Source organism: Bifidobacterium asteroides (assembly GCF_048001765.1).
GTDB lineage: Bacteria > Actinomycetota > Actinomycetes > Actinomycetales > Bifidobacteriaceae > Bombiscardovia > Bombiscardovia asteroides_K.
Genome location: NZ_CP181447.1, coordinates 1 through 115343 on the forward strand (window position 1 = coordinate 1; position 115343 = coordinate 115343).

General features: G+C 59.9%; 75 protein-coding genes, 2 tRNA genes and 3 rRNA genes (1 of these 80 running past the window's edge). 39 read left to right on the top strand and 41 right to left on the bottom strand.

Features of this window, described 5'->3' with window-relative positions:
- From dnaA to ACNAOV_RS00040, 8 genes are all read left to right on the top strand, one after another.
- Positions 1–1743: a chromosomal replication initiator protein DnaA gene (gene dnaA / locus ACNAOV_RS00005; protein WP_416517438.1), complete on the top strand. Its 1743-nt coding sequence runs from the start codon at positions 1–3 to the stop codon at positions 1741–1743.
- Positions 1744–2157: 414 nt separating this feature from the next.
- Positions 2158–3282, top strand: coding sequence for a DNA polymerase III subunit beta (gene dnaN, locus ACNAOV_RS00010; RefSeq protein WP_416517439.1), 1125 nt, complete (start codon positions 2158–2160; stop codon positions 3280–3282).
- Positions 3283–3310: 28 nt separating this feature from the next.
- Entirely contained in the window at positions 3311–4573 is a 1263-nt protein-coding gene (recF, locus tag ACNAOV_RS00015) for a DNA replication/repair protein RecF (protein WP_416517440.1), read from the top strand.
- The gene (locus tag ACNAOV_RS00020; protein ID WP_045934806.1) at positions 4570–5067 is read left to right on the top strand and encodes a DUF721 domain-containing protein; all 498 of its coding nucleotides are present in this window, start codon (positions 4570–4572) and stop codon (positions 5065–5067) included. Before recF ends, ACNAOV_RS00020 begins: the two co-directional genes overlap by 4 nt.
- A 292-nt stretch (positions 5068–5359) precedes the next feature.
- Positions 5360–7408: a DNA topoisomerase (ATP-hydrolyzing) subunit B gene (gene gyrB, locus ACNAOV_RS00025; RefSeq protein WP_416518201.1), complete on the top strand. Its 2049-nt coding sequence runs from the start codon at positions 5360–5362 to the stop codon at positions 7406–7408.
- Positions 7409–7452: 44 nt separating this feature from the next.
- A complete protein-coding gene (gyrA, locus tag ACNAOV_RS00030) occupies positions 7453–10170 on the top strand; it encodes a DNA gyrase subunit A (protein ID WP_416517441.1) in 2718 nt (905 codons plus the stop codon).
- Between the two features lie 104 nt (positions 10171–10274).
- Positions 10275–10901, top strand: a complete 627-nt coding sequence (locus tag ACNAOV_RS00035) for a DUF3566 domain-containing protein (RefSeq protein ID WP_154313015.1) — start codon at positions 10275–10277, stop codon at positions 10899–10901.
- 58 nt (positions 10902–10959) lie between these two features.
- Positions 10960–12075, top strand: coding sequence for a VanZ family protein (locus ACNAOV_RS00040; RefSeq protein ID WP_045934809.1), 1116 nt, complete (start codon positions 10960–10962; stop codon positions 12073–12075).
- Here the strand turns inward: ACNAOV_RS00040 and ACNAOV_RS00045 are convergent.
- Positions 12021–12974 carry a DMT family transporter gene (locus ACNAOV_RS00045; protein WP_045934810.1) on the bottom strand — a complete coding sequence of 318 codons (954 nt, stop codon included), beginning with the start codon at positions 12972–12974 and terminating at the stop codon, positions 12021–12023. The genes ACNAOV_RS00040 and ACNAOV_RS00045 overlap by 55 nt on opposite strands.
- A gap of 173 nt (positions 12975–13147) precedes the next feature.
- Here ACNAOV_RS00045 and ACNAOV_RS00050 point away from each other — a divergent pair, with 173 nt between their 5' ends.
- Both ACNAOV_RS00050 and ACNAOV_RS00055 read left to right on the top strand, forming a co-directional pair.
- Positions 13148–13858, top strand: coding sequence for a LytR/AlgR family response regulator transcription factor (locus ACNAOV_RS00050; RefSeq protein WP_045934811.1), 711 nt, complete (start codon positions 13148–13150; stop codon positions 13856–13858).
- The gene (locus ACNAOV_RS00055; RefSeq protein WP_416517442.1) at positions 13855–15222 is read left to right on the top strand and encodes a GHKL domain-containing protein; all 1368 of its coding nucleotides are present in this window, start codon (positions 13855–13857) and stop codon (positions 15220–15222) included. The genes ACNAOV_RS00050 and ACNAOV_RS00055 overlap by 4 nt, the downstream gene beginning before the upstream one ends.
- On the opposite strand, the gene ACNAOV_RS00060 is transcribed toward ACNAOV_RS00055, so the two are convergent.
- The 4 genes from ACNAOV_RS00060 to ACNAOV_RS00075 all read right to left on the bottom strand — a co-directional run bounded on the left by ACNAOV_RS00060 (position 15186) and on the right by ACNAOV_RS00075 (position 22712).
- On the bottom strand, positions 15186–16235 hold the full coding sequence (locus ACNAOV_RS00060) for a glycosyltransferase family 2 protein (protein WP_416517443.1): 1050 nt from the start codon (positions 16233–16235) through the stop codon (positions 15186–15188). The two genes, ACNAOV_RS00055 and ACNAOV_RS00060, sit on opposite strands and share 37 nt — an antisense overlap.
- A gap of 152 nt (positions 16236–16387) precedes the next feature.
- A complete protein-coding gene (locus ACNAOV_RS00065; RefSeq protein ID WP_198178477.1) occupies positions 16388–17059 on the bottom strand; it encodes a hypothetical protein in 672 nt (223 codons plus the stop codon).
- Positions 17052–19481, bottom strand: a complete 2430-nt coding sequence (locus tag ACNAOV_RS00070) for a glycoside hydrolase family 3 C-terminal domain-containing protein (protein WP_416517444.1) — start codon at positions 19479–19481, stop codon at positions 17052–17054. Before ACNAOV_RS00070 ends, ACNAOV_RS00065 begins: the two co-directional genes overlap by 8 nt.
- Positions 19482–19724: 243 nt before the next feature.
- On the bottom strand, positions 19725–22712 hold the full coding sequence (locus ACNAOV_RS00075) for a glycoside hydrolase family 3 C-terminal domain-containing protein (protein ID WP_416517445.1): 2988 nt from the start codon (positions 22710–22712) through the stop codon (positions 19725–19727).
- A gap of 488 nt (positions 22713–23200) precedes the next feature.
- Here ACNAOV_RS00075 and ACNAOV_RS00080 point away from each other — a divergent pair, with 488 nt between their 5' ends.
- From ACNAOV_RS00080 to ACNAOV_RS00105, 6 genes are all read left to right on the top strand, one after another.
- Complete coding sequence (locus tag ACNAOV_RS00080; RefSeq protein WP_416517446.1) at positions 23201–24118, top strand: alpha/beta fold hydrolase; 918 nt, start codon at positions 23201–23203, stop codon at positions 24116–24118.
- Between the two features lie 527 nt (positions 24119–24645).
- A 16S ribosomal RNA gene (locus tag ACNAOV_RS00085) occupies positions 24646–26170 on the top strand.
- A 406-nt stretch (positions 26171–26576) separates the two neighbouring features.
- A 23S ribosomal RNA gene (locus tag ACNAOV_RS00090) occupies positions 26577–29647 on the top strand.
- 170 nt (positions 29648–29817) lie between these two features.
- Positions 29818–29934 (top strand): 5S ribosomal RNA (rrf, locus tag ACNAOV_RS00095).
- Together the 16S, 23S and 5S rRNA genes form the textbook arrangement of a ribosomal RNA operon.
- Before the next feature lie 521 nt (positions 29935–30455).
- Positions 30456–31850, top strand: a complete 1395-nt coding sequence (gene uhpT / locus ACNAOV_RS00100) for a hexose-6-phosphate:phosphate antiporter (protein WP_416517447.1) — start codon at positions 30456–30458, stop codon at positions 31848–31850.
- A complete protein-coding gene (locus ACNAOV_RS00105; RefSeq protein WP_416517448.1) occupies positions 31847–32599 on the top strand; it encodes a tyrosine-protein phosphatase in 753 nt (250 codons plus the stop codon). The genes uhpT and ACNAOV_RS00105 overlap by 4 nt, the downstream gene beginning before the upstream one ends.
- A 412-nt stretch (positions 32600–33011) precedes the next feature.
- On the opposite strand, the gene ACNAOV_RS00110 is transcribed toward ACNAOV_RS00105, so the two are convergent.
- The 8 genes from ACNAOV_RS00110 to ACNAOV_RS00145 all read right to left on the bottom strand — a co-directional run bounded on the left by ACNAOV_RS00110 (position 33012) and on the right by ACNAOV_RS00145 (position 44454).
- On the bottom strand, positions 33012–33395 hold the full coding sequence (locus ACNAOV_RS00110) for a nuclear transport factor 2 family protein (protein ID WP_416517449.1): 384 nt from the start codon (positions 33393–33395) through the stop codon (positions 33012–33014).
- A gap of 125 nt (positions 33396–33520) precedes the next feature.
- Positions 33521–34363, bottom strand: coding sequence for a formate/nitrite transporter family protein (locus ACNAOV_RS00115; RefSeq protein ID WP_416517450.1), 843 nt, complete (start codon positions 34361–34363; stop codon positions 33521–33523).
- 101 nt (positions 34364–34464) lie between these two features.
- Positions 34465–37290 carry an ATP-binding cassette domain-containing protein gene (locus ACNAOV_RS00120; protein ID WP_416517451.1) on the bottom strand — a complete coding sequence of 942 codons (2826 nt, stop codon included), beginning with the start codon at positions 37288–37290 and terminating at the stop codon, positions 34465–34467.
- 104 nt (positions 37291–37394) lie between these two features.
- A complete protein-coding gene (locus tag ACNAOV_RS00125; protein WP_416517452.1) occupies positions 37395–40853 on the bottom strand; it encodes an FtsX-like permease family protein in 3459 nt (1152 codons plus the stop codon).
- 2 nt (positions 40854–40855) lie between these two features.
- Positions 40856–41557 (bottom strand): ABC transporter ATP-binding protein, encoded by a 702-nt coding sequence (locus tag ACNAOV_RS00130; protein ID WP_198216729.1) that lies wholly within the window; start codon positions 41555–41557, stop codon positions 40856–40858.
- A gap of 164 nt (positions 41558–41721) precedes the next feature.
- Complete coding sequence (locus tag ACNAOV_RS00135) at positions 41722–43173, bottom strand: ABC transporter ATP-binding protein (RefSeq protein ID WP_416517453.1); 1452 nt, start codon at positions 43171–43173, stop codon at positions 41722–41724.
- Positions 43151–43849 (bottom strand): energy-coupling factor transporter transmembrane component T, encoded by a 699-nt coding sequence (locus ACNAOV_RS00140; RefSeq protein WP_416517454.1) that lies wholly within the window; start codon positions 43847–43849, stop codon positions 43151–43153. Before ACNAOV_RS00140 ends, ACNAOV_RS00135 begins: the two co-directional genes overlap by 23 nt.
- Entirely contained in the window at positions 43846–44454 is a 609-nt protein-coding gene (locus ACNAOV_RS00145) for an MptD family putative ECF transporter S component (protein WP_101431750.1), read from the bottom strand. Before ACNAOV_RS00145 ends, ACNAOV_RS00140 begins: the two co-directional genes overlap by 4 nt.
- A 219-nt stretch (positions 44455–44673) precedes the next feature.
- On the opposite strand from ACNAOV_RS00145, the gene ACNAOV_RS00150 reads away from it, so the two are divergent.
- The 3 genes from ACNAOV_RS00150 (at position 44674) to ACNAOV_RS00160 (ending at position 51189) form a co-directional block, all read left to right on the top strand.
- On the top strand, positions 44674–46554 hold the full coding sequence (locus ACNAOV_RS00150) for an ATP-binding cassette domain-containing protein (protein ID WP_416517455.1): 1881 nt from the start codon (positions 44674–44676) through the stop codon (positions 46552–46554).
- Positions 46538–48289, top strand: coding sequence for an amino acid ABC transporter ATP-binding/permease protein (locus tag ACNAOV_RS00155; RefSeq protein WP_416517456.1), 1752 nt, complete (start codon positions 46538–46540; stop codon positions 48287–48289). The genes ACNAOV_RS00150 and ACNAOV_RS00155 overlap by 17 nt, the downstream gene beginning before the upstream one ends.
- A gap of 974 nt (positions 48290–49263) precedes the next feature.
- The gene (locus ACNAOV_RS00160) at positions 49264–51189 is read left to right on the top strand and encodes a P-loop NTPase fold protein (RefSeq protein ID WP_416517457.1); all 1926 of its coding nucleotides are present in this window, start codon (positions 49264–49266) and stop codon (positions 51187–51189) included.
- A 1499-nt stretch (positions 51190–52688) separates the two neighbouring features.
- Here the strand turns inward: ACNAOV_RS00160 and ACNAOV_RS00165 are convergent.
- The gene (locus tag ACNAOV_RS00165; protein ID WP_416517458.1) at positions 52689–53687 is read right to left on the bottom strand and encodes a bacteriophage abortive infection AbiH family protein; all 999 of its coding nucleotides are present in this window, start codon (positions 53685–53687) and stop codon (positions 52689–52691) included.
- A 1335-nt stretch (positions 53688–55022) separates the two neighbouring features.
- Here ACNAOV_RS00165 and ACNAOV_RS00170 point away from each other — a divergent pair.
- Positions 55023–55820, top strand: coding sequence for a hypothetical protein (locus ACNAOV_RS00170; RefSeq protein ID WP_416517459.1), 798 nt, complete (start codon positions 55023–55025; stop codon positions 55818–55820).
- Positions 55821–56050: 230 nt separating this feature from the next.
- On the opposite strand, the gene ACNAOV_RS00175 is transcribed toward ACNAOV_RS00170, so the two are convergent.
- The 7 genes from ACNAOV_RS00175 to ACNAOV_RS00205 form a co-directional block, all read right to left on the bottom strand.
- Positions 56051–56995, bottom strand: coding sequence for a hypothetical protein (locus ACNAOV_RS00175; protein ID WP_416517460.1), 945 nt, complete (start codon positions 56993–56995; stop codon positions 56051–56053).
- 493 nt (positions 56996–57488) lie between these two features.
- Positions 57489–58037 carry a hypothetical protein gene (locus ACNAOV_RS00180; RefSeq protein WP_416517461.1) on the bottom strand — a complete coding sequence of 183 codons (549 nt, stop codon included), beginning with the start codon at positions 58035–58037 and terminating at the stop codon, positions 57489–57491.
- Positions 58034–58471: a hypothetical protein gene (locus tag ACNAOV_RS00185; RefSeq protein WP_416517462.1), complete on the bottom strand. Its 438-nt coding sequence runs from the start codon at positions 58469–58471 to the stop codon at positions 58034–58036. The genes ACNAOV_RS00180 and ACNAOV_RS00185 overlap by 4 nt, the downstream gene beginning before the upstream one ends.
- A gap of 535 nt (positions 58472–59006) precedes the next feature.
- A complete protein-coding gene (locus ACNAOV_RS00190) occupies positions 59007–59237 on the bottom strand; it encodes a helix-turn-helix domain-containing protein (protein ID WP_416517463.1) in 231 nt (76 codons plus the stop codon).
- A gap of 313 nt (positions 59238–59550) precedes the next feature.
- Positions 59551–60834 carry a tyrosine-type recombinase/integrase gene (locus ACNAOV_RS00195; protein ID WP_416517464.1) on the bottom strand — a complete coding sequence of 428 codons (1284 nt, stop codon included), beginning with the start codon at positions 60832–60834 and terminating at the stop codon, positions 59551–59553.
- 190 nt (positions 60835–61024) lie between these two features.
- Positions 61025–61097 (bottom strand) — tRNA-Ala (locus ACNAOV_RS00200).
- 37 nt (positions 61098–61134) lie between these two features.
- Positions 61135–61208, bottom strand: a tRNA-Ile gene (locus tag ACNAOV_RS00205).
- A 104-nt stretch (positions 61209–61312) separates the two neighbouring features.
- Here ACNAOV_RS00205 and ACNAOV_RS00210 point away from each other — a divergent pair.
- A complete protein-coding gene (locus ACNAOV_RS00210) occupies positions 61313–61921 on the top strand; it encodes a M48 family metallopeptidase (RefSeq protein ID WP_416517465.1) in 609 nt (202 codons plus the stop codon).
- A 481-nt stretch (positions 61922–62402) separates the two neighbouring features.
- Positions 62403–63170, top strand: coding sequence for an SDR family oxidoreductase (locus ACNAOV_RS00215; protein ID WP_416517466.1), 768 nt, complete (start codon positions 62403–62405; stop codon positions 63168–63170).
- A gap of 109 nt (positions 63171–63279) precedes the next feature.
- Here ACNAOV_RS00215 and ACNAOV_RS00220 read toward each other — a convergent pair whose 3' ends face one another.
- From ACNAOV_RS00220 to ACNAOV_RS00230, 3 genes are all read right to left on the bottom strand, one after another.
- Positions 63280–64539, bottom strand: coding sequence for a Na+/H+ antiporter NhaA (locus ACNAOV_RS00220; protein WP_416517467.1), 1260 nt, complete (start codon positions 64537–64539; stop codon positions 63280–63282).
- 408 nt (positions 64540–64947) lie between these two features.
- Positions 64948–65427, bottom strand: coding sequence for a Dps family protein (locus ACNAOV_RS00225; protein WP_110416651.1), 480 nt, complete (start codon positions 65425–65427; stop codon positions 64948–64950).
- Positions 65428–65662: 235 nt separating this feature from the next.
- On the bottom strand, positions 65663–67039 hold the full coding sequence (locus ACNAOV_RS00230) for a hemolysin family protein (protein WP_416517468.1): 1377 nt from the start codon (positions 67037–67039) through the stop codon (positions 65663–65665).
- Positions 67040–67195: 156 nt separating this feature from the next.
- Between ACNAOV_RS00230 and ACNAOV_RS00235 the strand changes: the two genes are divergently transcribed.
- Together ACNAOV_RS00235 and ACNAOV_RS00240 are read left to right on the top strand one after the other, a co-directional pair.
- A complete protein-coding gene (locus tag ACNAOV_RS00235; RefSeq protein ID WP_015021096.1) occupies positions 67196–67759 on the top strand; it encodes a peroxiredoxin in 564 nt (187 codons plus the stop codon).
- A 120-nt stretch (positions 67760–67879) separates the two neighbouring features.
- On the top strand, positions 67880–69631 hold the full coding sequence (locus ACNAOV_RS00240) for an FAD-dependent oxidoreductase (protein WP_416517469.1): 1752 nt from the start codon (positions 67880–67882) through the stop codon (positions 69629–69631).
- 157 nt (positions 69632–69788) lie between these two features.
- Here the strand turns inward: ACNAOV_RS00240 and ACNAOV_RS00245 are convergent, their stop codons facing one another.
- Positions 69789–70802: a LacI family DNA-binding transcriptional regulator gene (locus tag ACNAOV_RS00245; protein ID WP_416517470.1), complete on the bottom strand. Its 1014-nt coding sequence runs from the start codon at positions 70800–70802 to the stop codon at positions 69789–69791.
- Positions 70803–71112: 310 nt separating this feature from the next.
- Here ACNAOV_RS00245 and ACNAOV_RS00250 point away from each other — a divergent pair, with 310 nt between their 5' ends.
- The 5 genes from ACNAOV_RS00250 to ACNAOV_RS00270 are packed head-to-tail and all read left to right on the top strand — an operon-like array spanning position 71113 to position 78095.
- On the top strand, positions 71113–72366 hold the full coding sequence (locus ACNAOV_RS00250; protein WP_416517471.1) for an ABC transporter substrate-binding protein: 1254 nt from the start codon (positions 71113–71115) through the stop codon (positions 72364–72366).
- 34 nt (positions 72367–72400) lie between these two features.
- The gene (locus tag ACNAOV_RS00255) at positions 72401–73381 is read left to right on the top strand and encodes a carbohydrate ABC transporter permease (protein ID WP_416517472.1); all 981 of its coding nucleotides are present in this window, start codon (positions 72401–72403) and stop codon (positions 73379–73381) included.
- 1 nt (position 73382) lies between these two features.
- Positions 73383–74246, top strand: a complete 864-nt coding sequence (locus ACNAOV_RS00260) for a carbohydrate ABC transporter permease (RefSeq protein ID WP_110412261.1) — start codon at positions 73383–73385, stop codon at positions 74244–74246.
- Between the two features lie 45 nt (positions 74247–74291).
- Positions 74292–76412 (top strand): alpha-galactosidase, encoded by a 2121-nt coding sequence (locus tag ACNAOV_RS00265; protein WP_416517473.1) that lies wholly within the window; start codon positions 74292–74294, stop codon positions 76410–76412.
- A 45-nt stretch (positions 76413–76457) separates the two neighbouring features.
- Positions 76458–78095, top strand: coding sequence for a glycoside hydrolase family 36 protein (locus ACNAOV_RS00270; RefSeq protein WP_416517474.1), 1638 nt, complete (start codon positions 76458–76460; stop codon positions 78093–78095).
- Between the two features lie 483 nt (positions 78096–78578).
- Here ACNAOV_RS00270 and ACNAOV_RS00275 read toward each other — a convergent pair whose 3' ends face one another.
- Positions 78579–81833 carry an InlB B-repeat-containing protein gene (locus ACNAOV_RS00275; protein WP_416517475.1) on the bottom strand — a complete coding sequence of 1085 codons (3255 nt, stop codon included), beginning with the start codon at positions 81831–81833 and terminating at the stop codon, positions 78579–78581.
- A gap of 621 nt (positions 81834–82454) precedes the next feature.
- Complete coding sequence (locus tag ACNAOV_RS00280; RefSeq protein ID WP_416517476.1) at positions 82455–85214, bottom strand: phosphoenolpyruvate carboxylase; 2760 nt, start codon at positions 85212–85214, stop codon at positions 82455–82457.
- A 306-nt stretch (positions 85215–85520) separates the two neighbouring features.
- Between ACNAOV_RS00280 and ACNAOV_RS00285 the strand changes: the two genes are divergently transcribed.
- A complete protein-coding gene (locus tag ACNAOV_RS00285) occupies positions 85521–87275 on the top strand; it encodes a threonine/serine ThrE exporter family protein (protein WP_416518102.1) in 1755 nt (584 codons plus the stop codon).
- On the opposite strand, the gene trpS is transcribed toward ACNAOV_RS00285, so the two are convergent.
- Entirely contained in the window at positions 87272–88357 is a 1086-nt protein-coding gene (gene trpS, locus ACNAOV_RS00290; RefSeq protein ID WP_416517477.1) for a tryptophan--tRNA ligase, read from the bottom strand. The genes ACNAOV_RS00285 and trpS overlap by 4 nt on opposite strands.
- A 153-nt stretch (positions 88358–88510) precedes the next feature.
- Here trpS and ACNAOV_RS00295 point away from each other — a divergent pair, with 153 nt between their 5' ends.
- Positions 88511–88894 carry a DUF3073 domain-containing protein gene (locus tag ACNAOV_RS00295; protein WP_211120213.1) on the top strand — a complete coding sequence of 128 codons (384 nt, stop codon included), beginning with the start codon at positions 88511–88513 and terminating at the stop codon, positions 88892–88894.
- A gap of 6 nt (positions 88895–88900) precedes the next feature.
- Here ACNAOV_RS00295 and ACNAOV_RS00300 read toward each other — a convergent pair whose 3' ends face one another.
- Entirely contained in the window at positions 88901–89320 is a 420-nt protein-coding gene (locus tag ACNAOV_RS00300) for a sterol carrier family protein (RefSeq protein WP_416517478.1), read from the bottom strand.
- 133 nt (positions 89321–89453) lie between these two features.
- Positions 89454–89684, bottom strand: a complete 231-nt coding sequence (locus ACNAOV_RS00305) for a hypothetical protein (protein WP_015021110.1) — start codon at positions 89682–89684, stop codon at positions 89454–89456.
- Positions 89685–89837: 153 nt separating this feature from the next.
- On the opposite strand from ACNAOV_RS00305, the gene ACNAOV_RS00310 reads away from it, so the two are divergent.
- Complete coding sequence (locus tag ACNAOV_RS00310) at positions 89838–90599, top strand: rhomboid family intramembrane serine protease (RefSeq protein ID WP_416517479.1); 762 nt, start codon at positions 89838–89840, stop codon at positions 90597–90599.
- Between the two features lie 392 nt (positions 90600–90991).
- Here the strand turns inward: ACNAOV_RS00310 and crgA are convergent, their stop codons facing one another.
- Positions 90992–91411, bottom strand: a complete 420-nt coding sequence (gene crgA, locus ACNAOV_RS00315) for a cell division protein CrgA (protein ID WP_416517480.1) — start codon at positions 91409–91411, stop codon at positions 90992–90994.
- Positions 91412–91501: 90 nt separating this feature from the next.
- Here crgA and ACNAOV_RS00320 point away from each other — a divergent pair, with 90 nt between their 5' ends.
- Entirely contained in the window at positions 91502–92254 is a 753-nt protein-coding gene (locus ACNAOV_RS00320) for a DUF881 domain-containing protein (RefSeq protein WP_416518103.1), read from the top strand.
- Positions 92255–93370, top strand: a complete 1116-nt coding sequence (locus tag ACNAOV_RS00325) for a class E sortase (RefSeq protein WP_416517481.1) — start codon at positions 92255–92257, stop codon at positions 93368–93370.
- A gap of 445 nt (positions 93371–93815) precedes the next feature.
- Here the strand turns inward: ACNAOV_RS00325 and pknB are convergent, their stop codons facing one another.
- The 8 genes from pknB to ACNAOV_RS00365 form a co-directional block, all read right to left on the bottom strand.
- Entirely contained in the window at positions 93816–95978 is a 2163-nt protein-coding gene (gene pknB, locus ACNAOV_RS00330; protein WP_416517482.1) for a Stk1 family PASTA domain-containing Ser/Thr kinase, read from the bottom strand.
- Complete coding sequence (locus ACNAOV_RS00335; RefSeq protein WP_045934838.1) at positions 95975–96967, bottom strand: serine/threonine-protein kinase; 993 nt, start codon at positions 96965–96967, stop codon at positions 95975–95977. The genes pknB and ACNAOV_RS00335 overlap by 4 nt, the downstream gene beginning before the upstream one ends.
- On the bottom strand, positions 96964–98427 hold the full coding sequence (locus tag ACNAOV_RS00340; RefSeq protein ID WP_416517483.1) for a peptidoglycan D,D-transpeptidase FtsI family protein: 1464 nt from the start codon (positions 98425–98427) through the stop codon (positions 96964–96966). The genes ACNAOV_RS00335 and ACNAOV_RS00340 overlap by 4 nt, the downstream gene beginning before the upstream one ends.
- Positions 98424–99956 carry an FtsW/RodA/SpoVE family cell cycle protein gene (locus tag ACNAOV_RS00345; protein WP_416517484.1) on the bottom strand — a complete coding sequence of 511 codons (1533 nt, stop codon included), beginning with the start codon at positions 99954–99956 and terminating at the stop codon, positions 98424–98426. Before ACNAOV_RS00345 ends, ACNAOV_RS00340 begins: the two co-directional genes overlap by 4 nt.
- 2 nt (positions 99957–99958) lie before the next feature.
- Positions 99959–101527: a BofC C-terminal domain-containing protein gene (locus ACNAOV_RS00350; protein ID WP_416517485.1), complete on the bottom strand. Its 1569-nt coding sequence runs from the start codon at positions 101525–101527 to the stop codon at positions 99959–99961.
- A 6-nt stretch (positions 101528–101533) separates the two neighbouring features.
- Entirely contained in the window at positions 101534–102049 is a 516-nt protein-coding gene (locus ACNAOV_RS00355) for an FHA domain-containing protein FhaB/FipA (RefSeq protein ID WP_373564724.1), read from the bottom strand.
- Between the two features lie 36 nt (positions 102050–102085).
- Positions 102086–102790, bottom strand: coding sequence for an FhaA domain-containing protein (locus ACNAOV_RS00360; protein ID WP_015021121.1), 705 nt, complete (start codon positions 102788–102790; stop codon positions 102086–102088).
- A 198-nt stretch (positions 102791–102988) separates the two neighbouring features.
- Positions 102989–103879 (bottom strand): InlB B-repeat-containing protein, encoded by an 891-nt coding sequence (locus tag ACNAOV_RS00365; RefSeq protein ID WP_416517486.1) that lies wholly within the window; start codon positions 103877–103879, stop codon positions 102989–102991.
- Positions 103880–104217: 338 nt separating this feature from the next.
- Between ACNAOV_RS00365 and ACNAOV_RS00370 the strand changes: the two genes are divergently transcribed.
- The 5 genes from ACNAOV_RS00370 (at position 104218) to ACNAOV_RS00390 (ending at position 114360) form a co-directional block, all read left to right on the top strand.
- The gene (locus ACNAOV_RS00370; protein WP_416517487.1) at positions 104218–106626 is read left to right on the top strand and encodes a prolyl oligopeptidase family serine peptidase; all 2409 of its coding nucleotides are present in this window, start codon (positions 104218–104220) and stop codon (positions 106624–106626) included.
- A gap of 57 nt (positions 106627–106683) precedes the next feature.
- Positions 106684–107991 carry a chloride channel protein gene (locus tag ACNAOV_RS00375; RefSeq protein WP_416517488.1) on the top strand — a complete coding sequence of 436 codons (1308 nt, stop codon included), beginning with the start codon at positions 106684–106686 and terminating at the stop codon, positions 107989–107991.
- Positions 107992–108268: 277 nt separating this feature from the next.
- Positions 108269–110902, top strand: coding sequence for a YhgE/Pip family protein (locus ACNAOV_RS00380; RefSeq protein WP_416517489.1), 2634 nt, complete (start codon positions 108269–108271; stop codon positions 110900–110902).
- Positions 110902–113232, top strand: coding sequence for a YhgE/Pip family protein (locus ACNAOV_RS00385; protein ID WP_416517490.1), 2331 nt, complete (start codon positions 110902–110904; stop codon positions 113230–113232). Before ACNAOV_RS00380 ends, ACNAOV_RS00385 begins: the two co-directional genes overlap by 1 nt.
- 36 nt (positions 113233–113268) lie before the next feature.
- Positions 113269–114360, top strand: coding sequence for an alpha/beta fold hydrolase (locus ACNAOV_RS00390; RefSeq protein ID WP_416517491.1), 1092 nt, complete (start codon positions 113269–113271; stop codon positions 114358–114360).
- Here ACNAOV_RS00390 and ACNAOV_RS00395 read toward each other — a convergent pair whose 3' ends face one another.
- Together ACNAOV_RS00395 and ACNAOV_RS00400 are read right to left on the bottom strand one after the other, a co-directional pair.
- Entirely contained in the window at positions 114361–114981 is a 621-nt protein-coding gene (locus tag ACNAOV_RS00395; protein ID WP_416517492.1) for a hypothetical protein, read from the bottom strand.
- Positions 114974–115343, bottom strand: the end of a protein-coding gene (locus ACNAOV_RS00400) for an AAA family ATPase (protein ID WP_416518104.1). It continues 899 nt past the right edge of the window; only the last 370 of its 1269 coding nucleotides appear in the window; the start codon falls outside the window, past its right edge; its stop codon occupies positions 114974–114976. Before ACNAOV_RS00400 ends, ACNAOV_RS00395 begins: the two co-directional genes overlap by 8 nt.

The window sequence follows — 115343 nt, forward strand, 5'->3', positions numbered from 1 at the left end:
ATGGCGCAGGATCCGCTGGATGCCGCTGCCCAGGCCAAGAGAATCTGGGATTCGGTCCTGCAGGTGCTCCGCTACAGCAGCTCACTGACCTCCAGGGACAAGGGCTGGCTTGAGGACATCACCCCAGAGGCGGTCTTCGGCACCACCATCGTTCTGCGGGTCTCCTCCAAGGCCACCCAGGAGGCTGTGCAGGGACCGCTCAGCCAGCCGCTCCTCAATGCACTGCAGCTGGTCACCAACCAGGAAATGTTCCCGGCCATCAAAATCGTCTATCCGGAGCAGATGGCCAAGCAGAAGGCTGCCAATCAGCAGAACGACCAACGCGCCTCCACCATGGCCAGCTCCGCCCCGGGCAGCGGCGAGTTCCGTCAGGTTCCCAGGCCTGCCGAGGATCCCTACGGCGACTACCGGCGTCAGAGCAGCGCCGACCGAGCCCCCAGCTCGGAGACACGTTCGGACTGGCGGACCGAGGCTGCTGAAACCTCCAAGTCCCCGATTGTTTCCGTCAACGACTTCCACGAAGGCACCTATGTGCCCATGACCTTGGATATGCAGGCCGAACTGTCCGAGCCCTCCCCCACTATGAGGCCAACGGCAGGCACTGATGCCGACCAGCAGAGTGAGACAGAGAGGACCGCATCCCGGCCCGCCTTCACCGTGCCCCGCTTCCCCATGAGCCAGAACCGGGTGGAGCGCGATCCACAGACCCACCTGAACAAAAACGCCACCTTCGACACCTTCGTCCCAGGCGACTCCAACCGCTTTGCGCGGACCGTGGCCCTGGCCGTGGCCGAAGGATCAGGTCAGGACTTCAACCCCTTGTGCATCTACGGCAGCTCGGGCCTGGGCAAGACCCACCTGCTCAACGCCATCGGCAACTATGCTCTGGTCAAGGATCCCTCGCTCAAGGTCCGATACGTCAACTCGGAGGAATTCACCAACGAATTCATCGACGCCCTGCAGAACTCCACCCAAGGATCGGGTCAGATCGCGGAATTCAACCGCCGCTACCGGCAGGTGGATGTGCTCCTTATCGATGATATTCAATTTCTTGGAGGTAAGGAAGCCACCCTGGACCAGTTCTTCCACACCTTTAATGCCCTCCATGACGCCAATAAGCGCATCGTCATCGCCTCGGACGTAGCTCCCAAGAATCTGAAAGGCTTCGAATCCCGACTGATCTCACGCTTCGATTCAGGTCTGACCGTGGATGTCAAGCCACCAGACCGGGAGACCCGGGTAGCCATCCTCAGAATGATGGCTTCCATGAACGGAGTCAGCATTCCCAACGAGGTTCTGGATCTGATTGCGGAACGCTTCACCGAGAACATCCGGGAGCTTGAGGGGGCCCTGACCCGTGTCACCGCCGTGGCCAGCCTCAACAATCAGCCGGTCACCACGGCCCTGGCCGAACAGACACTGCAGGACTTCTTCTCAACGGATGTGGAGATCAAGCCCACTGACATCATCTCCCAGGTGGCCAAGTACTTCCATCTGACCTTCGACGATATCGTCGGCCGCACGCGCACCAAGAACATCGCCCTGGCCCGGCAGATCGCTATGTATCTGGCCCGGGAAATGACCAGCATGTCCTTGGTCGACATCGGTGAGGTCTTCGGCGGCCGCGATCACACCACAGTCATGCACGCCTACACGCGCATCTCCAATGAGATGCAGGAAAAGCGGGAGATTTACAACTACGTCATGGAACTGACGGTCCGGCTTAAACAACCTCAGAATTGATGCGACACGCAGACACCATTGTGTATCGACAGAAAAAGATATCCACCTACTTATCCCCGGATGTGGGCAAACCTTGGGAATAACCCACTGGTTTTCCGGGGATAAGTGGTGAATTTGTAGCGAATAACCACCGTTCTTTTGTGGATAACCCGACAAGAATCCGCCCATGTGGACAACTTGCCTTTTTAGTCACATCGATTTCACCACTTATCCACACCTCTTGAATGAAGCCTATCCACCGCGTTGCAGGGATTTGAAAACTTATCCACACCATCCACCGAGCTTATTACGATGACTCTATGTATATTTATGCAATAATCGTCGTCATATTCAAGCACATCTTCTCGCTCCAACCACATCACCCGACCTATTCGATAGAATGAGTCCAGTTCATTCATCGACAAGAAGGCTCCCATGAAAGTAGAAGTAAATTCATCCGCACTCTCGGATGCAGTGGCCTGGACCACCCGCATCATTCCCTCCCGACCGGCTTCGCCGATTCTGGCGGGCATCAGGATGGAAGCCTCCGACGGAACTTTGAAGCTTTCTGCTTTCGATTACGAGGTTTCGGCAAGAAACCACATCGAGGCAGGGATCGATGAACCCGGAACGGCATTGATGCTGGGCAAACTGCTGGCGGATATCACCAAATCCCTGCCATCGGAGAAGACCTACCTGTCAACCGAGGGATCCAAGATGACCATAACCTCGGGCAAATCGACTTTTTCCCTGCAGCTGATGCCTGACAGTGAATATCCCGACCTCCCTGCCGTTCCCGAACCCATGGGCCAGGTGGATGCTGAGACCTTTATCCAGTCCATCTCCCAGTCCATCGTCGCTGTTTCCAGGGAAGAGAGCCGTCCGGTCCTGACCAGCGTCAAGACCGAGATCACCGGGGACAAGGTGGTCATGACCGCCACCGACCGTTTCAGGTTGTCCCGTTCGAGCTTCACCTGGACTCCTCGCGACGCCGACTTTTCCACCTCCATGCTGATCCGCGGCTCTCTGTTACGGGACATCGCCCGTTCCCTTGACGAGCACCAGAATGTGACCATGGATTACGAGGCCGACAACCCCACCATCATGGGCGTGGAAAACGCTGGCAAGATATCCACCACCCAGCTGATTGACGGGGAATTCCCGGCCGTGGATCGTCTCTTTTCGGACGAATACCCCATCCAGGCGGTCATCGCCCGGCAGGATCTGATTGATGCCATCAAGCGTGTGGCCCTGGTAGCCGAGCGCAACGCCCCCATCCGTATGGTCTTCTCCGGCAACGAGGTGACCCTGAGTGCAGGCACGGCCGACGAGGCACAGGCCCATGAGGTTCTGCAGGCGGATCTGGACGGTGAGGACATCACGGTGGCCTTCAACCCCAGCTATCTGATCGACGGGTTGGGCGCCATCGCTGAGCCCTTTGTCCGCATCAAGATGACCTCGGCAGTCAAGGCTGTGGAGTTCAACGGTCAGCAGGAGCAGGATTCCGAGGAGTCCATGGACTACCGCTACCTGCTGGTGCCCATGCGTTTCAACAACTGACGCCGGGCAGGTTCGAGGAACAATCGCCGTGCACATCTCCCGTCTGGTTCTGGATCACTTCCGTTCCTGGGAGCACTGTGTCCTCGATCTGGAGCCCGGGGTGACCATTCTGAAGGGGCGCAATGGCCTTGGCAAGACCAACCTGGTTGAGGCCATCGAGGTCCTGTCCACCGGCGGTAGCCATAGGACTTCATCTTCCCTGCCACTGGTGGAGCGCAGGCAGTCCAAGGCCACCATCAGGGCCAGGCTGGAGCAGGATGGGACCGCCACTGACTATGAGTTGACCATTGCCGCCAAGGGAGCCAATCGGGGAAGAATCAACGGTGGGCCTTCCCTCTATCAGCGTGACCTGGTGGGCCGGGTGCCCTGCGTGACCTTCAGCCCCGAGGATCAGCTGATGGTCTCCGGGGAGCCGGCAGCCAGGCGGACCGTGCTGGACCAGGCTGGCAGCCAGCTCGATGCTGACTACTTCCAGGTTCGGCAGGATTTTCGCCATGTGGCCAGACAGCGTGCCGCTCTGCTCAAGCAGCTCTCCCAGGCGGGCCATGACCCCTCCGGTGACGGGCGTGACGCCGCCCTGTCCGGCCTTGAGGTCTGGACCGGACAGTTCATTCGGACAGGTCTGGATCTGAGCCGACGACGAGCGGCTCTGGTAGAGGCCCTGGGCCAGCCCTTCAGTGATTTGTATGGTCGGCTGGCAGGTCCTGGTCAGGATGCTCGATTGACCTACCGACCCTCCCTGGAGGAGATCGGACCTGACAGGCAGACCGGTCCCGAGGTCGCCGAGGCCGTCAGCCGCCACTTTCAGCGGATATACCCGGGAGAAGTGGCCCGGGGCACCAATCTGATCGGTCCCCAGCGTGACGATCTGACCTTCACCCTCAATGGCATGCCTGCCAGGGAGTTCGCCTCCAATGGTGAGATGTGGACCCTGGCCCTGGCTCTGAGGCTGGCTCTGCTGCAGGTGGTCAAGGATCATCGCTCTCTGGAGCCCATCGTCATTCTGGATGATGTCTTCGCCCAGTTGGATCGAGGCCGCAGGGATCAGATTCTGGACTTTTCCCGCCAGCAGGACCAGGTGCTGATCACCGTGGCCGCCGACAGCGATATTCCATCTCTAAAGGGCGCCAGGCTGGTGGATGTGTCCGGATTGAGGCCTGTGCAGCCATCCGATCCTGCTGCCCAGGATCCGGCCATTGCCAGTGCCATGCAGGACCTGAGACGAACCAGAGGGACGGCCCATGATGACTCGGATATGCCGGACGGGCCGGAGGGGAACGACCGGTCATGAAGGCGCCCATGGTTGAGACCCTGCACCTGGACCAGCGGCGACTGCCGGCCCTGGTCTTCGAAGGCTGCACCCGACGGGCGGCCACTCGTCGGCAGCGGGAGGACAACTCCCGCAAGGCCTGGTATGCATTCGGCAAGCCCGGCCGCGACCCAGCCAAACTGGGAGGAGTGGTGACCAGCCTGGCTGCCGGAAGCGGGTGGACCAGCCATCTGAAGGTGGCCCGGCTGCGCAACCAGTGGGACAGTGTGGTAGGACCCGGCATCGCCGCCCATTCGAGGGTGGTCTCCTACCGGGATGGTGTACTGATCATCCAGGCGCAGACCACGGTCTGGGCCACCCAGCTGACCTACCTGGTTCCCCAGCTCAAGGCGACCATTGTCAGGCGGCTGGGCATGCCGGTCAAGCAGATCCGGGTGACCGGCCCCCACAACTACAGCTTCCGCCGTTCACGGTTCGATCCGCCAGGCCGAGGCGTGCGTGACACCTATGGGTGAGCCCATAATCCGCGAATACCGTCTTGCCAGCTTTCTGTAAGCCTAAAGTCCCCTAGCGCTGGTAATCTATAGGTTATAGGGTCAAACGCTTCCAAGGCCCCTTTATGGACGATTTGGAACCTGGTGACCATGACTCGATCCCCCGCTCGACCACGAACGGAAGCTGCTTTGTCGTCAGTGGCCGACGATGGGGGTGCAGAAAGGACTATCCGTGGCAGATCTCAACACTGACCCGTCCCGGACCCCGCAAGAGGGCCGGGAGCATGAGGAGGACAAGCCTCAGGATGACGGCATGACGGGCCAGGATCAGCTGGATCAGCTGGACGACGCACAGCTGGATGACTCGCTCTCCCCTGAGCATTATGACGCCAGCGATCTGAAGGTGCTGGAGGGGCTGGAGGCGGTCCGCGTCCGTCCCGGCATGTACATCGGCTCGACGGGCCCCAGGGGCCTGCATCACCTGGTCTACGAGATCGTCGACAACTCGGTCGACGAGGCCCTGGCCGGGTACGCCGACCATATTGAAGTCACCATCCTGCCCGACAACGGCATCCGCGTGGACGACAACGGCCGTGGCATTCCTGTCGACGAGGTGCCGGGCGAGGGCAAGAGCGGCGTCGAGGTGGTGATGACCAAGCTGCATGCCGGCGGCAAGTTCGGAGGCGGCGGTTACGCGGTCTCGGGCGGTCTGCACGGCGTGGGCATCTCCGTGGTCAACGCCCTGTCCACCAGAATCGACGTCCAGGTGCGCCGTCAGGGCTACCACTGGCATCAGAACTTCCGTAACCAGAAGCCCACCGCTCCCCTGTCCAGGGACCAGGCCATGGGGCCGGACGAGGGCACCGGCACCTCGGTGACCTTCTGGGCCGATCCCAAAATCTTCGAGACCACGGTCTACGACTTCGAGACCCTGCGCAGCCGCTTCCAGCAGATGGCCTTCCTCAACAAGGGCCTGCGGATCACCCTGACCGATCTGCGCCCCAATGACCAGGCCGGCGACGAGGTGGCGGGCGAGGAGCAGACCCCGGAGCAGAAGGGCCAATCCGTCAGCTACCAGTACGCCAACGGCATCAAGGACTATGTGGACTACCTGGTCAAGGTCAGGAAGGCCACGCCTGTGGAGGCCGAGGTCATCGATTTCGAGGCCGAGGACCTGAAGCTGGGCATCTCAGCCGAAGTGGCCATGCAGTGGACCACCGCCTATTCGGAGTCGGTGCACACCTTCGCCAACACCATCGCGACCACCGAGGGCGGTACCCATGAAGAGGGGTTCCGAGCGGCCCTGACCAGCATGATCAACCGTTACGCCAGGGACAAGAACATCCTCAAGGACAAGGATGACAACCTCTCGGGTGATGACGTGCGCGAGGGGTTGACCGCCGTGGTCTCCGTCAAGCTGACCAATCCCCAGTTCGAGGGCCAGACCAAGACCAAGCTGGGCAACTCCGAGGCCAAGACCTTCGTCCAGAGGGTCATGACCGAGAGGCTGAGCGACTGGTTCGACGCCCATCCAGGCGAGGCCAAGTCCATCATCCAGAAGGCCATGGAGGCCTCCCGGGCCCGGATCGCAGCCAAGAAGGCCCGCGAGAACACCCGTCGCAAGTCCATCTTCGAGACCGCCGGCATGCCCGACAAGCTCAAGGACTGCCAGTCCAGCGACCCCGAGGAGTGCGAGCTGTTCATCGTGGAGGGCGACTCCGCAGGCGGCTCGGCCATCCAGGGGCGCAACCCCATGACCCAGGCCATCCTGCCCCTGCGCGGCAAGATCCTGAACACGGAGCGGGCCAGCCTGGACCGCATGATGAAGTCCGACACCATCGAATCCCTGATCACGGCCGTGGGCGGCGGATACGGCGAGGACTTCAACATCGACAAGGTGCGCTACCACAAGGTCATCATCATGGCCGACGCCGATGTGGACGGCGCCCACATCGCCACCCTGAACCTGACCCTCTTCTTCCGCTACATGCGGCCCATGATCGAGGCCGGCTACGTCTACGTGGCCATGCCACCGCTCTACCGGCTCAAGTGGACCAAGGGGCCCCACAGCTTCGTCTACACCGATGCCGAGCGCGATAGGGTCCTGGCCGAGGGCAAGGCCTCCGGCCGGCAGCTGCCCAAGGGCGAAGGCATCCAGCGCTACAAGGGTCTGGGCGAGATGAGCTACCAGGAGCTCTGGGAGACCACCATGGACCCGGAACACCGCATCCTCAAGAAGATCCGCATCGATGACGCCGAGCAGGCCGACGAGACCTTCACCATGCTCATGGGCGACGAGGTCGAACCCCGGCGTCTGTTCATCCAGCGCAACGCCCACGACGCCCGCTTCATCGACGCCTGAGACGGACACCTCCCCTTTTCACCATTTTGAGCTAAGGATCGATTTTGGCAGACGATAACAACAACGACAACAGTCCGGACCAGGACGGCCTCAACCTGCCCGACGGGTCTCGAGAACCGCTCAGCCCCCAGGAGATGGACAACACCGATTACGGCCTCCTCAAAGGCGAGCGGATTCAGCCCATTGACCTCCAGCAGGAGATGCGGGAATCCTACCTGTCCTATGCCCTGTCCGTGATCGTGGAACGGGCCTTGCCCGATGTCCGCGACGGCATGAAGCCGGTCCACCGCAGGGTCATCTACGCCATGTACGACGGCGGATACCGGCCCGACCGCGGCTACAACAAGTGCTCGCGCGTGGTGGGCGACGTCATGGGCAAGTACCACCCCCATGGCGATTCGGCCATCTATGACACCATCGTGCGTCTGGCCCAGTCCTGGTCCATGCGTTATCCGCTGGTGGACGGCCAGGGCAACTTCGGCTCACCCGGCGACGATCCGGCGGCCGCCATGAGGTACACCGAGTGCCGCATGGCCCCCCTGGCCATGGAGATGGTGCGCGACATCGACAAGGACACGGTCGACTTCATCCCCAACTACGACGGCAAGACCCAGGAGCCCACGGTTCTGCCCTCCCGCTTCCCCAACCTGCTGGTCAACGGATCAGCCGGCATAGCCGTGGGCATGGCCACCAACATTCCTCCGCACAACCTGCGCGAGGTGGCCAAGGGCGTGCACTGGGCCCTGGAGCATCCCGAGGCATCCAAGGAGGATCTGCTCAACGCCCTGATCGCCATCATCAAGGGGCCTGACTTCCCCACCGGCGCCACCATTCTGGGCCACAAGGGCATCGAGCAGGCCTACCGGACCGGGCGCGGCCTGATCACCATGCGGGCGGTTGTCAACACCGAGGAGATCCGCGGAAGGATGTGCCTGGTGGTCACCGAGCTGCCCTACCAGGTCAACCCCGATCGGCTGGCCTCCTCCATTCGCGAGGCCGTGCGCGACGGCAAGATCCAGGGCATCGCCGATATGCGCGACGAGACCTCGGGCCGCACCGGACAGCGCCTGGTTCTGGTGCTCAAGCGCGATGCCGTGCCCAAGGTGGTCCTCAACAACCTCTACAAGCACACCCAGCTTCAGCAGACCTTCGGGGCCAACATGCTGGCCCTGGTGGACGGGGTCCCCAGGACCCTGAGCCTGGACGCCTTCATCCGCCACTGGGTGGACCACCAGCTGGACGTGGTCGAGCGGCGCACCCGCTACCTGAAGCGGGAGGCCGAGGATCGCGACCACATCCTGCAGGGGTATCTGAAGGCCCTGGATATGATCGACCAGGTCATCGCCCTGATCCGTGCCTCCAAGGATGTGGATACGGCCCGCACCGGCCTGATGGAGCTGCTGGACGTGGACGAGGTCCAGGCCGATGCCATCCTGGCCATGCAGCTGCGCCGTCTGGCCGCCCTGGAGCGGCAGAAGATCCTGGATGAGCACGAGGATCTTATGCGCAAGATCGCCGACTACAACGACATCCTGGCCCACCCCGAACGCCAGCGCACCATCGTGGGCGACGAGCTGGACGAGATCGTCGACAAGTACGGCGACGAGCGGCGCACCCGGATCGTCCCTTACTCGGGCGAGATGAACGTGGAGGATTTGATTGCCGACGAGCAGGTGGTGGTCACCGTCACCCACTCCGGTTTCGTCAAGAGGACCAAGGCCGACGAGTACCGGGCGCAGCACCGCGGCGGCAAGGGCATTCGCGGGGCCAGGCTGCGCGAGGACGACGTGGTGGACCACTTCTTCCTGACCAGCACCCACAACTGGCTGCTCTTCTTCACCAACAAGGGCCGGGTCTACCGGCTCAAGGCCTACGAGCTGCCCGAGGGCTCCCGCGACTCCAAGGGTCAGCATGTGGCCAATCTGCTTCAGCTGGGCCCGGGCGAGCGGATCGAACAGGTCCTTTCCCTGCACGGCTACGACGATGCCGACTATCTGGTTCTGGCCACCCGGACCGGACGGGTCAAGAAGACCCGCCTGGCTGAGTATGATTCACCCCGCCAGGGCGGCCTGATCGCCGTGCGGCTGATGGAGCTGGGCACCGTCACTGATGAGAAGGGACAGGAGGTGCCCCAGAGCGATGAGCTGGTGGGTGCCGCCCTCTGCAATGCCGATGACGAAATCATCCTGGTCTCCCGCAAGGGCATGAGCGTGCGCTTCCCGGCCGACGACTCCACCCTGCGGCCCATGGGACGGCAGACCGCCGGCGTCCAGGGCATGCGGTTCCGCTCCGGCGACGAGTTGCTGAGCATGGATGTGATCGCCAAGGAGTCCGAGGATGACCTGCTGGTGGTCACCGATGAGGGCTTTGCCAAGCGGACCGCCCTGAGCGAGTACCGCCTGCAGGGCCGCAACGGCTACGGCGTCAAGGCCATCGCCATGGTGGAGGGCCGGGGATCCTTGGTCGGCGCCCTGGTCGTGAACGAGGACGACCAGATCATGGCCATCATGAAGTCCGGCAAGGTCATCCGCTCCGATGTGGCCGAAGTCAAGCGGACCGGTCGCAACACCCAGGGGGTCACCCTGGCCAAGCCCGACAAGGGCGACGAGATTCTCTCCATCGCCCGCAATGCCGAACGTGACGACCAGGAAGGGGACACCGGTCAGGCCGACTTGGCTCCTGCCGCTCCACTGGCAGCCAAGGATCAGCCCATCGCCACCACCGGAACCGGCGACGGCCAGAGCCTGACCCAGGAGGACTGAGTTGGTCCGCTACCAGTCTGACAAGACTGGTAGCCTCATAAGAAGTCATGCAGGCCCAGCGGCGGTATGCGCGGGCCATTGAACGCAAGGATCAAGGAGTGCCGATGAGCCAGGATGATCGGGAGCAGGTCAAGGCCGGCAAGCAGGGTGCTGATAAGCCCCAAAAGGGGAAGACCAAGACTGATGAATCCGCACAGGGCGAGTCCCGTCGGTCATCGTCGGTCACTCCCCCGGCTCCTGCAGCCGGCAGGACGGCATCGGGACGTTCCGCAAGAACCACAGCCTCGGCTGCCGGTCCGGTCAAGGTATCCTCATCCCGTCCTGTCAGGCCTGCAGCTTCGGCTTCGGCGGCGCGTCCCCACGTGCCTCGGGCCCGGCGCATGCAGCTGTCCCTGACCCGGCTGGAGCCCTGGTCGGTGGCCAAGGTCACCTTCCTGCTGGCCATCGCCGGGGGCATCATTCAGGTGGTGGCCGCTGCCCTGCTCTGGTTCCTGCTCAACGCCATGGGGCTCTTCGACAACCTGACCCAGGTCATTTCCAAGACGGGCCTGGACGCGGGCGGTTTCGATCTGGGCCAGGTGCTGAGCCTGGGGACGGTTCTGAGTTCGGTGACCATCTTCTCCATTTTCGAGATTGTCATAGTAGTGGTTCTGGTCACCATTTTCGCCTTCCTCTACAACCTGGTCAGTTCCCTGGTGGGGGGCATCCACGTGACCTTGGGCGACGACTGAGCCCCTGGTTGGCGCAGTCAATCGGCCGATAGGGCCGGGAGCGATTTAGACTGGGATTATGCTCTCGACGTACCTGGACTACTTCAGCGGCTCCTTCGGCATATCTCTGGTCTTTTGGCCCCTGGCCTCGCTGATCCTGACCCTGCCCATTCTTGCCCTGATTTACAACCGCTACCACCGGCTCCGTCTGACCGCAGCCATGGCGGCCTACCTGACCGTCTTGTACCTGCTGGCCTTGGTTTTCTTCACCCTCTGGCCAATGCCCGACGACCGTGCCGCCTTCTGCGCCACCCATCATCTGAGCCCCCAGCTCAACCCCCTGCAGTTCCTGACCGACCTGAGCACGGGCGGGCGGATGGCCGTGCTGCAGATTCTGCTCAATGTGGCCTTCTTCCTGCCCCTGGGCTTCATCATGGGGCGGGTCTTCCGTTGGCGCTTCATCCTGGCTTTGCCGGTCGCCATCCTGGTCTCCCTCTTCATCGAGACGGCCCAGCTGACCGGGGTCTTCGGCATCGTGGGCTGCGCCTACCGCCTCTTCGACGTGGACGACCTGATCTGGAATACCTCGGGCGCCATAATCGGCTACCTGGTGGCCATGGCAGCCAACAAACTCGTTCCCACCCGTCAGGCTGACGCCGCCCAGCTGGTCACCAACCCCGGCTTCATACACCGTGCCGTCTCCCTGGCTCTGGATCTGCTCCTGGCCACCATCCTGTCCATGTCTCTGGGAATGGGCATGACCTATGCGGTCCATCGCCTGGGCACCTATCAGCTGGATGGCCACTACCGCTTTGGCGGGCTGCTGATCGCTCCATCAGCTTTGAATGTGTTCGGGACCGTAGTTGACCTGGTCATGCTGCTGATCTTCGAATTGCTTATCCCCCTGCCCCGCCGGGGACGGACGCTGGGTGCCACCTTCACCCACATGACTATCGAGACCAAGCAACGGCATGGCTGGTCCCGCTTCCTCTTCTATCTGTTCCGGACCGCAATCATCCTGGCCGTTTTCGGCCCCTGGACCGGCAACGTTCAGATTGCAACGCGCATCCTGGCCCTGCTCCTGCTGATCTTCTATCTGATCAAGCGGCAGATGCCCTACGACCTCTTGCCCGGGACAGCCTACCGGGAGGAGGACACAGGTGCGGAGGAATCCCCCGACGACCGGCGGGGGTGAAGCCTGACCTCGGACAGGATGATGGCGGCGAAGATGATGGCGAAGCCCAGCAGATGGGTGGCCGTCAGCTCCTCGTGCAGGACCAGGACCGAGACCAGCATGCCGAACAGGCTCTCCGAGCACAGGATCAGCGAACCCTGGGCGGTGGGGACCCTGGAAAAGGCGATGTTCTGGAAGTTCTGGGCCATCAGGGTCGAGATCAGCGTCAGATAAATCATGGAGCCCAGGGTCGAGGGCGTGAAGTCGGCCACAGTGGGAAAGGGATCGAAGATCAGCGCGCAGATCAGGAAGAGGATGCCGCCGAAGAGCAGCTCCAGGTAGGTCAGCGTGGGGGCATCGAACTTCTTGGTCAGGAAACCGGTGATCACCAGGTTGACTCCATAGAGTAGCGCGCCGGCCAGGGTCAGCAGGTCACCGGTGCTCAAGGCGAGCCCCTGTCCCCCGCCCTGGGCCGGCAGCGAGATCAGAGCCACGCCCAGGATGCAGATGGCAGCCGCGACGAAGTGGCGTAGGGCCGGCCGTCGACGGGCCATGATCCAGACCAGGAAGGGCACAAAGATGCAGTAGGTGGCCGTCAGGAAGGAGTTGCGGCCCGGAGCGATGGTGGTCAGTCCCATCATCTGCAGGCTGAAGGCCGCCCAGTAGCTGACTCCCAGAATCAGCCCCGGCACCAGGGTGTGTATGGCCCCGGTCCTGCGCAACCGTGGAAGCAAAAAGGGCGTCATGATGACGATGGCGCACAGGATCCGAATGCCCATCAACCAGCGCACGGTCAGGGTCTCCATGGCAACTTTTTCGAAGGTGTATCCGGCCCCCCAGGCGGCCGCGGCCATCAGCAGCATCAGGCGGGCCAGCCAGGTGGAGGGTTTCCAGGACGAAGAGGGTGCGGAGGTAGACATGTTTCGACTCTAACCGTTCCCGTCCACAAGTGAGAATTGATTCGCACCATGCTTGCCCAAGTTCGGCTTCGGGCAAGCGGGGTCCGTCATGTGGACATCTCCGATATCATGGAAGAACGGTGATAACGGCGGCCATGGGTCCTCGGCCGCCGGGGTAAGGAGTGTGCGCCAGGATGATCAGAATCGCAGTGGTGGATGATGATTCCATCAGCTGCCGGACTATGGTCAATTACCTGAGCCGCTACCGCAAGGAACGTCATGAAGAACTGTCGGTCAGCGTCTTCACCGATGGCAAGGCCTTTGCAGACGGCTATCGACCCGTGTATGACATCCTTCTTCTGGACATTCAGATGACCCCCATGGACGGAATCGAGGTGGCCCGCAGGGTGCGCGCCCGTGACGAGTCGGTGGTCATCGTCTTCATCACTTCCGCCCCCCAGTATGCCATCAACGGCTATGAGGTTGGTGCACTCTCCTACCTGCTCAAGCCCCTGCCCTGGTTCGCCTTCTCCCAGGAGCTGGACCGGTCCATCGCCCAGGTGCGTGGCCGCGTGGACCTGTCCATCCTGATTACCGAGGGTGCACGATCCACCCGGATTCCCCTCAAGGACATCGTCTTCATCGAGTCCGTCCGCCACAGCAGCGTCATCCACACCTTGGACTCCTCGCTGACCACGAACAGCACGCTGAAGAGTCTGGAGGGCCAGTTGGACCAGCGGGGATTCTTCCGCTCCAACTCCTGTTACCTGGTCAATCTTGCCCACGTGACGGGCATGGAGGACCAGGACTGCATTATGTCCACCGGTCAGCGGCTGCGGGTCAGTCGACCCCGTAAGAAGTCTTTTATGACGGCTCTTACCGCCTACGTGGCAGGTCGGCCATGACCACCACCCACATCCTCAACGCCCTGCCCGACATCCCCCGGCTCTATACGGCCATCAGCGAATGGCTGGGTTGTCTGGTCTACCTGTTGGCCATCGGTTCGAGGATCTCCCGCCTGCGGATGGCGGCGGTCCTTCTGCCTGGTCTGGCCGTGCTGGTTGTGGTCCAATACTGGGCCGGCACCCTGCCTATCGCCTTCTGGATCATCAGCATGTGTCTGGCCGTGGCCTGCATGTACGCCATCATCATGCTGGCTTCAGGGTTGGGGGCGTTGGATGGGGCCTATCTGCTGGCCCGTGCCTTCGTCCTGGCTGAACTGGTTGCCTCCCTGCACTGGCAGTTGGACTCCTTCATGCGGCCTGCCGGCCACGGCCTGTACGACCCGGCCTCGTTGATCCTGCTGGTGCTGATCTACGGTGGTGTAGGGCTGCTGGCCTGGGTGGCGGAGCGGCGCAACTTCGCCGACGCCCAGCCTTCCGTGCCTGGACGCAGCGTCTTCATGGCTGCGGTCATTGCGGTGGTCACCTTCGCCATGTCCAACCTGAGCTTCGTCTCCACCAACACCCCATTCTCCGGTCGGGTCGGTCTGGAGATCTTCTACATCCGCACCCTGGTGGACCTGTGCGGGTTCGCCATGCTCTACGCCCAGCAGGAGCAGCTGCGGGAGAGCCATACCAGCGCCGAGCTGGCCTCCATCAACGCCCGGGCTTACAGCCAGCATCGAGAGTACATGCGCTCCAAGGAGAATCTGGAGGCCATGGGAAGGCTTGCCCACGACCTCAAGCATCAGATCGCGGCCCTGCGCTCGCAGATGGATCCTGAGCGCAAGTCCCAGGACTTCGAGGAGCTGGAGGCTGCGGTCGGACGGTATGGAGCGCAGCAGCACACCGGCAATCCCATCCTTGACGTGGTCATGTCGACCAAGGAGCGCATTTGTTCCGAAGAGGGGATCACCCTGACCATGGTGGCTGACGGTTCGCTCTTGGAGGGGATGGCGCCCATGGATGTCTCCACCCTCTTCGGCAACGCCTTGGACAATGCCATTGAGGCCTTGAGGAAGGTCAAGGAACCCGACCGCCGTCTAATCAAGGTGGCCCTGTACGCCCGGGGACAATTCGTGGTGATTCGCATTGAAAATTATTTCGCCTCGCCTCTGAATTGGAAGGGCAACGGCGAATTGGCCACCACCAAGACCAGGACCGACGGTGGCCTGCATGGATACGGGGTCAAGTCCATCCGGCACATAGCCCATCGTTACCAGGGCGAGATAACCCTACGTACCGAGCATCACTGGTTCAGCCTCTGTGTGCTCCTGCCGAGGGAGGGCGATCAGTTGAAGCCCATGGCGGCATCGGCGACCTTATAGCCCAGACGGATGGCCAGGCGGCCCGGCCGGCCCGGCATGTTGATTATCCGACAGAGCAGGGTGGAGCGCACGTCAGAGGCGATGACGGGGGAGCGGTGCTCCAGCCTTCGCCAGAGCATGTCCTTGTTCCGGTAGTTGCTGGGTTTGCGAGAGAGGATCAGGAAGACCGAGGTCACTACGCAGTTGATGGACAAATAGTGGATCATATAACGATAGAGTCCACGGGGAACCGTCCCCGGGTCAGGAGTTGAATCCGCCATGAGCCCGTTGACCAGCAGCAGTTGTGAAACACGGGCGATCATGATCGAGGTCTGCACCGACTGGCCCTGTCGACCGGTGTGATAGCGGTAGAAATTCGTGTCCAGGTAGAGCAGGGTGTGTACCCAGGGCAGGGGCTGATAGGAGTAGATGAAGTCCACGTAGTAGGTGTGCTCGGGCAGGCGGGTATGGGCCTGACGGAGCACCTCGGTGCGCAGGATCAGGGCGTGCATGATCATGTACTGGGCCAGTCCGAACCGCCGCAGGTGGTTCCAGTCCAGCACCCGCCCCGGATCCATGACGCTGCGGAAGTTGATGACCCGCTTATGCTTGCGGCCTTCCTTCTCGTAGACGTAGTTGGTGACCACCATGTCCACCGGATCCGTACGTCGCGACTGGTCGCGCAGCTGATCCAGAACCAGGCCCAGGGATGTCGGGTCCACCCAGTCGTCGGCATCGACCACCTTGACATAGCGGCCCCTGGCAGCTGCCAGACCCGTGTTGACTGCGCCGCCGTGGCCCTTGTTGGTCTGGCTGATCAGACGGAGAGTGTGCGGGTGGCGTTCACGGTATGACCGCACCACCTGCGCTGTGTCATCGGTGGAACCGTCATCGACCACGATGACCTCCAGATCGTCCCCCTCCCGGCTTAGAAGCGAATCCAGGCAGGTCGGCAGATGCCGGGCCATGTTATAGGCAGGGACGATGAAAGTGAGAACGAGCGGGCTCGTGGAGGCCGGGCGGTCAGCTGTCATGAACGATCACTTCGCAAAAGAATGGGTCGGCGGGTATGTCGGCGGCCGTTGTATGCGACCACTGTACATGATGGGTTTGAGGAAAAGGCCCCGCCCCTCTGGATGCCGATGCATGCCGGTTCATTGACAGCCGGGGGAGTGGGGCCGGAATTTTACTGGGCGCTCGTCTCGGATTCGGTGGGCTCCTGACGGAAGATGACCTTGAAGATGGGGAAGAAGACCCAGAAGGAGATGGCCGAGTTGATGATCATGGTGACCAGATCAGCAATGGTGGTCCCCAGGCCGCCCCAGTTCAGGGTGTGCTGGAAGAAGCCATAGATGGGGTCCTTGTACCAGCCCTGCAGCGCCGCCGCGATGATGGTGATGATCACATAGGCCACCAGGTACCAGAAGGCCGCCTTCCAGACCGAGGAGTTGGACTTGAAGGTGATGTTGCGCTGGAGGAAGAAGTTGATGACCTGGGCGATCAGCAGGGTGATCTCCACCGCGAGGAAGTAGGCCAGGCCGCCCCCGCCGCCGTGGCCGATGGATCCGGCCGCGTAGTCGAACAGGTAGTAGGGCTTGCCGCCGACGGTCCCCATGCGCCAGATCTGGAAGTTGGTGCCGACCAGGGAGGTGCCGTTGAAGATGGCCTTGAGCACGGGCATGAGCACCAGCTGCAGTACGGTGACCCCGTTGGACAGGATGAAGAAGACGATGAACTGGGCCAGGGTGGTGTGCCGGTCGCTGAACCGTCGCCACCAGCGGACAATCGCCCACTGCGAGGCCGTCGCCGCCTTCCCCTGGGCCGGCTGTCCGGCCTGCTGGCTGTGCTGATCACTCATGATTGAGCTCCTTTCCGGTCTTGCGGTTGGCGGACATGTTCCTGAAGAATCCGGCGATGAATCCGCCCAGCCCCCGCCATAGGTGGCCATTGGGGATGCGCACGATGGCCTCGACCATGGCCGTGTCGATCAGCCCGTTGGTCATCTTGGCCATGGCCCTGGGGGGCATGTTGAGCAGGAAGAGGGTGTTCAGGTCGGGGTTGCCGGTCTTGGCCTCGTGGCGGCTCTCGCTCTTGGCCAGGAAGTTGGCCACGAACCTGGCCACGGCGCTTCTGGAGTCCTTCCAGGATGAGAGCGGATCGTTGACGCCGAAGGTGCTGACGGCGCCCTGTCGGACCACCGGGTGGCCGAAGAGTGCTGTCACAGCGGCATCGTCGACCTCCTTGACCCGGCCGGTCAGATAGGCGCCGAGGGCAGGGTCCGGACTCTGCGGATCGACGGTGCCTTGGACTCTCAGATGTCCACTCAGTTCCATCTTGCGCGCGTCGGAGCCGATCATGATGGTCCAGTCGCCGGACTCGACCTGCCAAGAGTTGCTGGCCGTATCGAAGTGCCGGAAGGTCGTCTGGTCGAAGTCGATGCGGACCTGGGTTGACTGGCCGGCCTCCAGGCTGACCTTCTTGAAGCCCTTCAGCTCGCGGACTGGTCTGAGCACGCCACCCTTGGGCGCCTGGACGTAGAGCTGGGGAACGGTGGCCCCCTGCCTGTCCGAATCATTGGTCAGGGTGAAGGTGACCCCCTTGTCGTCCACGGTCAGATCGGCGTAGGCGAAGTGTGCGTAAGACAGGCCGTAGCCGAAGGGGAAACGTTCCTCCACCTCGGCGGTCAGGTAGTAGCGGTAGCCGACGAAGGGACCCTCCCGGTATATGGACTCGTGCGCTGGGTCGGGGTACCAGTCGGCGCTGGGGCAGTCGGCATAGGACTTGGGCCAGGTTTCCGCAAGGTGGCCGGAGGGGTTGACCCGGCCCGTCAGGATGTTCAGGGTGGCTGAGGCTCCAGCCTGCCCGGACAGTCCTATATAGAGAACGGCATCGCACTGGTCGATCCAGTCGGTGGTGACGGGGGAGCCCGCCACCAGGACGACCACCAGGGGCCTGTCCGTCGCGCCCAGGGCCTTGATCAGGTCGACCTGGTTGCCGGGAATGTCCATGTGTGAGCGGTCCAGGCCCTCGGATTCACTGCGCTCATCCAGGCCCACGCAGGCGACGATCACGTCAGCCTGGCCAGCCGCAGCCACGGCCTGGTCGATCAAAGATTGGTTCTTCTCGCCATGGCGTTCGTAGCCCTGGCTGTAGGAGGCCAGCTCCAGGCCGTCGCCGTTGCCCTGCCTGAGCAGGTCCAGCATGCTCTCCTGCTTGGCTGCGTTGACCTTTGAGGATCCGGATCCTTGGAACCTTGGAGTTTCGGCCATATCCCCGACCAGGGCGACCCGGGTGCCGGCGGCCAGTGGCAGGCGTCCCTTCCGATTGATCAGAAGGACGGCGGATCCCTCGGCGATGCTCCGTGCCACCTGATGGTGGTCCCGTATCTGATCCGCGGTCAGGTTCCCATCAGGATCCATGCCAGAGTGGTAGGTCAGCTTGGCCAGCCTCGCCACCTCTTCGGCCCGTGCGTTCAGATCGGCTTCGTCCAGGCGGCCCTCCTGCACGGCCTTGGCAACCTGTCGCACGGAGTCATATCCGGCCTGGGGCATCTCCAGGGAGGAACCATTGGCGGCTGCGGCGACCGCACTGTTGGAGCCGCCCCAATCCGAGACCACCATTCCGTCGAAGCCCCACTCCTTGCGCAGGATGTCCTGGAGCAGGTGGGGATTCTCGTTGGCATAGGTGCCGTTGACCATGTTGTATGAGGTCATGATGGCCCAGGGATGGGCCTGGCGCACGGCGATCTCGAATCCGGTCAGATAGAGCTCGCGCATGGTGCGCTCGTCCACCACGGAATCGGATGCCTGGCGCCGCAGCTCCTGGCTGTTCATGGCGAAGTGTTTGGGGGTGGCGGCCACGCCCTGGGACTGGATGCCTTCGATCAGGCCTGCAGCCATACGACCGGCCACCTGGGGGTCTTCGGAATAGTATTCAAAGTTTCTGCCGCACAGGGGGTTGCGCTTGATGTTCATGCCCGGACCCAGAACCATGTTGACGCCCAGGCTTCTGGCCTCGCTGCCCAGCGCCTGGCCCATGGTCTTTGCCAGCTCCGGGTCCCATGAGCAGGCCACGGTGCCGGCTGTGGGGAAGCAGGTGGCGGGCTTGGACTTGCCCATGCCCAGGTTGTCCCCTGATCCGGTCTGGCGGCGCAGGCCATGCGGGCCGTCGCTCAGGACCATGCTCGGGATGCCCGCCCTCTTCAAGGCTCGGGTTGCCCAGGTGGATTTTCCGGAGAGCAGCGATGCCCGTTCCAGAACTGTCAGATCCTTGACTTCCATAGTGTTCCTTCTCTGTGACGGGGGCTGATCCTGTGGCGGGAACCCTCGTTGCTTCCACAATCGGCCTCGGACTGGTGCTGAATTTCATTATTCCCCGACTGCCGAGGCCTGCTCGAGCGGGTTGCATAAGCTGTTGTTTTCCTGGCATGAATGCTGCCTTGGCGCCAACGGATGCGTCGATCCGCCCCCGGCGGACGGTGCATAGGTCCGTCCACCAGGGAGCAAATCAACAGAAATGGAGGATCAGGCCGTCGGTCCCTGGTCAGATCTGTCCTCGGACGGCGTGGACTCCATGCTGGCCGGATCCTGGGCGCGGGTCTGCCGGGCATCGTCCGCCAGATCGCTCAGAGTGCCCACGTCGACAGCGCTGCGCCGTGCCTTGAACCTTCTGAAGGCCAGGTACTCCAAGGCAAGGAAGACCAGGGCCAGCACAACCAGCGCCACGTAGAGGGCAATCTGCCAGGCCGGGGTCTGCACCTTGGGGTCGCCATTGGCGTATTTGTAGCCGTGCACGACCGTGTAGAGGATGTTGTGGCTGGCCTGGCGCATGGCCTTGACCGAGGTGGCGCTCTTGTCCTTGACATGGTTGGTCACCTCGGTGGTGGCCAGCATGGCGTCGTTCCCGTTGCGGATCAACTGATCGGCGTTCTGGTAACCATAGACGCCGAAGTAGTCGGTCAGCACCATGCCACGGAATCCCCACTCACCGCGCAGCACATCCTGCATTAGCGGCGCATAGGCGGCCACGTAGGTGGTGCCGATGTAGTTGAAGGAGCTCATGGCAGCCTGGGCGCCGCCCTTGACTACAGCAGCCTGGAATGGCTTCAAGTAGATCTCGCGGATGGTCTGCTCGTTGGCCCAGGTGGCCAGCATGTTGGTGCGGTTGGTCTCCTGGTCGTTCATGGCGAAGTGCTTCATGAAGGCGTAGACGCCCTTGGACCTGGCTGCCGCGACCTCGTTGGATCCCATGACCGCATTGATTTCGGGGTCTTCGGAGAAGTACTCGAAGTTACGTCCGGAGAAGGCGCTGCGGTGTATGTTGAAAGCTGGCGCATACCAGCCGGAGACATCCATGTCATGGGCCATGGTGCCGATCATCTCGCCGTAGCGGGTGGCCAGACCGGGGTTCCAGGTGCAGGCCAGGGAGGTGGATGAGGGGAAGCCCAGGGAGCCGACCTTGGTGAAGTTGTTGTTCAGGGCTGCGGGGCCATCGGCGTCGGTGAGTTCGATCTTGCCGATGCCCTTGACGGCTTGCGTGCCATAACCGCTCATGGCGATCAGGCTGTCCATGTCCTTGACGTTGAGCTGGTCCAGCAGCTTGTCCCACATGGGGTCGTCGTACTTCTTGTCGCGCAGCTGGTAGAGCCTGACGTTGTTCTTGGCGCCTGTCGTAGGCATCTTGTCGCTGTCGTTGTCGAACTTCTTGGGATCATAGTTGCTGTTGTTGTAGAAGTGGGCCTTGGCCTCCTCAGGCAACTCGGTGCTCTTGGGTGCCGCTACGGCATCCTGATAGTTGGCGAAGTGGTTGGCCCGGGACAGATAGGTCACCGTGCCCTTGGCATCGTCGAACCTGTTGGTGGCCGCGACCTTATCGACGGAGCGGGGATTGTTCTTGTCATAGGTGATTGTCTGGGCGATGTTGACTGTGTCGGACTGGATCGGACGGTGGGAGTCGGAACGGATGGAGATGCCGTAGTCGCCCTGGTCGAGCACGTAGGCCTTGGCATGGTCGGCATCATAGGAGGCCATGTCCTCGTCCTTGAAGCTCACAGGGATGGTCTGGCTCTTGCCGGGATCCAGGATCCTGGTCTTGTTGAAGGAAACCAGGTTGGCGCTGGCCTTCTCTATGCCCCCGTTGACATAGGGGGGATCGAAGTAGGTCTGGACCGTGTCACGGCCGGCCTTGGTGCCGGTGTTGGTGACGGTCACGTCGAAGGAGATCTTCCCGTCGGCATGATGGATCGGTCCCATCTTCTGGCTGAAGGTGGTGTATGACAGGCCGTATCCGAAGGGGTACTGGACCATCTGGTCGTAGTTGATCAGGCCTTCCTTGGCTGCGGTCTCCCAGAATCGGTAGCCCACGTAAATGCCCTCGTTGTAGTCCACGAAGGTGGGCGTGCTGGTTTCGGTCTTGCCGGTGAATCCGGTGAAAGTGGCCTTGTGGTCGTCCATATTGGTGTAGGTGAATGAGCCGAAGTTGTTGTAGGTCGGCGTCTTGGTCAGATCGCGTACGAAGGTGTCGGAGGTCTTGCCCGAGGGGTTGACCTTGCCTTTCAGGACCTCGCCCAGGGCGGTGAAGCCGGCCTGGCCCGGGGGTGGGCACCAGAGGACGGACTTGATCTGCGGGTATTGACCCACGAAGTTCAGGTTGAAGGTGTTGGCGCCGTTGTAGACCAGGACCACCTTGTCGAAGGAGCTGGTGACCTTGGCGATCATGTCGCTTTCGGGCTTGGACAGCTCCAGGAAGCTCTGACCCTGCTTGAAGTCCGGGTTGGCCTTGTCGTTGTCGTGATAGGTGATGTCCTTGGCCTTCATGTCCTGCGGCAGGTCGGCGCCCTCGCCGCCCACTCGACCGATGACCACGACAGCGGTATCGGAAAACTGCTTGGCGTCATCCATGAGCTTGCTGGTGTACTTGTCAGCCGTGGGCTCGGGCAGGGTCCAGTCCTGGGCGAACATCTCGACTTTGGGGCGGTCCGCACGGTACTTGGTATAGAAGTTGCTCAGCTCCTTGTTGGTCTTCAGGCCGGCTGAGGAGATGCCGTCGAGCAGGCTGGTGGTGGGGTTGTCAGCCGACATGGAGCCAGAGCCTGTGCCGCCGTAGACGGGGTTGGTCGAGGCCCAGCCGAAGACGTTGACCTTGTCGGACTTCAGGGGGAGTGTACCATCCGCATTCTGCAGCATGGTGACGGACTCACGCTGAATGTCCTTGGCCAGGTTCCGGGCTGCGGTCACTGTTGCCGGCTGCAGCTCGTGCTTGCTGGTGGACTTGGTGATCAGGTTGGACAAGGGTCCCAGGAGCATGGTTGCCAGGGCTGCGACGACAGCCACGAAGGCCACCAGCCAGGACTGGGAGTGAATCATCTTTCGGTTGGCTACGTTTTTGACGGTGTGCTTGTTCACTGCGATCGTGATCAGCAGGGCCAGTACCAGAAAGACGCCGATGACCACCAGCTGGGGTATCAGCGACTTGAGTACGGCGACCACATCGCTCAGATTGACACTGAACATGTTCGCTACTTTCCTCTGTTCTCTGCCGAAGCTTCACCCGGTCACGACTATGGGCCGGTCACGAAGTAGACGGAGCATTTGAACTGTGATCCGCCTCCAGGGTGGGCGAGCGACCTTCAGCTGCATCGACACGCCTTTATGCCACGGTTTCAGTTAAACATTCATGACGTGTTTCTGTGGCTGTACATACGCGAACTGTCGAATTTGCCGCATAACCTGAATCGATTTACGACTTGTATTTACGAGTGATGAGGACTGTTTTCGTCTGGGTCGGCTTGGTGGGGCACATATGAAGCAGTCTCCTTTTACAGCGAACGGCCAAATTGCCAGGACGGGGTCGTCCGGAATGGCGATGATGCAGGACAACTCTTGAAGAAATGGGTTATATCACAATTGAATCTCCCCGGTTCCGTACCTCAGGGAAGGAGTGCCGGCGGTCATAAGACAAAATATAAAGGTACTGATACAGACGCGGATAAAATAACTCTATGACTAGTCGTGCCGACGTAGTTCCCAGTCGCTCTCGCCTGTATAGGACGCAAATCAACGGTACGCGTCTGGTCTTCTCGATGAATCCGGCCCCTCGCCGTGCCCCTATTATCCTTTACCTCCATGGTGGTCCGGGCGATGCCTGTATTCCGCTGACCATGCGCTACAACGCGGCCTTGGAGCGCGATTTCCGCTTTATCAACCTGGACCAGCGGGGCAGCGGGCTGTCTTACCATCCTTTTGCGCCTGACGAGGTGGTGACCATCGATTCGATGGTCGAAGATGTTCACCAGTTCGTGCTGAAGCTGCTTCGAGCCTACGGACAGGATTCCGTGATTCTCATCGGTCATTCCTGGGGCAGCGTCCTAGGTTTGGAGATGGTGAAGCGGTATCCCTCACTGGTCCGTTGCTACATCGGCCTCGGGCAGGTCGTCAGCATGCGCGCTGCTCTTCGTTTAAGACGGCAGTGGGGGCAACAGAGTTTGGGTCCCCGGCTCGGTTCGATCGTCAGCAGAGAGAGCGGGGCCGCCGACATGGTGCTGATGATCAATGAGCTGCTGTCTCGTGGCGGGGCTGCCATGCTGTTTGGATCCCTGGGACGGATCATGACCTACCTGCGCTCGTCCTACTACAATTGGTCGCGTCTGCTCAATCATGCCAAGGGGGTGGCTCAATCCCGCGCTCGCTTGGATGCCGAGCTGGAGCAGGTCGATTTCAGCGGGCAGACTTCTTTCGGAGCCCCTGTCTATTTCATTAGCGGCAAGTATGACCGTCATCTGCCGGGCAGTCTGGTTGAGCGGTTCGCAGATGGGTTGAAGAGCCCGCATCGGTTTATCCGTTTTGACCGGTCCGGGCATTGCCCACAGTGGGATGAACCAGAACGGTTCGCGGCAACGGTTAAATCCCTCTGCCTGTAGCGCTCTATTGATAAGCAGGGGCTGCCTTGCCGCTAGTGCCCATCCGCATGGTGTAAATACATGCTGCGCGTGGCGAAATCTACTAATATTAATCATTGAAGATATTGGTTTGAGCCTCGCTGAAGAGCGTGCGGGGTTCCTGGATTGACGAAGGTCGATGAAGCGGGGACTATGTCGATGAAAATCGACACGCCGTAGAATTCCCGGAATCATTGGGTTCCTTCGATATTTTTCTATGCCAATTTGCGGGATAACCCAACTTCGTGTAAGTTTACATCTTGCTGCCCGGCAGTGATGAGAACTCTTCGGAGGGCTTGGAGCTGTTGGTGTGGTGGTGGTTTGAGAACTCAAGAGCGTGTTTGTGCTACTTATAGCTTTTTGATTGCCAGTCCGATGCCCGCCCGGCTGTTGTCGGGTACGTGGGAGCGTTGTGAGGGGTGTCGGGGTTTTTCGTGGGTTGGTTTCCTCCTTATGGAAGCCGGCCCGTCAATTATTGATGTGGGCTGTTTCGGCCTTCTTCATGGTTTTTTGTGGAGGGTTTGATTCTGGCTCAGGATGAACGCTGGCGGCGTGCTTAACACATGCAAGTCGAACGGGATCCGGGCAGCTTGCTGCCTGGTGAGAGTGGCGAACGGGTGAGTAATGCGTGACCAACCTGCCCCATGCTTCGGAATAGCTCCTGGAAACGGGTGGTAATGCCGGATGCTCCGCGCTGTCGCATGATGGTGTGGGAAAGGGTTTACCGGCATGGGATGGGGTCGCGTCCTATCAGCTTGTTGGCGGGGTGATGGCCTGCCAAGGCTTCGACGGGTAGCCGGCCTGAGAGGGCGACCGGCCACATTGGGACTGAGATACGGCCCAGACTCCTACGGGAGGCAGCAGTGGGGAATATTGCACAATGGGCGAAAGCCTGATGCAGCGACGCCGCGTGCGGGATGACGGCCTTCGGGTTGTAAACCGCTTTTGATTGGGAGCAAGCGAGAGTGAGTGTACCTTTCGAATAAGCACCGGCTAACTACGTGCCAGCAGCCGCGGTAATACGTAGGGTGCAAGCGTTATCCGGATTTATTGGGCGTAAAGAGCTCGTAGGCGGTTCGTCGCGTCTGGTGTGAAAGTCCATCGCTTAACGGTGGATCGGCGCCGGGTACGGGCGGACTGGAGTGCGGTAGGGGAGACTGGAATTCCCGGTGTAACGGTGGAATGTGTAGATATCGGGAAGAACACCGATGGCGAAGGCAGGTCTCTGGGCCGTCACTGACGCTGAGGAGCGAAAGCGTGGGGAGCGAACAGGATTAGATACCCTGGTAGTCCACGCCGTAAACGGTGGATGCTGGATGTGGGGCCCGTTCCACGGGTTCCGTGTCGGAGCTAACGCGTTAAGCATCCCGCCTGGGGAGTACGGCCGCAAGGCTAAAACTCAAAGAAATTGACGGGGGCCCGCACAAGCGGCGGAGCATGCGGATTAATTCGATGCAACGCGAAGAACCTTACCTGGGCTTGACATGTGCCGGACGGCCGCGGAGACGCGGCTTCCCTTCGGGGCCGGTTCACAGGTGGTGCATGGTCGTCGTCAGCTCGTGTCGTGAGATGTTGGGTCAAGTCCCGCAACGAGCGCAACCCTCGCCTCGTGTTGCCAGCGGGTCATGCCGGGAACTCACGGGGGACCGCCGGGGTTAACCCGGAGGAAGGTGGGGATGACGTCAGATCATCATGCCCCTTACGTCCAGGGCTTCACGCATGCTACAATGGCCGGTACAACGGGATGCGACATGGTGACATGGAGCGGATCCCTGAAAACCGGTCTCAGTTCGGATCGGAGCCTGCAACCCGGCTCCGTGAAGGCGGAGTCGCTAGTAATCGCGGATCAGCAACGCCGCGGTGAATGCGTTCCCGGGCCTTGTACACACCGCCCGTCAAGTCATGAAAGTGGGCAGCACCCGAAGCCGGTGGCCCAACCCGTTTGGGGGGGAGCCGTCTAAGGTGAGGTCCGCGATTGGGACTAAGTCGTAACAAGGTAGCCGTACCGGAAGGTGCGGCTGGATCACCTCCTTTCTACGGAGATTTTGGAAATCCCCTGCGTGTGATGCGTGGGGGTCGTGCCTGCGGGTCCGGCCGGTCGGCCGGATGGTGTGGGCGTGCTGGCGTGGAACGGTCTTGAGGCTGTGGCATGGATGCGCTGTTGGGTTCCCGGACCGCCACCCTTGTGGGTGGTGTTCCCGATGCCCGTCGGGTTCCTGCGTGGGGTTTGTCCCGCGTCGGGTCCTGTCGGTGTGCTGGTGGTTTGAGAACTGGATAGTGGACGCGAGCGGATGGCCGGCTTTCGGGCCGGTTGTCTGCTGTATTGTTTCGTCCGAGCCTATTTTTGAGTGGGTTCGGGTCGATCGTTTTGTGATCGTTTAGTGTGATGATTTGTCGTCTGGCAGTTCGCAGTTGTTGTTGTCGTGGCATGGCCTGTGGTCGTGTTGTCGGCAAGGGCGCATGGTGGATGCCTTGGCAGACAGGACCGATGAAGGACGCGTGGGGCCGCGATAGGCCTCGGGGAGCCGCCGACAGGGCTTTGATCCGAGGGTGTCCGAATGGGGTAACCCGCCGGCCGTGATGGGCCGGCACCGCATTCGTGCGGGGGGTACGCAGGGAAGTGAAACATCTCAGTACCTGCAGGAAAGGATATTCCGTGAGTAGTGGCGAGCGAAAGCGGATGATGGCCAAACCGGTGCCGTGTGATACCCGTCGGGGGTTGCGGCATGGGTGTTGTGGGACTTGGCGTCCGGGCTCCGACGGGCCCGGCGGCAGTGATAAAGCGGCGTGTGAGGCGAACGGGATTGAATTCCCGGCCGTAGAGGGTGATGGCCCCGTAGCCGAAGGCGCGCCGCCTGCCGGTTCTTGTTCCCAAGTAGCGCGGGACTCGTGGAATCCCGTGTGAATCGGCCCCGACCGTGGGGTAAGCCTGAATATTCCTGTCTGACCGATAGCGTACGAGTACCGTGAGGGAAAGGTGAAAAGCACCCCGGGAGGGGAGTGAAAGAGTTTCTGAAACCGTGTGCCTACAATCCGTCGGAGCCCTTCGGGGTGACGGCGTGCCTATCGAAAAATGAGTCTGCGAGTCAGTGGTGCGTGGCGAGGCTAACCCGTGTGGGGCAGCCGTAGCGAAAGCGAGTCCGATAAGGGCGTTTCCAGTCGCGTGTCCTGGACCCGAAGCGGGATGATCTAGCCCTGGGCAGGTTGAAGCGCGGGTAAGACCGCGTGGAGGACCGAACGGACCTGGGTTGAAAACCGGGCCGATGACCTGGGGCTAGGGGTGAAAGGCCAATCAAATTCCGTGATAGCTGGTTCTCTCCGAAATGCATTTCGGTGCAGCGTCGCGTGAGTGCCTCCATGGGGTAGAGCTACTGGATGCTTGAGGGCCCGTATCGGGTACCGACAGCAGCCAAACTCCGAATACGTGTGAGGTGTATCGCGGCAGTGAGTCGGCGGGGGATAAGCTCCGTCGTCGAGAGGGAGACAGCCCAGATCGTCGTCTAAGGTCCCCAAGCGCGTGCTAAGTGGGAAAGGATGTGGAGTCGCATAGACAGCCAGGAGGTTGGCTCAGAAGCAGCCATCCTTGAAAGAGTGCGTAACAGCTCACTGGTCTAGTGGTTCCGCGCCGATAATGTAGCGGGGCTCAAGCACGCCACCGAAGACGCGGCAGCGCAGTTCGCTGTGCTGGGTAGGAGAGCGTTCCGCGTGGGGCGAAGCGGCGGCGTGAGCCGGCCGTGGACCGCGTGGAAGTGAGAATGCAGACATGAGTAGCGAGAGGCGGGTGAGAATCCCGTCCGCTGGATGACCAAGGGTTCCGGGGCCACGTTCGTCGTCCCCGGGTGAGTCGGGTCCTAAGGCGAGGCCGACAGGCGTAGTCGAATGGATGAAGGAGTCGATATTCTCCTACCGGCGTCAAGCCGTCCAATCCAAGACGTGGAAGCATGCCCTTACCTGTGTCGGGTGGCGGTCTTCGGACCGTCCGATGGCATGGGACCGGCGTGTGGATGCGTGGCGGGTAGCGCGGGAGTGACACGGAACGGGAGCCGGGCCGCGGTGGTGGTTATCCGTGGTCAAGCATGCGGCGCGTCGGGCAGGCAAATCCGCCCGGCATGAGCGCGAGGTGTGATGATGGGGGGTCTTGTGCCCCGAATCCGGTGTGCCGTTCCGTCGAGAAAAGCTTCGGCGTGAGGAGTGGCGCCGCCCGTACCCCAAACCGACACTGGTGGTCAGGTAGAGTATACCAAAGCGATCGAGCGAATCCTGGTCAAGGAACTCGGCAAATCACTCCCGTGCCTTCGGTATAAGGGAGGCCCCGGCCGGTGATGCGCCTTGCGCGCGGAGCCGGCTGGGGCGGCACAGACCAGGGGGTAGCGACTGTTTACCAAAAACACAGGTGCATGCGAAGACGTAAGTCGCTGTATATGCACTGACGCCTGCCCGGTGCCGGAAGGTTAAGAGGATCCGTCATCCCTCTTCGGAGGGGGCAGCGGTGAATTCAAGCCCCGGTAAACGGCGGTGGTAACTATAACCATCCTAAGGTAGCGAAATTCCTTGTCGGGTAAGTTCCGACCTGCACGAATGGCGTAACGACTTCCCCACTGTCTCGACCAGGAGCTCGGCGAAATTGCAGTACGAGTAAAGATGCTCGTTAAGCGCAGAAGGACGAAAAGACCCCGGGACCTTTACTATACCTTGGTATTGGCGTTAGGTGCGGACTGTGTAGCATAGGCGGGAGGCTTCGAAGCGGGTGCGCCAGCATCCGTGGAGCCGGAATGTGAAATACCGCTCTGTCCTCATCTGGCCTCTAACCTCGGCCGGTCATCCCGGCCAGGGACAGTGCCTGGCGGGTAGTTTAACTGGGGCGGTTGCCTCCCAAAGAGTAACGGAGGCGCCCAAGGGTTCCCTCAGCCCGGTTGGCAATCGGGTGTTGAGTGCAATCGCACAAGGGAGCTTGACTGCGAGACCGACGGGTCGAGCAGGGACGAAAGTCGGAGATAGTGATCCGGTGCCGGCGTACGGACGCGGCATCGCTCAACGGATAAAAGGTACCCCGGGGATAACAGGCTGATCATCCCCAAGAGTCCATATCGACGGGATGGTTTGGCACCTCGATGTCGGCTCGTCGCATCCTGGGGCTGGAGCAGGTCCCAAGGGTTCGGCCGTTCGCCGATTAAAGCGGCACGCGAGCTGGGTTCAGAACGTCGTGAGACAGTTTGGTCTCTATCCTCTGCGCTCGTTGGAATCTTGAGGAGCCCTGCCCATAGTACGAGAGGACCTGGGTGGACGAACCTCTGGTATGCCGGTTGTCGCGCCAGCGGCACGGCCGGTTGGCTACGTTCGGATGGGATAACCGCTGAAAGCATCTAAGCGGGAAGCCCCCTCCAAGATAAGGATTCCATGAAGCCTCAAAGCTTCTGAAGACCCCATGCAGAACACATGGTCGATAGACCGGACGTGGACACCCCGCAAGGGGCGGAGCCGACCGGCACTAATGGTCGAGGACAACACAACACCCACCCCTTGAGGGGTGGCGGCATCAACCATACTGCGGATACGACCTGCGGCAATATGCACGACGGCCACAGGCGATCGAACACGGAACACGCGTCCACCATCCGGTCCCCGAACCACCAGAAGACCCCATGCCCTTCGCATGAAGGGGATGGATGAAATTGAAGATTCGCGGCGGTCATGGCCTGGGGGAGACGCCCGGTCCCATTCCGAACCCGGAAGCTAAGACCCAGCACGGCAATGGTACTGCACCCGGAAGAGTGTGGGAGAGTAGCACACCGCCGCCACAACACGTTGAAAGGCCTCTGATGACATAAGTCACCAGAGGCCTTTACTTGTATATCCGGGCGTACACCCCTACAAAACACATTCTGTCTGCACACGGGCCTCTATCCCTTAGAGTATTTCAGCTATATCAAGGAGCCTTATGCTGCCGTACAGCCAAGAAGCACATGCTGGCCCCGCCTTATCAGATCTCAGCTAGTGTTCTCGCTATGCAATAGACAAGAAAAGTGAAACTAACGTCGAGCAACTTATGATACTCCGGCTCATACGATACTTTAAAGAGCCATTAATAGCCGCTTACACCGCCGATCGGGATCAAAACAGTAGCCAATACACTGTCCAATAACCTTCAGGTCGTGTCTTATCGGTGAGGCGCCCGGTGCTGTCAATGAAACTTCTCTGGGGACTGTAGTTTTTACATGTTTTAGGCAGTGTCTCAAAACCCTTGTGTGTCAATACATAAAACGTTAAAGCAAATAAGTAAAATGTCAGCTGTTGCCCACCATATACAGGGAGGTATTAGATGGCTGGCAGGATATTCGATATCCATTTGGACAAACATGTGCCGAAGGCGACCATACCGGTAACCGAACAACGACATCTCTGGTTCCGTGAGTTCATGAAACCATATCTGATGGTCATCATTCTGTACATTACCATGTATCTTGTTCGAAATAATTTTAAAGCGGCACAGCCCTTGATGAAGCAGCAGTTGGGCATTACAACCCAGCAGTTGGGCGTAATTGGTTTTGTTTTCTCCGTTGTCTATGGAATCGGAAAAATCGTTGTGGGATACCTGGTCACAGGCAAAGACAACAAGAAGATTGCATCAATTATGCTTTTCTGCTCGTCTATCGTGGTCATTTGCATCGGTTTCCTCTTCACCTTAAGTCATGTACCTATGGGTTGGTTGATCGTTCTATGGGCCTTGAACGGGGTCTTTCAGTGCGCCGGCGGCCCAAGCTGCGCGACGGTGATCTCTAACTGGACGACGAAGACGACCTACGGCCGTTATTTGGGTGTTTGGAACGCTTCCCACAATATTGGCGGTGGCTTGGCTGGAGTGTTTGCCATCTGGTGTGCCCAAACCTTCTTCGGAGGCAAGGTAGCCGGGATGTTTATCGTCCCTGGTGTAGTGGCGCTTCTTGTGGCTATTATGTGCTTCCTGGTTGGCAAGAACCGGCCTGAGGATCTCGGGTGGGAACCTTCAGAGAAGATCTTCGATGAGCCTGTCAAGCAGGAAGACAAAGAGTCGCATGACGATACCACTTGGCAAATTTTCCGCCGGTACCTGCTCTCCAACCCTTGGGTTTGGGTGCTTTGCGTCAGCAACGTTTTTGTCTATCTGATCCGTATCGGCATCGACAACTGGGCGCCTCTGCGTGTGACTGAGCAGCTGCATTTCAGCAATCAAGTGGGCGCGCGGACCATCTTCTATTTCGAGATGGGTGCTCTAATCGGATGCCTTCTCTGGGGAGTGGTGTCTGACTTCCTGGGCGGCAGGCCTGCCTTGGTATCCACGCTTTGCGCCATCTGCCTGCCACTCGGAATGGCAGGCTACCAGCTGGGCCGCACCCCTGTGGTCATTTACATCTCGCTCTTCTTCCTGGGCATGTTCATCTTCGGCCCCCAGATGTTGATAAACATCTCCATGCTCAATCAGATTCCCAAGCGGGCCAATGTGCTGTCCGGCGGCATGGTCGGTGCGTTCGCCTACCTGTTCGGTGATTCCACCGCCAAGGTCCTGCTGGCCAAAATCGCAGACTCCTCGTCCGATGGGCTGACCGTGTTGGGGCATGTGCTGCATGGTTGGAATGATACTTTTATCGTGCTGTATATCGCCATTGTCTGCGCAGTTGTGCTTCTGGGCCTAGTGGCCTTGATGGAAGAGAAACGTATTAGAGGAGGTCGTCGATGAACATCACCAATTTCCGGGATCTGGGTGGCATGCGGACCATCCATGGCCGCCGGGTCCGCCCCCACAGGTTCATCCGGTCAGGGCAGCTGGTCGGCCTGGACGAGGAGACCAGGAGGGATTTGGTAGACCGCTACCATGTGACGCAGGTCGTGGACTTCCGCCGGCCCTTCGAGATACAGGAGAGCCCCGATGATCCAATTGAAGGCATCACCTTCACCAACATCGATCTGCTGGGTATGATTGGTGCCCGCAATACCAGCTTGGACGACTTCGCCTCCATAGGTTCGGTCGATCGGGTCAATGACCATATGCTGGGTACCTACCACGACATGGTCTTGAATCCAGGCGCTCAGAAAGGTTTTGGGCGCTTCCTGCGCATCGTCGTGGACAACACCCAGGGGGCCACGCTCTTCCACTGCTTCGCCGGCAAGGACCGGACCGGGTTCGCCGCGGCCCTGGTGCTCTGGCTGCTGGAGGTGGACGACGACCAGATATTCGCGGACTACCTGAAGACCAACCAGGAGAGGGTCGCGGCCAACAACCAGCTGCTGGACCAGTTCCGGGCAAAAGGCTTCGACCAGGATTCACTGGATGCACTGGCGGTTGCACTTTATGTCAAGAAGGAATATCTGATTTACGCCCGCCAACTCATGATCGACGCCTATGGCGATGTCTTCGCCTATGCCCAGCAGGCTCTAGGGTTCGGACCAGACCAGGTGGAGGCCCTGCGCGGCAACCTGCTTGAGTAATCAGACAAACTGAATAGTCAGGGACGGATGATCGGGCTTGACTGCCAATGGTAAGGAGGACATTGTGCATACATAAATCTGGGACGGACAGGATTCCGGGCCTCCCGAGTGACCCTGGCCGGCCAATGTTGATCACCAGGGGACCGCGGGGCCCGGGCCATTGTGAAGACAGCCATGGATGCAGGTGTGCGTTTCCTTCCGCACAAATATATTGCCGGGCAGACCGCGATTACATGGTCAGCAAAACGGCATGGAAACAACTGGATTCGTCTTAACTGACCATATCAATGTTGCAGGCGTCTGGATGGTCAAGGAGAATTTTGGACTCAGTTTGAAAAGCTTCCATGTCCTGGAGCGATCACGGTCTTCTCCCGGCCCAGCATGCTTTCACTCTTTCTTATCTCGCTGGAGGTCAGAAGAGGCCGTTATTGTTGCGGGACTGAACGTCTTCCACGTTGTGCTCGATGATGTCCCAGTGCTCGGCCAGCTGGCCGTCCTGCAGCCGGTAGATGTCGCAAACCTTGTTGACATGGCCGTTCTTCAGCGTGCACTTGAAGAAGACATAGACCATGTCGTCCTCGCCGTTCAGCTTGATGATTTCGATTTGCGGGCCCAGGGACAGGAAGCCCTTGATGAACTCCAGGAAGCCCGCCTTCCCGTCGGCGCAGGTGGGGTTGTGCTGAATGTAGTCGTCCCGCATGAACCTATCGAGGTTGCTGGTGTCTCCCCGGCAGAAGACCTGATCGTAGAACTCCTGCACCAGGGACTTATTGGCTGCCGTTTCAGTCTCGCTCATCATGAACCTTCGCTTTCTGCCTGTACATAGGCCTTTGAGTTTCTTCATGATAGGTGTCTTCGCTCAGGCTCGTAAGTATGTCTGAGATCTCGGTGAGCGGGGGACGGCAGCAGGCGGGAGGGCTATCAGGCCTTGAAGTGGCGCTCGTCGTTCATGGTGGCGAAATTCAGACCGATCAGGATGCCGCCGCCTATGTAGTTGCCCAGCATGGCCACCAGGACCACCAGGATTGCCTTCCAGGCGTTGACCCGCCCGAAGACGCCCAGGATGAGGAAAAGGGCCGAATCCGCTATCGAGTGCTCAAACCCACAGAAGGCGAAGACGAAGACGGCCACGACCATGATGATGCACTTGGTGAAGTCGTTGGAAAGCTTGCCGTTGTAGACCATAAGCATGGCGATGTTGATGCAGAAGTTGCACAGGATGCCGCGCACGAAGAGGTCGGCGAACCCCATGGGACCACCGGAGACATAGCCGATCTTGGTTGTCGCAGCCGCCAGCATCTGATCCAGGGTGGGACCGCTGACGATGGATGAGAATCGCAGGATGACGGCCACAATCAGGGCTCCGGCCAGGTTGCCCAGAAGGCAGAGGACCAGGATCCGCAGGGAGGCCAGCCAGCCCAGACGCTTGTGATAGGCGCCTATGGTGACCACCATCATGTTGGAGGTCAGCAGCTCGGAGTTGGTGTAGTAGATCAGGACCAGGGCCCAGCCGAAGGTGGTCGCTGCCAGGACCCGGCCTGCTAGGATCAGGCCGTGGTCAGCGGGGTTCTGGCCGGCCTGGCCCATGATGACGAAGAAGGCCGTGAAGAAGATACCCACAAAGAGGCCGGCCATGGTGGCCCGCTGCATGTACTTGCCGGTCAGGGCGCCGCTCATGGTCTTCTTGCTCTCGACCACGTCCAGGACGGTGCTGATGAAGGCCCGTCCGGGGAAGAGGGGCTGTCTGTTCTGTGGATCTGTCATCTGATTGGGTTGCTCATTCACGGGGTTCATTATGGCATTCCCGAGTAAAGAGTGACCGTCCTTAGGGCCCGACTGTGCGGGAATTCACTTCTTTGCCAGTGTCACTCGGTGCGCAAGGCAGTGGCAGGATCCTGCTTGGCCGCCTTCCGTGAGGGAATCAGGCCGCCGATCAGGGTCAGGATCACGCTCAGAATGACCAGAGCCACGCCGCCCGAGGCAGGCAGGGCTGCATTCACCTCGGTAGTGCCCATGAAGTGGTGCATGATGCTGTTGGCCGGAATGATCAGCAGCAGGGTGATGCCCACTCCCAGCAGGCCCGCCAGAAGTCCGATGAGGCCGGTCTCGGCGTTGAAGACGTTGGAGACGTTCCGCTTGGAAGCGCCCATGGCACGCAGGATGCCGATCTCCTTGGTCCGCTCCAGGACGGATATGTAGGTGATGATGCCGATCATGATGGAGGAGACCACCAGCGAGACTCCGACGAAGGCTATCAGCACATAGGTGATGACGTTGATGATGGTGGTGACCGAATTCATCATCAGGCCCACGTAGTCGGTATAGACGATCCTGTTCTTCTCTGCGGCCTTGTCGTTGTAGTGCTTGATGGCATCGCCCACGGAATTCTTGTTCTCGAAGCTGTCCGTATAGATGCTGATGCGGGAGGGGGCATCCCGGGAGATCAGGCCGAAGTCGCTCAGGTTGTCGGCGTAGGTGCCGGTGGAGACGTACTGGTTGTAGATGGCGACCAGGGCGTCCTGCGGGGCGGTAGCGATGTACTGGTCGAAGGCCTGGGCCGTCTGCTGCTCGGCTGAGGCCCCCGTGGGGATGCCTGCAGAACCTTGGGCTCTTGCAGCGGCCCTGGCCCGGCCCTGGGCTTCCTGGCTGGCCATGGCTGCCGAACCCTTCATGATCTCCTGGGCCATGCTGGCCTTCTGGCTGACGCCCAGGGATGCGATGTAGGCCTTGGCGTCGTTGGCCTTGGCGGCATCGTCGGCAGGGGCGAAGGCCATCCCGTTGAGGACGCTGTGGCCCTGGTCGGCCTCCTGGTCGGTGACGATGGGGCTGGTCTTGGCCTGGTCGATCAGATAATCGGTCAGCTGGCGGGTATATCCAACGCCCACCTTGAGTGGTGTGGCCTTGGCTCCTTGGTTGGGGCGAACGATGCCGACGATGTGCAGCTGCAGGCCTTGGTCGGCGGCCTTGGTCATCTGGTCGGTGCTGTCGCCGATGTAGTGGTAGTGGCCGTCGGTCCCCTTGGCATATTGGCTCGCGGCGGGCACCAGGGAGAGCTTTTGGTCCATGGCCTTGGCGTATTCGATGGGCTTGGTATCGACCTTGACCTCCTGCCCGCTGTTGAGCTTGTTCATCATGTCGGTGTACTGGCTGGAGGGGAGGATGCCCAGCTTGTAGAGGCTGGTGACGGGCATCTGGTTGTTCTTGTCCAACACCAGGACCACCTGATCCTTGGCCTTGGGCCAGGTGCCGTTCACCACCTGGTAGTTGTCGGTCACCACCTTGCTGATGGTGGTCTTGGCATCGGCCCCGGGCATGATCTCGCCAAAGATCTCCGGGGCCTTGTTCTTTTCGGTCTTGCCGGTCAGGTAGGACATCTGCATGGACTGGATGTCACCCATGTCGCTGTCGGTGTTGGCCGTGGCCATCTGGCTGGCGGTGGAGCTGGCATCGTCCTGCCCGTTCATGGTCACCTTGTCTGCAGAGACCAGCTTACCGTCCTGGTCGTGCCCGAAGACCGCGAACTTGGTGGCGTAGGAGTACTGGATGCCCACGGACCCCACGTACTGGTGGATCTCGCTCTTGGGATTATCCAAGTATTTTTTGAAGTCTGTCAGATTGTTCTGAGTGATGCTGCTGGTCAGGCTGGAGGCCCCCTTGATGCTGGAGTCGTCCGGCTGAATGGCCTTGAGATCCTTGTGGGCCTTGGCCTCCTTCTGGGATTCCTGGGCAGAGTCCACTATCTTGTTCAGGTCGAAGGACTGCTCCTGAATGGTGATGGGGTAGGAGGTCATGGTCTCCCGCTGCACCCTGTCGATGTAGCGGTTGACTCCGGTGGACACCGACAGGATCAGGGCGATGCCGATGATGCCGATGGATCCAGCGAAGGCTGTGAGTGCGGTTCGGGCCTTCTTGGTCCGAAGATTGTTGAAACTCAGAGATAGTGAAGTCAGCAGGCCCATGGAGGCCTTGCCGAAGGTGCGGTGGCGGGCCCGGCGGATGGGCACCTGGTCGTCGGGCAGGGGGTCGGAGTCGCTGATCACCGATCCGTCGTGCAGCTCCACAATCCTGGTGGCGTACTGGTGGGCCAGCTCGGGGTTGTGGGTGACCATGACCACCAGCCGGTCCTGGGCCACCTCCTTGAGCAGGTCCATAATCTGGATGGAGGTCTCCGAGTCCAGGGCTCCGGTGGGCTCGTCGGCCAGGAGGATGCGGGGGTTGTTGACCAGGGCCCTGGCGATGGCCACCCGCTGCATCTGCCCGCCCGAGAGCTGGTTGGGCCGCTTGTTCACATGCTGGCCCAGCCCAACCTGCTCCAGGGCCTTCCTGGCCCGCTCCCGCCGCTCCTGCCGATGCACGCCCGAGATGGTCAGGGCCAGCTCCACGTTGGACAGGATGCTCTGGTGTGGAATCAGGTTGTAGCTCTGGAAGACGAAGCCCACGGTGTGGTTGCGGTAGGAGTCCCAGTCGCGGTCCTTGTACTTTTTGGTGGAGGTGCCGTTGATGATCAGGTCGCCCTGGTCGTAGCGGTCCAGCCCGCCGATGATGTTGAGCAGCGTGGTCTTGCCGGAGCCGGAGGGGCCCAGGATGGCCACGAACTCGTTGTCGCGCAGGTTGACGCTGACATCATTCAAGGCCTGCTGGACGAAGTCCCCTGTTTTATATTGTTTGGAGATGTGTTCGATCTGCAGCACCGTCGTCCTCCGCTTTCTGGATTCTCAATGGCTTTAATGGCATGGACTTATGGACCCTTGGAGTGCCAGCTTACGCCATCAGCATGGGTAAATGCCGATATGGCCTAGTCCACCGACTTGAGGGCCTCCAGCATGTCCACATGCTTGAGCTTGTTGTTGACCATCCAGCCCAGGCCGGCCGTGATGACCGTGATCATGACCAGGGGCACGACGAAGGCCACCCAGCTGATGGAGGGGTCAAAGAGGACGTTGTCCGGCGGGACGGTGGTGATGATGTAGTGGTGCAGCCAGGCCCCGAACCCGTACCCGGCCAGGACGCCGATAGCCGAAAGGAGGATGGTCTCCCGGTATATGTACATGGTCACCTCGCGGTCGTAGAAGCCCAGCACCTTGATGGTGCTCAGCTCGCGGATCCGTTCCTCCACGTTCAGGTTGGTCAGGTTGTAGAGGATGACCAGGGCCAGCAGGGTGGCCACGATGATCAGCACCTGCATGATCATGTTCAGGGACCTGACCACGGTGTCGATCTGGCTCATCAGGGTCGTGTTCTGCACCACCCCCTGGATTCCGTCGATCCGCATGAAGGAGGCGGCCTGCCTTCTGGTGTTCTCCGCGCTCGAGTCCTTGAAGGTGACCAGATGGGCGTTGGGCGAGAAGTCCTGGTGGAAGACGGTCCTGTAGGCCGATGGGCTCATGAAGACGAAGTGCCCCAGGTACATCTCACAGATGCCGTCCACTCGCATGGTCCTGTCCCTGCCGCCTGAATCCTGCAGGGTGATCCTGTCGCCGGCCTTGGTCCCTGTCAGCTGGGCGATCCGTTCGGAGAGGATCACGCCGTCGCCCCTGAGGCTCAGGGGCTTGTGCCCCGACCGGGTGTCCATGCGGATGAAGTCGTCCAGGTGCTCGGCGCTGGCCGGCGCGATCATGGTGATGGACTGCTTGTCGGCGTTGTGGCCGGCCGTCTTGCTCATCTCCTCGTAACGCACGTTCAGGGAGCGGCTCACATCGGGCTTTTCCAGTCGTTTTTTGATGGATTGGCGCTGGTCGGATGTGGCCTGACTGTTCTCGGCGGCGATCAGGTCGTAGCGAATGACTTGGCCGAACTGGTGCTCGTTGATGGCCGAGATGGATCCCTGCACGCCGAATCCTGCCATCAGCAGGGCCACCGATCCGCAAACCCCGAAGATGGTCATCAGCATCCGCTGCTTGTAGCGGAAGATGTTCCGGGCGGTGACCTTGTGGGTGAAGTTGAGCCGGTTCCATATCAGGGGGATGTGCTCCAGGAAGATCTTCGAACCGGCGCTGGGCGGCTTTGGCAGGAGCAGCGCCGACGGCTTCTCGCGCAGCTCCCGCCAGGCGCTCAGGAAGGCCGGAACCACGGCGCTCAGGAAGGCCAGCAGGCAGGCCAAGAGGGTGATGGGCAGGTGGAAGCCGTAGTGGATGGGCGGCATGTCGAAGGCGTGGGCATAGGCCTGGTAGACGATCCAGGGCAGGAGGGTGTGGCCGGTGATGATGCCGAGGAGGGCGCCCAGGGCCGAGGCCGCTCCGCCATAGACCAGGAACTTGGCCATGACATCCCGGTCCCTGTAGCCCAGGGCCTTGAGCGTTCCGGCGTTGATCCGTTCCTCGTCCACAAAGCGCGTCATGGTGGTGAAGGTGACCAGGGCGGCCACCAGGTACATGAAGTAGGGGAAGACCTTGGCCAGCGAGTCCACGATGAAGGAGACGGAGGCGTAGACCTTGTAGCCCTCCGAGCCGGGCGCTTCACGGCGTGAGTCCAGGGCGTAGACCGGCTTTTCCAGTCGGCTCAGCTGGTCGGCCGCCTTGTTCAGCTTTTCCTGGGAGTCGTCGATCCTCTTCTGGGCGTCCGGGCTCTCCCTGTTGAACTTGCCCAGTTTGGTCTGGTACTCCGCGGTTTTCTGGTCCAGGATGGCCTGGGCCTGGTCGATCTGCCCCTGGGCTGAGGCACGGCTGCTGGCCAGCTGCTGCCGGGCCTGGGCTAGCTTGGCCCTGCCCTGGGCCAGCTGTGCGGAGCCCTGATCAAGTTGGGCTTTACCCTGGGCCAGCTGGCGCTCGCCCTCCTCCACCTTGGCTCTTGCTTGGCTCAGTTCCTGGCGTTTTGCGTCCAGGGTGTACTGGTTGGCCGCAATCTGGGACATGCCGGGGGTGTACTGGTTGGTCATGAAGGCATCGCGGCCCGCCTTGGCCTTGGCTACCAGTGCGTCGATTTGCGGTGACTGCTGGTTGAGCTCGGCCAGCTGGACCTGGAGTCCGGCCTTTCTGCGGTTGAGCTCGTCCTGCTGCTGGGGGGTCAGCCCGGGGGCGGCCAGCTGGGCGTCGATGGCCTGAATGAGGCCGCTGACTTGTGCTATGCCCTGTCTGCATTGCTTCTGGGCTTCCTGGGCCTGGGCTACAGCCTGGTCGGCTTGGGCCTTGCCGCCCTCCAGCTGCTGGCGGGAACTATCAAGTTTGGCCTGTCCCTGGTCGATGGCCTGCTGTCCCTGGTCGGCCTGCTGCCTGCCCTGGTCCACCTGGCTGGCGGAGGACTGGTACTGTTTTTGCTTTCTGGCCAGTTCGGCCGAGCTCAGATCCACCTCCTGCTGCCCTTGGTCAATTGCCGCCTGGGCCTGCACCGTCCTGGCGGCCAGTTGGTTCTTGGCGGACTGGATGCTCTGGGCACCCTGGTCCAGATCCTTCCTGGCCTGGTCCAGCTGCTGCCTGTTCCCTTCGAGTTCCTTTCTGGACTGGTCCACCTGATCCTGCCCCTGGTCCAGCTGCTTCTGCAGAGGAGCCTTGATGGCGTTCAGTCTGGCGGTGGGGCGTCCTGACAGAATCCTGTTCAGGTCGTCCTTGTGGGTCTGCAAGGCCTGGATGTACTGGTCGGAATAGTGGTCCCGGATCCGGTCCAGGTCCTTGAAAGTCAGGCGGGCGATCATGTACTCGTCCGAGTCGAAGGCTTTAGGTGTGGTCACAGCGTAGGAGTCCAGGGAACCGGATCCGGCCGTGGAAGGGCCCATGTTGACCTTGCTCAGGATCTCAGTCGACCTGACCGTGCCCACCACGCGCAGCTTGTGGTGCCTCAAGACCTTCCTGCCCAGCTGGTCGGCCTTCTCATCCACCTGGATGCTGCTGCCAATGGGGTGGCTCCCGGCCAGGGCCGTGTCGACCGCCACCTGGTCAGGCCTGGCCGGCATGGATCCGTCGACCAGCTCGTAGGTGGAGATCCGGTCGGGGGCGGAGTAGATGCGCAGGCTCTTGTCGGTCCCCTTGAGCACCACATCCTTCAGATACCCGTATTCGATGCCCGAGTTGCCCGGGGCGGTGTCGATGGCATCCCGGTCCTCCTGATCCAGCCCGTAGCTGCTGATGACCATCAGATCGGCCAGATGGTGGCTGGACAGGTAGGCGTTGCCGGCCTGCCGCATGTCCGGCCCGGTTACGCTCAGTCCGACCAGGGCGAAGGAGCCCAGCGCCACCAGACAGACGATGGAGATGAACCGTCCCAGGGACTTGCGCAGGGAGACCCGGATGTCGTGCCAGAGCACCTTCCTGACGGGCTGCATCCTCACCACTCCACGTTTTCGATGTCTTCGGGGCTGTCATTGGTCTGCACGGCCTGGACCCGGGCGTCGTGCATGCGGATGACCCTGTCGGCGATGGGGGCGATGGCCGCGTTGTGGGTGACGATGACCACGGTAGCGCCATTCTTGCGGCACTGGTCTTGGAGGATGCGAAGCACCTGCTTGCCGGTCCGGTAGTCCAGGGCCCCGGTGGGTTCGTCGCAGAGCAGGATCTTGGGGTTCTTGGCCACGGCCCGGGCGATGGCCACACGCTGCTGCTCGCCGCCGGAAAGCTGGGCGGGGAAGTTGTCGATCCGGTCGCCCAGGCCCACGTCGACCAGGGTCTGGACCGGGTCGGCGGCATCGTCCACGATCTCCGAGGCCAGTTCCACATTCTCCCTGGCGGTCAGGTTGGCCACCAGGTTGTAGAACTGGAAGACGAAGCCCACGTCGTAACGGCGGTAGGTGGTCAGCTGCCGGGCGTCGTAGCCGGCGATATCCTTCCCGTCCACGATCACCTGGCCCTCGTTGCAGGTGTCCATGCCGCCCAGAATGTTCAGCACGGTCGACTTGCCCGCGCCCGAGGCGCCGAGGATGACCACCAGCTCGCCCTTCTCGATGGAGAAGGTGACCTCATTGTTGGCCACGATGGTCGTCTCGCCGGTCACATACCGCTTCGTCTCTCCGATGACGTCGATATAGCCCATCATGCCCTCTCATAACCCTGGCTGTGCGGCGGGGTCGTCCGACGCAAGGGACGCCCTCCTGATGCTCTTTTCCCCACTACTGTATACGTTCGCGGGGTCCGGAGCACAGGAGAACCGCCTGCCGGGAGGCGTCATGTTCACCGACCCTGCAAGGGTTCGGAGGTTCAGAGGGCTTGCAGGAGGTTGCCCAGTTTGCGGCTGTCCCTGACCGGTCTGCCCTGGCGGAAGGTGATGAACCGCTGGCAGGTCTGGGCCAGGAACTCCTGGTCGTGTGAGATGACGATCACCATGACCCCCAGGAAGCGCATGTAGCGGATCATCCCGGTCACCTGGTTCATGTGGAGCAGGTCCAGGCCGCTGGTGGGCTCGTCCAGCACCACCAGGCGCTTGCCCGACAGTATGGCGGCCGCGATGGCCACCCGCTGCTTCTCCCCGCCGGAGAGGGTGTTGGGGTGCCGGCCCAGGAGCCGCTCCAGGTCCAGCTTTCGCGCTACTTCCTCGAAGAGGTCGGTCCGCCTGGCTCCAAGGAGCATCTCGCCCTCCACGGTCTCGCTGAAGAGCTGGTAGTTGACATCCTGGAAGACCATATAGGAGTCCTCGACGCGCTCCCTGACGGTCTGCTTCGTCCCATTCAGGCTGATCTCCGACCTGTCGCCAGGCTTGAGCAGTCCGGTCAGGACGGAGGCGAAGGTGCTCTTGCCGGCACCGTTGCGGCCGATGATGCCGGTGATGTCGTCGCTGGACAGGGTCAGGTCGTCCACATCCAGGGCAGGATCCTGGTCGTGGTGGTAGGCATAGGTTAGGTTCCTGACCCGCAAGAGGTCGGGGGTCTTCTCGGTAGTGACCCTGGCTGGGGCGCTCGCATTCTCGGTCGCGTCCAGATTCAGGGCCCGCAGCCCCATGGCCTGGCGACTTGGGCCGTCGAGTCTTCTCATGGCGGCCGGGGTCAGGTGCTCCGCCAGTCTGCCGTCCTTCATGACCAGAAAGTCGTCGGCAAGGCCGTCCAAATAGTAGAGGCGGTGCTCGATCAGGACAATGGTCAGGCCCCGGTCCTTCAAGCGGCCTAGGATCTGCGCCAGGCTGGCCACTGCTTCGACGTCCAGGTTGCCGGAGGGCTCGTCCAGGACCAGAATCTGCGGGTCCATCATGCAGGAGGAGGCGATGGCGATCATCTGCTTCTCGCCCCCGGACAGGGAGAAGATGTCTCGGTCCATGAGTGGGGCGATGCCGAAGAGGTCGGCCACCTGATCTATACGCTCACGGATGGCTTCCGGCTGGACCCCGGTGTTCTCCAGGGGGAAGGCCAGTTCGCTGCGGACGTCGGTGGTGAAGAACTGGGTCTTGGGGTTCTGGAAGACCGACCCCACCTGTTCCGAAAGCCGGTAGATGGGCCGGGCCGTGGTGGGTTCGCCCCCGATCAGGCACTCCCCCTCCAGCTTGCCCTCGTAGAGTTCGGGAATCAGGCCGTTGATGACCCTGGACAGGGTGGTCTTGCCGCAACCGCTCGGCCCGGTGATCACGGTCAGCCGTCCCTGGCCCATCCGGCAGGAGACCTCCTGGAGGGAAGGCTGGCTGGCGCCCTCGTAGGTGAAGCTAAGCCTGGAACATTGCAACATAGGCTCCACATCCCATAAGGACCAGACCCAGGGCACACATGAGCGCATCCAGTCTGGTGAAGGCAATCCGTTGGATGGAGGTCTTGGGCCCGGGGTCGCCGATCCCCCTGGTCAGGGCGGCCGAGGTCAGGTCGGAGGCCACATTGGTGGCGTTATTGAGCAGGGGGACGTAGATGTACTCCATGGTTCGCATCGGATGCCTGACCATGTCGCCGGTGGTGACCGCGATCCCCCTGAATTTCATGGCCCGCCTGATCTGGGCATAGTCGTGCCTGACGGTCGGGAAGAAGCGGAAGAGGACACTGACGGGGATGACCAGCCACTGGGGGGCGTGGATCCTGCGCAGCAGGTAAACCAGCTCCGAGACCTTGGTGGTGCCCATCATGAAGGCCGCAACCAGCACCAGGGGGAGGATCCTGCCCACGCCGATGAAGAGGAAGAGCAGGTAATGCCCCGGCAGGTTCTCGGGAAAGACCATGGCCAGGGAGGCGCCCAGGGCGAAGACCAGACAGACCAGAAGCCAGGCCTGGCCCTTCCTCACTCTGCCCACGATGACCTGGAAGCTGCAGAAGTAGATGTTGATGGCCAGGACCAGCGGAGTGGGGAGGGTGACGAAAATCAGGGCGTTGGCGAAGATGACCAGCAGGAATCTGGTGTAGATGGAGATGGGCCTCATTGCTTGGCGGGTATCCGGTTGAAATGCCGGTCGACGATCCGGGCGCCTATCCATGCCCCGAGCAGGGCGCCGACCAGGGTGGCCAGGATGCAGACCAGGAAAGTGGCTCCGGTGATGGGTGCGAAGACCCCGTTGATGTACTCCTGGCTCTTGCCGCGGCGGACTAGGCTGGCCACATAGGCGTCCTTCATGAACCAGAGGGGTAGGACGGGGCCGGTGCAGCCGAAGGTGAGGATGACGTAGCTCAGGTAGCGGGCCAGGTTGGGGCGGCTCTCCCTGAGCGAGGACTGAACCAGGTCAGCCAGCAGGCCGCAGAAGGCGTAGGGGATGAAGGAGAGGGCGAAGTGGCCGAAGACCAGCAGGAATAGGCCCATGATGACGCCGACGATGGTGATGGCCCCGAACCTGGGCACCCGGCGGATCATCAGCATGTAGACCGGGCCGGAGACCAGCCCCACCACAGCGGGGATAAAGAGGGAGGACAGACCGGGCATGACCAGGCCAGCCAGGAAGACGGTGATGAAGTTGCCCACCGCCATGCTGACGAAGTAGAGGGCCGTGAAAATGCCGACGTTGACCAGGTCTTTTGTCTTCAGTGCTTTCATAAAGGATCGCTCCCATCTGGGTGGCGGTCGCTCGGCCCTAGGCCATATCCGCCGATTTCAGGTTGTGCCGTCAAGTTTAGGAGGGCCGGGAGGGAAAGTAAATGATATTTTTTTATGTCTCTTGCCAGTGCTTCACAATCAGGGTATTGCCTGGCGCGCGAGGATTTTGTTAGTGTCCACTGAGAGGGGCGTATCAGAAAGGCGGCACGGAGGACAGGCATGATCAGCAAGCGACTACTTCATCTACCGGGAGCCAGGATGGGCGTCAGCCTCCTGCTGGCCCTCCTGCAGACGATCGGCGCATTGGCGGAGGTCCTCCTCTTGCCGGTGGCCATCGCGGCCGTGGGCCGTTCCCTTGGCCTGCCTGTCCCCCATGCCCTTGCCTGGGTGCCCGGTCGACCAGGGCCTCTGGCGGCCTTGATAGGCGCGCTGATCCTGGTTCGGCTCCTGGCCCAGGCGGTCGCCAGGTCCGTCAGCGCCCGGCTGGCTGATGGGATGGGCAAGGCGCTCTCCCAGGCCCTGTACCTGTCCGTGTTCGACCCCAATAGGCAGGAGGACGACCTGGGCGTTCCGGCGCAGACCCTGGCCAGGCTTTCAACCGAGGGGGTCAAGTCGGTCGTCTCCTACTTCACAGCCTATATTCCGGCCCTGGTCCAGACTGCCCTGATGCTGGTCGTGACCCTGGTCGTCCTCCTGCCTGTCAGCCCCCTGGCTGCTGGGATTGTCGTAATCGGTATGGTGGCCCTGCCTCTGGCTTCCAAGCCCACCATGGGCGAGAACATCAAGGTGCAGCTGGGCCAGTTGCGCAAGTATGACAAGGTCGGCGTCCACTTCGAGCATGCCCTGAGGGGGCTCAACACCCTGAAGATCTTCGGGGCAGATCAACGGCAGGCCGACGATCTGGCCGAGGAGTCCGAGGGGTTCCGCCGGATAACCATGGGGGTTCTGGGCGGGCAGCTGCGCTCGCTGATCAAAGCCGACGTGGTCATCTACACCAGTCTTATTCTGGCGGTTGCAGCTACGGTCCTGATCGGGCAGGACGGGCCCTCTCGAGTGTTGTCCTGCCTGGTTGTCGCCCTGGCTGGGGTCCGGCTCTTTGCACCTGAGCGACAGCTGGTCTATATGATGCATTCCGGCATGGTCGCCATTAAACAGGGCAAGGCCATCGACGATATTCTCCAGGCGCGGCAGGGGAGCGACGGGGAGTTGGCGGCTCCGGGGACGACTCCTGAGTCACGCGAGAGTACGGGTTCGGAGACGGCTCCGGAAGCGAGTCTCGAAACTTCTGAGGTAGCAGTTCGGGAATCTGACTCGGCATCCGCTTCGAAGCAAGCAGATCAGGCGGATATGTCTGGCGATGATTCGCTAGGCATCAGCGCTCGCGATTTGACCTACACCTATCCTGACGGCTTCCAGGCCCTGACCGATCTGAACTTCGATCTGCCTGCCAAGGGACATGTGGGTTTGGTCGGCGCTTCGGGCTCCGGCAAGAGCACCTTGGCGGGCCTGCTGTCCGGGCGCCTTCAGGGGTATGCCGGAGAGCTGTCCATTGGCGGGCGCCAGATCAGTGACCTGTCGCGCGAGGATCTGGTCGGCCTACAGACCGTGGTTCGGGGAACCGATCACCTCTTCACCGGAACCATCAGGTCGAATCTGGACCCGGCCGGACTGGGCTACTCGGATTGGGAGCTGCAGGATGCGCTGGACCAGGTCGACCTGACCGGTCTTGTCCAGAGCAAGGGCGGGCTGGACGCTCCTATCGACCCCGAGGGAGGCAACCTTTCCGGAGGGCAGCGGCAGCGCCTGTCCATTGCCCGTGGGCTCCTGCGGCGTTCTCCTTTCTATATCTTCGACGAGGCCACCAGCGCCGTGGATCGCGAGCATGACGCCACTCTGGCTGCTTTGATGGATGCGTTGGGCAAGGAGTCCCTTGTCCTGACCATCACCCACCGCCTGGCCGGGGTTCGTAATGCTGATTCCATCCTCTTCTTGCAGGGGGGCCGTCTGGCGGAAAGCGGTGGTTTCTGTGATTTGATGGATGCCGGGGGCGGATTTGCGGCCCAGTGGAAGGAGCAGGCCCAGTATGAGGACGGGGAGTGACGACATGCAGCAGACGACCGGCAATCTGACGATGATGCGCCGTATGGCCCGGCTGATGAAGCCTCTGGCCGGTACGGAGGGCAAGGCCATCCTCTGCGGCAGCCTGGGCCACCTCTTCGCGGTCTGGAGCATGATGGCAGCCGCAGCGGCCCTGATTGGCCTGGTTACAGACTGGCCCCCGTTGAATGGCCAGTGGGTCGTCTGGGCCCTGGTGGCGGTTCTGACTGCTCTCAGCCGTGGGGTCATGGCCTATGGGGAGCAGTACTACAACCACGAGATGGCCTTCAGCATGCTCCGTGACATTCGCACGACGGTCTTCGACAAGATGCGGTCCCTGGCCCCGGCCGGCCTGCGCGATCAGGCGCGCGGAGACATGGTGACAGTGATCACCAACGACATCGAGCTGCTGGAGATTTTCTACGCCCACACGCTTTCGCCCATCGCCATCGCCCTGGTGACCTCCCTGGCCAACCTGGCCCTGCTCACCTGGCTCTCGCCCTGGATGGGTCTGGCCGCCCTGGTCTCCTACCTGATCGTCGGCCTGCTTATCCCCATCCTGAGCGCAAGGCCCACCTTCAAGGTGGCTATGGAGGAGCGAACGGCCCAAGCCAATTTGCACTCTCTACTTCTGGAGACCCTGCAGGGTCGCACCGAACTGGCGGGGTTGGGGGCTCTTGGCAACACCCGTCGCCGGGTGGGAGCTGCCACGGATCAGATGCTGAATGCCCGGGGGCGCACCTCTGGGCGGACCATCGCCAACGACATGGTCACCAACGTGGTCACTCTGATCTGCGTTGGAGCTTTCACCCTGATGGCCTGCCACCTAGGTTCGGCAGGGTTGGTGGATCCGGCTCGTGGGATGATCGGACTGGTCGGCTTCCTCTCTTCCTTTGCTCCCTTGATACCTGTGGCCCGGCTAGGTGCTGGCTTGCAGCCTACTCTGGCTGCTGCCAGGCGGGTTTTCTCGCTTTTGGACAAGGAGCCGCCTGTGCGTGAGGTGGAATCCGATCATGGGAATCTTCTGGCGGAGTTCACTGGAGAGGAGGCCAAGGCGGTTTCCTTCTCCTACGCTGGCAAGACTGACACGTGCAAGACTCACTCGGGTGAACATGGTGGTCGAATCTCGGTTTTGGATAATCTGGATCTTTCCATCAAGCCTGGCGAGCTGATCGGCATCCAAGGCGCCAACGGGGCTGGCAAGTCCACTTTGATTGACTTGCTGATGCGGTTCCAGGAGCGTAGCGGCGGGGACCTGACCGTCTCTGGCCTGCCTATCGAGACCATCCGCACCGCCGATCTGCGTGCTCAGCAGACTCTGGTGAGCCAGGACACCTACATATTCAGTCTCACCTTGGCTGACAACATCGCCTTGGCTCGGCCCGAAGCCAGCAGGGCGGATATCGAGCAGGCGGCCCATGACGCATGCTTGGACGATTTGATCGACCAGTTGCCCGACGGCTTGGATCACCTTCTGGCTGACAACGGCTCGGACCTGTCCGAGGGGCAGCGGCAGCGGATAGCATTGGCTCGCGCCTTCCTGAGCTCGGCCCCCTTCATGCTCCTGGACGAGCCCACCAGCAACATGGATGCTCTCTTGGAGGGCCGGGTTCTGACCAGGCTGATTGAGCGGAAGGATGACCGTACCTGTCTGATTGTTTCTCATCGTCCTTCGGTCTTTGCCCGGGTTGACCGGTTGCTGACGCTACAGAATGGCAGACTGCTAGTTTCTGCCTAATTATTTTTTGGATGACATGCTGACTAATTACAATGTTGACTAGAATCTTTGCATATATACAAATCTGTGTCAGCAATAAATATGTAAAAGACAAGAGAACACACTTGAGAGTTCCTTATCGCCGAACCTGAAACGAGATTACTCACTAGAGACAAATCAGAGGACATTAGTTCGAAGGGGCAAGTGCGCATTCTCGTACTGGAATGACGATACGGATCTGAAACAGGACCTTATCCGAAGATTTAGCAAGCACGAAAGGATAGGAAAGTTCGCTGATGGCTCCTATACTGATTTGGGCCGGACAGATGAACAATCAAGACTGGCTCAGTGTCATTTGACAGGATTTCAGTTTAGTGCGCGAACGTGCCAAGATAAAATGCCGTTACGTTGTTCTGGCTTTCTGCACGGCTTTCTTTGGGTGAGAGGAGAGATCGTGGCGTCAATAATTTCGATAGACCAGATTTTCTTTAAATAAGCTAGGTGTAGAGTGTTTGTTATTTACATTGCCTACTAATTCGAATTGGGTCTGCGTGAGCATTCGGAGATTCTCGGAAAGCTGGACATGGGGGGCAGTTTTAATAGACTGAGGTATGACCGTAGTCATTGCGGTGCGAGCCGTCCAGGTTGAGCTTGAGCCCAAAGGAATATGTGTTGGCAAAGGCGTTAGCACATCGTACTTCCGTAATTAATGCTTCTATATTAGATGCTTAATTGCCTTATTCACTTTCCATAAGTATAGGTGCTCTATTTCTATTCACTTATCCTTATGTTGAATACTGTGTAATAATAGATATTGCTGGAGAGCGGTAAAACTCTCGAAAATGAGGTTCGGCTATAAATATACTTGCAAAAAGATATACGGATTTATCTTACACAAAGAGCCTTTGGGTATGAATTTTCAGTTCAACAATTAGATAATTCACGTGTATTGAGCAATAGTGTTATCAAAGAGGAAGAGCTTTGAGGGATCGCTGATGGTTTTGCGAATAGACAGAATTGATACAAAAGAGCAGGCGCAGATCTTTGCCGAGAGGTTGGTATCTTCATCGCAAATATATTTTCTTGATGGAGCATGGGGTAGCGGTAAGAGTGAATATCTGAAAAATGTAGAGTCATATTTGCCTAAACAATTCAAATTCGTTCAATTGACGTTATGGAAGCCTAGCAGTAAGGCTACATTGGCCAAAAAGCTGTTTGCTGTTACTAATCCTTACCTGTCATTTTTGGGCACTTTTTTTGGGTGGGTTTTGATATCCATTATGGTATTTGGCAGTATCGTATTGACCTATGAAAGTGTTATGCCGACTAGTAATACTCGAGATATCCCTCTGCTCATTACCGCAATAGCTGTCATAGTGACCACATTATATGGGTTCTTGAAAAGAAAATGGTTGGACGTAGATTGTATAAGGATGGTTATGTCCTCGTGGACTTTAAGATCTAAGAGACACCATAAAATACTTGTTGTGGACGATTTCGACCGTCTTGATGAAAATCTTCAAAGAGAGTTATATATACTTTTCAACTCTGTTAGGGCGGTACCTTCTGGTTTGCTTAAAGCATTTCAGGAACCCGCACGGGTAGTGTTCGTGGGTGACTTGCGGAAGTTAAAAAATACTGAAGATAATTATTTGGGCAAAATAATAGATCAAAAGGTTGCGCTTCCCTTCCGGCTCCAATCCAACAGTGTTGCACACTACATGGCTATTAAATTGACAAATGAACTGGGCTGTGACTGTTCAATGATTAAAGGATTGTTCACTGAAGAGAAGCGTACATTACGTGACGCAAATCAGTTCCTTGCTTATGTAGAACAAGAAGTAATAGAGGAGCGAAAAGCAGGAAAAGTCCAATTAGATCAAGAGCTATTTGTTATATATCTCTATGTGTTTCATCCAGACAAATATCGCATGTTATTAGATGGCTGGTTGCCAGAGTCAAAAGGAAGTAAAGAAGTAGTTTCTCCAACCAACAGAAAAGTTGAAGATAAGAAGCATGACACGACTCTGGTTACGGAACTGATGCAAGCGATGTTTCAGCCTAGATCGTCAAATCCCCCTGATTTTCAGAAAAACAAGTCGGCTTATTTTGTCAACGAGCTAGCTACTAATCACTCGCTTTTTGAATTAAGAGAAATCATTGATTCGGATTCAGAAACTCTTGTTAGATTGCTTAGCGCTAATGAAGCTTCTAAAGATGCTTGGTATGAAGAGTTTTGTTACTTTATCGAAAATATGGTAGCAGAAGAATATGAGACGGTTCAACAGGTGCTAGAGCAATCTGCGATGTTGATCATGAGATCTGAAGTGAGGCATCAACCAAATTCTCTTATTCGTCTTATTTTCAGAAGGCGCTGCGATGCAATCATTGGAAAGAATAGAGATATTCATGATAAAGATCTCATAATAAAATACAATGAGATTTTCGCTAGTGCTGGGGTTATAAATCCCACTGAATGCATGTTTTATTACAGAACGTGTTTGGACTTATACGGTAGGTGGGAATACGAAGGAGGGTATATATCCCGTTCGGTGCCATTTATTAATAATAAAAATGTTATGGAATATTTTAGTGATACTGCGAGAACGGTGGAGGGGAATCTAAATTTTGGTAAAAACGATTATGATGCAGAGGCCCTGATTGTGCAATTGGGATATAGCTATTATATTGACGGACCAATCGATCCACATGTGAATCCTGATTTCCGATCAAAAGTTGGATCAATTGAAAAGCTAAAGCCGTCTGAATATCAAGAATTTTGGAAGACGTACAATATCCAACCATGGGAAAACGATAGGACTGTTTTAACTGGTAGTAAAGCTTTGGATTTCGACTATAGAGGTCAAAAATATAGCGTCAACGTATTGAATCGCCTAACTCGCGGGTCTAATCAAGGTTAATATTCAGCTTCATTCGTCAGATCATACCATTGCTGAATTTGTCTAATAGTAGTATTCCAAGAGGTACTGAAGAAAATATGTCTGATGACTGTGAATTGTGAGTATGTGGGTATTGAATGATAGGGAACAATTGGTAAAAGCATCTAATTTTGTTGTCATTAGTCGTAACCACTCAAAGTAGAGCAATGGCTCAATTTGGTAGTTTATCAAGATGTATCTGAAGCTATTGGTTGTAAAGCTCAGAGATATGCTCTGGCAGCAAAACGGTCAATTTGTTATTAAGCGTCTGAGTAACCTCAAGAATGCTTGGAATTTGAGCTGGTTCGGAATTGTCATGAATTCGGTTCCTTGCGATTGTTTGCCGGTAGCTAGAGCTTGAAAGTCCAGTGTCAGCAGTGACTCTTTGCTAGAAGAGTAGAGTTTTTGGTAATACGCTCTTTGGCATTATTGATGTCTAGGTCTAAGACATCTCTCTCTCTCTCTCCCCCCCCCCCCCCCCCCCCAGCCGGAGGAGCTTTATCTTTACGCTTATGCGATTAGAGAGTGTTGTTTGTCTCATCATTTATACACGGCGTAATGAAATTAACTTATTATTTGACACAACCCTAGTTATACTTCTGTCAGAAGAATTTCTTCCGATCCAATACTATAAATATATAGGAAACGCAGAGGAACATTAAAGAGAAAACTTAAAAACGGGGCAGTTCAAGGTGTAGATTTATAACTTGACAGCTCGCACTAAAAGACACAATTATTTGTGGAGACTATAAGGCGGTATTGTCATGTGACTTCAGCGTACGATCGAGCTCTTGCCTACTATCGTAATGGTTATAGGGTCAAAGACCCCTCTGGCAGCCAAGAATGACGAGGTTAGTAAAATGAATTAGGTTTTGGCCGATTGTTGAAATGCTCTCGAATGGGAATGTAACTAAAACGTGGATGTATGAAAGAGGCATAAATAGCGCAAAAAGATAACTAGTTTATTGGTGCCTTTAGAGTTTTAAAGTTTGACTATAGTATCATTTTTCCTTCTCTCTCATTTAGAAATAGCAAGCTACACGAAATCTTGTCATGTGCTATTGCTTAAAGATGCGTTAAAGATACAGTTGTATAAAACAGGACCGGATTCATAGGCTCGTGACATGGTTGTCAAGATGACGGTATTTGATGCCTAGCAACCGTTAACGCATGAATCGAGTCCTTCTCCTGGCTCCTATGGAGTCAATGAAATGATTTCACCACTGCTATCTTCCTAGTTCTAAGGGATTCTTGAGCATACGACTGGGATTGTGCGGACACCAGTAAGATCATGAGCTGATGAGGCAATTAGCGATCCTCTCGTTTCTGTTCTACGAGATTAAGGGCTCCCATGTTTTCCACCACAAAACGAGATTACGTCAAGAAAAATGTGCTTAAAACCAACCTTTTCGCAGGAATGGGTTGATGTGTAAATTGATTCATTCCATTTAAGGATAAGCTATGATTTTTCTGCTTGTTGGTCATAAACTCATGAAATACTTTTCAGGCGTGATTATTGTTAATCTGTTTTTGGGGATGCCATTATTCTCGGCTCTTGAGCGCATTTCGCTATTTCGCCTAGTGTCTTCTTTTAAGCTTGTACTGCCATGATAAGTAATAGTCCATTTCGCTTGTGGATATACTTGTGCTATTTTTCTTATATACGGTGTGTCGGCTTCCCCTAGTGAGTGACCGATAACAATAATCTCGTCGACTGTTTGTTTATTTATATTAATTAGGAAGGATTTGAGGGCTTCAAAACCGGCATCGAGATTTTTTTCAGTTATCGAAATGATTGATTTACCTATACTTTCAGCAGCTTTGTTTATTTGATCATCTACTGTTTTTTGGAAGACATAGGGATTTATGTCATAAGGGGCGTATTCTTCACTTTCTTTGTCTATAAGACCCCTTACTTTGGTTTTAGGACCATGACCGACGATTATTTCACCTGAAGCGGTGGAACCGTGAATATGACAAACTCGATTTGCTTTCACTGCATATTTCTTTTCAAGTGTCATTGTATAGTTGAAAGTTATAAATAGATCATCGTGCGATGGCCAATTCGGAACAGTACAGAAATCTTCATCAAGGTCGATGTTGCTAATCCATTCTTTTATATGTTCAGAAAGAGCTCCGTATTCATTAATATCTACATTTAAGACATTCTCTAACAAAAGATTATCGGGTTCAATTGGACCTACATCATCCGGGTTGCTTGAGCTAACTACCTCACGGTAAGCACTTTCAAATTTCCCAAGTATCTCTTCGACATTTGGTCTGCCGAGGTTTCTCTCCAAATCTGCCCAGGGGTGTTCAAGGTCATCTGGACTTTCAAACATGTCTGAATGCCATAATTGACCAGAAGGGGAAGTTATAAAATTTTCCCAACTGGTATTTAACCCATGGAGAATATCAAAGCCGTTACCAATGATATAAAGACGTCCCATTACTATCTCCATCTCTATTTCCTCTACCATTTTGCTGTTTATTAATTCAAAATGGTAATGTGCCTGGAGTGAATAACGGAATCAGTCGTATGTATATAATTATATTTTGTATAGTAAGAAGTTGGCTCGAATGGGCTTGATAATCTTGGTAGCATACGGGAGACCCATACAATAAGCAATTAATGTGGTTACTGAGCAACAAATGATTCCTCAATAAAACTCATTGATAACCCAGAATCACGTAAACAGGAATAAATGTTTCCAAGTTTCAAAGTAACCGAAAATGCATGGGATCACGTTATGCGCCTAGGCTCAGTGAACTGATGGGATACCCAGCCGATATTGTCTTGGCGCTGCAGATGATGGTACTTGGATGACATTTAATTGATGCGTTAAGTAAATCAAAATTGTATCATAGCAGGTAGGTCATGGAAGGCTGATCTGGAAACATAGAGATGGGCATGTCGTTACAAAAATGCAGTCGGGCGTATTAATCGACATGAGCCCCCCAAAAGCTCGACTACGCGATATGACAGATACAGAGGTCTGAAGTCACGTAGCAGCTAAACGAGACGCGTTTCACTTATGTTCAAAAATATAAAGAGAGCTACGGGAATCTGAGCCTAAAATAGAACGTGCATGAGCCAATCAGTAAAGGCTATACTTAAAGGACAAGGCCATTGAATGCACATGGTGGGAGGATAATAGAATAGATTTGCCGCAAGAACCAGCAGATTCATGATATGAAGTAATCAATAAGAGATGAGTCTGTAACTGATAAATAGCTATAAATAATCTTAAAAACCTACCTGTGGAGCTAGCCGGGCTCCGTACATTCACAATTTTACTTGTAATTGCAACGGTTCTCATCAATGAAGATCAAATTGTAACCTATTTCGTAACCTATTATTGAACAAACCTGGGACTTAATGACTCAATATGAGCAACTTCAACTCGAAGTTTCTGCCATTGATATGTTTCAGTTTCAGATAAGGTAAAAAGCAAGCAAAAGGAATGTCATGTCTGCGTGGCACGTGTGCATGACATAATAAAAATGCCGCGGCATCCAGTACATGGCACACTAAGTTTGCAACGGCAAGGACGGGCCGTTAACTGGGGATGGCCGTCGGTGGAGAGAGAAGGGCGACTGTGAAGGAAAACGGGAGCGGGGACACCTCGAGACGCAGGCCTGCGGTCATAGTGGTGGTCCTGGTGCTGGTGGTAGCTGTCATCTGCGGCGGGGGACTGTGGTGGCATAACCACGCGGTTCGGGAACACGATCAAGCCCTCACGTTATACAGGGCGGCGGTCAGGGACTATGCAAGCCAGGAGGGCCGATACCGCTCGTACCTGGACTCCGACGAAGTGAAGTCCGCTTCTGCCATCAAAGAGGAAGAGGTCAGCGATGCCAAGACAGTCCTGGCCATGTCCAGGGATGTGAAAACCACCAAACCCGCATCGAGCAGGAAGACCAGTGTTAAAACCGCCCTAACGGGGGATGCATCCACCGGGGAGCTGAAGAAGGCGACCGAAAACCTGGCCTCACAGATTTCGAGAATGAAGGCAGAAGTCAGGACCATCAAGGCCAAGGTGCTCGCCGTGAACACTTCTAAGGCCCACAAGCTGCTCTCCGACGCTATAGGTAATGCAGACAAGATCCTCGCTGATTCCAGCGGCAAGGTGCCCGATGGGGACCACTCCCGTGATGAACTGACCAAGACCCTTGACTTGGCCAAGAAGACCCTTGAGGACAGGAAATCGGTTCTTAAGACCTTCACTGATGCCAAGACCACCCTTGACACTAAAACTCAGGCTGTAAACAATGCTGTTAATGCTAAAGCCGCTCAGGATGCTGCTGATGCCGCTGCTGCACAGTCCCAAGCTGCGAGCGCTGCTGTAAGCGGTGGTTCTGGTTACAGTGGTGGTTCTTCTTACGGCAGTGGAACTGGCTATAGTGGTGGCTCTGGTTATCGTGCTCCCTCTGGTGGTAGTGGTTATCGCGCGCCTTCTGGTGGTGGCTATAGTGCTCCTTCTGGTGGCGGTTCTGCTCCTGCACCTGCTCCTTCTAATGGTGGTCATCCTACTTGGACTGGAACTACAGATGGCTCTAATGCTACTGGACATTGGGATGGTAACCATTTTATTGGTGAACAAGAGTTCTGATATTCTTTAGAAGAATATCCGGGTTCTCCTCCTGTTTATCGGGATTAGAACCCACTGTATAACTGAATAATTGAATTAGAGTTTGGTGATAGGTTTTGATGCGAGCTACTTCTGTTCCTCCCTCCCCATATTAAATGATTGGTTGCCATAAGCGGCTATAGCTGCTGGTGGGGTTCTAGTCTCTGCAATTGAATTATGATGCCACTGATCTGACGCCTGGTCTGTGTAAATCATGGTTTCAATAGGCTGATTATCCTGGATGGATCATTGACGAATTCCGATTGCCATGTCTCGGCACTGATGACCTGGACGAGCTTGCCTTTCCCCATATCATCCCGGGTGATGTCCTCATCGCTGGACCCAGCGGCGTGCGCATGGTCGAGGAACCTGTTCCACAGGCTATCCAGAACCGAGTCTTCCCGCCTGCAGCGATGACTGTAGTTCAGTACCCGACGGCCTTTCATGACCTTCTCGATGGAATGCAGCACACGCCAATACTGCTGGTCGCCCCCCATGGCGCTGCTCCAGGTAATTTCACCGGTTGCCTTGTTGGCCACATGAAGCCCCGACTTATCCCATGAGGCATCTTCCCCTTTCCTGAGCGGGAACCAGAACCTGGCCAGCTTCTCATCAAGGCACAGGTACGCCAGCAGCTCGAAGAACCCTACCGACTCACCGCGTCCAATCTTGCCCTGGTCGTTGAGCATCTCCGCTGCCGCATGCCTGGCATCCGCCTTGTTGACATACCTGGATATTCTGTCGGACATCGCGTTGGTACTGGTCAAAGGCAGCATCGAGAACCCCTGAAGCGAGCAGTCGAAATGGTCGGCTTTCAGGCTCTTCTTCCATCGCCTATACAAACGGGACCCCAGCGCGAAGTAGTCGGAATACCCTAGGGGGTGTTGAAGCAGCAGCAGACAGTGCAGGTGGAAATGGTAGCCGCTGTTGCGGTTCCAGGTGACCTCGACGGTGCTGACCATGCCGCAGACTCCGAATCTCCTCCGGTCGCCCAGGCTCCGGGTCCCGCCGTTCCAAGACCCACCGGCTGTCAAAGCACTCCGGGCATGACCCAACACGTCCATCAGCTTATCCGGCAAGTCATCAAGGGAATGCCCGATTGTGAACGTGGCGAACAGGACCTGATGGCCGATGCCGTCCCCGAGTCCATCATGCATGAACCAGTCCAACCCCCTCGACAGCTGGTCCACCCTCTCGGCCGCTATCGACTGCGAACACCTCGCACACCGCCTAGAACCGCAATGGTACAGGCCACTGATATACCGCCTAGCCCCGGTACCCTCACCGATCTGCATCACCGACAACTGGCCTTCACCACCTGTAGAGGCGGGCCGGGGACTACGAGAACAACAGCGGATGGATGGCAGTGAGGAGGCGCCCCATTGCAGGGCCTTCATCCGCCAGCGCAGCTCCCGTGCAGCGGCATCATCATTCACTACCGGGCCGCCGTCTGATAGTTCCCCTTTTATCAAGGCCTCGCCATGCTCGGCTGCCTCCCGGACTCCGCTCTGCTCCGCCGCCGCTACGCGGCTCTGCTCCGCAGGCTGCGCCTCCCGGCACTTGCTACCCTTCATTATGACTCCTTAACAAGAATGGGGAAGCCGCCAACCGTTCGAACACGAATGACGGCTTCGCTGATCAATACCCAGCTCAGGAACCGTGGACCTTGTTGAATAGTTGCAACGAAGACTGCAGCCTGAGCAACGAATCCGGTGAGGAACAGGGCCTTGTCGTAGCCAGCATCAGCGAACTGCGCTCATCACCGAGGGATGTGTACTTCAACTGGTGGGCGGACGGAAGCTGGGGCAGGACTCGGTCGATGACCTGACGCATATATTCGGAAATGGTGAAATGCGAATCAGGCTTGATGCTGATACGAGCCCTCCCCGAATCGTCGATTTCCACTGACCGGTAGGCCCAGGCCATAGGGAACTCGGGCAGGAAACCATCGGAGGCGTGCAACTGCCTGATGTAGAACTCCCTAACCAGCTCACAGCTCAGCATCCAGAAGGGCTGCATATAAGACAGATACTGACGCATCACGGAGCTGTAACTGGCGCACACTTTGTGGGCAGCCTCCTGGGTCTGTTTGTCATGGGCAGTGAGAAACCACAGAAGCCTGTGCTTATCGATGTCCTGTGCCTGTTGGATAACCGGCACAGTCGCGCAGTCATCCCATAGCCTAAGTCTGAACTTCATGACTTACCCCCGGACTTCTTGTCCTGACTGTCCAGCCGGAAGGTGATACCGGACGAACTGGCACCATCTGCGTCCTGGACATGAACCGCATCAGCGGATATGGTCACGTATTTCTGGCGGCCGTCCCCATCACGCAGGGTGATGGTCAACCCATCGAATACCAGAACAGTGCCAAACCCGATTTGCCTACGGGTGGTCTCGTCCATAGGGACCCGGATCGTCAGAGGCGATGGCACATCCCGGTGGAACGAATGCCCCATGCTCATCACGGAAACGTCGTACACCTGCAATCCGTTCCTGGTGACAGATACGGGCTTATGGTCGGGATGTGCATTACGCTCTTCCCGGCTGATGAACTCGGTCACGGGGTTCACGGCCTCAAGCGACCGTAGACCCTGCAACAGGTCCTCTATTCTTAAATCAACTGAAGCCATACCGGCTCCTTTCTTTATGCGGCCCGGGCGATGAAAACGCCAAGGCCAATCAAATACCCCTCAACCGAATGCACTTGACACGGTCTACGGGATTGCAATGGAGGCAAGTGAACACCCGGGACCTCTTTTACCGGAGATGTCCAATCAAAGCCCGGGACTTGACCTGTCTCCTGATACTTAATTGGGTCGAAGGCGGCCATAGGCCCATATGAATCGAAACTGCACCGTTCATCCCAGGAGAAGGCCAGACAGCACAACTCACAGGGCAGGAACCTCATAACGACCCACGTTTCTTCCAGGAAACAGAAAACAATGAACAGAACAAACACCGACGAACAGAACAACCAACACCAGATGAATCCATCACCCGGGGGGGGGGGGGATCTAACGCTGTCCTCAGCCAACAACCATCCAATTAAAAAGGCCATCGAATCAGTTTTTTCTGGAATATGAATTCCACGGAATCGGACCACCGTGTGCAAAGGAAGCCGTATATTAGTTCCCTTACTATTAAAACCAACCATCATCGTCTCCATCACAGGTTGAACGGGTGACTGCACAGCTCCATTACGCTGGACTTGGTGATGACCACCTTGCGTTTGGTGGTGTGCAGAGCCACAAGCTCGCGGGAGGCTATCAGCCGGTTCACGCTGGATACCGACACCCGAAGGAACTTCGCGACCTCATCCTTAGTCAGCAATTCGGGCATACCGGACAAGTCGGGGCAGCCCGGCTCAGGACCCTGAGCACATGTACGGTGCCTCACGACCAGGCTCTTTTTGTGTGTATCTGAATATTTCATGTTCCCAGGATGAGCCGCCGCTCCGTCTTAATCAATCACTGCTCCGAACACTCAGATTGGCGGTATCCCGGGCTTTTCAAGGTCCTTCTGCGCGATAGAACAGGGCTCCCTGCGGGTATGGGCGCGCTCCCTTGTGCATCGGCAATGCTCCCCCGGGACCGGAACATGCCAACCAGCCGGGTGAAGGGGCTTCGCTGGTCTTAAGCCACTTCCTGGAAGTGTGAAGGTTTTATGAAGCCGACAGCTTCGTCGGTATCCACCATCCACCGGAAGAGTATCAGCGTGCGGATATGTCCCCGAGTTCTGCCTCCAAACGGGCGACCCGCTCACGGTCGCGCTCTAGATCGGCGCGTGCTTTCTCCAATTCCTTACTCACCTGGTCTTGGGTCCTGACCGGCGCAACCAGCGCATCGAACACCCGGTCCATCACTTTGCGTTTGCCCGTATCGGTGGCACGCTCGTACAAATCCAGGCTGATTTCCGGGTCGGCATGCCTGGCAAGCTCCTGCACATCCTTGGGGGTACCGCCGACCCTGGCCGAGGTGGTGATGGCAGTGGCCCTCAACGTATGGAAATGCAGGTCAGAACGGTCCGCTGCCATTTTGGCCTTGTCGAACTGGCCGCGCAGCGTGTTGGGCGACATGATGGGTCGCCGTGCCGCATGGATGACCAGAGCATCAGACCCCGGGTCGCAGAACCGTTCCAGATGTGCCTTGAGCATGGGCACGAACCCTCGGGGAATGGGCAGGTCGGCCCGGCTGGTATCGGTCTTGGTCTCTTTGAACCCCAGGGCTCCCACATCCCCCTCGCCACGGGTCAGAGCACGACGTATGCGCATGATTCCATGCCGGAAGTCAATGTCCCCGCGCTGCAAAGCGCACACCTCCGAGATGCGCAACCCCATTACTGCCCCCAAGTAAATACTGATACGTGAATAATCCGGCATGGCCCGGTAGATGACCTCCAGTTCCTCACGGGTGGCGGCGGGAATCTCCGACTGACGGCTTCTGGGCAGACGCGGATTGGGCCTGGTACAGGGGTCCTGCTCAATCAACCCCTCCGCAAGTGCCTTACGCATGACGGCCTTGAGCATCTGATAGGCGCGACGCAAGGCATGCACTCCATCCACATACCCGCCGTCCAGCCACGACTCTACAACCGGCGCGGTGATATCACCGACCATCATGTCCCCGAAGAACCCGTCCAGGTGGGACAGGGCCTCGCGCTTCTTGCGCATCGAGGCGGCAACGGGGCGACGGCCATCGGCCGTGCGGTACCCCTCGACGAAATCGCCGGCATAATCACGGAACCGGACCACCGCAATCTGCTTCTGCCGCTCACGCTCGGCGGGGGACAGCCATCTGACATGATCTCGGAAGCACTCGTCCCGGTATTTCTCCTCTGCATCCAGCCAGGCCTGCGCCATCGCTTTGGCCCCCAACGGGAACCCCTTGTACACACGCTTGGACGGGTCAAGCGGATTGACGTACCTGGCTTTCAGAGACACCGCATCACCGCGAGCGTTCTTCCTGAACGTTATCGTGCCGAAACTCGAACGCATGGCTTTTCTCCTAGGCATGATGCCCGAACCTCTCAGCCTGGGCGCGTAACCTAACTCTAGGTTATCCCGGGCAGTCCTGGACCATCCTGACAAGACACCGATACCCGCCTGGATACCCGTTAACCGTTGGAAACACAAGGAAAACCATATGAAAAAAGGTCTCCTAGCGGAAACCCAGAAACACTACCTGTGGAGCTAGCCGGATTCGAACCGGCGACCCTCTGCTTGCAAAGCAGATGCGCTACCAGCTGCGCCATAGCCCCGTGAATGTGTAAAGAACTTCAACCGCACAAGAATGCGTGGGCCTGGGAGGACTTGAACCTCCGACCTCATCCTTATCAGGGATGCGCTCTAACCAGCTGAGCTACAGGCCCATGCCGTGTGACCGAAGAATCACACAAATGGATAGCTTACCATAGTGTCCCCTCAAGTCAATCTCGGCGGCGTCGCGTCGCGTCCTGGCGGAAGAATGGTGGCCATGAGGCGGAAACGGCGTGCGGAACCAGTCCGGTCGGAGCAGTTCGAGGTCGGTGGCGAGACTGTTCTGGTCATCAGGAAGCGGATCGCCAACGTCTATCTGCGGGTCAAGCCGCCTGACGGCCATCTGGAAGTGACGGCGCCTCTGGCCCTGAGCGACGACCGGATTCGTGCCTTTATCGACGGCAAGCGCCGCTGGATCGCAACCACTAGAGAACGTCTGGCCCGCTCGCGCGATGTCTACGCCCAGCCCGGAGCCGATGGTCAGCTGTCGCCGGACCGGTCCGAGGCCGAAGCCAAGAGGATTCTCCAAGAAAGGCTGCCGACTTTGCTAGATCGGTGGGTCCCTGTGGTGGGTCGCCGACCCGAGCGCATCAGTCTGCGGAAGATGAAAACCCGCTGGGGCTCCTGCACCCCCGCCACTGCCAGCATCCGGCTCAACACCGACCTGGCTTGGCTGGATCCTGACCTGCTGGAGTATGTGCTGGTTCACGAGCTGACCCACCTCTACGAGCATGGTCACGGACCCGGCTTCCGCGCGCGGATGGATCGCTATATGCCCGACTGGACCGAGCGCCGTCGTCGACTCAACGGCTATCTGGCTTTGTGACCCACGAAGCTTAGACGTCTGAAGCTATGACTTTGAGAGCCATGAATCCTGGGGTCATCAACTCCACGTGATTTCTGAATTTGTGCAATGCAAGCTTGTAAATTACGAACCTGTGGCATCATACGTGCTGATGATTTCGCGCCCGAAACCTGCTGGGTCTTCTGGTGCGAAGTTGGATTGGTTTTTGATGCGTCCGGTCTATCTTGATCTAACCCGTCTATGTGGTCTGATTCAGACCGATCTGACTGTGAGCTGTTCTGACTCAATTAATGTGCCTTGATTAGTTCTGATCCTACTTACTCAAGGCTGGTTTAATGCGCCACATTTGTCATCGAAGACCGACAGGAGACTGCCGCAGCCCATGATGGTGCGCTAGCGTTGAGGAAGAGGGGTGATTCTGCAGCAGTTAGGTAGGGTCCCTGTGACCCGGAGACGTGTGTGGAGCCGATCCGGGGCAATCGATCATGAAGGAGCGGATGAGATGACGGAATCCAAGAAAACAATCAAGCGTGCCGTGGTGACCGGCGCCTCCAGCGGCATCGGCCAGGCCAGTGCTCGGGCCTTGGTGGACAAGGGCTGGAAGGTGGTCGGCCTGGCCCGGCGCGAGGACAAGCTCAAGGCTCTGGCCGACCAGCTGGGCCAGAACTTCACCTATGAGGTCTGCGATGTGACTGACGAGGACTCCACGCAGGCGGCGGTCGAGGCTGTACTCAAGGGCGGGCCAGTTAAGGCTTTGGTCAACTGCGCCGGCGCAGCCTTCGGCAAGGATCCGGTGGCAACCTCCAGTTTGGACGACTGGCGCGGCATGTACGAGCTGAACGTCATCGGCACTCTGCGGGTCATCCAGAAGCTGCTCCCGGCCCTGAAAGAGGCGGAGGGCACGGTCCTGGTGATCTCCTCCACGGCAGGCATCGAGCCTTACGAGGGCGGCGGCGGATACTGCGCTTCCAAGGCGGCGGAACGGGTCATGGCCCGCATTCTCCGGCTAGAGCTGATAGGTCAGCCGGTGCGCGTGGTCGACATCGCTCCGGGCCTAGTCCACACCGACGAGTTCTCCCTGAAACGGTTCGGTGGCGATAGCGACCGGGCCGATGCAGTCTACGCCGGGGTGCCCGACCCGCTGACCGCCGACGATATCGCAGGATGCGTCACCTGGGCCCTGGAGCAGCCCGACACTGTGGACATCGACCAGATTGTGGTCCGCCCCCGCGCTGAGGGCTCCTACACCAAGCTCTACCGTCGCAGCTAAGCCTGATAAGGGACCGATTCTGTCAAAACTGATTCTGTCAAAACCGAGTTTGGCAGGCTGATTCTGGCAGGAACCGGGTCTGGCAGAGGTTGGGTCTTGGCAGCTAAGCCTATGCGTGCCTGGCGGAACGCAGTCTACCGGGGATAGTGCCCACGGCCACGATGAGTACGGACAGGACCGACCCTGCCAGCACGCCCAGCAGGGCTGACTCCAGGTGCGGGGATCCGGCGAAGGCCAGGTTGGCGATCAGGAAGGACATGGTGAAGCCGATTCCGCAGAGCTGGCAGAGGCCGATCAAGTTCCCGGTCGTGGAGCCGGCAGGTCGCCGCAGCCCCAGATGCCCTGCCAGGACCAGCATGGTCATGATCCCCAGGGGTTTGCCCAAGGCCAGTCCTAGCGTGGCGCCCCAGAAGACCCGGTCAGTCAGCAGTCCGGGTCCCAGCTGATCCAGGGAGATGGACAGCGAAAAGAAGGCGAAAAGGGGCAGGACCACCAGGGCGCTCAAAGGTGTCAGCAGGCGATCCAACTGTTCGGCAGGCGATGATGCTTGGATGTGGCTCCGTCCAATCCCTGTTGTCTCGGTTCCAGCTGGATTGGCCCCGGTAGATTCTGTTCCTGATGGTTCAGCCTCGTGTGACCTGGCAACAGGGGTCAACAGGCCCATCGCTACTCCCGCCAGCACCGGGTGGATTCCAGCCTTGAAGAGGCCGTACCAGGCCAGCAGGCCGCCGACAAGGGCACCCAGCAGGAACAGCGGCATCAACGGTCGCCAGAGCCGGAGGGAACGGCTCGCTGCTCGAACCAGCAACGCCCAGACCACAAGGCCGGCCAGGCAGACAAGCAGCCAGCTCGGTTGTCCCAAACTGGAGTAGCCCAGAGCGATCAGCAGGACGCCAATCAGATCGTCGAAGATGGCCAGGGTCATCAAAAAGGCCTGTAGGGCGGGCCCGGCCTTGGGCAGGAGCAGCTGCAGAGCCGCCAGGGAGAAGGCCACATCGGTGGCTGTTGGGACAGCCCAGCCACGCAAACCGGCGGGGGAGCCCAGGTTGAGCAGGCAGTAGATCAGGATCGGAACGGCCACGCCGCCCAGAGCGGCCAGCATGGGCAGCAGAACCTGCCTGTGGTCGCGCAGAGTACCTGTGGCGGCCTCCTGGCGCAGGTCAAGACCCATGATCAGGAAGAATATGGTCAGCAGCCCGTCCTGTATCCAGTCCTTCAGGGACAGGTTCAGTTCACCGGGCAGGTCCAGAGGAATCCAAGCGGCAAGAGCCTTCAGCCCCGGCCCGGTCTCTGGCAGATTGGCCAGGATCAGCCCGGCCAGGGCGCAGGCCATCATGAATAGGCCAGTTATCCGATCGTTTTCGGCCAACGATGACAGGACGGCGAAACAATTTGAACGATGATGTCTGTTGTGCCGGCCTCTGTCAGATCCGCCCTGCCCACGCTGTGGATTTGATGGTTGGGCATTCGATGGCTCGGAATTCTGGTGCGAATTCGAATCGTCGTAATCCTGACGACGTGGATTGATTTGAGATGTCGGGAATGTAGGCGTGGGCGGCATGATGCTCCTGGTCGGGCGGATAGGGTTCGGTCTTCCTTGGCCGACCAGTCTTCCCGGCATGAGGCGGCGCCCGGCCGTCTCCCAGATGTCAATTCTATCTTGTTCAAAGAGTTATGCCAGCGGCTCTGCACCTTTTACGATGTAGGGCCGCTGGCATACCGCCTATCGTGGGCGGCGATGAGCTCTCAGAGCTCAGAAACCGAGTAACTCAGTAACTCAGAACAGGTGGCTGCGCATGAACCACTGGAAGTGCTCCAGCTCCTGCACGTGGTCCTGCAGAATGTTGGAGCTGACGATGTCCAGGTCGTCCAGCTCCTTGATGGCCTCGCGGTCGCGCTTGATGAAGGTGGTGTAGTAGGTGTCCAGGGCCTTCAGGTAGTCCAGGGCATCCTGACGGCCGGTCATGGTGATGCCATCCCAGTCGCGGTTCTTCATGATGTCGTCGGGCCGTCCGGCGGGGGAGCCACCCAGGGTGGCGATGCGCTCTGCGGTCTCGTCGGCCATGTTCAGCACCGAATCGACCTCGGGGTCCATCATTTCGTGGATGCCGATGAATTCCTTGCCCTTCATGTTCCAATGGGCGTGCTTAAGGATCAGGGCAGTCTCCTGTTCCTGGCTCAGACGGCTCTGCAGGATGGCGACGACCTTTTCGCTGGTCGCTTCGTCGAGTCCCGGTACAGTGAAGTTCAATGCCATAATCGCTCCTTAAATATGAAATTATGCCTGCGGCCGGCTCAGCCCGACCTTGTATCTCCAGACTAGAGGAAAAAGCAAGGAAACGCTTGGATTTTGCGGGAATCAACCAGTGAAATCATTCACGGACCATCGGCTACGCTGACAGTCATTTTTCCTTGACTGGCGTGAGGGCGGTCGCCGGCTGACTGCCAGCCAATCACTGGCTGGATGATAGTAGGATTCGGTTAGACGATAGCTAGGCTCTGGTCGCAGTATCGTCTCGGCCCGCCTTGGATTGGCCGTTTCCGCGGTCGTCATCCTTGTCGGCTTGGTCCTCGGCCTCCTGCCGGCGTCTGACCTCGATGGTCTCGATGCGTCGCCCGTCCACCTTGGTCACCACCATGTCATACCCGTCGTCGGAGTGGACCACATCGCCCACCTGCCCCATCCGTCCGGTCTGAGCCAGGAAGTAGCCGGCCAGGGTCTCGTATGGCCCATCCTCCAGCTCGATCCCGGTCAAGTCGGCGAAGTCCTCGATGGTCATGCCGCCGTCAACCGTGGCAACCCCGTTGATGAAGGCGGTTGCCTGTGGATGGGCAGGGTTCTGCTCCTCGGGCAGGTCGTACTCGTCGCGGATGTCGCCCACCAGCTCCTCGGTCATATCCTCCAGGGTGACGATGCCGTCGGTGCCCCCGTACTCGTCGATGACTACGGCCAGGTGGATGCCCTTCTTGCGCAGCTTCTCCAGGCTGGGCAGGAGCCTGGAGGTGCCGGGCAGGGCGATGCCGGGCCTGGTCACGTCGGCCACGGTCTTGGCATGGGGGTTGCGCACGTCCATCAGGTCGCGCACGTGGACGAAGCCCAGCACGTCGTCGAAGTCGCGGCCGGTCACCGGGTAGCGGGAGTAGGGCTCGTCGTGCACGAATTCGACCGCCTCCTGCAGCGGCATGTCCCCGGCGATGAAGACCACGTCGGCCCTGGGACGCATGACCTCGGCCACGCTGGTCTCGGAGGCGTCGAAGACATCGCCCAGGATCATCCGCTCGTCCTTGCTCAGGTTGGTGTTGGATGAGACCAGCATCCGCAGCTCGTCGTCGCTGACCTCGGTGTCGGTCTGCTGGGGGTCGAAGCCCAGGATGCGCACGATGAGGTCGGTGTTCTTGCCGATCAGCCAGATCAGCGGCCTGCACAGGGTGGTGAAGACGTCGATGGCCGGAACGACGGCCCTGGCGATGGCCTCGGTGCGCTGCATGGCGATCCGCTTGGGCACCAGCTCGGAGATGACGATGGAGCAGTAGGAGATGATCAGGGTCAGAATCACTGTGGTCAGAGTGCCGGCCAGACCCTCGTGCACGCCCCACCCGGTCAGGACGGGCACCACGTAGGGGGCGATGGATGATGCGCCGAAGGAGGCCGAGAGGAAGCCCGTCAGCGTCACGCCGATCTGCACGGCGGAAAGAAAGGTGTTGGGGTCGCGGGCGATGCGGGCCACCCGGGCGCCGCGCGCGTCCTGCTGCTCCATCTGCTCCAGCTGCGAGCCTCGCAGGGAGACCAGCGCCAGCTCAGTCCCCGAGAAGACGGAACCGAGCAGGAGGAAGAAGAGAATGAGCAGGATGTTCAGCCATAATGCCATGCCTTCAATGCTAGGGTATGGACGCCCCATGTGCCCTATGTCACACCCCAGCGGTGAACCTCCGTCTTCCCCATATAGCGCTACCTGACTAGCATGAAACACGGAAGCAGGTTCGGCTTCAAGCCGACATTCCCAACGCTCCCGAAAGGATTTTTCATGTCACAGCTTCAGCACGAATTGACTGAGTTCACCACGCAGGCCTACCAGGATAACAAGACCTTCCCGGTCTCCAAGAAGGATCTGCTGGGCCACTGGTCCCTGCTCTTCTTCTACCCTGCGGACTTCAGCTTCGTCTGCCCCACCGAGCTGGAGGATCTGGCCAGCAAGTACGAGGACTTCAAGAAGATCGGCTGCGAGATCTACTCCGTCTCCTGCGACACCGAGTTCGTCCACAAGGCCTGGCACGAGGCCAACGAGAAGATCGCCAAGGTCCAGTACCCCATGCTGGCCGATCCGACCGCAACCCTGGCCAAGGACCTGCAGACCTACAACGAGGCCGAGGGCAAGGCCGAGCGCGGCGACTTCATTCTGACCCCTGAGGGCAAGGTCGTGGCCTACGAGGTCATCTCCTCCAACGTGGGCCGCAACGCCGACGAGCTGCTGCGCCGCGTCCAGGCCTCCCAGTTCGTCTACGAGCACGGCGATCAGGTCTGCCCTGCCAAGTGGGAGCCCGGCGAGGACACCATCGAGCCCAGCCTGGATCTGGTCGGCCAGCTCTGATCCGCAGCTGCCAACATCGGGAACTCGCCGATCGGAAGCGACCAGGGCGGGTTCCCTTTTCTGTATTCACGACCAGCATCCAAAACAGCACATCCGTGCATTCCTTCGGAAGAGGCATTCATGACTGAAGACAAGAATCTTTATGACGTGGTCGTCATTGGCGGCGGCCCTGCAGGCCTGAGCGCAGGCCTCTACCTGGCCCGGGCGCGGTATCGCACCCTGATCCTGGAGAAGGACGACTTCGGCGGCCAGATCACCATCACGGCCGACGTGGTCAACTATCCGGGCGTGGCCAGCACCGACGGCCGCAAGCTGACCGAGACCATGCGCCAGCAGGCCCAGAACTTCGGAGCCGAATTCATGAGCGCCGAGGCCACGGGCATCGAGGCCCAGGGCGACATCAAGGTGGTCCATACCTCCCGGGGCGACCTGCGCACCTTTGGCATCCTGATCGCCACCGGCGCCAGCCCCCGCAAGATCGGCTTCCAGGGCGAGCAGGAGTATGCGGGCCGCGGCGTGGCCTACTGCGCCACCTGCGACGGTGAGTTCTTCACCGGGCGCGAGGTCCTAGTGGTCGGCGGCGGATTCGCAGCTGCGGAGGAGTCGGTCTTCCTGACCAAGTACGCCACCAAGGTGACCTTGCTGGTGCGCGAGGAGGACTTCACCTGCGATGCCGCCGTGGCTGACGAGGCCCGGAACAACGACAAGATCGAGATCCACTACTCCACCGAGCTCAAGGGAGTCTCCGCTGGCCCTGGCGGACTGGTCGAGGCCACTATCCTGGACCGGGAGAGCGGGCAGACCACCACTTGGAAGCCCCAGGACGGCGGCACCTTCGGCGTCTTCGTCTTCGCTGGCTACGTGCCCCAGACTGGCATGCTCAAGGGCGTGGTGGATCTGGACGACCATGGCTACGTGCTGACCCACGACTACCTGGAGACCTCGGTGCCGGGCATCTACGCCGCCGGGGATCTGCGGGTCAAGAACCTGCGCCAGGTCATCACCGCCACCTCTGATGGGGCTGTGGCCGCCGTTGAGCTTGAGCGCTATGCCTCCAACATGTCTGACAAGACCGGCCTGGTGCCGCCCCGACCCGAGGATTCCCCCTATGCCCGCTCCGAGCGTCAGGCCGAGAACTCCGCCCTGGCCTCGGGCACCTCGCCCGCTCCTGTGGCCCAGGAGCACGACCAAGCTACGGCTAAGACTTCCGGCTTCTTCGGGCCCGACATTCGCAAGCAGCTGGACATGGTCTTTGGCAAGATGACCGGAAAGCTGGAGCTGGCCCTGGACCTGGATGGCAGCCAGGTCTCCAAGGAGCTGGAGGCCTTCGTGGACGAGCTGGTCGGGCTCTCCGACGGCAAGCTGACCTCCAGGGTGGACTCCCGCACGGATGAGGACGGCAAAGATTATGATCCTGCCGGCGACCTGCCAGATGCTCGGCCCAGCGTGCGCATCTGCCGGCTGGACGATCAGGGCGTCTCCCAGCCGACCGGGTTGGCCTTCCATGGCGTGCCCAGCGGCCACGAGTTCAACTCCTTCGTCCTGGCCCTCTACAATGCGGCGGGCCCCGGCCAGCAGGTGGATCAGCCCACCTCGGACCGTATCGATGCCATCAAGGACCAGGTGGACGTGATGATGCTGGTCTCCCTGACCTGCACCATGTGCCCGACCACGGTCCTGTCCGCCCAGCGGGTAGCGGCCCAGAACGGCAAGGTGCGCGCCGAGGCCTACGACCTGGCCCACTTCCCCGAGCTGAAGGACCAGTACCAGGTCATGAGCGTCCCCTGCATCGTGATCCGTAAGGACGGCCAGGAGACCGTGGAGTTCGGCAAGAAGTCCGTTCCTGAAATGCTGGATCTGATCGGGGCCTGACCCTGGGTCCGAGCCTGAACAGAGCCTGAAAGGGCGCTGGTGTCATTGCTTTTGTGGCAGTGATGCCAGCGCCTTTTCTGATATATGTCACAGGTCTGCATTGATGAAAAACTATGGATATTATCCGGAACTTATACGGTTTGATTAGTTTGCCGTATCAGCAGCCGCAGGAGTGACGGATGACCAGATCCGCCTTGATCAGTTGTACGTCAGGGACCTGGTCCGGATCCAAGGCCGCATTCATGGCACAGGTGGCGATTTTCTGGGTGTCCTGCTGCATGGTGGTCAGCTGTGGCCAGGTGTAGAGGGAGTCGACGGTACCATCGAAGGAGACGATGGCCACGTCCTCGGGAATGCGCAGCCCGCGCTCATGAAGAGCCCGAAGAGCACCCATGGCCTCCATGTCGGAACCGGCGAAAATGGCCTCGGGCTGGTGGTCGCTGTCCAGAAGCCTGAGCGTCGCCCTATACCCTCCCTCGCGAGTGAAGTAGGACCGAATGATGCGGCCGGCCGGCAGATTGTTGTTCTGATGGGCGGCATACCAGCCCCGCACGCGATCATCTGTCCGGTCCTCCTCCGGGCCGCCGTAGAGCATGTCCACGCTGCAGAACTTATGCCCTATCAGGTGTTCGGTGGCGGTCATGGCGGAAGAATAGAAGTCAGTTGAAACGCTCTTGGCGTTCATGACCCTCCGAGGCTGATCCATAAAGATGAATCGGCTCTGGTCGAGGGGTGCCATGCTGATTTGGTCGTAGGTGCGTGAGGTGGAAAGGAAGATGGCATCAACATTGCGTTCGATTAGTTTGCTGATTGCATCCTCCTCCAGGTCCGGGTCACCTTTGACGTTCATGAACATCAATGAATACCCGTGGCGGGATGCGGCCGATTGCAGCTCGTTGTAAATGCCGGCGCTGAAAGGGTTGGAGGAGTCGGGGACGATGACGGCCATCATCTTTGAAAACCCGGTGCGTAGGGCGCGGGCAGTGGTGTTGGGGCGATAATCAAGGAGCTTGGCTGCGCGCCGCACCTTTTCTGAGGTCGCCGGCGCAACCCTTCTTGGCCCGTTGTTGAAGACATAGCTGACCACAGCAGTCGAAACTCCCGCTAGCCGTGCAACATCAGCTCTGGTGGCCCGCTTTCGACGTTGTTCGTGCGTAGGAACCTCTGCCATTGTCCGCCCCTTTTTAAGCATGAAAACACTTTGAATTACAGCGTATTCAATTCTTATGTTACTCGAGTATATTCCAATCAGCAACGACGCCCAGAGGGCAGGAAGAGACCAAGCATGGCCCGACAGGTGTCGGCTCAATGCTTTTAAAACAAAGGGTTGTGCATTATTCGAGAAGTCATGATTATCGGATAAAACCTAGATCATTTGACAAGAGAATCTACTCGAATATACTGAGAGATTACCGGAACACCTATTGCGAGGGTTTGCTTTAAGTGATTCGGGTAGATGACAACCTACAAAGGAGTGGTTGATGAAGAACGGCAAAGTAATCGCTTTGGGTATCAGTTGCGTCTTGGCCCTCGCACCTTTGGGGGCATGCGGATCATCTTCATCCTCGGGTGGTACAAAGACCTTGGAGTTCATGACCATGCAGTCTACGGGCACGCCACAACTTAAGGTCATTCAAAAGCTAACCAAAAAGTTTGAAAAAGCTAACCCCGGTATCACCATTAAGGCGAACCCGGGAACGAATAACAATCAGAACGACATCAGAGTGCGTTTGGCTGGGCACAACCCGCCGGATATCTGGGCCACCCATGGATGGTCGAGGGATCGTTATGGCAACTTCCTTGAGCCGATGCAGAATCGTCCCTGGGCAAAGAGACTGAAGCCGTTAGGCAATGAAGTCTACAAGACTTCCGATGGGAAATTCTATGCCCTGCCTGCGGATATACAGGTTTCTGGAATCATGTACAACGATACGGTTATGAAGAAGGCCGGTATCGACACCAAGAGCATTGATTCCTGGGATGCGTTCAAGGATGCCTGCGAAAAACTGAAGGCAGCCGGCATGACGCCTATAGTCAGCACTCCAAAGGACATGGGTGCCGTCGGCGATATTGCAGACTATATCCTTCCCGGCATGTATACCGACGCTCAGCTCAAGGAACTCAAGGGCGGAAAATTCGATCCTTCCATCTATCAGAAGTATGCTGAAATGGTCAGCCAGTGGACTAAGAACGGTTACTTTAATGTTGACTACACTTCCGCGACCCCAGATGATATCGCGCGTCTGATGGCTTCCGATAAGGCTGGTTTCTACTTCCGTTCGAACGGGAATGCACAGTTGATAGAGTCATACAATCCCAATGTCAAGCTAGGTATGATGCCCATTCCTTCCGCTACGGGCAAGCCTTACTTCTCAACGGGCGAGGACATGCTGACCTTCGGAGTCTCCAAGACGAGCAAGAACAAGGAAGCGGCCTTGAAGTTCATAGACTTTCTTGCAGAGCCCGAGAATCTTCAGCAGCTGGTCAATGTCAGCATGAACAATTCGGCTTTGACTGGTGTCAAATCTGCTTTGGGACAGTTCCAGGCCTCTTATGACTACTGGATGAAAGATAAGAAGACAGCTACGGTTCCCTTCTTCGACCGCAAGTATCTTCCCGGCATGTACAGCACCATGTCCAAGTCCACCGACGGCATTATCACAGGTCAATTGACTCCTAAGGATGCTGCCGATCAAGCAAAGACGGCCTTTGAAAATCTGAAGACTAAGAAATAGTCGCTACCACAAGAGTTTCCTCGGGAGCTTGATGATGACCGATAAAGATGAAATAAATGCGTTGCGAAGCCAGCCGGATCATTTGCCTGACCCGGCTGGTGGCGACGGTACGAGAGGAAATGCGCAGACGGTGGTCCATAAGCGCAGAAGATTCAAGGGTTCTTCGATCAACCTGTTCTATCTGCCGGCTGTAATCCTGCTGGTGGTGTTCATCATCTATCCGTTGATTTCGGGTATTGGCCTGTCGTTAACGAACTGGGATGGCTATAACGAAGCGAAATCCTTCGTTGGCTTGGCAAATTACAAGTCAATGTTCACGGATATGAATTTTATGCAGATCATCATCAACACCTTTATTTACGGTATTGGATCTACAGTAATTCAGCAGATTCTGGGTCTGGGTCTGGCGCTGTTGCTGAATACCAGGATTAAGGGCCGTACCCTGATGCGGGCTATCATCTATCTTCCTGCACTGGTTGCATCGGTGATCATGGGCATCATGTACTACTTTGTCTTCCAGTATCAGCAGGGGGCACTGAACGCCATACTGGGTGTATTCGGCGTACAGAAGATACCCTGGTTCAACAATGCCGCTTTTGCAGTAGCCATTGTAGTTTTCGTTAATTCGATGCAATACGTCGGTATTTCGATGATTATCTATTTGGCTGGTCTGCAGACCATGGATCAGGAAGTGGTCGAAGCTGCAGAGGTCGACGGTGCATATGGGTGGAAGAAGTTCTGGAACATTACCCTGCCTCTTTTGGCTCCCTCCTTTACGACGAGCGTCGTTCTCAATCTAATTGGAGGATTGAAGCTCTATGACCTTGTCAAGGTTTTGACGGGTGGGGGCCCAGGTTATGCAACCAACTCCATATCAACGTACATAGGAACCATGTACTTCGATAATCAGACAGCTGGGTATGCCTCTGCAATCGGCGTATTCCTGTTTGTCTTGATTGCGCTGGTGACCTGGCTGGTCAATAAAGGCTTGGCCAAGCTCGATTGGGAGGCCTGATATGGCAAGAGGCAAGCAAACGAAGCAGATGTCATATAGCCCTTCGGACTACCAGCGTGGGAGATGGGCGATTTACCTCTTTCTGATTATTGTCTGTATCTGCCAGCTGCTTCCGTTCTATCTAGCAATCACGACGTCGTTGAAGCCCTCTGACGACATGTCTCCATCTCTGGTGATGAGGACGCATGATCTGGCATGGAGCAACTGGACCCAGGCTGTAAATGAGGGTGGAATTCTGAAGGCGGTGTTCAACAGCGCAGTTGTGACTGTGTGTTCGACTTTCCTGGTCTGCGTGCTTGGAGCAGCTGCTGCTTATCCTCTGGCTCGCAGAATGACCAAGTGGAATAAGTTCATTTCAGCTTTCATTCTTTCCATGATGATGATTCCGCCCATGAGCATTCTTGTGCCCTTGTACACCTTCTTGGTGCAGATTGGAGGAATCAATAATTATTGGGGCATCGTAATAGTGTTGACGGCTGAAAAACTGCCTCTTTCGGTCTTCCTCTATACGGCTTTTATTAAAGCCATCCCCCCGGCTATTGATGAGGCTGGCGCACTTGATGGAGCCAATCACCTTCAGGTGTTTAACAGACTGATACTGCCAATGCTTAAGCCTGTGACGGCCACTGTCGTCATCATGACCGGTTCGGCTGTTTGGAATGAATTTGCACTATCGAGTTATATTCTGACTGACCCTCAATCTCAGACCATCGCTCCTCGTGTTGCTTCCTTCTTCTCTGTGAATACCAATAACCTTGGTATTGCTGCTGCGGCCGCTTTGATTGCCGCGGCACCCATGGTGGTGGCGTACATGTTCCTGCAGAAGTACTTTATTGCAGGCATGGTCGCGGGTTCGGTTAAGTAATTGAGGTAGAAAACCGATCAAGCAATAAAGGAGTTGGTGACACCCATGATTGTCTTCCCGGGGAATGACCTTGGTGGGCCTGAAACTACCCGTCTGGCACTGGCCTCCCCACGGCCTGGTGGAGATCTGCCGAAGGTGCTTGGCGTGCAGGCTGCACCATGTTTCGACGGCTGCGGAGGTGCGGAGATGACCAACCTCAATACTTCTCTTCTGCTTGAGCACGCTACGGGTGTCTACCTGCATCCCGGCCTGACCGGGTATCGGATCGCCCAAGGTCCCGAGGGTATCCGAGCTGGTCGTTCCTGGTCGCCTCGATTCCTGGTGGAAGACCAGCCCGAGCAGACCGTCGACTCGCTGACCATCAAGGCCCGTGACGATGATGCCCGGCTTGGGTTGGAGACCAGGGTGGAGGCTATGGCCGGCGGCTCCCTGCGGATTCGCCATACCCTGCGCAACCTGGGCACCGATTCCTTTTTGCTGGAGGGCCTGGAAGTCCGCCTGCCCCTGGACGACCAGCAGACGCAGATTCTGGACTTCGCCGGCAGGCACGAGCGTGAGCGCAGCCCCCAGCGCCATGACCTGGCCGACGGGGCCTGGGTGCGTGAGTTCCGCTGGGGCCGCACCGGCTTCGAGGGGCCCGTGGTCATGGTGGGCACCCCAGGTTTCAACTTCCATCACGGCAGGGTGCTCTGCGTCCAGCCGGCCTGGAGCGGGAACACCGTGCTCCGGGTGGACCGGAACAGCGCCACCCCGGCCGGCGTCAGCGCTGGCGAACTCCTCCTGCCAGGTGAGGTGGTCCTGGACCAGGGCCAGGAGTACAGCACGCCCTGGATCGTGGTCACGGCCTCCGACCATGGCATGGATCCAATCATGAACAGCCTGCACGCCTGGGAGCGCACCCTGCCCGAGCATCCGCACGAGCAGCCGGTCATCCTGAACGTCTGGGAGGCCATCACCTTCAACCACGACTTCGACACCCTGCGCGACCTGTCCGACCGCGCCGCCCACATCGGGGTGGAGCGCCTTGTGCTGGACGACGGCTGGTTCCACCTGCGCCGGGACGACAAGGCCGGTCTGGGCGACTGGTGGGTGGACCCTGCGGTCTGGCCCCAGGGGCTGGAGCCTTTAGCTGATTATGTCCACAAACTGGGGATGCAGTTCGGCCTCTGGTTCGAGCCGGAGATGATCAACCCGAATTCGGACGCTTTCCGCGACCATCCTGAGTGGGTCATGAGGGCATCCACCAGAAACCCGGAGCTGCAGCGCAACCAGCTGGTCCTGGACCTGACCAACCCCCGGGCCTTCAACCACGTGCTGAAGGCGATGACCAAGGTTCTGGAGTCCTGCCAAATCGACTATGTCAAGTGGGACCACAACCGCGACCTTCTTGAGGCTGGTTCCCAGGCCCACGGTGGCGCGCCTGCCATCCATGAGCAGACCCTGGCCTACTACCGTCTGCTGGACATCCTCCGCGCTCGCTTCCCCAAGGTCGAGTGGGAGTCCTGCGCCTCGGGCGGCGGTCGCATCGATCTGGGCGTGATCGAGAAGATCCGCCGCTTCTGGAACTCCGACATGACCGATGCCCTGAGCAGGCAGATGATCCAACGCTGGACCGAGCAGACCGTGGCTCCCGAGTATATCGGCGCCCATGTTTCCCAGCCCTCCTCCCAGCAGACCGGCAGAACCTACAGCCTGGATTTCCGCGCAGCCACGGCCGTCTTCGGGTCCATGGGCATCGAGTGGGACATCCGCCGGGCCAGCGAGGAGGACCTGGAGCGGCTCAAGGAGTGGATCACCTGGTACAAGGCCAACCGAGGCTTCCTCCACTCCGGCCGCGTGGTCCGCCTGGACCTGGCCGACCCTTCGGTTCTGGCTCATGGCGTGGTGGCCCCCGACTGCAGCCGTGCCATCCTGGCCCACGTCCAGTTGGACGAATCCCAGCATAACCGTGGTGTTTATCTACGTATTCCCGGCCTGGACCCCAAGGCCCGGTATCGGCTGGCCTGGACCGGCCCCGCCAAGCCCAGGGCATCGCTGGAGCCTCTGGATCCGACGGGTCCGCTGGGAACCGCCGAGGTCACTGGCACCTATCTTGAGCGCGTGGGCATCCGCATACCTCGCTGCCAGCCCGAGACCATCTGCCTGATCGACTTGGTCCGGGTCTGACCCGCCGCCATCTGCCACACCACAGGGATGAAGGAGCACTGAATCATGAACCCAACCAGCCTTAGCCTGGGAGAGCCGGACTGGATTACGCTGACCACCGATGCCGACAGGGAGACGGCACCCGCAGGCAGGCCCTTCCGCATAGCCCCCGATGCGAGGATCAGCCTCAAGGGCGAATCCGCTCTGACGGTCAGCCTGACCGCTGGCTCCACCCCCATCCGCTCTCTGGCCCTGCGCTGGACCAGGCCCATGCCTGCCGACGACCTCTACCTGGGCGATGCCTGGGAGCGTGGCTACGGGCGAATGGGTTTCCAGGCCATGCGTGCCAACCGGTTCATGCCCTGGTACTTCCTGGCGTCGGGTCAGGAGCAGGCCGAGGGGTATGGGGTGGCCACCGGTGCCAACGCCTTCTGCTTCTGGCAGGTCGATACGGCCGGCATCACCCTCTTCATGGACCTGCGCAACGGCGGCAGTGGCCTGGTGCTGGACGGGCGGCAGCTTGAAGCGGCCACCATCATCTGCCTGCAATATCCGCTCCGGGAGCGGGCTGGCGGCCCGGTCTTTGCTGTGGTCAGTGACTTCTGCTCCCGGATCAGCCGCAAGGGCCTTATGCCCCCTGAGCCGGTCTACGGGAGCAACAACTGGTACTATGCCTACGGGGACTCCAGTCGCTCCCGGATTCTTGCTGATGCCGAGTATCTGGCCGACCTGACCCAGGGCAACGCTCACCGCCCCACCATGGTTGTGGACGACGGCTGGCAGGACCACCACCGGCTTGAGGACTACAACGGCGGCCCTTGGCGGCGTGGCAATGAGAAGTTCGGCGACATGGGCGCTCTGGCCGACCAGATCAAGGCCATGGGCATCAAACCCGGTATCTGGTACCGCCCGCTCCTCAACGAGGACGAGGCCATCGCCGACCAGTTCAGACTCCCTCACAACGGATGCCTGGACCCCTCAAACCCGCAGGCCCTGGACTACATCCGCCAGGACATTGCCCAGTTGGGGGAGTGGGGCTACCAACTGATCAAGCATGATTTCAGCACCTTCGACCTGCTGGGCAGGTGGGGTTTCCAGATGAACCCCTGGCCCAGCCCGGACGGCTGGCACTTCTACGACCGGAGCCTGACCAGCGCCCAGGTGGTCAAGCAGCTCTACCGGGCCATCTTCGAGCAGGCCACCGAGGCCGGGATGCTGGTCCAGGGGTGCAACGTGGTCGGCCACCTGGGCGTCGGCTTCATGCAGATCAACCGGACCGGCGACGACACCAGCGGCCTGCAGTGGGAGCGGACCAGGCAGATCGGGGTCAACACTCTGGCCTTCCGCCTGCCCCAGAATGGGAGCTTCTACGCCACCGACGCCGACTGCGTGGGCATATCCGACTCAATCGACTGGGAGCTCAACCGTCAGTGGATGGACCTGCTGGCGCGAACCGGCACTCCGCTCTTCTTCTCGGCCCGCCCCGGCAGTCTGACTGCCGACCAGGAGGACCAGCTCAGGCAGGCGCTGGCACTGGCCTCGACCGGCAGCTCCCATGCCATTCCGTCGGACTGGCTGGTCAACGACTGCCCTGAGATCTGGACTGACGACAGCGGCACTCGCCGATACTCTTGGTATCAGCCGGCTGGCCTGGAGTTCGCGGACAAGCCCGAGCGCTACGACGGGTACCTTTCCGCCGTTTAAAAGTAGATGGCGACCGTGCTCGGTTGGGATGGGCACGGCCGCCAGTTCGCCGGATTGCAGTGATGGGAACCCGGCCTTACTCGTGCGAAGTACAGTGGGGAATATTCGATAACTCCATTTACAGAGCCTCCCAAGAACTCTGCCGACTGTCTCCCCAACAGACGGTGTATGTCATCCGTTTCTGCGTCTTTGTACAGTGATACAACCTTATCATCGCGCAATGACTATGACAGCCTGATTCAGTGTCGGCGGAACTCATGGCGGCGGAATGAGTAAACAGCGGCCGGGCTGGCCGTGCTTCCTCCTCTCCCGGCCGGGGACGGGGGCGTGCATGCCTGCCCTCGGCTTCCCGCCTGCAGAAGTGTGGTGGGGGCGCGGGAGGGAAGTGTCGGCTCTCTTGGGGTTTGAGCCTTCAGTGACACTTTTCCCCCTGCCCCCTGTGTGGGCCGAGGGCGTGGGGATTGATACGCCGTTCGGCCCGTCTTACTCGTGCGAAGCGTGAAGCAGCTGGTGTGTTTCCTCCCTGTGACGGCGGGACGCCAGCACCCCGCCCATGGTTGTCATGCTGGTGGCCAGGGCCAGCAGAATGCCTTCCCCACCGGCACGTGGAAGCACGCCGGCCGACAGGTACGTGTATCTGAGGGATGTGTCGGGCTGCTGGGGTGCGCCGCCCAGCGTGTAGTCCACGCTGACCGTGACCGTGGCCGGCAGATGTTCAGGTGTGAGCACGGTGGCGCTATTGCTATCGCCGTTCGTCATGCTTAATGCGGGAGTCTGGTCGAATCTGACGCCGGTGATCACCGGCGTCAGATTGAACACCACCGGCACAGGAACAGACTTATACGTACTGTAGCCGTCCGTGTTGTCGCCGAGCTGGCCATATTGATTGTTTCCCCACGCTTTGGCGTTCCATTCCGCGCCGATTGCCAGTGAATGCTCGTATCCGGCGCTGACCTGTGTGGCTTTGAGTCCTTTGCTCTTGTCGGCGGGGCTGGCGGGGTCGCGCACGTACGCAGGAACAGTCGTATACCCACCGTAGCCGACCGTGTTGTCGCCGAGCTGGCCATAGTTGTCGTTCCCCCAGGCGTAGGCGTAGCCGTCGCTGCCCAGGGCCAGTGAATGAGCGTATCCTGCGCTGACCTGTGTGGCTTTGAGTCCTTTGCTCGTATCGGTAGGATTGGTGGGGTCGCGCACGTGCACCGGAACAGTCGTATACGCACCGTAGCCGCCCGTGTTGTCGCCGAGCTGGCCTTGGCGGTTCCATCCCCAGGCGTAGGCGTAGCCGTCGCTGCCCAGGGCCAGCGAATGCTCGTATCCGGCGCTGACCTGTGTGGCTTTGAGTCCTTTGCTCTTGTCGGCGGGGCTGGCGGGGTCGCGCACGAGCACAGGAACAGACGAATCCGTTGTTTCGTTGTTACCAAGCTGACCATTGCCATTGTACCCCCATGCGTAGGCGTTGCCGTTGCTGCCCAGGGCCAGCGAATGATTGCCTCCGCCGCTGACCTGCACGTAGGTGAAGTCTACGGGCGCGTCTGCAAGTTTCTCCACTTTGACTGGCGTAATCTGGGTGGTGGTCGTCCCGTCGCCGAGCTGGCCATAGTAGTTGTATCCCCAGGCGTAGGCGTTGCCGTCGCTTCCTAGGGCCAGCGAATGCCGCTCTCCGGCGCTGACCTGCACGTAGGTGAAATCCGCAGGCAGATCCGGATACGTCTTGCGATCAGGCTTCCTCACCATGACTGGTGTAGTCTGGCTGGTTTTCGTCCCGTCGCCGAGCTGGCCAGAGCTGTTGTATCCCCATGCGTAGGCGTTGCCGTCGCTGCCCACAGCCAAGGAATGAGAGCCTCCGGCGCTGACCTGCACGTAGGTGAAATCCGCAGGCAGATCCGGATACGTCTTGCGATCAGGCTTCCTCACCATGACTGGTGTAGTCTGGCTGGTTTTCGTCCCGTTGCCGAGCTGGCCAGAGCTGTTGTATCCCCATGCGTAGGCGTTGCCGTCGCTGCCCACGGCCAAGGAAAAACGAGAGTTGTAGTCTTTACCTCCGCTGACCTGGCTGAACCTGATGCCACGGGTGGTGTTTTCTGGCGGGATGATGGTGGTGGATTCCCTGCCCAGCTGGCTGCCCTTATTAGGGCTGATGCTCCACTTGGTGTTCCGGCTTTCCGGCGTCCACTTGGCGGTCAGGGTCAGATCCTTGTCGACGGGTCTGCTGAAATCATAGGCGACCTGCCCGATGAACCACCCGTCGAACAGGAAGCCCTTACGCGTAGGGTCAGGGGATGGCCGCTTCGCCCTGCTGTTCGGTGCAGGGAAATGCTGGTCTGCGGGTCTGGGGCTTCCTCCGTTCGCATTGAAGGTGACGGTGTGGGTCATGCCCTGCCTGTCGTCTCTGGTCAGTGTCTGGTCGACCGTGTAGTTGAGGCTCCTGGTGAAGGGCTGGCCGTCCTGCCTGCCGGTGATGGTGATGGCGGCTTCTCCCGGCTTTCGGTCGGGTATGTCCGTCTGCCAGGAGTCGCTGTACTTAGTAAATTTGAGCGGCTGGCCGTCCATGCTTACTGATTCCAAGGTGAGGGCGTTGCTGGTGTCGAGCTTGGCTGGCTTGCCGGGCTGGCCCTGCTCGTCCAAGCTCCACGCGAGCATGCTGCCCTGCCGGTCGATGGCGGTGATACTGCTGCCGACAGCGGCGGCTTGTGTATAGGGTTGTTCCCTATTGTCTGCCCGGATGAGTGTTTCGTCGGGCTTCCAGCTCCAGATACGGCCATCCGTGCTGGTGATGATGGCCTGGTCCTTGTTGGCTGTGAGCTGGCTGGCTTTCATGCCTTCCGGCAGGTTGACGGCTTTGGCGCTGGTCGTGCTGTCGGCCAGATGATAGGCCTGCTCGTTTGTGTCCAGGAGGAGGAATCCCTGGTTGAGGGCTTGGGTTTGGGTGATGCGCATGCCCTGGTCTTGCCTGATGCGTTCGGGCTTGACGTTGGCGGTCCTGCTTGCGTCCCAGGTCCAGGCCTGCCCGTCGGAGTCCAGGGCGAGGATCCGGCTGCCGGAGGCAACGGCGGTGACGGCCTGTGCCTTTCCGGGCAGGCTGGTCTCGGCCTGCTCCAGGAATTTCGGGTTCAGGTCCTGGCTGTCGGCATCATTGGCCCGGTAGATGTGGATTCGTCCCTGCCGGTCCACTGCCAGGAGCCGGTCATCGTTCATGCTGATGCTGGTGAACCTGGCATTCTGGTTGGGGCTGATAATCGTGGGTGCCGCTTGTCCGCTGGCCCATGTGTAGATGTGCTGGTCGGATCCCAGTGCGGCCTGCCATCGGCTGCCGGCTGCAACCTGCAGGTAGTGGAACCCGTCGGATGTCTGGGCGGGGGAGGGCACCTGCACGGTTGTTCCATCCTGCGCCCAGGTGTAGATGCGGCCGTCGCCGGTCAGGCCGAGAGTCTGCTCTCCTGCAGTGTGAATGCTGGCGAACTGAGGTTCCTGCGGGTTGGGTGGGCTGATGGTCAGCCGGGTGCCGGTGGCGGGCCCGTGGTCCGGGCTCAGCGTCCAGTCCGTGGTCTTCGACCACTGGGCTTTCAGCGTCGTGTCCTGGAGGATGGGGGTCTGGAAGTCGAAGGGCTGCCCGTCATGGGTCCATCCGTCGAACCGGAAGCCCTCACGTGCAGGGTTCTGTTGCGGGGGAGCGGCGAGGGTGCCGGTCTTCACGCTCACCGGTGTGGGTGTGCTGCCGTCGGCGGGGTCGAAGCGCACCGTGTGCGTGGCTTGATCATCGGTATCGGATGGCTTGGTTGAAGCGGATCCTGTGGTGTCGGGCGTGCCTGTTGAGGGTTGCGGAGTGTTTGGGCTTGGTGTCGTGGAGCTCAGCGGCGAGGAAGGTGTCAGTGGTGATGGTGTGGGCAGTGGGGTATTGGTTGCGTTGCTGGGGAGGGTGCCGGGGGTTTGCTCAGCTACGCGAGGGGTCTGACGACCCCCCCCCCCCGGTGAGGATAGGAGCATCCGCGTTGGCGGATGCGACGCCCAGGCCTGCCAGCAGGCCCAGCAGGACGATCGCCGTCGCCAGTGCGCGACGCAGTTGGGAAACCAGATGCATGAAACCAAAACCCCTTCACCAACACCAGGCGGGATCAACGCCGCCTGTCTAATAAAGTTCTTCCTGTCGGAAAGCCACCCATTGCTCAATACCAGCCCGTACAACAGACTACACGAGCCATGACAAAAGCCAGTTGTCTTCTCGACATCCCCTGCTTTTCAGCCTACCACCCAACCCACAAACAACACACGATCACATCAAAAGCACTTGGATACGGCGAGGCCCCGCCTCCTGCTATCTGCAAGAGAACGGGGTCTCATCCTTAAACCGTCAAGCGGAGATCAGCCGGTGTTCTGCAGTCCGGCGGCGACTCCCGAAACGGTGCAGAGGATCAGGTAGATGAAGTCGGCCTGTTGGCTCTTGCTGAGCTCCTCCTTGTCGTTGCGGCGACGCAGGGCCCGCAGGGCGCGCACCTGGGTCACCGACAGGGCGTCCACATATGGAGAGCGGATCCGGATGGCCTGGCCCAGCACGTGGCGGTGCTGCAGGGGCCACTCGTCGCCCACAATCTGCAGAACCCATTTGCGGGTCAGTTCCATCTCCGAGAGGACCTTCTGGCTCAGGTCGTCCCGGTCTCCCAGGGAGAGGTACATCTTGGCGATGCGCTCGTCGGTCTTGGCCAGGCTCATCTCGATGTTGTCGATGAAGGTGCTGAAGAGCGGCCACTCCTCGTAGGCCTGACGCAGGGTCTCCAGGTCGCCGAACTTCTCGCAGGCGGTGCCCAGGCCGTACCAGGCGGCCAGGTTGATTCGGGCCTGCGCCCATGAGAAGACCCAGGGTATGGTCCGCAGATCGTCCAGGGACTTGGCGCCCAGGCCGCGCTTGGCCGGCCGGGAGCCGATGGGCAGCAGGCCGATTTCGTTCAGAGGCGTCACGATGGAGAACCAGGGGGCGAAGTCCGGCGTGTGGAGCAGGTCCAGGAAGCGCTCGTGGGCTGCCTGGTCCAACTTGTCGGCCATGTCCGCGTACTTCTCGGTCATGGTGGTGTTGCGTTCCTCCACGCTGGGCGCGGACTGGAGCAGGGTGGCTGCAGCCACGGACTCGATGTGGCGGATGGCCAGGACCGGGTTGCCGTAGCGGGCGAAGATGACCTCGCCCTGTTCGGTCAGCTTGAACCGGCAGTTGACCGAGCCCACAGGCTGGGCCAGCACGGCACGGTTGGCGGGGCCGCCTCCACGGCCTACAGCGCCGCCGCGTCCATGGAAGAGGGTCAAGTCAATGTCATGGCTCTCGGCCCACTTGGCGATGCGCTCCTGGGCGGAGTGCAGGGCCAGGGTTGCCGAGACGGGGCCGGCATCCTTGGAGGAGTCGGAGTAGCCCAGCATGACCTCCATCTTGTTGCCGGTCTCCTTGAGCCGGGCCTGGACCTCGGGGATCTTGATGATCTCCTCCAGCACGTCCACCGAGTTCTGCAGATCCTCCAGCTGTTCGAACAAGGGGATCACGTCGATGACCGGCACATCCTCGGCATGCTCGAAGGCCAGCCGGTTGAGCTCGTAGACGTCCTTGACGTTCTGCGCCGACTTGGTGAAGGAGATGATGTAGCGGCGGGCGGCCTTCTGGCCGTTGCGCTTCTGGATGGCTCCCAGGGCCCGGAAGGTGTCGAGTACCTCATGGGTCATGGGCTGCAGCTCGCCGCGCTCGCCGTGCAGGCCGTGCTCGCGGATGTCCTCCAGGGCGCGGGCGTGGACCAGGGAGTGCTGGCGGAACTCCATCTCCACCATGTGGAAGCCGAAGGTCTGGGCCTGCCAGATCAGATCCTGCAGGGGGCCGTAGGCCTGGCGGACCGCGCCCGCCTTGGCCAGGGAGTCCTGGACCACGCGCAGGTCGGCGATGAAGTCGTCACAGTCGGCATACATGAGGTCGGCATCACGCTGGATGGTGGCCTGCAGACGGTCGGCGATGACCAGGACCACGGCCCGGTGCAGCTCGTTGTGCGAGATGGTGGTGGCCCGGTCGGTCAGGCGCTCGCTCATCTCCTTCTGGTGGCTCCACAGGCTCCTCAGCTCGGGGCTGGGGGGCGTGGTGGTCACCTCCATGGTCATATTGCGGCCCACGGTGGTGGTGGCCTTGACCAGTGCCTCGAGCATGTGGTCGGAGAACTTGCGGGCCACCTTGCGGGAGACCTTGGCGGTCACGTTGGGGTTGCCGTCACGGTCGGAGCCGATCCAGCTGCCCGGGTGGAAGAAGGCGGGGCAGACGGGCTTGACCATGCCGGCCTTCTTGCCCAGCATCCAGTCATCAAAGCGGCGGTAGACCCTGGGAATGGTCTCGAAGAGCGTGGCGTCGAAGATGTCCAGAATGGTATTGGCTTCCTCAACGGGTGTCGGCTTCTTGGCTGCGATGGGCGAAGTGCGGAAGAGGGCGTCGATCTCGTTGTGCAGCAGACGCTCGTTCTCCTCCAGCTCGGAACCGCCCAGACCGCGGCGGACGGCCAGCAGGTTGGCGATGCGCCGGATCTTGCCCTCCACGGCCTTGCGCCTCGCCTCGGTGGGGTGGGCGGTGAAGACGGGGTGGAACTCCAGCTTTTCCAGCAGCTCCGAGGCCTTGGCCGGGCCCATCTCCTGAAGGAGCTGGCTGTAGGCGCTGGTCATCTCGTTGATGGGGTCGGTGCCCTTGGTTTTAAGGTCCACCTTGCCTTCGCGCTCATGCAGGACCTTCACCCGGTAGTTCTCCTCGCAGAGGTTGGCCAGATGGAAGTAGGTGGTCAGGGCGCGGGCCAGCAGCTGGGAATCCTTGACGGATGTGTCGTCGATCAGGGCTACGGCCTTGGCCAGGCCGTCCTCGTCAGGCACGGGGTCCGAGGGGTGGCGGTTGAAGTGCTCGGCGCTGGCCGTCATCACGTCCTCGCGCAGGGAGTCGAAGCGTTTGAGCAGCTGTTGATCGAATTCCCCCAACACATCCCTGAGCAGCCGCAGGCACAAGGCCATGTCCTCATCCAACGATTGAGGTAGCTTGCGTTCCTCCGGTCCCTTGGTCCCGGTGCCGGATGTGACCAGGGTCGCATCGGCAGCCGTGATTTGCTGATTACTATCTGTCATCAGTCCTCCTTATCGAGCCGCAGGTTGCCCGGTCTTCGACCATTCCACGGCTCCTCCGCGGTTATTGGTGGTCGGCGTTGCAGGCCCACAGCCTTCGGTTCGATGGCTCGCGGCCCATTCTAGGACGCTTTCTGGTCAGATTCGTTTCATGGTCCTATGCGGCGGTGCTGCGGTAGGTGACCCGGATGGAGTATGAATGTGGGTGTGAAATTCAAGAGCAGGAGTTCCAAGGACAGCTATCGAGGCAGGGCCGCAGCCGCGGTTAGTCGGGTCAACAAGTACCACACCCACTCCATTCCGCTGGATATGGAGGACATTGAACGCGATTACGACAAGCCCATTGTCGATGCCTGCATCGCGGCCAAGACCAGCCTGATTGTGCGGGTGGGCATGCTGGAGCTGGGAGCCGGCACGGGAAGCTTCCGTGTGCGCGAGATGATGCACAGGATCGCCTACCCCATGGGCGTGCATGTGCGGGCCGACGTGAACCTGACCGACATCGAGGCCACCTGCACGGATGGCGTGTCTCGGATTACCGAGGTGGTGGACCTGCCCACCACCGGGGTCAACACCGAGCGGATCTGGCTCCTGGAGCACTTCGCGGACTGGCTCAGCGTCAAGTGTGGGCAGGCGGGGACCTACCACACCATGACGGTGGTCTCCCGGGAGCTGGTGGACAACCTGGATGAGCCGAACGTCTACGCGGCGGCCCGCAAGGCGGTCAAGGAGGTGCTGGCCCAGGACCAGGAGGCGGCCAAGGCGCTCAAGGATGCGGTGGCCACCGCCGTGCACAACGAGGACGAGATAAGCCAGAGCCGAATCGATGCGGCGGCCATAGACACCAGGACGGCCGCCGGTCTGGGCACCGTAGGCTCCACGCCTCGGCCGGATGATTCCGAAGGCTCCAAGGTTGCTTTCGCTTCTGCTGATGCCGTGGATAAGAATTCAGATTCGGGTGACGCTGGTTCTGCAACCACTGAGTCTTCTGCAACCAGCCAAGGGCGCGACTCTGCGTCTGGGCGGCCTGCCTCTTCTGATAAGTCCGCGTCATCAGAGCCGCAGGCAACGAGTGGCATCACTGTCCGGCAGGCGCATGAACGCCTGGACCTGATCGAGCGACGTAAACCCCTCTATTCGCCCCTCTTCTCGGGCTTCGCCTCGGCCGTGGCCTGCGCGGCCTTCGTCTTCCTGCTGGGCGGCGGTCCCTACGACATGGCCGGAGCCTTCGTCGGCGCTGGCATAGGCCAGTGGGTGCGTCGTCAGATGCTGGGCAGGCGGATCAACCAGTTCTTCGCCACCGGGGTTGCAGTCATCATCGCCGCACTGGCCTGCGTCGGCACGCTGAGGCTGGTGGGTATCTTCGACCCGGTGGCCCTGAGGCACGACACGGCTTACATCGGTGCCATCCTCTTCGTCATTCCTGGTTTCCCCCTGGTCACCGGTGGCCTGGACATCGCCAAGCTGGACTTCCCCTCGGGGGTACAGCGCATCACCTACGCCTTCTCGATCATTTTGGTGGCCACGCTGGGTGGCTGGGCCGTGGCGCGGATGGTCATGCTCAACCCGCAGGGTTTTGAACCAATGAATCTGAGCCCCTGGCTGATGGCCGGACTGCGCATGATAGCAGCATTCTGCGGGGTCTGGGGCTTCTCGGTTCTCTTCAACTCACCCCAGCGCATGGCCCTGGTGGCCGCCGTCATCGGTGCCCTGACCGATACCATGCGCCTGGAGATGCAGGACCTGCTCCACGTCCCTCCGGAGATGGCCGCTTTTCTCGGTGCCTTCCTGGCCGGCATGCTGGCCACGGTCTGGCGCTCCTCGGTCCGTCACGGCCTGCTGCCGCCCCACCTGGGCTACCCAAGAATCAGCCTGACCGTGCCCTCCATCGTCATCATGGTGCCTGGGTTGTATATGTACCGGGCCATGTTCTACCTGGGGCAGTTCAATACACTCAACGCCCTGGACTGGGCCTTCCGGGCCTTCATGGTCATCATCTGCCTGCCCATCGGCCTGGTCACTGCCCGGGTGCTCACCGACCGCTCTTGGCGGTACGACGTCTAGTAGCGCATGCCCATGGCCGAGCGGACCTGATCAAGGGTCTCCTCGGCTATCTGGTTGGCACGCTTGTTGCCCTCGACCAGGATGTCGCGCACGGTGTCCATGTCCTTGGCCAGCTCGGCACGGCGCTCACGGTGGGGTGCCAGGAACTCGTTGACCGACTTGGTCACGTAGGCCTTGAGGGCACCCGAGCCGGCGTTGCCGATCTCATCGGCGATGTCCTCGGGCTTCCGGTCGGTTACCAGGCCGGCTGTGGTCAGCAGGGCCGAGACCTGGGGGCGGTTCACGGGGTCGAAAGTGATTTTGCGCTCAGAGTCGGTGGGGGACTTGCGGATCAGCTTCGCCGTCTCCTCAGCGGTGGCGCCCAGCATGATGGAGTTACCGTAGGACTTGCTCATCTTGCGGCCGTCCAGACCCGGAATCTCAGGGGTGTCAGACAGGATGGCATCAGGTTCGGGGAAGACCGGGGCCTGGCCGGGGTAGCGCTCGTCGAAGCGGCGGGCGATGGTCCGGGTCAGCTCCACATGCGGCAGGTTGTCCTTGCCGATGGGCACCACGTTGGCCTTGCAGAAGAGTATGTCGCAGGCCTGGTGGACCGGGTAGGTCAGCAGCAGGCCGGTCAGGGCGTGGCCGCTGGCCTCCATCTCGGCCTTGACGGTGGGGTTGCGGTGAAGCTCGGCCTCGGTCACCAGGGAGAGGAAGGGCAGCAGCAGCTGGTTCTCTGCAGGGGTGGACGAGTGGGTGAAGATCATGGTCTTCTTGGGGTCGATGCCCGCAGCCAGATAGTCCAGCACCAGGTTGAGCACGTTGTCGCGGATGTGCTCCGTGGTGTCCCGGTCGGTGATGACCTGGTAGTCGGCGATGACGATGTTGGTGTGCACGCCGCGATTCTGCATCTGGACGCGCTCACGGATGGAGCCGAAGTAATGGCCCAGGTGGAGCCTGCCCGTCGGGCGGTCGCCGGTCAGCATGGTGTAGCGGCTCGGATTCTTGTCCAGCTCGGCCAGCACCTGGTCGGACCGATGCTTGGCGGCTCTGAAGCTGTCGCTGATCTCGTTGCCTGCCGCTGTGACTTCTTCCTGCATGGTCCCACCCTCGTCGTCGTGCCGAATGTCCTTCTGGGAATTGCTTTTATGGTAAAAGTCCGAGCCGACAAGATGCGTAGGTGGTACTCTCATAAATGATGCAAATTCACATTCAAGTTGCCTAAGTGCACGTTACCTGGCGAAGGGGGTCGGATGGGCCGCGGACGTCAGAAGGCTAAGCAGACGAAAATAGCCCGGAAGCTCAAATATCTGACAACGGACACGGATTACGACGAGCTGGCCAAAGAGCTCAGCAGCAAGGAACCCGGAACCAGGGGCAAAGATCCCTTCAAAATGGTTGAAGAGGAGTACTCCAAGCCGGATTCTCGCAAATCGGGGGGCCAGGACCCCGAAGACTCCACGGACGATGATCTGGACGATTACGCCCGGTGGGCCGCCGAAGCTGCTGCCAAGGCCACCTCTGGGGAGATGCCGGCCACGCCCAAGCCGCACAAGCGCATACCCATTCCCGTGCCCAGTGCGCTCAAACACCACAAGGATCAGAAGACCGCAGCCAAGGGGTCGTCGAGCAAGTAGCCGACCTCATACCAGGGGCAGCAGCTCGTGCAGGTCGTCACGCTCACCCACGGCGCTGATATGCCCGGCGGCGGTTTCTTCGCTCCAGCTGGTGATGCCGGCGGCCAGCCGCAGCCAGACATCCGGGTCCAGCTCAATTACGTCGGGCGGGGTCAGGTTATGCGGGTCGGATGCCGGTCCATCCAGAATCTTGACGGCCCCCCAAGGAGCCACCCTGACCTCTACACCGGGGCCTGGGGCCTTGATCTCCAGCATGTGCAGGGAATAGCGGACAGCCATGGCCTTGCTGCGCCTGGCTGTTTGTGGGGCCACTGACAGGCGGTCACCCTCCGGGCCCAGATTATCTGCAGCCTCCTTGGCCGCGTCCCGCCAGGCCAGAAAATCCCGGCGGCCCTCTTCCATGTCTGCTTCCCGTATGGCACTCATGGCTCTATTGTGACGCGCCGCCCCAACAGGCGTGTCCGGCAGGTTGCGGTCAAGCCAAATTCAGGCATGAAAAAAGGAATCCGTTGCCCTCACGTCCTTGACGCTGGGTCGGATTCCTTCCCGACCGGAACGGTCAGGCCTGTGCGCCCGCTTGCAGAGGGGTCTCGGGATCCTCAGACCCCTTGTCCTCCTCATCCTTGGCCAGGCCCAGGTCGACTGGCGATGAGCTGTTCTCCCAGGGCTCCTCCCAGGGATCGTAATCCGGGTTCTGCTGCTTGTATACGAACAGAGCGACAACGCCGGCCAGCAGCGTGCCGAAGAGCAGTGCAAAGAACTTCCAGCCGTTTGAAGATGAATTCTCCATGTTTGGCTCCTTTCGACGACTTTCGTCGGTCCTGCCCACTTCGACCGACCTAGTCAACATCCTAGTAGAAAGCGGCGAACTGTGGGACGCATCGGTGCCATTGCGGCACGGAAACCGCACACCCCGGCCGGACGGTCAGGTAAGGTAAGGTTCATGGTCAATGGCACGGGCACCGGTTTCACAGGCGGAGGAAACGGTCGAGGGCCGCTGGGATGGATCCGGCGGTACTGGGGTGACCATGCTCCGGTGGTGACCATAGCCATCACCCTGATCTGCATAGTGGCCTGGGTCATCCAGATGGCCCTGTACCTGCTGGCTCCGCTTCGCTACCAGCGGCTTTTGCTGGGATACTGGGCCTTCGTGCCGATTACGGCCATTCATGATCCCTGGATGTTTGTGACCAACATATTTTTGCACGCCACCAATGTCTCGCACATCCTCTTCAACATGATCACCCTCTGGGTTGTGGGGCCGGTGCTGGAAAATCTGATAGGGCATGGGCGTTTCCTGGCCCTCTACATGATCAGCGGGCTGGGCGGAGACCTGGGGCTGATGGTCTATGCGGTCCTTGCACCCAATGGATGGGGCACGTCGGCCATCGGGGCCTCGGGCGCGCTTTTCGGACTCTTTGCCGCCATCCTGGTGGTTTACCGCCGTCTGGGGATTGACATCATTTCCTTGGTGGTCTGGATGGGCATCAACTTCTGCATGCCCCTGTTTGTGCCCGGCATCGCCTGGCAGGACCACGTTGGTGGGTTCATAGTCGGCGGCCTCTTCATGCTGGCCCTGCTGCACATAGGCCGGCCTGGTTCGCGTGTGCATGGCCTGCTCTCCTGGCTGCTGCCCACCCTGATTTTCCTGGCGGCCCTGGTCCTGCTGGCTCTGGGCTGCAACATGTTCAACCCCATGCGCTGAAATCAGTATCTATCTGTTGCTGACCGCCTGTTGTCGACTGCCAACTATTTCGTCCCCGGTTCGGGTCTGGTAATTGATAAATGACATGGATGTCATCTATCCACATTTGTTGACAATCGTGTGGATAACCTGGGAATAAGTATTCAGAACTGGTGCATATATACCTAGAAAAAGTGGATAAGTGAACGAAGAATCCAATCAGCAGTAGGTTTGTGGACGAGTGTACTAGACCGTCCACGAGGAATTCGGGCGATTGTGGATAACTTTGGCTTGAGCCTCGCATCGGTGGATGAATTCGCACATGCCTGACGCTCAGGTGTGGACGGGTATACAAAGAACCCCACAGCCGTGCCTGAACGGTTGCGGGGTTCCTGAAGAGTAATGCAGTTGGATCAGTGCCACCACATGGTCATGAGGAAGCCGACCAGCAGAATGCCAAAGCCCACGGCCAGGTTCCAGTTGCCAATGCCAGGGATGGGGAAGACGCTACCTCTGACGGAGGAGATGTAGTAGACCACGATCCAGACCAAGCCCACCACCATCAGCGTGACGAAGAGGGGCACGAACCAGCGTGGATTGGCCTTGGTGTTCTTGATGGTGTCCTCCATGCGACGGGTGTTCTCTTCCTGACGCTGCACGATGCGGCGCATCTGTGGTGTCATGTGCTTTTTGTCAACGCTCTGGTTGAGCACGGCCTCCACTTTGTCCATGGACAGGCCGTACTCCTCGTCCTCGGCATCCTCGCCAGTGTCGGCGGTCTTGGCCTTGTCCACCACCTGGTCCTCGTCATCATGGAGTTGATGCTCTGCCATGAGGTTATTCTCCTTCAGTAGATCTACTAAGCCATAGTAGCGGTTAGACTCGAACGTAATACTATCGCAGACGAGGATGAGGGTATGCCTATGACCAGACGGACGGGACGGCACGGTGCGCGCAGGTCCCTGGTCGGCACAGTGTCCGTGGCTGTGGTGTTGGCACTGGTCGGGTACATGCTGACCACCAACATCCGTGTCAACAGGACGGTCACGGTCACTTCGGACACGGCCGGACTGGTGGAGGAGCGCGAGAACAAGGCTGCTGAGTTGCGCAAGGACATCAATGACATGAGCTCGCAGATCAACGCGCTGAAGACCCTGACCGACGACAAGGGCAGCTCGGACCAGGCCCGCGAAGACCCAGGCTCGGGTACGGTGCTCAAGGCCGTCCAGGGGCCGGGACTGACGGTGACGCTCAACGATTCCCCGCTCTGGCAGCAGAAGGTAGGTTCTGACGGGTCGACGGCCAACATCAACGATTACGTCATCCACCAGCAGGATGTGGAGAGCGTGGTCAACGCGCTCTGGGCCGGAGGAGCCGAGTCCATGCGGATTCAGGATCAGCGGGTTCTGCCCACAACAGCAGTGCGATGCGTAGGCAATGTGTTGCTGTTGCACGGCCGAAAGTACTCGCCGCCATATAAGATTTCAGCCATAGGACCAGTCGACAGGATGACCAAGTCCCTGAATGCTTCGCCATCCATCCGGATTTACAAGGAGTATGTGAATACGGTAGGTCTGGGTTGGAATGTCGAATCTTCGGATAATCTGAGATTCCCTGAGACGACGGCTGTCCTACAGCCACTCCAGTACGCATCGGTAGATGAGAAGGCACGGTAAATGACGACAGAGGACTCGGAGAACGACACAACGCCGGTCGATAAACCGGCGGATAAGCGGCGAACCTGGCTGGTGGGCATTGCAGAAATCGTGGGGGAGCTGCTGATTACGCTGGCCGTCGTCTGCGCACTCTATGTGGTCTGGCAGCTCTGGTGGACCGGCGTGCAGTCCGAGCATCAGCAGTTGGAGGCCCGGGCCTCGACCTCCTGGAGCAACCCGGGATCGGGCGACACCCGCAAGGTGGCCAAGCCTCAGAAAGGGGCGCCGCCGGTGCAGCCCAAGCAGGCCTCCGAGGGTGAACTGATAGCCCAGGCCTATATTCCTCGTTTTGGACAGCATTGGGAGCGCAACGTGGTCCAGGGCACGTCGCCTCGAGAGCTGGCATACGCAGGGCTGGGACATTACCCCAATACGCAGATGCCGGGCGAGATGGGCAACGTGGCCATTGCCGGACACCGCGCCGGCTATGGTGAGCCGCTGGGCCATGTGGACGAGCTGCGTGTGGGCGATGCCATCGTCCTGCGCACCAAGGATTACTGGTACGTCTACCACTACACCCGCTACAAGATCGTAGGTGCCGACGAGGTCAGCGTTATCGCTCCCAACCCTTATTCGCCCAAAGAGGCTCCTGACCGGCGCATGATCACGCTGACCACCTGTGAACCCAAGTACACCACGGCCACCCACCGCTGGATCAGCTGGGGCGAATTCGACTACTGGGCCAAGGTGTCCGACGGAGTGCCCAAGGAACTGCTGGGCGACCGCGGCAGCGATGTCGCCTTTGCAGACGACAAGGGCTCGGTCATGGCCAGACTGGGTTCTCTGCAGCCGGTCTTCCTGGTTTTGGCGGCAGCCTACCTGATCATCTACCTGGCGGCCCTGGCTGCCTGGCGTTACCCCTTGCTGCGGCAGATTCGCAAGGGCGAGAAGCCTCAGCCCATGATCAGCCTCTACGGCTGGCTGCTGCGGCACCAGTCCGGAATAGCTCCGATTCGATGGCTTCTGCTGATTCTGCTCCTGCTGGCTCTGGCCTGCGCCCTGATGGAATGGGGCTTCCCATGGTTGGCCAGCAACGTGCCCATGCTCAGACAGATGTCCAACTACTCCACCTTCTGACCTAGGGGGTGTAGAAGAGCGGCGGGGCCGCAGGATTCAATGTGATCCTGCGGCCCCGCCGCTTATTGCTGCCACAACTTTGCCGACTGCCAAAAGTGACTGCCCAAGATTTATCTAAGTCACTTCTATGGCCATGGTTTGATAGCCATGAATTTTTGGTCGTAGTACAGGTGACGCCAGCCTGGCGGTCGAGGCAGATTCGTCACGGCGTGGCGATGCGACTTGGCAAGGTCCAGTCTGGAAGTTGTGCATTAGTCGTTATGAACCGGTCGCTGGACCCTGACGTTTACCTTGGCCGAAGTCATGACCGGGATTTGTGGACGCGAAGTCGCGGTTCGTGGCCTAACCGCGTGGCCTGATAACCATTACTCCGTCCCAGACTGTATTCGCTCTGTCTAGAACGATATGGCCCGGCGGCAAGACTGTGGCCGCCGGGCCATAGGAGTCAGTTGGTGGAGCTGACGGTGGTCACCGTGATGGGGGTGTTGTCGTCCACCCTGCTGCCGGCTCCGGGGCTGACAGCGGTCACCTTGTCCGTGTCCTTGCCGACGGAAGTGATCCTGTCGGCGCTGACACCGCTGTTGGTCAATTTCTGCCGATAGCTGCCCAAGGTCTCGCCCTGGGAGAAGGGCGGAACGCTGATGGCTGTGGTCAGGGTGATGGTGTCCTTGGACTTGTCGAAGGAGGAACCTGATGCGGGATCCTGGCCGGTGACCACGGCGTTGTCATTGTTGGGGCCATTGACCGTTATGTTGACTCCCTGGCCCAGGTTGCGTTTGGCCTCGCCCAGGGTCATGCCCACGTAGTTGCCCAGCTGCATGCCGCTGCTGACGGTGACTGTGATCATGGCTCCCTGCTGGATGGAGGACCCAGCGGCCGGATCGGTGCTGATCACCATGTCCTTGGCCACGGTGTTGGAGGCCTGCTCGCGGATGGTGATGTTGAAGTGCAGACTCTGCAGGATATTGGTCGCGTCGTCCTTGGTCTTGCCAGACAGATCAGGCACCTTGGTCATGCCCGAGGAGATGTAGATCAGGATGCTGGTTCCCTTGGCCACGCTCTGGCCGGCGGCAGGATCCGTGCGGGTCACGTGGTCCTTGGGCACGTCCTGGCTGTCTTCCACGGAGGCGGCGGGGGAGACCTTGAATCCGGCCTTCTCCAGGGCGCTGCGGGCCTCCTGCTGGGTCATGCCCTTGACGTCGGGGATGGCCGTGTCCTTGGGTCCGGAGGAGAACCAGACGGTCACTGTGGAGCCCTTGGGAGCCATGCTTCCGCCCTTGGGGCTCTGCTTGGTGAAGGTCCCCTTGGGCTCGGCCGAGTCGTTGTCTTCCTTCTCCTGGTAGTGGAAGCCTGCGGCGGTGATCTTCTCACGGGCAAGGATTCGCGACATCTGTGCGTTGATGGTAGGCACCTCGGCCATCGGATGGCGGTTTCGGCCTAGGACGTTCCACGCGCCCAGTCCGGCGAGCACCAGGACCAAAGCCGCCACGATGGCGCCGATGATGATCTTCTTGCGTCGTTTGGACTTCTTCTGGGCCGCCTTGGTGGCCGTGCGCTCAGCTGTGGCGATGTCGGCGGCAGCTGCCGGGTTGAGCGGGTCCTGAACAGGGTTGAAGGCCTGGGTGGCGGCCGTCTCCTCTTCGGTCAGCGGCATGGTGGCTGTTTCTGTGCCCTGCTCGGCATCCTTGCGGGCCTTGACGTTGGCCAGGTCGGTCAGCGGGTTGAAGGCGGCGGCCACCGGGGTCCCGCCGTTCATGAAGGCCAGGATGTCGCTCTTGAAGGCAGCCGCCGTGGCGTACCTGTTCTGGCGGTCCTTGGCCATGGCCTTGGCGCAGATGGAATCCCACATCTTCGGCAGGCCGGGCACGATGGTGCTGGGCGGGGTTGCCACCTCGGTGACGTGCTGGTAGGCGATGGCCACGGCCGAATCCCCGTTGAAGGGCGGCCGTCCGGTCAGCATTTCGTAGAGGACGCAGCCGGCCGAGTAGAGGTCGGAGCGCATGTCCACGCTCTCGCCGCGGGCCTGCTCAGGGCTCAGGTACTGGGCGGTGCCCACCACGCCCTGGGACTGGGTCATCGTGGCGGCCGAATCGTCCATGGCCCGGGCAATGCCGAAGTCCATGACCTTGACGATGCCCTGTTCCGAGATCATGATGTTGCCGGGCTTGATGTCCCGGTGGATGACGCCCATGTGGTGGGAGTAGTCCAGGGCGCTCAGCATGCCCAGCATGACCTGCTCGCTGTCGCGTTGGCTCAGGGCCCCGTTCTCCTTGAGGATGGACCGCAGGGTCTGGCCCTTGACGTACTCCATGACCAGATAGGGCACCCGTTCATGGTTGCCCTGGTCGTCGGTCAGTATCTCCTCGCCCGAGTCGTAGATGGAGACGATGTTGGGATTGTTGAGCAGCGCGACCGAGTGGGCCTCCCGCCGGAACCGCGACAGGAAGACCTCGTCGTTGGCCAGATCGGACCGCATGATCTTGACCGCGACTGTCCTTCCCAGACGCGTGTCCACAGCCTTGTGGACCTCGGCCATGCCACCGCGTCCAATCAGCTGTCCCAGACGGTAGCGTCCGTCCGCTAGGGACGGCGGCAGTGTGATGCTCATAGGGTATCCCCTCCGTTCGTCGCTTCAAGGCCGCGCTGTGCGCTTCCTTCTCCATAGTGCCCCCAGAAGGGCCTGAAGATGTCTTTTGCCGCGTGTGGCCTGCTCACTATGCGTCGAGGCATGGGTGCGCGCGGGTCGATGACCTCCGTCTCGCCCAGCTGCTGGTCCAGCAGCCGCTGCTCGATCCTGGCCAGCGTGTGCGAGACCACCAGGGCATTTGCCGGGCGGTCTCGCGGGTCCTTGGCCAGCATGGACATGACGAAGTTCATGAGTTGGTTGTCCACCGAGTCGGGCAGTGGCGGCACAGGGTCGTTGACGTGTGCCGCGGCGATGTCCACCGGGGTGGCGCCGGTGAAGGGTCGGTGCCCACAGAGCCCCTCGTAGGCCACCACGCCCAGGGAATAAATGTCTGACTGGGGCGTGGCCTGGAGACCCTGGGCCTGTTCGGGCGAGATGTACTGGGCCGTGCCCACCACCATGCCGTCCTGGGTGATCTGCCCCTGGTTGGTGGAGTATGAGACGCCGAAATCCGTGATCTTGACCTCACCGGTGTCGGAGACCATGATGTTGGCCGGCTTGACGTCCCGGTGGATGACCCCGTGCGAGTGTGCCACGTAGAGCCCCCGGGCCGTCTGTATCAGGATGGGCAGCAGCTCGATGGGGTCCAGGGCACCCCGGTCCCGGTAGATGTCTGCCAGGGATTGGCTGGGGACGTACTCCATGATCAGGAAGCCGATGCCGTCGTGCTCGTAGTACTCGAAGAGGGCGGCGATGTTGGGGTGGGCCAGGTTGGCGGAATTGTGCGCCTCGGCCCGCAGCCGCAGCAGCTTGGACTCCTCGTTGGTCAGATCCTCGCGCAGGGCCTTGATGGCCACCACGCGGCCCAGTTCTATGTCGTAGCCCTTCCAGACTTCGCCCATGCCCCCCTGGGCCAGGCGGCGGTCCAGACGGTACCGTCGATGGATGAGCTGTCCTTGTATCAGTTTCACTTGGCAGCCTCCTGCATGACGCGTTTCATGATCGGCCCGGCGGCATCTATGCCGTAGGAGGAGATTCCATGCACCACAACGGCTACGGCTACCTTGGGTTTGTCGGCCGGAGCGAATCCTATCATCCACCCGTCATTTGCCGTATTGCCTGCACCGATCTGAGCCGTGCCGGACTTGGCGGCCACCTGCATGCCGGGGATGGCCAGATTCGGATAGCTCTTGGTGGTCACTGCCTCCATCATGGTGGTCAGGGCCTTGGCGGTGTCCGATGAGAAGGCCTGTGAGTAGACCGAGGGCGTTGTCTCGCTGATGACGCTCAGGTCGCTGGAGCGTACCCGGTCCACCAGGGTCGGCTGCATGAGCTTGCCGCCGTTGGCCACGGCAGCGGCCGTCATGGCAGCCTGTAGCGGTGTGGACAGGGTGTCCCCCTGGCCGATGGAGGCCAGGGCCAGCCGGTCCTGGGACTGGTCCTCGGGGAACTTGGAGGCCACGGCCTTCATGGGCCGTCCTGTGGAGTTGGTCCCGTCCAGGGTGATGGTGGAGCCGTAGCCGAACTTGCGGGCCTGTGCTGCCAGCGTCTTGTCGCCCAGGGCGACCCCCAGCTGGGAGAAGGCCGTGTTGGATGAGTAGGCCAGGGCGTTCTCCAGGCTGATCTTGCCATTGGACCCGTTGGCAGCTGAAGTGGAGTTGGTCAGATTGTAGTTGGTGCCGGGCAGGGTGTATGAGGCCCCGGCCGGCAGTTGGCTGTCGGGGTGATACTGGCCGGACTCCAGGGCGGCGGCGGCCACAACCACCTTGAAGGTGGACCCGGGCGGATACAGCTGCGAGGTGGCCCGGTTGAGCATGGGGTTGTCGGAACGGGAGGCCAGCTTCTGGTAGGCCTGGGAGGCGTCGCCGCTGTCGTGGGCGGTCAGGTCTTCGGGGTTGTAGCTCGGCGTGCTGACCATGGTCAGGATGCGGCCTGTAGAGGGCTCGATGGCCACCACCGAACCGGACAAGTTGCCCAGCATGGCGTAGGCGGCCTCCTGCATCCTGGGATTGATGGAGGTCTCGATGGAGGCGCCCTTGTTCTGGGTGCCGGTGAAGAGGGACTTGAGCCGGTCCATCCACAGGCTGTCCGATTGGCCGCTCAGCAGGCGGTCGCGCGAGGCCTCGATTCCCCGGTCCGCCGGGCTGGTGATGGAGTAGTAGCCGGTGATGGGCGAGTAGACGGCACCCTTGTGGTAGTGCCGCTGGTACTGGAAGGAGTCGTTGATGGGGTCGGACTGGGCCATGACGGCGCCGTCCGAGGTCAGGATGGCCCCTCTGGGTGCCGCATACTCGTGGTAGAGGGCACGCAGATTGCGGGGGTCCGAGTTAAGGCTGCCCGCCCGGATCACCATGATGATGGAGCTGGAAAGCCCCAGGATGACGAAGAGGACGATGACGGCATTGAAGAGTTGACGCAGGGCCTTGTTCACTGTCCACCTCCTCGTACATGGCGGACGGGGATGCGGCCGGTTGCTGGCAGGTCGGTCTCCTCATCCTGGTTGGTCGGCCCGGCCTGACGACCGTGGGATTCCTGGTCGTCGGAGCCTGAGTCGGAATCCGAGTCGTCCTGTCCGCTGCGCTTGCTGGTCTCCTGCTGACGCAGCACGGCCAGGGCCTCGTACTTGAAGGTGTCCGAGCTGACCTCCGGTGCTGGCTTGTTGGCCGCGTTGGAGATGATGATGAGCAGGACGGCCAGGATGCAGTTGGCCACCAGGCTGGAGCCGCCCGCCGCCATGTAGGGCATGGTCAGGCCGGTCAGGGGGATGACCAGGGTGATGCCGCCCACCACGGTGAAGACCTGGAAGGCCATGGTGAAGACCAGACCGGAGGCCAGGAGCTTGCCGAAACCGTCCTTGATCTTCATGGCCGTGATCATACCCGAGGCCACGATGACCAGGTAGAGGGCCAGAACCACCAGCAGACCGCTCAGCCCCAGCTCCTCACCCACCGACGTGTAGATGAAGTCGGAGTTGGCCAGGGGGGTGATCCAGGGGCGTCCCTGGCCCAGGCCGGTGCCTGTCAGCCCGCCGGCGGCCAGGCCGAAGATGCCGCGCACCAGCTGGCCGGACCCGCCGAAGGCCTTGCCGAACTCAGCGTCGCTGAAGGGGTGCAGCCAGGCGTCCACACGGGCGCCCACATGGGCGAAGATCATGGATGCGGCCACGGCTCCGATGACGAAGAAGACCGAACCTATGGCGATCCAGCTGGTGCGGCCGGTGGCCACATAGAGCATGGAGACGAACATGGCGAAGTACATCAGCGAGGTGCCCAGATCGTGCTGGATGACCAGGACGGCCAGCGAAATAAGCCAGACGATGATAATGGGGCCAAAGTCCTTGATCCGGGGCATCCGCATGCCCAGGAACTTCTTGCCGCCCACGGCCAGCTGGTCCCGGTGGTCGAACAGATAGGCGGCGAAGAAGAAGGCGAGGAAGAGCTTGGCGAATTCGCCGGGCTGCAGGGTGTGCGACCCCACGCCTATCCAGATGCGGGCGCCGCCGATTTCGCGGCCGATGCCGGGCAGCATGGGCGACAGGAGCAGGACCAGACCCACCACCATGCTCACATAGGAGAAGCGGCGCAGCAGCCTGTAGTCCCGGAGCAGCACCACCAGCAGCCCACACAGGACCAGGGCCAGACACAGCCAGATCAGCTGGGTGAAGCCCACCCGTGTGGGCTGGCCGATCCGGGCGTTGCGCAGATCTATGCGGGTGATCAGGGTGATGCCCAGGGAACTCAGGATGACGATGCTGGGCAGGATGGCCTGGCTGCCATAGGGCTGGAAAATCTCCAACAGGACCCAGAGGGCGATGAAGAGGGCGGCGGTGACTACCAGCAGGGCGGCGTAATCCCCGGGGAAGCGGCCCGCCGCACGGGCGAACATCTGGAAGAAGCCGATGAATCCCACCAGCAGGGAGAAGAGCAGAAGGCCTATGCGGCGCAGACGGGTGATGATCATGACTATTGCCGCCCGCTCTGGTCGGTTTCCGACGGTGAGGGCGAGGCTGAGGGAGAAGTCGATGCCTGGTCGGACTCGTCCTTGGCCTCCTTGGCTTGCTCGCGTTTGAGGTCGCCGGCCTCCTTGCGGATCAGACGGGCATGCTCCTTGGCGTCGTCCATGCTGGAGACGGTGATGCCCTCTTCCAACTGGTCACGCCAAGACTGGGGCAGTCCCTTGACGGCGATGTCCGTGGTCTGCACCGGGTGGGACAGCGAGAGGGCGAAGGCCTTGGTGGGCACGCCCTGGTAGATGGCCACTCGGCCCTGGTCCGTGCCCAGGTAGTACTGTTCCTGGCTCCAGTGGTAGGCAGCCGCCGTGCCTCCGGCCAGGGCAAGGATCACCAGGGTGATGATGCCGGCCAGGATCAGCCGAATCCGCCGGTGCCGTGAGCGCTGGCGCTTGCGCTGCTCCAGGTGCTCCTTGTGGATGGCGTCGGCCACGTCCGGGTCGTAGGGGTCGGCTGAGTCCGAGCCGTCCTTCTTGTGAACGATGGGGATCTCGCTGGTGTCGGGCACATGCCGTTCGCCGCTCTCCTCGCGGGCAGCCGAGGGTTGGGCGGTGCGGCCTTCGTCATCCTCGTCCTCCTGTTTGCCGGCATTCCGGTCCTGTGTTAGGTCGGCGGCCCGCTTGGCGGGGGACTCCCGGGACTCGTCGCGCAGGCGCGGTGCGGCCGCTACGGGCTCATCCAGGATGTCGGCCAGGGCCTCCAGGTTGGAGCTGGCTGCCCCGCCGACCAGAGGGGTCTGATGGGGCAGGTCGAATGCATCGGCGTCCAGGGCCAGCGTGGCATCGGCGATGACCACGGTTACGTTGTCGGTGCTGCCGGCCTTCAGGGCGAAGGTGACCAGTTGCTGGGCGCACTCCGCCTGGTCCGAGACCGAGGACAGCACCTCGGCGATGGTCGAGTCCTCAAGAACGCCGCAGAGGCCGTCCGAGCAGATCATCCAACGGTCTGCGGGCAGGGCCTTGGAGATGGAGATGTCCGGGCGGGGGTCGATGTCGAAGTCCCCCAGGACCCGCATGACCACGTTGCGCTGAGGGTGGTTGCGGGCTTCGGCCGGGGAGATGCGGCCGGTGTCGATCAGATGCTGCACGTAGGAGTGGTCCTGGGTCATCCGGATCAGCTTGCCCTCCCGCAGCAGGTAGGCCCGGGAGTCGCCGATATGGGCCAGCACCCAGGAGTCGTCGGCCAGAGCCAGGGCCGTGACCGTGGTGCCCATGCCCGACAGGCGGTGTTCTCGCTTGGCTTTGCCCACGATGGCGTCGTGGGCCGCAATGACCGAGGTCTCCATCATCCGGGCCAGGGACTGCACGTCCTGCTCCCGGTCGTCGCGTTCGATGTGGGCCAGGGATCGGATGGCTATGGTCGAGGCCGTATCCCCGCCTGCGTGGCCGCCCATGCCGTCGCACATGGCCACAAGGCGCTCACCGGCGAAGGCGGAATCCTGGTTGTTGCTGCGCACGTACCCCACGTCTGAAACCGCCGTGGAATAGAGGAACAGCTTTTGGCTCGCATCGTTCCTGGTCATGGGCGGCTACCTCAACTCGAAGGTGGTGGCTCCGATGCGCACGGGAACCTCCGCCGGTAGGATTGTCGGCGCCGTGATTTTCTGTCCCGAGACGACGGTGCCGTTGGTGGACCCCAGATCCTCGATGGCCCATCGGCCCGATGCGGGATCCTGATAGACCCGCGCATGATGGCCGGAGACGAACTCGTCGTCCAGCACCAGGGTGTTCGAGGAGGAGCGGCCCAGGGTGATGGGTCGTCCGGACAGCGGCGTGGAGGAGCCGGCCAGAGGTCCGTCGATGACCACCAGCAGGGAGGGTTCATCGCTTGCAGGCTCTGTTTTGCTGACCGGGGCGATAGGTACGGATCTGGCGGCCGCCGGCAGCTTGCGCTGGGCTGCGCGTTCACTGCGTCGGCGGGTATGAGAAGTCTTGGGGCTGAAGGTTTCGATGTCTTTGCGGAGTGAACGGATGGCCAGCCATACGAATACCCATAACAGAGCCAGGAATCCGTATTTGAGGATGGCGAATGTCAGTTCAGTCAGCATAATGATTCGACCTTACTTCAAGGTCTGGGCGACTTACGAATCCTGTTCCTGCGACGATGCCCAGTAAAGGATGCGGGTACGGCCGATGGTGATGGTATTGCCGTCCAGCAGGGTGGCTGCGGGTACCTGATGCCCCTCTACATAGGTGCCGTTGGTGGACCCCAGATCGCGGGCTACCACGCCCTTGTCGGTGATTTCGATCTGCAGGTGTCGGCGGGAGATGCCTGCGTCGTCGATGACGATGTCGCAGGAGGATCCACGGCCGATGGTGGTGATGGGGGCGGTCAGCAGGTACTGGCGGCCGTTGATCTCCAACACCGGGCAGTCCTTGGACTCTTCGGGTGTGGTGACGGGTGCCGCGTTGCCCTGGACCGACTCGGCAGACAGGTGGAAGTCGCCCTTGTTCAGGTTGAGGTCCTCCTCGAAGATGACCACGACCGGGCCGACGAAGGCATAGTGCTGGCTCTCGGCGTACTTGGTCAGGTTGTCTGCCAGCTCGTTGGCCAGAGCCTCCGAGCCCCACTGCTCGATGCGGTCGAAGTCTGGGGTGGATAGTCTGAATCGATACTCGTTGGGCGCCACGGTGCGGTCGCGACCGACGGGCATGGCCTGTGAGTCTATCTCACGCTCGAGGGCGCTCGACAGGTCGACGGGCTGTAGGTCCTTGGAGCCGAACTTCGAGAAGACACCGTTAACGGCGCCTTCCACGCTCTTCTCGAAACGATCGAGAACGCTCATAGTCATCCCTTTCCATATAACCCTTTCATAGTACGTGACCCTGCCGGAAGGGGGTAATGGGCGGTCGGATGCTTGCAATTTCTTCAATGAACAGGTTCGAACGACCGCGACTGCCGGGTATGGATAAGGCCCCATGGCCACAATGGACCAGGGGCCTTTGAACTTCAATCATCATAGGTCAGGCCGAAGCCTGCGGACTCACAGAGCCAGCTTGCGACGCAGACCCAGGGTGATGCCGGCAGCCAGGCAGAGGCCAGCGGCGATGGCCAGAGGAGCCGTGGCGTCGGCGCCGGTCTTGGCCAGATTGTTGTTGTTCTTGTTGTTCTTGGCGTCCTTCTTAGCCGGATCCTTGGCTGGATCCTTGGCTGGAGCCTTGTTGTTGTCCTTGGCAGGCTGCTTGGTGTTGTTGTCAACCGGAGCGGTCTGACCAGGCTTGTTAGGCTCGTTGGGAGTGGTCACCTTGGTGTACTTGGCCATGAAAGTAGTGTCTGCGTTGTAGGTGCCACCGGGGACGTAACGGGACCCGCCATTTTCGTTAAACCAACCGTCGAAGGTGTAACCATCGAAGTTGTGAACCGTGGGTTCCTCAGATAGCTTTCCCTCACTATTGGTTTGCATCACGTCCGCGGTGGATTCTTCGATATCTTCCGGATTCATAGTGACGAAAGTGATGTTGTAAGTGATGGGGTTTATCTGGGCGAAGTTAGGATAGAGATCCTCGTCTTGGGTGAAAACATAGGTGTTGAAGTCGATTTTTTGTGAATTTGGGTCATCAGCTGGGCCACCAGATCCATTGATAGACCAGCCATCAGCTTTCGTATTCTGATCGGGCACTATAGGCTCTGGAATCGTGCTGGGATCCAGCTTGCCGTTGGTGTCGGTGTTCAGAGTGGTTGTCTTCTCCTGCCCCTTATCCCCCCGAGGACCATAGGGGTCGTGGAATGTGATTGTGTAAGGAGCGGCCTTGGTCTGGACATTCTTGCTCTCCACAGCCTGGGCCACGGTGGGCAGCAGTGCTAAGCCGCCTGCCAGGGTGGCGCCGGCAGCGAGTACTGCGCATGCGCGTTTGAAACGAACCATGATATTCATTGGTTACCTCTATTTTCTCTATTGTCGGTTGCTCCCCAGATACGTTCATGGGGTGTCCTGCCTTGACACCCCTACCCCTGGGAAACAGGCATCATCGACCAATCTTTGGCGACAACACGCTACAATTCTAGCGCACGGAATGGTCATCGGCTGGTCGTAGTCCGGGAATATGCCTTATCGGCGATAAAAATTTCTCATGTAGAACGATTGACGCTTGCTGATAATCGGGCAGCGCATCGCAGTTGAGTTATTCGAATTCCCCTTTGGCATCTGGGCGCTTATCATCGTGGCAGACGCATGGTCATGGGGATCATGTCAGAGATATTCGAGGAGCGAGCATGGCCGAAGAGGTGGATCGGGCGATGGAGGCATATCCGCGGGCCAAGGCCCGGACCCTGCGGTTTACGTTGGGTGCGCCACGGTCGGCCCTGGCGGTGGGGGACGGTTCGCGGGCCGTATTCCTGCGCTCCGACGGACCTGAAGACCTGGTGACCGGGCTCTGGCTGTCTGTCTTTGACCAGGAAGGCCGCCACCATGAGGTGCTCCTGGCTGACCCAAGGGCCCTGCTGGAGGATGCGGACCAGGAACAGGTGCCAGCTGCCGAGTTGGCCCGCAGGGAGCGCTCGCGAGAGGGCGGCGAGGGCATTGTCGATTACAGCGTGGATGATGCCGGGGATCGCGTGGTCTTTGCCTTGGGCGGTCGGCTCTGGCTCTCGCTGATAGCCCCTGATGGTCTCACCGCCTCTACACGGGCCCTGAGCTTGGAAGACAGCGATTCGGCTGTGCTCAATCCTGCCATCAGCCCGGACGGCAGCATGGTGGCCTATACCACTGGCGACCGCCTGATGGTGGTCACCATTGGGCAGGATGCCGGGCAGGATCGAGAAAGGGCTGTCCTGGCCCTGCGCCCAGGCATCGATGATCGGATGCGGCTGGGGCTGGCCGAGTTCGTGGCCGGCGAGGAGATGGACCGCTACCAGGGGTTCTGGTGGTCGCCGGATTCCAAGGCACTGCTGGTCGAGCACACTGATTCCTCCGATGAGCCGATCTGGTACATCAGCGATCCGGCCAATCCCCAGGTCGGGCCGCGCGCCCGGCGGTATCCCCAGGCTCTGACCGCCAACGCCCGCGTCGGACTGAGCCTGGTCCTCCTGGGCCAGGATAATGCCGACCCCTGGGTGGGTGAGGTGGACTGGGACCATCAGGCCTTCGAGTACCTGGCTGTGGTCCGCTGGCAGGACGGGCATCGGCCCCTGCTGCTGGTTCAGAACCGCCGCCAGACCGAGGACAGGATCCTGGATGTGCAGGTGCCGGATACCCGTCAGGGCTTGGAGCCGGGACAGAATATGACCCTGCTTGATCCCGAGGTGGCGCCCAAGGTGGCCACCAGGGTGCTGCAGGAGCATGGCAACGACCAGTGGATCGACCTGGTGCCCGGGTTGCCGGCCTACCGGCCCCAGGGTGGGTTGGTGGACGCCTTCATCGATACTGAAGCCGACACCACGCGGCTACGTTTGGACGGGAGGGTATTCTCCCCGGCTGGCTGCCAGATTCGGCAGGTGCTGTCCGTGGGGGACCGCGATGTGCTGGCGGTAGTCTCCACCGACCCCCGCAGCTTCGACCTGATGCGTCTGAGCTATGACGGCTCCATCCATGTGCTCAACCGTCTGCCTGGAGTGTGGTCCGCCTCGCGAGCCGGCCATGGCATCGTGGTCAGCGGCCGGACCATGGCTTCGGCGCAGGGACAGGTGCGCCACTGCTACCTGGGGGCTGACGGGGATCTGGACCGCCTGGGCGCTGAAGGTCTGGGCCTGGTGGGCGAAGCCCGCCCCGACAGCAACGCTAGACAAACTGGCGAATCTGTGCGGCCGGAGCATCAGGATCGCCCTGATCGCCGGGCCGTGGATGCTGGTCATATCAATAGCCAGGGGGCTATGAGTGCCGTCCTGGCTGACACCAGCAGCGATCCCGGGTTCACTCCCAACGTGGACTTCGTGCGCATGGGCCAGCATGAGCTGTTCGCAGCCATTGTCAGGCCGTCAGAATCCAGCCCCTACGCCAGCGCCGACAGCCTGCCCGTCCTGCTCAAGCCCTACGGCGGACCTGGTGCCCAGCAGGTGGTCTTCAACCAGTCCTACTACTGGGAGTCCCAGTGGTGGGCGGATCAGGGCTTCCTGGTCCTGACCGCCGACGGCCGGGGTACGCCGGGTCGTGGTCCTGCCTGGGATCGGGCCATCTTCGAGGACATGGCCCAGGTGACTCTGGATGACCAGCTTGAGGCTCTGGAGGCCCTGCCGGACTTCGCTCCCGAGGCCGACCTGGGACATGTGGCCATGATCGGCTGGTCCTATGGCGGCTTCCTTTCGGCCCTGTCGGTTCTGCGGGCTCCCGACCGGATACATGCGGCCTGCGCGGGCGCCCCGCCCACGGACTGGACTCTTTACGACACTCATTACACCGAGCGCTATCTAGGTCTGGACCCGGCCGTCTACCGCCGCAACGGGATCATTGATGACGCCCCCTCGCTGCGCCGCCCGCTGATGCTGATCCACGGGTTTGCGGACGACAACGTCTCCGTGGCCAACACCCTGAGGCTCTCCGGCGCTCTGATGGCGGCTGGCCGTCCCCATACGGTCCTGCCGCTGACCGGCATCACCCACATGACCAATGACGAGACCGTGGCCGAGAACCTGCTTATTCTGCAGCGGGACTTCCTGCGGGAGGCCCTCAAGAACAAGACGGACTGACGGAAAGGCTGTTTAGGCTGACGCTCTGCTGGCGGTTGCTTCCGCTAGATTGGGGTTGTGCATATCCAACGAAAGCCTGACCAGGCTCCAGGGTCCAGTCGCGGATTCCAGCTTCCTCGCAGCTGGGGCCTGGCGGTCTCGGTGCTCTGCCTGGGCCTGCTGGTGGGACTTTCCTCGGGCCTGTTGGCAAGGTTCTTTGAGCTGACCCAGGTCGGCATGTTGGGTTTCGCTGAGACTCCAGGGACTCCCACGGCTGAGGCGGTGCCGCCGATCAGGAGGCTGGCCTCGGTGACCGTTGCCGGTCTGGTGGCTGGTCTGGTCTGGGCCTGGCTGCGGACGAGGACCAGGCTGGTTCCCTCGGTAGGCCAGGCCGTCAAGGGTACCTCTATGCCCCCGGTGCGGACCGTGGTCCATGTGCTCACCCAGATCTTCTTTGTGGCTGCCGGGGGCTCCATCGGCAGGGAGGTGGCCCCGCGCGAGGCCGGGGCCCTTCTGGGCGGTCTCTGGGCCAGGATGGGCCGACGACTTGGGCTGCGTGATCAGGACGGTCCGCTGCTGGTCGCCTCGGCTGCTGGTGCGGGTTTCGCCGGCATCTACATCGCGCCTCTGACTGGGGCCTTTTTCGGCATTGAGGTGCTGCTGCGGCGGGTGGATGCCGAAGTGGTGACGGTCAATCTGGCCATGTCGGCTCTGGCTACCCTGGTCGGCGGCTCCATCAAGGGGTTTGGTCCTTACTATAAGGTCGGCTCCGAGCCCTTCCGTCCCTGGCTTATGGCAGTGGTCCTCTTGATCGGACCGGTCATGGGACTGTTGGGGGTCGGATTCCGGCGGATGACCTCATGGGCAGAGGCCCATAGGACCAACGGTCCTGCGGCTATCTGGCAGCTGACGGGGGTGGCCCTGCTGACCGGTCTGGTCGCTCTGGCCGTTCCCCAGGTCATGGGCAACGGCCGGGCCCTGGCCCAGATGGGCATGGATCAGCGGCTGCCTGTCGGGTTCTCAGGGCTCCAGCTCGCTCAGTCTCTTGCTCTTTTGGCCCTCTTTGCGCTGGCCAAGGCTCTGCTGACCACAGCCACCATCCGTGCCGGGGCCTTCGGTGGTACCCTGACGCCGTCCATAGCCCTGGGATCCGCCATGGGCGCTGTTTTGGGCCTGATGCTGGCTTGCCTTGTGCCAGGCCTGCCTGTTTGGCAGTGTGCCGTGATTGGCGCCGCCTCCCTGCTGGCCGCCTCCCAGCAGGCTCCGCTCATGGCTATGGCCATGTTGATGGAGGTCTGCCATCTGCCGGTCATGGCCTTCATGCCCATGGGCCTGGCTGTGGCCCTGTCGATGGCGGTCTCGCGTCTATTCGTGGCCAGATCATAAATAGCTGTCGGGAGCCCTTGTCGCCCCGCCGGTCTGGCCTTGCGTGATGCCGATAGATTCCGTCCTTACTCATATACGATGAAACCAGTATCGGGCACATGCCTGCCCTATTGCCTCCAGCCTTGAGCGGGCATTCACAATCAGCTGACCGGTCTGGGCCAGTAAGGAAGGGTGGTTATACTCGGGCCGGACGTAAGTCCCGGGAGGATGCAGCCAATCCGAGTGGAGCAGGCCAGTGCCGTGATCCCCCGGACAGACAAGAAGGAGGTGCCTGGCGGTGAAGACCGTGTTGGCCATCTTCAGGCGAGATCTCTGGCGGATACTGCGCAATCCCGTGGCCTTGGTTGTGACCATCGGCGTGGCCGTGCTGCCCTCACTCTATGCCTGGTTCAACATCATGGCCCTCTGGGATCCCTACAGCAATGTCAAGAACCTCCCTGTGGCGGTTGTCAGCATGGATCGAGGGGCGCAATCCGCGGAAACCGGCAGGATCAACGCCGGTAGATCAGTCATTCAGGAGCTGCGCGGCAACAAAAGCCTGGGTTGGAAGTTCATGGATGATGACCAGAGGGCCATCGACGAGGTCCACTCGGGCCAGTGCTATGCGGCCATCATCATCCCTGAACGGTTCAGCGCCGACCTGGTGGGCATCGTCGAGGGAACCGGGAACAGGCCTGCTCTGAACTATTACGTCAATGAGAAGAAGAACGCCATCGCCCCCAAGGTGACCGACACCGGCGCATCCACCATCGACCAGGAGATCAACACGGTCTTCGTCTCGGCCGTCAGTGATGCCCTGGCCGGGAAGGTCCTGCAGACCGCTGGCGATGCCCAGGGTGCGGCCGAGCAGAGCCGCAGCCAGGTGGTGGGCGACCTGGGGGACATCATCGGCCAGCTGGATCGGACGGACGGCCAGCTTGAGCGAATCGGTTCCACTATGGGTCAGGCTCGTCAGACCGTAGCCGGTTCCAAAGATGACATCAAGAACCTGCAGAGTCAGATATCGGCCACCCAGGCCACCCTGAGCAAGGCCCAGGACCACATGACCAGGGCCCGCGATGACAGTCTTCGTTTCTCCTCTGCCCTGAACCAGGCCCTGGCGGACGGGTCGGTACGACTGTCCAGTGCGGTCACTGATGTGAATACGGTGGCAGGCGGAATCACCGCCGATCTGAACGCCACCCAGGACAAGGTGGACCGGGTCAATTCCGGCCTGGGTCAGTTGGTCGATGCCAACGGGAAGGCCGTGGACCGGCTCCAGTCTGGTCTGGACCAGTCCGGGCTGCATCCCGGGGATCCGGCCTATGAGAGCATCCAGCGGCAGATCGACGATCTGAAAAAGACCAACCAGCAGCAGAAAGCATCCTTGGATGCCTTCAAGAAGAACTCCTCGACGGCCCTGAATTCGGGCAAGCAGGCCGCATCAGACCTGAGCTCGGCCATGACCGACACCGGCGACACAGGCATCAAGGCCCTGACTGCGGCCAGCCAAAGCCTGACGGGGACCACCATGCCCAACCTCCTTACCGGGCTGGATAAACTCAACGCCTCCAACGGCTCGCTCCAGGGCGCCCTGAACAGCCTGGCCACCACGGCCGCCCAGACTGATGCCCTGCTGGACCAGCTGGATTCCACCATCAGCCAGGCCCAGTCGACCCTGTCCACCACCAGGGCCTCCCTGGCCTCGGTCAGGTCCGACCTGGAGGGGGTTCGCACCGATGTGGCGGCCCTGGGGTCCTCGGCCGCCTGGAACCGGATGTCCCAGACCCTGGGGTTGAGCCCGGAATCCTTCGGGAAGGCCATGTCCTCGCCGGTGGAGCTGGCCTCGCACACGGTCTACCCGGTCAGCAACTACGGGTCATCCGTGGCGCCCTTCTATACCAATCTGGCCCTCTGGGTGGGCGGGTTCATTTTGATAGCCATCTACAAGCTGGAGGTCGACAAGGAGGGCATCCGCAAGTGCACCGCCACCCAGGCCTACCTGGGCCGCTGGCTTCTGCTGGTCTTCGTCGGCTTCTTCCAGGCGCTGATCGCTACAGTGGGCGACCTGATGCTGGGCATCCAATGCCATCAGCCGGCCCTGTTCGTCCTGGCCGGAGTCTTCGCCTCCTTCGTCTACATCAACATCATCTATGCCCTGGCCGCCTCATTCAGGCACATCGGCAAGGCCCTGGCCGTGGTCCTGGTCATCCTGCAGATACCTGGCTCCTCGGGCATGTATCCCATCGAGATGATGCCCGACTTCTTCCGCAATCTGAACCCTTGGCTGCCCTTCACCTACGGAATCAATGCCATGCGCGAGACCATCGGAGGCATGTACGGCAACCACTATTGGCAGGACATGCTCCACATCTTCTGGTACCTGCCGGCGGCCCTCTTGATCGGACTGGTGGTGCGGCGGTACCTGCTCAACCTGAATGCCCTCTTCGACCGTCGGCTGGGCGCCACCGACCTAATGCTGACCGAGCAGAACCATTCTGCTGACCGTCGTCTGAGCTTGGGCAGCCTGGCCCGTTCCATCCTGGGCGAGGGCGACTACCGTGCCGTCATAAGGCGGCGGGCGCATCGCTTCCTGACTCTCTATCCAACGCTGATCCGGGCTGGTCTGGTCCTGGTTCTGTTGCCGGTGCTCTTCCTTATCCTGCTGTTCAGCACCGAGGCCAAGATCGTCATGCTGATCGCCTGCATCGCCTCCATCGTCCTGATAGACGCCTACCTGATTATCGTCGAGTATATCTGCGACAGCTATGTACAGCAGCTGGGTCTGACCGAGCGTCCCGGCTTGGACTTCCACACCCTGATTCGCCCGCGAAGGCAGGGTCCCTCGGCCGTGACCAGGCTGACCACGGTCGTGCGCGAATCAGTCATGAACCACGATGAGGAAGACGCTCACGAGGACGGTGACCGCTGATGAGGAACATTTGGAGGATCCTGCACAAGGACCTGGCCGATGCCACCAGCAACGTCATCGCCATCATCGTCCTGATGGGCCTGATCATCGTCCCGGCCCTCTATGCCTGGTTCAACATCGCCGCCAGCTGGGACCCCTATAAGAACACCAAGGCCATCAAGGTGGCCGTGGCCAACACCGACAAGGGGTACAAGTCCGACCTGATCCCGGTCAGGATCAACGTGGGGGAGACGGTCACCAGCACCCTGCGGGCCAACGACCAGCTGGACTGGAGGTTCGTCAACCGCGACCAGGCCCTGGATGGGGTGCGCTCAGGCGAGTACTACGCTGCCATTGTCATCCCCAAGGATTTCAGCGCGGACATGATGACCCTCTTCTCGCAGGATGTGAAGCACGCCAACCTTGAGTACTACCTGAACGAAAAAAAGAACGCCATTGCACCCCATGTCACCGAGCAGGGGGCCGACACTGTGGCCACGACCATTGACAAGACCTTCGTCAAGACCGTGGGGCAGGTTGGGATCGACCTGGCCAGCCAGGTTTTCACATACTCCCAGAGCCCCCAGGTCCAGGATTATCTGACCAGGACGACCGGCCACATCGACCAGATGTCGCAGCGGCTGACCACTGCCTCCAGCCAGGTGAATGCCTATGCGGGCCTTCTGGAATCCTCCGGGAAGATGATCGACTCCACTGGCCGGATTCTGGGCCGGTCCGACTCCGCCATGGCCGATGCCAGGAAGGCCCTGAACCAGGGAACCAAGGGGTCCAAGGATCTGGGCAAGTCCCTCTCCGGATCGGCCCAGGCGGTCGACGCCGCCCTTGGCCAGGCCTCGGGCGCCTATGACACTATCGGCTCCAAGATCGACGATGCCTTCGACAAGGTGGGCCAGCAGAGCGATGCAGTCAGTAGCCAGCTGAACGATCTGAGCCAACGGATCAGAGACTCGGCAGCCGACTATGACGGGATGATCGCCAGCCTGGAAAATCTGCGCAGCACTGTGGAATCCGATGCCAATCTGACAGCGGAAGAACGCCAGGCCCTGCTGACCGCCATCGATCAGGCCCAGGCCGGAATGCGCGCAGCCCAGGCGGCCCAGCGCGACCTGGCCGACCGGATCAGCCAGGCCTCCCAGACGGCCAAGGAGGGCAAAGACAAGCTGGGCGGTCAGCGACAGGAGCTGAAGAACAGGATTGCCCAGGCCCGCGCCTCGGTGGACCAGGTCCGCACCCAGTACCGCAATGACCTGAAGCCCCGCTTGGACGGCTTGGCCTCTTCTATGGATACCGTGGTCACTTCGACCGACCGGCTGCTGACGGGTCTGGATGGAACCGTCAAGGGCGCTTCCGGGCTGACAGGCCCCATGACCAATGACATCAGCCAGGCCAAGGACCAGCTGGGGGAGATCTCCCAGCGCCTGGACCAGGCCTCCAAGCGGTTGACTGACCTGGGAGGACACCTGACCCAGGCTTCGCAGGGCAAGAATATGCAGGAGGCCAAAACCCTGCTGAGCGGGGATTCCGAAACCCTGGCTGCGCTTCTGTCCTCGCCGGTCGGCATCCATCGGCATGCGGTCTTCCCCGTAATGAACTACGGGTCGGCCATGACCCCCTTCTACACCATCCTCTCCATCTGGGTGGGTGCCACCATTCTGGCTGCCATGATGAAGGTGGCCCTGTCCGACAAGAAAAAGGCCTTCGTTCTGCACCTGGACTCCCTGCAGGATGCCTGGAAGAGGGCCGACGACCTGGATGAGGATTCCGAGGGCCGCCGCTCCTGGGGAGCCTTCCGCCCGGAGTCGCCAGGCAACGCCCGCCGCTTTGGCCTTCAGCTCTACCAGGAGTACTTTGGCAGATTCGCTGTCTTCGCCCTGATGGCCATCCTCCAGGGCTGCCTGATTGCCCTGGGAGACCTCTTCTACCTGAAAGTACAGTGCGTCCATCCGCTGATGTTCGTGTTGGTGGCGGTCTTCGCCTCCTTCGTCTTCATGAACCTGATCTACACCCTGGTCGTCTCCTTCGGGGACATCGGCAAGGCCATCGCCGTCATCCTCCTGGTCATGCAGGTGGCCGGCTCGGGCGGCACCTTCCCCATGGAGACCCTGCCCGGCTTCTTCCAGGGGGTCTATCCCTTCCTGCCCTTCGTTCACGCCATCGGGGCCATGCAGTCGGCCGTTGCCGGAGCCTACGGCATGGAGTTCTGGCGGGAGATGGCAACCTTGGCCCTCTTCCTGGTACCCTCGTTGCTGCTGGGGCTGGTTCTGCGCAAGCCTGTCATCCGCTTCAATGACTGGATTGTCAGAAACCTGGAGAGCACCCGGCTCATGTAGGGCCGAGTCTGATAGCAGGTGGTATAGGGTGAGAGCATGAGCGTCCAACTGGTTGAGGAGCGCCGCTACGACTGGATCATGAAGGAGCGCGTCCTTCCTGACCTGGCCTCCTGTCGCAGTGAGGGATGGATGATCTCCCATGATGGCGGCGAGGATGGGGGAACCGTGTTGGACAAGGCCCATCTCAGCGGTGTGGACCCCTCCCGCCTGCTGCATTACGTCTGCTATGACAGGACGCTTTTCCGCCAGGGCGCGGTGGAGTCAGGATCGGCTCGTGTGCGTGGGGCCGTGATCATCTCTTTCGGTTTTTCGGAATTCGCCGACAAGTATCAGGAGATGGCCTGGTACTTCCTGATGCAGGGGTACTCCGTCTGCATTCCCGAGCATTGGGGGCATGGTTTCTCTGGTCGTGGTGTGAACGATCCCAGCCTGATTTGGGTGGATCATTGGCATCGGTATGTGGCGGATCTGGCCGCCTTCTGCTCCCAGGTGGGCCAGCAGTATGCACAGGACAAGCCCATGGTGCTCTACGCCCACTCCATGGGTGGCGGTGTGGCTGCGCGGATGCTGGAAACCTTCCCCTCCCTTATTGACAAGGCGGTCCTGTCATCGCCCATGATCGCACCGCGGACCGGATTTATGCCCTCGGTGGCCTGGACTGCAGCCAATGCAGCCTGCATGATGGGCCGCTCGCGCAGCATGGTCCCGGGATTCGGACCATTCCGTCCCGAATTGGACATGGGCAAGTACCCCAATGGCAGCCAGGCGCGGGTGGCCTGGACCCATAAGTTGCGGGCCAAGGAGCTGCACTACCAGACCAGTGCCGCCACCTTCGGCTGGGTAAGGGAGAGCCTGGAGATGAGCCGGGCCATACTGCGTCCCGACCGGTGCAGTCGAGTGGAGACGCCCATACTGCTTTTCCAGGCTCAGCCCGACCGGTTTGTGCTGCCGATGCCCCAGAACCGTTTTGTCGACCAGGTTCAGCAGGGCGGCTGTCAGGCCACGTTGGTCCGCATTCCTAACAGTATGCATGAGCTCTACCAGATGCCCGACAAGGTTCTGAAGCCTTACTTGGAGCGCATCTTCGACTTTTTCGACCAGCCCTGGCAACTCGCTGACGACCGCTGATCAGATGTTGAGCAGATCGGCCAGCAGAAAGTCATCGCCCTGCTTTTTTGCCGAGGTTATTTCCCTGTACAGTTCTAAAGCTCTGACTAGCGTATCCGCATCATCCCAGTATTGGTTTAGAAAGGGATATTTCTTGACATTACGGAAGTTGTAGTCGTCCTTGCCCAGCTCCTCCTTGCAGAAGAGACTGGGCTTCAGCTTGCTGTTCTTTGCGCCGCGATGGTGCGACTTCCAACTATTGTACTCGTCCAGCTTGTCCTCGCGGCAGACGATCAGCATTTCGATCTCGGGATGCGTGGTGACGTTGATGGTCCGGGCATGTTCAGCGTAAGGCTGGCGCAGCAAGGTGCGGTGGCCCAGTTGGTCTTGTATGCAAAGGATGGTCACGTCTCGTCCGTAGTCCTGGGTCAGGAAGTCCCGAGCCAGGTTCTCGCCGCTTCTGTCGCGGGTTGACCAGGCATCGTCGCTGTAGGGGTCGGTGATGATGCGATCCTGATCGATGAAGGTCAGGTGCTTGGTGACCAGTTTGTCGACAATGACCTGCTCGGCCACGCCTTCGCATGAGAAGAGAACCGCATCGTCCCCGATGGCCCTTGCAAGCTCCTCGCGCCTACTATGCATGATGTTCTTGCCCGGCTACCTGGCCAGCTACGTATTGTCGCATGGCTTTGAGTTCGGCTGCCTTGGGAGCGGTGCCTCCGATGTAGTTGGACAGGAAGACCTCGCTGTGTTTGAGTTCGCCGCGCCTGACCGCCTCTGAGTAGTTGATTGCCTGAATGCCCTTGCGTTTGTCTTCGCCACGTCTGAGGAAGTAAATATTGTCCTTGCGCTGAATCAAGTCGAGCAGTTCAGCGTAGTGGGTGGTGAACACCAGGGTGGCACCATGAGGATTGCTGGTCGTAGACATGAAGAGGTTGATGATCATGCGCACCAGCTCCTTGTTGATGCTGTTCTCGATTTCGTCGATCAGCAGATAGCCGCCG

Excerpts from the sequence above, each read along its gene's own strand:
- ACNAOV_RS00070 (WP_416517444.1), bottom strand. The coding sequence starts at position 19,481 with ATGGAAGTCAAGGATCTGACAGTTCTGGAACGGGCATCGCTGCTCTCC.
- ACNAOV_RS00065 (WP_198178477.1), bottom strand. The coding sequence starts at position 17,059 with ATGAGTGATCAGCACAGCCAGCAGGCCGGACAGCCGGCCCAGGGGAAG.
- ACNAOV_RS00360 (WP_015021121.1), bottom strand. The coding sequence starts at position 102,790 with ATGAGCGTTCTCGATCGTTTCGAGAAGAGCGTGGAAGGCGCCGTTAAC.
- ACNAOV_RS00050 (WP_045934811.1), top strand. The coding sequence starts at position 13,148 with ATGATCAGAATCGCAGTGGTGGATGATGATTCCATCAGCTGCCGGACT.
- ACNAOV_RS00180 (WP_416517461.1), bottom strand. The coding sequence starts at position 58,037 with ATGAAGTTCAGACTTAGGCTATGGGATGACTGCGCGACTGTGCCGGTT.
- ACNAOV_RS00185 (WP_416517462.1), bottom strand. The coding sequence starts at position 58,471 with ATGGCTTCAGTTGATTTAAGAATAGAGGACCTGTTGCAGGGTCTACGG.
- ACNAOV_RS00365 (WP_416517486.1), bottom strand. The coding sequence starts at position 103,879 with ATGAATATCATGGTTCGTTTCAAACGCGCATGCGCAGTACTCGCTGCC.
- ACNAOV_RS00310 (WP_416517479.1), top strand. The coding sequence starts at position 89,838 with ATGGTCAATGGCACGGGCACCGGTTTCACAGGCGGAGGAAACGGTCGA.
- crgA (WP_416517480.1), bottom strand. The coding sequence starts at position 91,411 with ATGGCAGAGCATCAACTCCATGATGACGAGGACCAGGTGGTGGACAAG.
- ACNAOV_RS00155 (WP_416517456.1), top strand. The coding sequence starts at position 46,538 with ATGAGGACGGGGAGTGACGACATGCAGCAGACGACCGGCAATCTGACG.
- ACNAOV_RS00175 (WP_416517460.1), bottom strand. The coding sequence starts at position 56,995 with ATGCATGATGGACTCGGGGACGGCATCGGCCATCAGGTCCTGTTCGCC.
- dnaA (WP_416517438.1), top strand. The coding sequence starts at position 1 with ATGGCGCAGGATCCGCTGGATGCCGCTGCCCAGGCCAAGAGAATCTGG.
- ACNAOV_RS00280 (WP_416517476.1), bottom strand. The coding sequence starts at position 85,214 with ATGACAGATAGTAATCAGCAAATCACGGCTGCCGATGCGACCCTGGTC.
- ACNAOV_RS00125 (WP_416517452.1), bottom strand. The coding sequence starts at position 40,853 with ATGCAGCCCGTCAGGAAGGTGCTCTGGCACGACATCCGGGTCTCCCTG.
- ACNAOV_RS00110 (WP_416517449.1), bottom strand. The coding sequence starts at position 33,395 with ATGAGCGAGACTGAAACGGCAGCCAATAAGTCCCTGGTGCAGGAGTTC.
- uhpT (WP_416517447.1), top strand. The coding sequence starts at position 30,456 with ATGGCTGGCAGGATATTCGATATCCATTTGGACAAACATGTGCCGAAG.
- ACNAOV_RS00240 (WP_416517469.1), top strand. The coding sequence starts at position 67,880 with ATGACTGAAGACAAGAATCTTTATGACGTGGTCGTCATTGGCGGCGGC.
- ACNAOV_RS00390 (WP_416517491.1), top strand. The coding sequence starts at position 113,269 with ATGAGCGTCCAACTGGTTGAGGAGCGCCGCTACGACTGGATCATGAAG.
- ACNAOV_RS00325 (WP_416517481.1), top strand. The coding sequence starts at position 92,255 with ATGACGACAGAGGACTCGGAGAACGACACAACGCCGGTCGATAAACCG.
- ACNAOV_RS00395 (WP_416517492.1), bottom strand. The coding sequence starts at position 114,981 with ATGCATAGTAGGCGCGAGGAGCTTGCAAGGGCCATCGGGGACGATGCG.
- ACNAOV_RS00235 (WP_015021096.1), top strand. The coding sequence starts at position 67,196 with ATGTCACAGCTTCAGCACGAATTGACTGAGTTCACCACGCAGGCCTAC.
- ACNAOV_RS00245 (WP_416517470.1), bottom strand. The coding sequence starts at position 70,802 with ATGGCAGAGGTTCCTACGCACGAACAACGTCGAAAGCGGGCCACCAGA.
- ACNAOV_RS00295 (WP_211120213.1), top strand. The coding sequence starts at position 88,511 with ATGGGCCGCGGACGTCAGAAGGCTAAGCAGACGAAAATAGCCCGGAAG.
- ACNAOV_RS00060 (WP_416517443.1), bottom strand. The coding sequence starts at position 16,235 with ATGACAGCTGACCGCCCGGCCTCCACGAGCCCGCTCGTTCTCACTTTC.
- ACNAOV_RS00345 (WP_416517484.1), bottom strand. The coding sequence starts at position 99,956 with ATGATCATCACCCGTCTGCGCCGCATAGGCCTTCTGCTCTTCTCCCTG.
- ACNAOV_RS00230 (WP_416517468.1), bottom strand. The coding sequence starts at position 67,039 with ATGGCATTATGGCTGAACATCCTGCTCATTCTCTTCTTCCTCCTGCTC.
- ACNAOV_RS00145 (WP_101431750.1), bottom strand. The coding sequence starts at position 44,454 with ATGAAAGCACTGAAGACAAAAGACCTGGTCAACGTCGGCATTTTCACG.
- ACNAOV_RS00370 (WP_416517487.1), top strand. The coding sequence starts at position 104,218 with ATGGCCGAAGAGGTGGATCGGGCGATGGAGGCATATCCGCGGGCCAAG.
- gyrB (WP_416518201.1), top strand. The coding sequence starts at position 5,360 with ATGACGGGCCAGGATCAGCTGGATCAGCTGGACGACGCACAGCTGGAT.
- ACNAOV_RS00270 (WP_416517474.1), top strand. The coding sequence starts at position 76,458 with ATGAACCCAACCAGCCTTAGCCTGGGAGAGCCGGACTGGATTACGCTG.
- ACNAOV_RS00150 (WP_416517455.1), top strand. The coding sequence starts at position 44,674 with ATGATCAGCAAGCGACTACTTCATCTACCGGGAGCCAGGATGGGCGTC.
- ACNAOV_RS00040 (WP_045934809.1), top strand. The coding sequence starts at position 10,960 with ATGCTCTCGACGTACCTGGACTACTTCAGCGGCTCCTTCGGCATATCT.
- ACNAOV_RS00195 (WP_416517464.1), bottom strand. The coding sequence starts at position 60,834 with ATGCGTTCGAGTTTCGGCACGATAACGTTCAGGAAGAACGCTCGCGGT.
- ACNAOV_RS00075 (WP_416517445.1), bottom strand. The coding sequence starts at position 22,712 with ATGTTCAGTGTCAATCTGAGCGATGTGGTCGCCGTACTCAAGTCGCTG.
- dnaN (WP_416517439.1), top strand. The coding sequence starts at position 2,158 with ATGAAAGTAGAAGTAAATTCATCCGCACTCTCGGATGCAGTGGCCTGG.
- ACNAOV_RS00265 (WP_416517473.1), top strand. The coding sequence starts at position 74,292 with ATGATTGTCTTCCCGGGGAATGACCTTGGTGGGCCTGAAACTACCCGT.
- ACNAOV_RS00350 (WP_416517485.1), bottom strand. The coding sequence starts at position 101,527 with ATGACCAGGAACGATGCGAGCCAAAAGCTGTTCCTCTATTCCACGGCG.
- ACNAOV_RS00210 (WP_416517465.1), top strand. The coding sequence starts at position 61,313 with ATGAGGCGGAAACGGCGTGCGGAACCAGTCCGGTCGGAGCAGTTCGAG.
- ACNAOV_RS00115 (WP_416517450.1), bottom strand. The coding sequence starts at position 34,363 with ATGACAGATCCACAGAACAGACAGCCCCTCTTCCCCGGACGGGCCTTC.
- ACNAOV_RS00250 (WP_416517471.1), top strand. The coding sequence starts at position 71,113 with ATGAAGAACGGCAAAGTAATCGCTTTGGGTATCAGTTGCGTCTTGGCC.
- ACNAOV_RS00285 (WP_416518102.1), top strand. The coding sequence starts at position 85,521 with ATGGAGGACATTGAACGCGATTACGACAAGCCCATTGTCGATGCCTGC.
- pknB (WP_416517482.1), bottom strand. The coding sequence starts at position 95,978 with ATGAGCATCACACTGCCGCCGTCCCTAGCGGACGGACGCTACCGTCTG.
- ACNAOV_RS00320 (WP_416518103.1), top strand. The coding sequence starts at position 91,502 with ATGACCAGACGGACGGGACGGCACGGTGCGCGCAGGTCCCTGGTCGGC.
- ACNAOV_RS00160 (WP_416517457.1), top strand. The coding sequence starts at position 49,264 with ATGGTTTTGCGAATAGACAGAATTGATACAAAAGAGCAGGCGCAGATC.
- ACNAOV_RS00385 (WP_416517490.1), top strand. The coding sequence starts at position 110,902 with ATGAGGAACATTTGGAGGATCCTGCACAAGGACCTGGCCGATGCCACC.
- ACNAOV_RS00035 (WP_154313015.1), top strand. The coding sequence starts at position 10,275 with ATGAGCCAGGATGATCGGGAGCAGGTCAAGGCCGGCAAGCAGGGTGCT.
- ACNAOV_RS00225 (WP_110416651.1), bottom strand. The coding sequence starts at position 65,427 with ATGGCATTGAACTTCACTGTACCGGGACTCGACGAAGCGACCAGCGAA.
- ACNAOV_RS00305 (WP_015021110.1), bottom strand. The coding sequence starts at position 89,684 with ATGGAGAATTCATCTTCAAACGGCTGGAAGTTCTTTGCACTGCTCTTC.
- ACNAOV_RS00135 (WP_416517453.1), bottom strand. The coding sequence starts at position 43,173 with ATGTTGCAATGTTCCAGGCTTAGCTTCACCTACGAGGGCGCCAGCCAG.
- ACNAOV_RS00080 (WP_416517446.1), top strand. The coding sequence starts at position 23,201 with ATGACTAGTCGTGCCGACGTAGTTCCCAGTCGCTCTCGCCTGTATAGG.
- ACNAOV_RS00055 (WP_416517442.1), top strand. The coding sequence starts at position 13,855 with ATGACCACCACCCACATCCTCAACGCCCTGCCCGACATCCCCCGGCTC.
- ACNAOV_RS00300 (WP_416517478.1), bottom strand. The coding sequence starts at position 89,320 with ATGAGTGCCATACGGGAAGCAGACATGGAAGAGGGCCGCCGGGATTTT.
- ACNAOV_RS00045 (WP_045934810.1), bottom strand. The coding sequence starts at position 12,974 with ATGTCTACCTCCGCACCCTCTTCGTCCTGGAAACCCTCCACCTGGCTG.
- ACNAOV_RS00130 (WP_198216729.1), bottom strand. The coding sequence starts at position 41,557 with ATGGGCTATATCGACGTCATCGGAGAGACGAAGCGGTATGTGACCGGC.
- ACNAOV_RS00140 (WP_416517454.1), bottom strand. The coding sequence starts at position 43,849 with ATGAGGCCCATCTCCATCTACACCAGATTCCTGCTGGTCATCTTCGCC.
- ACNAOV_RS00215 (WP_416517466.1), top strand. The coding sequence starts at position 62,403 with ATGACGGAATCCAAGAAAACAATCAAGCGTGCCGTGGTGACCGGCGCC.
- ACNAOV_RS00165 (WP_416517458.1), bottom strand. The coding sequence starts at position 53,687 with ATGGTAGAGGAAATAGAGATGGAGATAGTAATGGGACGTCTTTATATC.
- ACNAOV_RS00020 (WP_045934806.1), top strand. The coding sequence starts at position 4,570 with ATGAAGGCGCCCATGGTTGAGACCCTGCACCTGGACCAGCGGCGACTG.
- ACNAOV_RS00105 (WP_416517448.1), top strand. The coding sequence starts at position 31,847 with ATGAACATCACCAATTTCCGGGATCTGGGTGGCATGCGGACCATCCAT.
- ACNAOV_RS00255 (WP_416517472.1), top strand. The coding sequence starts at position 72,401 with ATGACCGATAAAGATGAAATAAATGCGTTGCGAAGCCAGCCGGATCAT.
- ACNAOV_RS00260 (WP_110412261.1), top strand. The coding sequence starts at position 73,383 with ATGGCAAGAGGCAAGCAAACGAAGCAGATGTCATATAGCCCTTCGGAC.
- trpS (WP_416517477.1), bottom strand. The coding sequence starts at position 88,357 with ATGCAGGAAGAAGTCACAGCGGCAGGCAACGAGATCAGCGACAGCTTC.